This is a genomic window from Tessaracoccus terricola (genome assembly GCF_054776555.1).
Window position 1 is genome coordinate 113,174 of sequence record NZ_BAAHBS010000004.1, and the last position, 114,732, is coordinate 227,905.

The following is a 114,732-nucleotide window of genomic DNA, read 5'->3' on the forward strand; positions in this document are numbered from 1 at the left end:
CAGTACAGGTTGCGGGTGTTGTCCACGCCCACGAGCCAGCCGGGGATGTTGTCCGCCCGCAGGGGCAGGCCCTCGTCGCCGCCGGTCAGCCCGCGCGGGTTGCGACGCACCAGGACGTTGGCGGCGTGGGCGAAGGCGAGCGTGACCATGGCGAAGGCGATGCCGCTGACACGGAGGCTGATGGCGCCGAGGACGTGCGTCACGACGACGCCGCCGGCCAGCACGATGAGCGCGGCGGGAATTATCCCCAGTTCGGTGTGCTCCAACAGGATGGCCATTCCGTAGACGCCCATCCCGAAGTAGAGGGCGTGGCCGAAGCTGAGCAGCCCGGCGATCCCGAAGATCAGGTGGTAGGTGAGGGCCAGGCCTGCCGTGAGGAGGCACAGCGCCATGACCTGCAGCGAGCCGGCGCTCCACGTCGGGCCGGGGAGGATGCCGAGGCCCGGGATGTTGAACAGCGGCAGTGCGAAGAGCACGACGGCCGCGACGACGACGCTGATGAGCGTTCGGTTGGACTTGAGGATGCTCATCAGATGGCCTTCTTTCCGAACAGGCCCTGCGGCCGGATGAGCAGGACGATCGCCAGCAGCAGGACTACGACGAAGTCACCGACGCCGTACTCGAAGTTGAGAAACTGTTGCAGGACGGCCACCACCACGGACGCCACCGCGGCACCCCAGAGGGATCCCAGCCCGCCGATGACGGTGACGATGAACGCGAAGATCAGCAGCGTGCCGCCCAGGTGTGGCGAGACGTAGCCGAAGTACTGGCTCGCCATCACGCCGCCGATGCCGGCGACCACACCGCCGATGGTGAACACCAGCGTGAAGGCGCGGCGGACGTCGATGCCGAGGGCCGTGACCATGGAGCGGTTCTCCACGCCGGCGCGGATGATCAGGCCGTAGCGGGTCCGCTTCAGGAACAGCACCAGAGCCAGCAGCACGACGACCGCCACTCCGATCACGAGGAACGTCGAGTTCGGGATGCGGGCCCCCAGGATCTGGGTGGTGTCCAGCATCCAGCCCCGGTTGGCGATGATGCGGGTGTCGGAGCCCCAGATGCCCTCGAACATTGCGACGCTGGCGAGCGAGAGTCCGACGGTCACCAGGACCTGCTCGATGTGGCGCTTGTACAGGCGCCTGACCAGGAAGAACTCGGTGGCGGCGGCGAACAGCCCGCCCGTGACGGCGCCCACCAGGACCGCCAGGGTGAGGCCGAGGAAGGTGTCGAACCCCAGCCGTCGGCCCACCTCCCAGCCGGTGAAGGCGGACAGGGTGAGGAATGAGCCGTGGGCGAAGTTCAGCACGCCCATCAGGCCGTAGATGAGGGACAGGCCGGAGGCCACCAGGAAGTACAGCGCGCCCAGGCCCAGTCCCGTGACGAGCAGGAGGATGAAGGTGCTCACGAGTCGGTGCCTCTCTTCGCGTCGGCGGGGTGGGTCTGGTCGGTCGGTTCGCCGTCGCCGGCGGGTCCGGTCACGGGCTCGCCACCGCCGGGGCCGTGCACGCCCAGCAGTCGGGTCAGGCGGTCGCCGTCGCCCAGCAGTTCGGCGGCCGGGCCGGTGTGGACGGTGCGGCCGGCGTCGATGACCACGACGTGCTCGGCGAGGGTCTTGATGACCTGCAGGTTCTGCTCCACGAGCAGGATCGGGACGGTGCGGGCGGCCTCGGCGAGCACCTTGGCCACCTCGGTCACCAGCCGGGGGGCGAGCCCCTTGGTGGGTTCGTCCACCAGCAGGATGCGGTTCTCGTTGATCAGCGCGCGGCCGAGGGAGACCATCTGCTGCTGGCCGCCGGAGAGGGTGCCGGCACGCTGGGAGGCTCGCTCGTTGAGCTCGGGGAACAGGTCGAAGACCAGGTCGAAGCGGGGGTTGGGCTGGCGCACGGCCAGGTCCAGGTTCTCCCTCACCGTCAGCGAGCCGAAGACCTCGCGGTCCTCCGGCACGTAGGCGATGCCGCGCTGCACGATCTTGTGGGTGGGCAGCTTCTCGATCGGCTCGCCCTCGAAGGAGACGCTGCCGGTGCGGTCGATCAGGCCCATGATGGACTTCAGGCTGGAGGTTTTGCCGACGCCGTTGCGGCCCAGCACGGCGGTGACGCCGGTGGCGGGCACGTCGAAGGTGACGTCCTCCACCACCTGCTGGCCGTTGATGGAGCCCTGGAGGTGCTCCACGGACAGGAGGGCGCTCATGCGACATCACCCACGTAGGCGCTCTGGACCGTCGGGTTGGCCATGATGACGTCGGGGGTGTCGATGGCGAGCAGCTTTCCGTAGTGCATGACCGCCACGCGGTCCACGATGCCGAGCAGCACGTCCAGGTGGTGCTCGACGATGAGGATGGTGCGGCCGGTCTTGTGGAGGTCGGAGATGACGCCGATCAGCTCCGGAACGTCGGAGGAGTTCACGCCGGCCATCGGCTCGTCCAGGAGGATCAGTTCCGGGTCCATGGCGAGCAGCACCGCAATCTCGAGTTTGCGTTTGTCACCGTGGGAGAGGTCACCGGCGTAGGTGGTGAGCTTGTCAAGGCGCACGGTCTCGAGGTGCTGGAGCGCCTCGCTGGAGGCGTCGTCGTCGCGGCGCGGCCGGTGGAGTACGGACATGTTGCCGCCCAGGCGTTGCTGGGTGGCCAGCCGCACGTTCTCGAGCACCGTGAGCCGCGGGAACAGGCTGGAGGTCTGGAACGTCCGGCCGAGACCCAGCCGGGCGCGTCGGGAGATGGACAGCCTCGTGACGTCCTTGCCGTCCAGGAGGACGTTGCCGGAGGTGGCCGGGTTGATGCCGGAGATCAGGTTGAACAGGGACGTCTTGCCGGCGCCGTTCGGCCCGATCACACCCACCATCTCGCCGCGGGCGACGTCGAAGCTCACGTCGATGACGATGTTCGCGCCGCCCACGCTCCAGCTGAGGTTCCTCACCTCGAGCGCGTTGCCCTCGCGGGCCGAAGTCTCACTCATTTGCCTGTTCCTTGAATGGGTCTGGTTCTGGGACGGGCGTTCCCGGCCGCCCACCGCTGGTCGAGCAGGGCGCCCGGCGCCCCGCCCGGTGGTCGAGTAGGGCGCCCGGCGCCCCGCCCGGTGGTCGAGTAGGGCGCCCGGCGCCCGTGTCGAGACCCCCAACTGTGGGTCTCGACACGCCGGCTCGTTCCTAGTCGGCTACTCGACCATCGGGTTCGGGGAGGTCAGCCGACCTCGGCCGGAGCCACCTCGTCGCCGGGAACCTCGGCCACCAGCTCGGGCACCCAGTTGTCCCCGTCGGCGACGAGCTTGACCTGGTACATGGGCTGGATCAGGGCGTGGTCGCTCGCGCGGACCTGGTAGTCGCCCTTGGGGCCTTGGAACTCCCAGCCCTCGAGGGCGCTGACCATGCCGTCGATGTCGCCGCCACCCTCGGCCACGGCGTGGGCGATCATCTGGGCGGTGGTGAAGCCGTCGGGGGTGAACAGGTCGCCCACCTGGCCGTTGGCCTCGAGGGAGGCGAGCATCGCGTCATTGATCTCGTTGTCGGGGGCGTCGGCGAAGTAGTGGTTCAGGAAGGAGATGTTGGCCGAGGCCTCACCGAAGGCGTTGTACGTCGTGGTGTCACCCAGACCGGTGACCACCTCGGTGGACTCGAACACGCCCTGCTGGTTCAGGGCCTGCCACATGGCGCCGGAGGTGGCGCCGGCCCAGGCGACGAACACGAGGTCCGGCTGGGCGTCCAGGATCTGGGCCGCGAACGGGGTGAACTCGGTGGCGTCCTCGGGGACCAGCACGCTGGTGATCTCGGCGTTCTTGGCGGCGAAGCCGGCCTCGACGCCGGCGACGTTGCCCTGGCCGAAGGCGTTGTCCTGTGCGAAGACCAGCACCTTGGCGCCGTCCTCGATGTAGGCGGCGGCGGTGGCGACGTCCTGCAGGGTCTGGCGGCCGGCGCGGAAGGTGTAGTCGTTGATGCCGGTGATGGCGTCGGTGGCGGCGGGGCCGGAGATGAACAGCGTCTTGTTCAGGCCTGCCTGCTCGGCGACCGCCAGGCCGACTCCCGAGGAGGTGCTGCCGGCGAGGATCTGGGTGCCCTGGCCGATGGCGTCCTTGGCGGCCGAGACGGCCACCTCGGGGTTGCCCTGGTCATCGACGTAGGTGATGTCGAGGGCTCCCTCCTCGATGATGCCCTCCGCGACGACGTACTCGAGCCCGGCCTCGAAGCCCTCGAGGAACTTCTCGCCGTACGCGGCCAGGGGGCCGGTCTTGGAGTAGATGATCGAGACGGGTACGGCGTCGGCGGGTGCCTCGGCGCCGGAGGTCTCCCCGGTGTCGGTGGTCTCCTCCGTGGAGGTGGTGCCCTCCGCCGTCGTCTCCTCGGGCGGGGTGTCGGGTTCGGCCGGGGTGCCGGGGGCGCATGCCACCACTCCCAGGAGGAGGGCGGCGGAGCCGGTTGCCAGCAGAGACTTCATTGTCCGCATGTTGGTTGCCTTTCGTGAGCGGTACATCGGGTGGGTTGGTTGCCGGTTTGGTTCGGGTTGGTCAGCGGGTCAGGATCAGGGCCTCGCCCTGCCCGCCCCCGCCGCACAGGGAGACGGCGGCGGTGCCGGTGCCGCGGCGCTGCAGTTCCAGTGCCGCGGTGAGTACGAGCCGGGCGCCGGAGGCACCGACGGGGTGGCCGAGCGCGATCGCCCCACCGTTGGGGTTGGTCTGCTCCAGCGGGTAGCCGAGGGCGCGCGTCGCAGAGATCGCGACGGCGGCGAAGGCCTCGTTGACCTCGATGAAGTCCAGGTCCGAGGGCTCCATGCCGTCGGCGTCGAGGGCGGCGCGGATGGCACCGGCGGGCTGCTCGTGCAGCTGCGTGTCCGGGCCGGCCACCTGGCCGTCGGCGCCGACGACGCACAGCCACTGCCAGCCCCTGGCCTCCGCGTGCTCGCGGGTGGTCAGGACCAGCGCGGCCGCGCCGTCGGAGATGGGGGAGGAGTTGCCGGCGGTGATGGTGCCGTCCTTGGCGAACGCGGGGCGCAGCCGGGCGAGGGACTCCGGGGTGGATTCGCCGCGGATGCCCTCGTCGTGCTCGATCAGGCGGGTGCCGCGCCGATCGGTGTGTTCGATGGGGGCGATCTCGGTGGCCAGGTGGCCGGCGGCCTGGGCGGCGGCGGCGCGGAGGTGGCTGTCCAGGGCGACGGCGTCCTGCTCCTCGCGGGCCAGTCCGCGTTCGGTGTTGCCGCGCTCGGTGAGGTCTCCCATGGAGATCCCGTGCTCGGCGTCGTCGAGGCCGTCGACGGCGAGGGTGTCCTCGAGGCCGGTGCTGCCGTACTTCACGCCGCCGCGGACGCGGGCGAGGTGGGGCGCGTTGGTCATGGACTCCTGACCTCCTGCCACCACCACCTGCGCGGCGCCGAGGCGCAGCAGCCGGGCCGCCTGCACCACCGTGTCCAGCCCGGACAGGCAGACCTTGTTGGTGGTGGCGGCGGGCACCGACATCGCCAGACCGGCCGCCACGGCCGCCTGCTTGGCGGGGTTCTGGCCGCTGCCGGCCTGGATGACCTGGCCCATCAGGACGTGGTCCACGTCGTCGGGGGAGATGCCGGCACGGGTGATGGCGTGCCGGATTGCGTGGGCGCCGAGCTCGACGGCGGAGAACCCCGAGAGCTGGCCGAGCAGCCGACCCTGCGGCGTCCGGGCGCCCGCGAGCACCAGCACTTCCACGTCACGCATCGGCGGCCTCCAGCTCGACGGCGAACTCGGGCTCGGTGATCTCGCGCAGCTCCTCGGCGGTGACGCCCGGGGCGAGGCGACGCAGCACCAGACCGGCGTCGGTGACGTCGAACACGCCCTGATCGGTGATGATGCGGTCCACCACTGCCACGCCGGTGAGCGGGAGGGAGCACTCGCGCACGATCTTGGGGGTGCCATGGCGGGAGACGTGCTCGGTGATGACGATCACGCGCGGGGTGCCGGCGACGAGGTCCATCGCGCCGCCCATGCCCTTGACCATCTTCCCGGGGATCTGCCAGTTGGCGAGGTCTCCCTTCTCGGAGACCTCCATCGCGCCCAGCACCGCGATCTTCACCTTCGCGCCGCGGATCATGCCGAAGCTGGTGGCGGAGTCGAAGATGGTGGCGCCCTTGTTCAGGGTCACGGTCTGCTTGCCGGCGTTGATCAGGTCCGGGTCCTCCTCGCCCTCGTAGGGGAAGGGGCCCATGCCCAGGATGCCGTTCTCGCTCTGCAGGATGACGTTGACGCCCTCGGGCAGGTTGTTGGCCACCATCGTGGGGATGCCGATGCCGAGGTTGACGTAGTCTCCGTCGTTCAGTTCGGAGGCCGCGATGGCGGCCATCTCGTCGCGGGTCCAGGTCATGCCGCCACCTCCTGGCGGGGGCGTACGGTGCGCTGCTCGATCTCCTTCTCGGCGCCGGAGTACTGCACGACGCGGTCCACGAAGACGCCGGGGGTGACAATGACGTCCGGGTCGATCCGGCCCGCCTCGACGACGTGCTCGGCCTCCGCGACGGTCACCTTGCCGCAGCCGGCCACCACCGGGTTGAAGTTGCGGGCGGTGAGCCGGTAGGTCAGGTTGCCGAGCGTGTCCGCGGTGTGGGCGTGCACGATGGCGAGGTCCGCGACGATGGCCCGCTCCAGCACGTGGGTGCGGCCGTCGAACTCGGCGGTGGGCTTGCCTTCGGCGACGACGGTGCCCACGCCGGTGGGGGTGTAGAAGGCCGGGATGCCGGAGCCGCCGGCGCGCATCCGCTCGGCGAGCGTGCCCTGGGGCACGAACTCCACGTCGAGCGCGCCGTCGAGGTACTGCTTGGCGAACAGGGCGTTCTCGCCCACGTAGGAGGCGAGCACCTTGGCGATCTGCTGGTTCTCCAGCAGCAGGCCGAGTCCCTTGCCGTCCACGGCGAGGTTGTTCGACACCACGGTGAGCCCCGTCACGCCGGAGTCCCTGATCACCTCGATCAGGTCCCGGGGGATGCCGCAAAGGCCGAATCCGCCCGCCGCGATCACCATCTCGTCGTGCAGCAGCCCTTCGAGCGCACCCGTTGCGCTCTCCTTCAGTTTCGACACGCTTCAACTCCTTCGTCGGCGATGTCCTGAGAGCCAATACTGAAACATGATTCAGGTTTTGGAAAGGTTCGCGCGGCATTGTGACCATTTCGTGATCTTCGGAGTGCCGTCGGTGTCGCGACGAGGGGGTCACAGGGGGCGTGAGGTGTTCGGCGGTATCGTCGTCGGCGTGACTGAAGCCTCACGGCCCGAGAGGCCGACGACGATCGTTCCGCTGCTGGCCGCGTTCGGCGTGTTCCTGCTGGGGGTGCTCATCGTGCTGCTGCTCAACCTCGGCGAGGAGGCACCCACCGGCCCGCCGCCACTGCCGCAGGAGGTCGAGGGCGGTTGGACGCTGACGACCGAACCGGACGCCACTGCAGGCACCTACGAGGGCCCCGACGGGGACCCGGTGGTGCATGTGGCCTGGGAGGAGACCAGCGTCGCCGAGCAGATCGAGGGCCGCGAGTTCGAGGCCAGCGGAGAGTGGGCCTGCCTGCCCCGCCCCTCCGACGAGGTGGAGGTCTGCTGGGCCGACTACCGCGACGGTGCGGTGTCGGTGACCAGGGGCGAGCTCTCCATCCCGGCCACGGTGCGCTTCGGCGACCAGTTCCTGTTCGCCTGGAAATGACGCGACGGGTGGGCCCGGCAGTGCCGGTGCCCACCCGGCGTGCTCGTCGGGCTACTTCCAGAGCTCGAGGAGCTGGTCCCCGAATTCGGCCATGCTCGGGATGGTGGTGCCGGCCAGCAGCAGGCCGCCGTCGTGGACGTCGGTCACGCACATGAACGCACCCGTCGCGGTGCCGCACAGCCACGCGCCGTGCTCCTCGGGGTCCGAGATGCTCGAGCGGTAGAAGTCCTTCGTGAGGCTCTCGGAGAACACCGCGCTGACGACCTCACCGTCCGGGTTGGTCCAGGCCCCGAACTCGTTGTCGGGCTCGCCGAGCGCCGCGGTCCAGTCGCCCACCTGGGCGGGCATGTTGGGCCGGCCGGAGGTGTTGCCGTCGTCGCCAGAATCGGGCTGCTCGCCCGGGTCCGGGGTGGTCGCGCCCGGGTCCGGCTGCTCGCCGCCGTCCGGGGTGGTCGCACCCGGATCGGGCTGTTCACCCCCGTCCGGCGTGGTGACGCCGGGCTCGGGCTGCTCACCGCCGTCGGTGGGCTCGCCCTCGTCGGTGGGCGGCGCCTCCTCCGAGATGGTGGTCTCCGGGGTGGGCTCGGCGGTGGTGGAGCCGTCCTCGCGGAGGAAGAAGAACCACACGGCGACGCCGATGGCCACCACGAGCACAGCCGCGACGATGATCAGCGGCAGGTTGCTCTTGCCGCCCTCCGGTGCCTGCTGGTAGCCGCCCGGGGGCTGCTGGCCGTAGCCGCCGCCCTGGAATCCCTGCTGCTGGTAACCGCCCTGTGGGCCGTATCCCTGTCCGTACCCCTGCTGCCCGCCTTGGGGGTAGCCCTGTTGCCCGCCTTGGGGGTAGCCCTGTTGCCCGCCCTGGGGATAGCCCTGCTGCCCGCCCTGGGGGTAGCCGCCCTGTCCGCCCTGCTGGCCGTAACCCTGCTGTCCGCCTTGCTGGTAGCCGGGCTGGCCGCCTTGGGGGTAGCCCTGCTGACCGCCCTGAGGGTAGCCGCCCTGGCCCGACCGGGGACCGAATCCCTGCTGGCCGCCCTGCGGTGGGTATCCCTGTCCCTGCGGTGGGCGACCGCCCTGCTGCGGATTACCCTGACCCGGCTGGTTCACCTGCGTGGGCGGGGTCTGGTTGCTCTGGGGACCGCCAGGGCCGCCGGGGGTGTTGGTGCTCATGAGAATTCCTAGGGTGGTTGAGCCGTGGGTTGGGCTTTCGTGCACAGTCTCCCGCACGCTGGGTGCAGCTTGCGGGTCCGTTCCGTGACGAGACCGCGCCCCGTCCGTTCGGGCGGGGCGCGGCCGCGGCGTCAGTCGACCGGGTTGCCGTAGGGATCCAGTCGACGGCCCAGGTCGTCGCGGGGGACGTCGTCGTCCGGGGTGACTTCGCGCACCGGGTCCCCGTACTCCGTGCCGTCGGTGTGCTTCGGCGGGGTGAAGTCCATCTCCGGCGGGTCGTTGTCGTCCGGGCTGCCGATGTCCCTCGGGGGCGATGCCTGCGGTTGCTCGGGCTCGGTCGCCGGTGCCGGGGCGGTCTCCGGAACTGCCTCGACGGCGCGGCCCTCGTCCGCGACGTCCGCGGGCTCCACCGCGACGTCCCCGTCTCCCTCAGGGGGTTCGAAGTGGGGCTCGGGGTCCTGCGATGCCATGCCGTCGGGGGAGGCGGTCACCGGCTCGTCGGGGGCGAAGTCGTCCTCGGGGCGCTGCGGCGGCGGATCGCCCGCCGTCTCCCCGGTGCGCTCTTCGGCCCAGCCGGACGGTGAGGCCTCCGCCGCCTCCGTCGGAGCATCGGCCGCGAAGTCCTCCACCGGTTCCGCGCCGGTGCCCGGCTGGTCCGTCGCCTCCGCCGCGTTGGCGGTGGGGATCCCGTCCGAGGGGATCCCGGCGTCGCTGGCCGAGACTCCGGCCGCGGCGACGTCGTCGGGGACCGTGAGCGGACCGGACAGGGTCTCCTCGTCCTCGTCCGTGGCGGAGAAGTCCTCCGCCCTGCGTCCCGGTGACGTCGACGTCGAGGGCTCGGTGCCGACGTCGTCCACGGGGTCAGGGGTGACGCCGCGGCGGGGTGTCTGGGGAGTGTCCGCCAGGGGCTGGTCAGGGGCGAACGGCCCGTCGGGATCCACCTCGTCCTTGCGCCTGGTCCCGAAGATGATTGCGACGATGATGATCAGGGCGATCACTGCGATCAGGACCCAGACCCAGATTGGCCAGTCAGCCATCTGATCCCTCCTTCGTTGGGGAACTTTTTCCCAGCGTAGTGCGATTGTGCTTCTCAGGGAGGTGCGTGCTAATGTTTCTCCTCGGGTCGAGAGACCCGATGCGCGAGTGGCGGAATGGCAGACGCGCTGGCTTCAGGTGCCAGTGTCCTTCGGGACGTGGAGGTTCAACTCCTCTCTCGCGCACAGTGCAGGATCCCCCGGCGGTGACAGGTTCACCGCCGGGGGATCTCTCGTTTCCGGGGTCCCGGTGCCGGAGAGGAGCCACCGGCCGCGGCGTCGGAGCGGGAATCGTCCAGAAAATGACGGATGTGAACAATACATTTTGTTTCGGGTCCGCTATCGTGCCGGGCAATTGTCCTTGACTAGGGTATGTGCCGAACCGGGATGAATTGCGTAGCATATTCACCGGGGGACGGCCCACGTGGTCTGTTATGAGTACGAGTGAGGAGCCGTCATGCATGATTCCCGGCAACGCCGAACTGTTGCACGCGGTATCGACGCCAAGGCGCTGGTGCGCAACGTGATCCTGCTCGTGGCAGCCGTGGCCGTCGCCGTCGTGCTGATTCCCGTCGATGACTCCGAGGACGCTCCGGGCGGCGCCGTCCAGACCGTCGTGCAACCCGCGCACTGACCCCCTTCCCATGGCCCGGTTGGTCACCGCGCAGCAGATGCGCGAGGCGGAGGAGCGGGTGTTCGAGGCCAACCCGGGAATCGACCTGATGGGCCGCGCCGCAGCGGCCGTCGTCGAGGCCGCAGGCGCTGATCCGCTCGTTCCCGTCCTGGTGGTCGTGGGCCCCGGCAACAATGGCGGCGACGGTCTGTTCGCCGCGGCCGCGCTGGCCGATTCCCGCCCGGTGACCTGCTGGCTCACCTCCGAACGTGCCCACCCGGAGGGCCTCGCCGCTGCCCGCACCGCGGGAGTGGTGGAACTCGACGCAGGAGGAGCGCTGGCCCACCTCGACGACTCGCCCCTGGTCATCGACGCCGTCCTCGGCATCGGCGGCAGGCCCGGCCTGCGGGGTGAGGTGGCCCGTTTCGCGGGGGAGTGCGAGCGTCGCGGAACCATCGTGCTCAGCGTCGACCTCCCCAGCGGGCTCGACGCGGACTCCGGCGTGCTCGCGGACTCGGAGCCGCCGTCGTTCGTGGCGACGACCACGGTCACCTTCGCGGCGCTGAAGGACTGCCACGTCCGCGAACCGGCGGCCGGCCGCTGCGGGCGGGTCGTCGTCGCCGATATCGGGGTCGACTTCTGATTTCCTGCGCCCGGGTGATAACCGACGCTAGGGTGAAAGTGCGGGGGCGCAGGAATGGCCCGTTTTCGGACGGGGGACCAGAACAGGAGTCCCGGTGCACGACTCGAAGTCGCGGATTGTCCGTACCCGTACAGTCCTGATCAATGTGGCGGTTCTCGTCGTGGTCCTGGTGGTGGCTTTCCTGTTGATACCCAATGCCACGGAAACAGAGAATGATCCCGAGCGCCCCGCCCCCACCGCCACTGAGGCCGCGGGCGACTGAGGCGACGCCGTCGTTCCCGCCGGGGCTCGGACGAGCCGCCGACGACCTGACACGCCGAGGAAATCGGGCGCAAGGGGCACCGGTGCCCTCTCCGGCCGATTCACTCGGCGAGTCGGGTCGCCGGGGCCGGGGGGTGTCGGGTCGCGGGGCGGTTGGCGGCCGGGCGTGTCGGGTCGTCGCGGCGGCCGGGTCCTGCGCGGTGGCCGGGCCGGGCGGACGTAGGCAGCCCTCCCGAACCGGCCCGTCGTCGCGTCAGAAGGACAGGTGCACGGGCTCGGGCCCGAGCTCGACGGTGCCGGGGTTCACCACCTGGAAGCCGTTGGCCTTGTAGGCCTCGTAGTCGAACTCCTCGGTCTCGTCGTAGCCGAGGCGGTGGTAGTCGTAGAAGCCCTCCCAGTCCTCGTACCCGTCGCCGAGGGAGTTCTCCAGGAATGCGTCGGCCATGCCGGCCCCGAGGCGGGGCCCCGCCCAGAACGCACCCATCGCCAGCACGTTGCAGTTGTTGGCGGTGGCGGCCCGACGTGCGGCCTCGACGCTCTCGGCGACGGCTGAGTGCACGTGGGGGCACTTGCTGGCGGCGACGTGGATGCCCATGCCGCTGCCGCAGAACAGCAGGCCCTTCTCGAACTCGCGCTCTGCGATCTTGGCGCCCACCATGAACCCGGCCCGGTGGTACATGGGGGAGGACTCCTTGTCAGGGGTCAGGTCCGTGACCTCCCAGCCCTTCTGCTCCAGGTGGCGCTTGACGTACTCCTTCAGGGGGAAGCCGGCGAAGTCGGCCGCCACCACCACCTGCTTGTCCCTTGCGAGTCTCATCACGAGACCTCCTTCTTCTTGCGCTTGAACAGGTTGCCGGTCCTCAACTCGCTGGTGGCGATCACCAGCAGCAGCACGCCGCCCCAGATCAGGTCCCGGTAGAAGTTGCTGATGCCGGGGAACAGGTTGAGGCCGGAGGAGAGGATCTGCAGGATCACGATGGCCAGCACGACGCCGATGAGCCGGCCGTTGCCGCCGTTCGGGTTCACGCCGCCCAGCACCACGATCAGCACCGTCAGCAGCGTGTAGACCAGCCCGTAGTCCGCCTTCGCGGAGTTGTAGTTGGCCAGCATCACGAGCCCCGCCATCGCGGACAGGACGCCCGAGAACAGGTAGGTGCGGATCAGCAGGCTGGTGGAGTTCAGGCCGCTGAACTTCGCGCTGGTGGCGTTGGTGCCCAGCATGTAGATCTTCGTGCCGAAGGTGGTGCGGCCCATCACGAGCGCCACCAGCGCCACCGCCACGAGGAACACCACGAACTGCATCGGCAGGACGCCGCCGAAGCGGGCCGCCATGATGGTGCTGTACTCGGTGGGCAGGCCGGAGATGGGGCTGCCGGCGGTGAGCACGATGGAGATGCCGATGAACAGCTCCAGCGTTCCGAGCGTGGCCAGGATGGCCGGGATCTTCACCACTGCGACGAGGATCCCGTTCAGGACGCCGGCGACGGCACCCACCAGGAGGGCGACGACGATCGCCACCCCGACGGCGGTGCCCGCGCCGCCCGGTGCGAGTGCGAGCATCACCATCGCGGCGATGATGGAACTGAGGTTGGCGATGCCCACCACGGACAGGTCGATGCCGCCGGTGACCATGCACACCATCACGCCCAGGGCCATCAGGCCGAACTCGGGGAAGGACACGGCCATGGAGATCCACGTGTAGCTGTTGGCGAAGTTGCTGGGGCGCACGGCGGCGAACAGCAACAGCAGCACCAGCAGGATCACCACCAGCCGGGTCACGTGGGCGTCGGTGCGCGCGAACGAGAGGAACCGGGAGCCGATGCCCTGCTTGTCAGGGGTAGTTGTCGCAGTCATTTCAGGGTCCCCTCTCAGGCCGCCACGATCCGGTTGCGCCGGCGTCTTGCAGTCACTTGCACGGCGGAGATGCCGGTGCCGACGATGATGAGCACGCCCAGCGCGACGCGCTGCCAGTAGGTGGGCACCCCGATCAGGATCATCGAGTTCTGCACCATCACGATCAGCAGGGTGCCGAGCATGACGCCGGTCAGCGAGCCGGTGCCGCCGGTGATGGCGGTGCCGCCCAGCACGACGGCGGCGATCACCATGATCTCCATGCCCAGCAGGTTGGTGGGGTGCATCTGGCCCATCATCGAAGTGCGCACCAGGCCTGCGATCGCGGCGATCACGCCCGCCATCACGTAGAGCCAGAACTTGATGCGCCGCACCTTGAACCCGGCACGCACGGCCGAGGCCTCGTCGCCGCCGATGGCGTAGACGCCGCGGCCGAACATCGTGAACCGCATGATGAAGAACGCGATGGCCACCACCACGACCAGCAGCAGGAAGGACACCGGCATGCTGGAGGTCAGCCCCGAGGTGGGGTTGGTGGCCACGAACAGGTTGGCGCGCCCGAACTCCGCCATCGACGGCGGCAGCGTCGGGATCTGCACGCTGCCGAGCGCACCCTGCATGATGCCCTTGAACACGTTGGCCGTGCCCAGGGTGATGATCAGCGTCGGCACAGCCAGCCGTGCGGCGAAGACCCCGTTGAACGCACCCAGCAGTGCACCGAGGGCGATCGCGAGCAGGAACGGCAGCCAGAGCCCGCCCGTCCAGGAGTTGTCGACGAGTCCGCTGGTCAACGCGTAGACCGCGAGCGAGGCGAGGGCCGGGAACGAGACGTCGATGCCGCCGGAGACCAGCACCATGTAGGTGCCGACGGCGAACAGGCCGGGCACCACCATCGCGTTGGCGAGGTTGACGAGGTTGGTGATGCTGAAGAACTGGCCGCTGCGCACCTCGATGATGGCCGCCACCACGAGGATGACCAGCAGCAGGTAGAACTCGTTGGAGCGGACCAGTTTGCCGAGAGTTGGCTTCATCAGTTGGTCCCCACTTCCAGCGGGCCGCCGGTGATCATGTCGGACAGTTCCTCCTCGGTCTTCGTGCGCGGGTCCACCTCGCCGTCGATGCGGCCCTCCCGCAGCAGCAGCACGCGGCCGCACGTCTGTTTCAGCTCGCCGATGTCGTCGGAGATCACGATGATGCCCATGCCGGCGGCCGCCAGGTCTGACAGGATCCGGTGGATCTCGGCCTTGGAGCCGATGTCGACGCCGACGGTGGGGCCGTTCAGGATCAGCACGTCCGGCTCGGTGGCCAACCACTTCGCGAGCACGACGCGCTGCTGGTTGCCGCCCGAGAGCGTGTTGACCGGGTTGCCCGGGTTGCGGGTGGCGATCTGGAGTTCGGAGACCCAGCGCTGCACGGCGTCGCGCTGCTTGCGCTTGTCGGCGAGGTTGAGGGGGCCGGAGAGGCGGTCGATCTCGGAGATGATGATGTTGTCCGCGATGGAGCGCTCGAGGGCGAGGCCCTCGGTGAGCCGGTCCTCCGGCACGTAGGCGATGCCGTGGCCGATGGCGTCGGCGATGCTGTTGATCCGCGCCGGCTCACCGCCGATGCTGATGGAGCCGGAATCGGCAGGGAACACCCCGAACAGGGAGAGCGCCAACTCCGTGCGGCCCGAGCCGAGCAGGCCCGTGATGCCCAGGATCTCGCCCTTGTGGAGGGTGAAGGACACGTCGGAGAACGCGTTGCCGAGCGTCAGCCCGGAGGCCTCGAGCACGGGCTCGCCTATGGAGTCGTCGCCGGTGAATGCGGTCTCCTCGAAGTCGCGCCCGGTCATGTACTCCGCGAACTTCTGCTGGTTGAGCTCTTCGGGGACCGTGGTGATGACCTGCTTGCCGTTGCGCAGGATGGTGAAGCGCTCGCTGATCTCGAACACCTCGCCCAGCTTGTGGCTGACGAACATGATGGCGATCCCGCGGGACTGCAGGTCCAGGATCACCCGGAACAGCGCCTCGACCTCCTTGTTGGTGAGCGCGGTGGTGGGCTCGTCCATGATGATCAGCCTGGTGTCGCTCATCAGCGCCCGGGAGATGGCCACGAGCTGCTTGTCCGCGACGGAGAGGTCCCCGACCACGGCGTCGAGGTCCACCTTGAAGTCGATCTTGGCGACGGCCTCCTCGGCGATCCTGCGGAACCGGCGCCAGTTCACGAACCGGCGCTTGTCGGCGAGTTCGGTGGTGAGGGCGAGGTTCTCCATCACGGTGAGGTTCGGGAACACCGAGAAGTCCTGGTAGATCACCTGGACGCCGTTCTCGATGGCCTCGATGGGCGTCAGTCGGCTGTACTCGCGGCCGCCCATCTCGATGGTGCCGCCGTCGGGCTGGTAGACGCCCGAGATGATCTTGATCAGCGTCGACTTGCCGGAGCCGTTCTCCCCGGCCAGGCAGTGGATCTCGCCCGCGCGGATCTCCAGGTCGATGCCGTCGAGCGCCTTTACCCCGGCGAACGACTTGCTGAGGCCGCGCACGGCGATGACGTTCTCTTCTGCCATCTGCAGTCCTAAGGGTTTGGAAGGGAAATGGGCGGTGGGCGGCTTCGCCCCACGCCCGCTGGGAAGCCGAACGGGCCGGCCGGGCCGCTGGGGCCCGGCCGGCCGTCCGGATCAGAAGCCGAAGTCGTCGACGTTGTCGGCCGTGATGACGATCCAGCCGGCACCCTCGAGGACCTTGTCGCTGCCCTCCGCGAACTGCATGTCCTCGTAGCCGGGGACACCCAGGTCAACCCCGTTGGCGATCTCCTCGCCATCGAGGATCAGGCGGGCCAGCTCGGCCATGGCGTAGCCGGCGTCGGCCGGGTCCCACAGGGTCAGGGCGTGCACGAGGCCCTTCTCCAGGATCTCCTTGTTGTCGGCCGGCATGCCGGTGCCGGAGGTGAAGACCTCGCCCTGCAGGCCGAGTTCCTCGATGGCACGTGCGACGCCGGGGGCGTCGAACGACGAGGTGCCCATGATGCCCTTGAGGTCCGGGTAGGCGGTCAGCAGCTCCTTGGCGCGCTGGTAGGCGGTCTCACCGTCGTCCTGCGACTCCACCCGAGGGTTCTCCTCGAGCAGGGTCATGTTCGGGTAGGCCTCCTGTGCACGGGCGACGCCGCCGTCGGCCCACTCGTTGTGGGAGGCGTTGGTGACGTGGCCCACCATCGTGGTGTAGGTGCCCTCCTCGCCCATCGCCTCGGCGAGGTTGTCCATGATGAACGCGCCGTACTGGGTGTTGTTGAACGCCTCGATGTCATACATCGTGTTCTCCTGGCTGGCGCCCTCGTGGGTCACGACGACGATGCCGGCGTCCATGGCCTCCTTCAGCACCGGCTCCAGTGCGCCGGGATCCACTGGCACGACACCGATGGCGTCCACCTGCTGCGCGATCAGGTCACGGATGACCTGGGCCTGCTGGGTGGCGTCGGTCTCGGCGGGACCGCGCTGGAAGACCTCCAGGTCCGAGTGCTCGTCGGCGTACTTCTGGACGCCCACCTCCATGCGCACGAACCACGGGTTGGTCGAGTCCTTGGGGACGATGGCGATCGTGTAGCCGCCGCCACCGCCGTCCGCGGGGGCTCCGGTGTCCGCGCCGTCGCCCGGCTCCGCCGTCTCCCCGCTGCATGCCGTGAGTGCGAGGCTGACCGCGGCCACCGCACCGATGATCTTGCCGAACAAGCGCCCTTGCTTCATCCTGACTTTCCTTTCGCTGTTGGCTCACCCTGCAACCCCGCAGCGGTGGCACCGCCCCAAACTGTCCGGAGGGGAACCCCTGTGATCGCCCTGCGAACCGGACATTTGAAGCGCTTCAAACTGTAGCCCGACCGTATCCGGCCGCAGACACCGGGGGAAGGGTTGCGGGTGGATTGATACCGGACCGTGACATTGGCGGTGGGCCGGCGGACCCAAGCGGGTTGGCTGACCCGATAAGGTGCATAACGGGGCGTTCGCGCCGCCGACCCTTGCCTTGCCCGAACCGACGATGGGATTCCGCCGGTGCTCTTGCTGATCGCTGTCCATGCGGCCCTCAGCATGCTCACGCCCGCTCTCACCCGATTCCTGAAGGCACGCACCTTCTACGCGCTCGCCCTCGCGCCCCTGGCCGCAGGGATCTGGCTGCTCACCGTCGCCCCCACCGTCCTGAGTGGGGGAGTGGTGGTGGAGACCGTCGAGTGGATCCCATTCCTGGACGTGAACATCACGCACAGACTGGGCCTGCTGCAGTGGATGCTGGCCATGATCGTGTCCTGGGTGGGCGCACTGGTGCTGGTCTACTGCCGGTTCTACTTCTCCGCCAAGATCCCCGCCCGGAGCGCCGCGCTGCTGCTGGCCTTCGCCGGTGCGATGCTCGGCCTGGTGACCGCCGACGACCTCGTGGTCCTCTACGTCTACTGGGAACTCACGACGGTCCTGTCCTACCTGCTGATCGGCCACGACCCAACCCGCCGCGCCAACCGCGGCGCCGCGCACACCGCCCTGATCGTCACCACCTTCGGCGGCCTCATCATGCTGCTCGGCATGATCGGGCTCGGGTACCGCGCAGGCACCTTCTCCATCGCGGAGATCCTCGCGGACCCGCCGACGGGGACCCTGGTCACCGCCAGCCTGCTCGCGATGCTGGTGGGCGCCATCAGCAAGTCCGCCATGGTGCCGTTCCACTTCTGGCTGCCCGGCGCGATGGCCGCCCCGACGCCGATCTCTGCCTACCTGCACGCCGCCGCCATGGTGAAGGCCGGCGTCTACCTGATCGCCCTGCTCGCACCCGTGTTCGCGTCGGTCCCGGGGTGGAGACCCGTGATCATGCTGCTGGGCTCGGTGACCATGATCCTGGGTGGACTGCGCGCCCTGCGGCAGAAGGACCTCAAACTCCTCCTGGCCTACGGCACGGTCAGCCAACTCGGCTTCATGATCCTGCTGGTGGGGCTCGGCACCCAGACCGCCGCCCTGGCCGGCATGGGCGTGGTCATCAGCCACGCGCTGTTCAAGTCTTCCCTGTTCCTGTTCGTCGGCATCATCGACCAGTCCGCCGGCACCCGCGACATCGACGAGCTCAACGGCGTCTTCTACCGCTCACCGGTGCTCGCCGTCGCCGCCGCGCTTTCGGCCATGTCCATGGCGGGCCTGCCGCCCACCATCGGCTTCATCTCCAAGGAGGCGGCCTTCGAGTCGCTGGCCTACCTGGTGCTCGGCGACGCCGGGGTGGTGACCCCGCTGGCCGGCATGGCCTTCGCGGCCGCCGTCGTGTTCGGCTCGGTAATCACCGTCGCGTACACGCTGCGCTGGTGGTGGGGCGCGTTCGCGTCCAAGCAGGGCGGCGCGGAGCTGAAGTGGAAGTCGCCGGCGCTGCTCAAGCTGGGCATCCCCGTCGCCCTCGCGCTCCTCGGCCTGGCGGCCGGGTTCCTCGGGGGCCCGCTGACCGAGGTGCTGCGCCCGTACGCGGCCAGCCACAGCACCGGCGTTCCCGGACACGGCCTCGCACTGTGGCACGGCTTCTCCACCCCGCTGGTGATGACCATCATCGCCGTCGTCCTCGGCGTCGTGTTCTTCGTGTTCCGGGAGCAGATCTCGGCGGTGCAGGCGACGTTCCCGAAGCTGCGGACCGCCGAGGAGACCTACCACAAGAGCCTGCGCGGCCTGGACCGGATAGCGGTGGAGGTCACCGCCCGCTCCCAGAGCGGCTCCCTGTCGGTCTACCTCGGGGCCATCCTGGTCACGCTCGTGACGCTGGCCTTCTACGCCATGCTGCGGATCCGGGTGTGGCCCGTGTACCGCATCTTCGACAACTGGTCCCAGCTGGTGGTGGCGGCCCTCATGGTGGCCGCCGGCATCCTCGCCGCGTGGTCGCGCGGCCGTATCCGGGCGGTGCTGCTGGTCGGCGTGACCGGCTACGGCGTCGCCCTCATGTTCGCCATGCACGGTGCCCCGGACCTGGCCCTCACGCAGGTACTGGTGGAGACCGTCACGCTCGTGGTGTTCATCCTCGTGCTGCGCAAGATGCCGCGCTACTTCACGAACCGGCCGCTCACCTCGACGCGCTGGTGGCGCGTGGTGGTGGCCATCTTCGCCGGCCTCACCGTGACGCTGACGGCCCTCGTCGGCATCGGCGCCCGCGTCTCGGAGCCCATCTCGGACCTCTGGCCCGAGGCCGCCTACGACTACGGCTACGGCAAGAACATCGTCAACGTCGCGCTCGTCGACATCCGCGCCTGGGACACCCTCGGCGAGATCTCCGTGCTGGTGATCGCCGCCATCGGCGTCGCCTCCCTGATCTTCCTCCGCTCCCGCGTCGGCACCGTCACCAGCACCGCCGACGCCCTCAAGGCGCGGGACCAGGAACTGCAGGCCGACTCCTCGCCCGGCGTGTGGCTGCGCGCCGGCCAGACGCTGAACCCGGCTGTGCGCTCGCTGGTGTTCGAGGTGATCGTCCGGATCCTGTTCGGCGTGGTCATCGTCGTGTCCGTCTACCTGCTGTTCGCCGGTCACAACCGGCCCGGTGGCGGCTTCGCGGGCGGCCTCGTCGCGGGCATGGCGCTGGTGCTGCGCTACCTCGCCGCCGGCAGGCACGAACTCGACGAGGCGGTCCCGTTCGACGCCGGCCGCCTGCTGGGTGCCGGTCTGCTGTTCGCGCTGTTCGCCGCCGTCACGCCCCTGTTCCTCGGCGGTGTGATCCTGCAGAGCTACGAGGTCACGTTCAACCTCCCCGGCCCCGACTACTGGCTGGCCCCCTGGGGCGCCGAGGTGCCGCTGTTCGGTGAACTGCACCTGGTCAGCTCCACCATCTTCGACATCGGCGTCTACCTCGTCGTCGTGGGCGTCATGCTGGACCTCGTGCGCAGCCTCGGCTCCGGCATCGACATCCAGCAGGAGACCGACGACACCCCGACGCCGCTGCCGCTGTCCGCCGAGGCCATCCCCGCCCGCGGAAGGAGCAAGGCATGAGCGCCAACCTCACCCTCGCCATCCTGGCCGGCATGCTCGTGGCCTGCGGCGTCTACCTGCTCCTGGAGCGTTCCCTCACCCGCATCCTGCTGGGCGTGATGCTGGCCAGCAACGGCGTCAACCTGCTCTTCCTCGTCGCCTCGGGCGGCTCCGGCGGGCCGCCGATCATCGGTGACACCCCCGAGGAGCAGATGGCTGACGCGCTCCCGGAGGCGATGGTGCTCACCGCCATCGTCATCACCCTGGCGACGGCGGCGTTCGTGTTGACCATGGCCTACCGGAGCTTCCAGCTCCATGGCAACGACGAGGTGGCCGATGACCTCGAGGACGCCCGCATCCGTGAGCTGGCTGCTTCAGACGAGGCCTCCGAGTCCTACGAGGAGACCGTCTTCTCCGACTCCGGCGAGGATGCGGTGGTGAGCGAATGATCAACCTGTTGACCCTGCCCGTGCTGCTGCCGATCTTCGGTGCGGCCATGGCCCTCGCGCTCCCCAAGAAGCCCCGCCTGCAACGATCCGTGTCGATCCTGAGCCTGACCGGTGTCGTCGTCGTCGCGGCCATCCTCATCCACCTCACCGACACCCGCGGCACGATCGCGTTCTGGCTGGGTGGCTGGAACCCGCTGGGCATCACGCTCGTGGCCGACCGGTTGTCGTCACTGATGCTCCTGGTGGCCGCCGTCGTGGCCCTCTCGGTGCTCCTGTTCGCACAGGGCCAGGACGAGGACGAGGTCCGCCGTGAGACCCCGGTTTCCATCTTCCACCCCACGTTCCTGCTCCTGATCGCCGGCGTGTCCAACGCGTTCCTCGCCGGCGACCTGTTCAACCTGTTCGTCGGGTTCGAGATCCTGCTGTTCGCCTCCTACGTGCTGCTCACGCTGGGCGGCACCGCGGACCGGATCCGCGCGGGCACCACCTACATCGTGGTCAGCCTGCTGAGCTCGGCGCTGTTCCTCACCGCCGTCGCCTCCATCTACGGCGCCACCGGAACCGTCAACCTTGCGATGCTCTCGGTGCGCCTGGAGGACCTCACCGCGCCCGTGCAGTTGCTGCTGCAACTGATGCTGCTGGTGGTCTTCGGCATCAAGGCGGCCGTGTTCCCGATGTCGGCCTGGCTGCCCGACTCCTACCCGACGGCGCCCGCCCCGGTCACCGCCGTGTTCGCCGGGTTGCTCACCAAGGTGGGCGTCTACGCCATCATCCGCACCCAGACCCTGCTGTTCCCTGACAGCGACCTGTCCTCCCTGCTGCTGGTGGCGTCGCTGCTGACCATGCTGATCGGCATCCTGGGTGCCGTCGCGCAGGTGGAGATCAAGCGAATGCTGTCCTTCACCCTGGTCTCGCACCTCGGGTACATGGTGATGGGAATCGCGCTGGCCAACCACGCCGGCATGGCCGCCACCATCTACTACACCGCCCACCACATCACCATCCAGGCAGTGCTGTTCCTCGTCGCCGGACTGATCGAGCGCCATGGCGGCACGACCCACCTCGACGGGCTCGGCGGCCTGATGAAGACCGCCCCCTTCCTCGCGGTGCTGTTCATCGTGCCCGCGCTGAACCTGGGCGGCATCCCACCCATGAGCGGCTTCGTCGGCAAGCTCGGCCTGCTGGTGGCCGGAGCGCAGGTGGGCACCCCGCTGGCCTGGACCGTCATGATCGGCGGCGTGGCCACGAGCCTGCTCACGCTGATGGCCATGGTCAAGGTGTGGAACCGCGCCTTCTGGGGTGTCTCCCCGCAGGAGCGGGCCGACGCCGAGGGCGGGCCGGGAGCGCGTCCCGGCAGCGTTCCCGCGGCCGGTGCTCCCGCCGAGGGGGCCGACGCCCGCCGCGCCGCCGCCGTCGCCGCACCCGCCAGCATGGGGGTCGTGGTGGAGGACGAGGAGGACCTCGCCGCGGAGATCGAGCGTCGCAAGAACCCGATGCCGCCCCTGATGGCCGCGGCCACCACCGGACTGATCCTGTTCAGCCTCGCGCTCACCGTCGTCGCCGGCCCGCTCATGGACTACGCGGACCGCGCCGCCACCAGCCTCAGCGACGACTCCTACGTCTCCGCCGTGCTGCCGGAGGGCGACCGATGATCCAGAGGCCCGAGGACGTGAAGACCGCGAAGAAGAGCGACTGGCGCTCCGGCCCCAGGCTGGTGCCGATGTCGGTGCTCGTGATGGCCGGCGTGTGGGTGTTCCTGTGGGGGGACTTCGCGCCCTTCGGCATCGTGTCCGGCATCGTGCTCGCCTGGCTGATCAAGGCCCAGTTCCCGCTGCCGCCGGTCTACTGGCCCGGGCGGCTGCGCATCTTCGGGTCCATCCGGCTCGTCTACGGGCTGCTGCGTGACCTGGTGTTGTCCTCCTGGCGCCTGGTGATGCTGACCATCAACCCGCGGGTGAAGCTGCGTCCGGGAATCGTGAAGGTGGAGCAGTTCACCGACGTGGATCTCTACCAGGTGCAGATCGCGGAGATGATCTCTTTGGTGCCGGGCACGGTGGTGGTGGAGCTAGTGTCGTCGCCGCGTCGCCTCTACCTGCACGTGATCGACATGGATGAGGAGCACGACGCCGAATCCATCCGCGAGCTGGCCACCGAGATCGAGCACCGCGTCCTGCGGGCGTTCGGCAGCCGCGAGGAGATGGAGCGCTTCGACAAGCAGCACAACCGTCCCAGCCGTCGCCGCAGGCCAAGCTTCTTCGACCGATGGGAGACGGAGCAGTGATCGAACTCCTCACGGACATCATCCTCGTCCTGGCCGCGCTGATGATCGGCGCCGCAGGCTTCATCGGAATCGGCCGGATCGTGGCCGGCCCGTCGGCGCTGGACCGGATCATCGCCTCGGACCTGATGGTGGCCATCGCCATCGGCGGTGTGGCCCTCTGGATCGTCAACTCCGAGCAGCACGGCCTGTTGATCATCCTGCTCCTGCTCAGCATCCTCGGCTTCACCGGCGCCGCCTCCATGGCCCGCCTGATGGGAGACAGGGTGATGCTGGCCCGCCGCTACGAGGACGAGCAGGCCCGCCGGCGGGAGGAGGAAGAAGATGAGTGAGTGGCTCGACCTCCTCGGCGCCCTGGCGCTGCTGCTGGGATCGTTCCTGTGCCTGGTGACCGCCATCGCGCTGGTGCGCTTCCCGGACGTGCTGACCAAGATGCACTCCATCACCAAGCCGCAGGTGCTGGGCATCCTGCTGGTGGCCGCCGGCACCACGCTCACGCTGCGTACCTGGTGGGTGTTCGCGGTGTGCACCATCATGGTGGCGATGCAGCTGCTGACCTCGCCCGTGTCCGCGACGATGCTGTCCCGCTCCGCCTACCGCTCCGGCCTCGTCGACCGCGACGGCCTGGTCATGGACGAACTGTCCGACGACCTCGCCCGCGCCGGTTACAAGCAGACCGAGCGCAAGGAGCACGTCCCACCCGGCCCCGAGATGGACTTCAGCCTCGACGACTTCACCCCCAAGGGGGAGTTGCCCGACGAGGGCGACGAGTCCGACGAGTCCAACCCGCACGAGGAGACGCCGCCCGATGACCTGGGCGCGCACGAGGACACCGACGCCGAAAAGGTGGAAGAGGTGGAGGACGCCGTCGCCGCCGAGCGCGAGCACGACGAGGGCCACCCCGTCGACGTCACCCTCGACGACGAGGAAGGGCCCCCGCACGACGTCACCGCCGAGGACGAGGGCGACGTCGGACGCACCGGCGACGAGCCGGAGTCCGACGAGGACGACTCCGACGACGACTCAGACGACGAGGATGACACCGACGACGAGCTCGAGGACATCATCGCCAGCGACTCCGAGGACATGCTCGACACCTCTGACGACCCCGCCGACGACGGGCGCTGACCACCGGCTCCGAGCAGCGTCGGCCAGTTTCCACGATCACCCCTTGAAGCGCTTCAAACGGCACTAGTCTTGTCGCGTCCCGGTCCGCAGCCGGGGAACCGGGGACGAGGGAAGGGGAGGCAGTGACGCGATCCGAGCCCGCCGGCGGTGCGGGGCCGGGCGGCGAGGCCCCCACCGTCCGCCTCAGCGACGTCGCAGCCAGGGCCGGGGTCTCCCTCGGGACCGTCTCCAACGTCCTCAACCACCCGGAGCGGGTGGCCGCCCCGACGCGGGAACTGGTGCTCGGCGCCATCGGGGAGCTCGGGTTCGTACCCAACCAGTCCGCCCGCGTCCTGACCGGCGCCACCAGCAACGTCATCGCCCTCGTGGTGCTGGACGTGATGAGCCCGTTCTTCATGGAGGCCGCCCATGCCGTCGAGCGCCTCGCGCGCGAGACCGGGCACGTGGTGATGCTGTGCAACTCCCAGAACGACCGCGACAAGGAAGCCGAACTCCTCAGCATCCTGGGCGGGCAGCGGGTCCGGGGCGTGGTGCTGGTCCCGGCACCGGGCGACGACGACGTGGCCGAGCGCATCCGCGGGCGGCTGCCGGTGGTGCTGATGGACCACGAGGGCGTCGAGGACTGTTGCTCGGTGGCGGTCGACGACGTCGCGGGCGCCGGCCTCGCCGTCGACCACCTGCTCCGCCTCGGGCACCGTCGGCTCGGCTTCGTCGGGGGGCCGCGGCGCCTGCGCCAGATGTCCCAGCGCGCACTCGGGATGCGCACCGCCCTGGCGGCGGCCGGGCTGGACCCGGAGACGTCGCTGCAGGAGACCTACATCGAGTCCGGCATGGGGATACAGGCCGGCATGGCCGCGGCCGAGGTGCTGCTGCTCGAGGGCCTGCCCACCGGGATCATGTGCGGCAACGACATGCTGGCCTTCGGCGTCTACCGCACCCTGTCCCGGGCCGGGGTCAAGATCCCGGACGACGTGGCCCTGATCGGCTACGACGACATCGACGTCGCCGCCGACTGGATCGTGCCGCTGACCTCGGTGCGCCAACCCACCCAGGAGATGGGCTACCGCGCCGCGCAACTTCTGCTGGAGGACACCAGCGACCCGAACCACGTCCACCAGCACGTCCGGCTGCAGCCTGAACTGGTGGTGCGCAGCTCCTGCGGCGCCCACGCAGCCGGTGGCTGAGCCGGGCCGCCGAGCGCGGTGACCCCCGGACGCGTCATCATGACAGGCATTGCCTAGTCGTGGGGAGGCCGTCGTGCTGCACCTTTGGAGGAAATGGATCGCCTACCTGATCTGGTGGGGCGTGCTCATGGGTGGGTTCGCCATCCTGCTCCACTACACTGCGCAGGGCGGCGAGACCTACGCCGACATGGAGAAGTTCCATGCGCAGTACCACGCCTCCCGCACCGCGGACCAGGTTCAGCTGGAGGTCACCGAGACCATCGCAGTCGAGCTGTACAACGAGCGCGGCATCAGCCGGAACCTGATCACGGTCTACGGCGACGAGGAGATCGAGTACTCCGACATCGACGTCACGGACCAGCGCGGGGACCCCGTCGAGTTCCAGCAGTCCACCAACTACCGCAACGAAGACATCGAGCTGGCCATCGGCGGCAACGTGCGCCGCAGCGGGCTGGAGACCTACGTCATCTCCTACACGATGAGCCCCGCCATGGTGGGCACCGACCGCTTCCAGGAGCTGTACTTCAACACCAACGGCACCGAGTGGGCCAACGGGTTCAAGAGCTTCCGCGCCCAACTCACCGTCGACGACGACCTCGCGCAGCACCTCACCGGCGACGAGGCCTGCTACCAGGGGCGCGCAGGCTCCACCGACCGCTGCACCCTGGTGCGGGACGGGAACTCCTGGACGGTGAGCCTGCCGGAAGGGCTCGACGCATGGGAGAACGTGACCATCGCCGTCGGGTTCGAGCCGGGCACGGTCGCCGACCCGGTGCCGCCGTTCGCGGCCCGCTCCCACGGCTGGCTGGGGATCGCGATCCTCGTGGCCATCGGGGCGGGTGCCCTCGCCTTCGCCCTGCTGCTGCGCAGGATGGTCAGCCGCACGCGCACCGGCACGCACGGCGTCGTCACGCAGTTCTCGCCACCCAAGGACCTCTACCCCGTCAACGCGGCCGACTTCCTCGGCCACGCCGAACGGGGCGCCCCGGCGCACCTGACCTGGCTGGTGACCGAGGGCTACGGCCGCCTCGTCGACTCCGAGGCCGACACCGACGGCCTCGTGGTGGGTGGCGTCACGCTGCACGCGCGTGACCGCCGTCGGCTCGGCAAGGAGCTGGGCCTGGTGTGGAACCCGAAGAACGGCCGCGCCGACGAGAAGCACGGCATGCCCCACCGGCTGCGCCGCATCACACAGCTGCTGTTCGGCGAGGAGGGCAAGCTGATCGCGCTCGGCAGCCACCGCTACTTCTCGGACCTGCGCAAGGCCCAGGTGGAACGCGACACCCAGCTGGAGAACCTGGACCTGCGCCACCGGCTGGGCATCGGGCCGTGGCTGCTGGGGCTGGGCTACACCGCCATCCTCGTCTACGGCATGGTGCAGCTGTGGCTGGGCCTGGCGGGCCTCGGCTGGTGGTTCATCGGCGGCGGCGTCCTCGGCATCCTGCTCCTGCTGGTGGCCGTGCACGTGCTGCCCACCCACGCCGGCCTCACCAAGCACGGCAAGGAGACGATGGTCCACCTCGAGGGATTGGAGCGCTTCATCAAGGCCTCGGAGTCCCAGCGGATCAGCATGCTGCAGGATCCCGTCAGCGCACCGCGGGATCGGGACGGCGAGCTGCGGATCTACGAGGAGCTCCTGCCATGGGCGATCGTCTTCGGCGAGGAGAAGGCCTGGGGCCAGGTGCTCGGCGACATGTACGACAAGTTCCCCGACGTCTCCGCCCCGAAGCTGCCGGCCTTCGCCCTCGGCCGCGGGGAGACCGGCATCTTCGACGACTACAACACCCTCTACCGCGAACGCAGGCACGAACGCTCCAGCTTCTGGTCCGCGCGCCCGGACATCGGGGAGGGCGGGTTCGCCACCACCATGCGGGAACTGGGCAACGCCATCAGCGAGGCCAGTGCGGCTCGCGGGGACAGCAGCTCCAGCTCGCGCTCCAGCGGCCGGGGCTGGAGCGGCGGCGGTTCCAGCAGCTCCGGCGGCAGCAGGGGCGGCGGCTCGTCGGGTGGCGGCACCGGGGGCGGTGGCGGCGGCCGGAGGTGAGTGCGGCCTGGCCCCCGACTGTTACCAGTGGTAATGGCTCGGGGGTGGTCCTGCTGCGCGGGCGCTGGCCCGAAACGGGCAAAAAGAGGGCTCCCGCCCGGTCGGCACGGGGGATTGCCGGGATCGGGCGGGAGCGCTTCAGTGCCACTTGCGCGGCACAGGAAAGACTAGCCAATGGGTGGGTCAAGTTGCCACTTCGGCATCAAACTTCCTCGAGAGTTTCCCCTCGGTACTCGGGCAGCAGCAGCGCCGCCGCCATCGCCATCACGAACATGGCGCCGAAGACCACGAACAGCACCGCTAGACCGCCCAGGGCCACCAGCGCCGGCACCAGGAGGGGAGCCGACATCGCCGCGACCCGCCCGAACGCCGTCGCAGCGCCCGAACCCGAGGCGCGCACCGTCGTCGGGTACACCTCCGGGGTGATCGCGTAGAGGGCGCCCCACGCACCCAGGTTGAAGAACGACAGCATGCAGCCGAACACGAGGGCGAGCGTCGCCGCGGCCCCGTCGTCGCCCGGGTAGAGGGCCGCGGAGACCTGCGGGGCGAGCCCGAACAGGGCCGCACCCAGCGCGGAACCCGCTAGGAAGGCCGCGAGGGTGGCGCGGCGGCCCCGGACCTCGACGAGCACCGCCGCGGCGAAGTAGCCGGGCAGCTGCGCCAGGGTCATCAGCAGCGTGAACTCGAAGCTCTTGACCAGCGTCATGCCGTTCTGGCTGAGCAGCGTGGGCAGCCAGATGAAGGCGCCGTAGTAGGCGAAGTTCACGCCGAACCAGGTCAGCCAGAGGGCGACGGTGGTGCGGCGGAAGCGCGCCCCGAACAGTTCCCGGTACCCGACCTTGCGAGCCGGTGCCGCATCGCCCGGCGCCTTGTGCGCCTCCGGGGTCTCGATGCCCGCGGCGGCCTCGAACTCCTGCACCGCGACCTCGGCCTCCGCATGGCGGCCGCGTGACTCCAGGAACCGCACCGACTCCGGCAGCGCGAACCGGACCACCAGCGCCCAGACGGCGGGGACCGCGCCCAGCGCCAGGGCCCAGCGCCAACCGTCGTCCACCGTCGGCACCAGAAAGTAGCCGATGCAGGCGGCCGCCAGCCACCCCACCGCCCAGAACGACTCCAGCGCGACGACGACGCGGCCCCGGATGCGTTTGGGTGCGTACTCGCTCACCAGGGTGGAGGCGATCGGGAGTTCCGCGCCCAGCCCCAGGCCGACGACGAACCGGAACACGATCAGCACCACCAGGCCGGTGGAGAACGCGGACAGGCCGGTGGCCAGCCCGTAGACGAGCATGGTCAGGGCGAACACCTGGCGACGGCCGAACCTGTCCGCCAGCAGTCCGCCGAGGCTGGCGCCGATGGCCATGCCGACGAACCCGATCGACGCCAACCAGGAGACCTGCGTGTTGCTGAGGTCCCACTGCTGCGCGAGCGCGGCCATGATGAACGAGATCAGCCCGATGTCCATCGCATCCAGGGCCCAGCCCACCCCGGAGCCCATCAGCAGCCGGTTGTGCTTGCGGGTGTAGGGGAGGCGGTCGAGCCGCTGGGTGCGCGTCATCCTTGACATGGCGGCAGAATATGGGCGCCGCGCGGGCGGTGGGAAGCAGCGGTCCCCACTTGGACGATCCGGCTTCGCGATTGCGAACTGTGCCCGGACGCCCGGGCCGGGCATGATTGGGACCATGACATCTGATGCGCCCCTGTCCGGCCTTGTGGTCTGTCTCGACGACGTCGACGTCGACGAACTCGTCGGGGCGGTCGAGGTGCTCGTCCAGGAGGGGTTCCGGAACTTCGCCCTGGCCGCGGGAAGCGAGGCGCTCGAGGAGACCATCGGCATCTTCGCCACCCGTGGCCGGTTCGGCGCGCACGGCGTCCGCACGGCCGAGCACGTGACGGGACTGGTCGCCGCCGGTGGGACGTTCGCGCTGCTCGACCTGCCCGATCCCGACGCGCTCGCCGCCGGTTCGGCCGCCGGGATCCCGGTGCACGTGCAGGCCATGACACCCACGGAGGTGCGGGCGGTGCTGGAACTCGGGGCCGACGGCGCCATGCTGTTCCCCGCCGACGTGGTGGGTCATGCGATGGCCAAGCACCTCGCGACCCTCTCGCTGGCCGAGCATGTGGTGCCGCGCGGCGGTGTGGGCGCCTTCGCGGCGGGGGAGTGGCTCAAGGCCGGTTCGCCCGCGGTGTGCGTGGACCAGACGCTGCTGGGCGACGCGCTCACCGGCGGCGACCTCGGAGCCCTCCGGGACCGCTGCGGCTCGTTCATCCAGGTCCAGATCCGCGAGGAGAAGGCCGCCAAGGCGCGAGCCGCCAAGGCCGAGCGCGCCAGGGCGCGCGCCGAACGCGAGGCCGCCCGGGCGGCCGAACGGGCCAAGCAGGAGGCGGAGAAGGACGCGGAGCGGGCCACCGGGTCCGAGCCGGTTGCTACTGGCGGGTCCGCCGCCGATGCCGAGCCGGTGGTCGAGACCGACAGCGCCGCCGTCGCCGCCCGGGACGAGTAGGGCCTACTCCTCGCCGGACCAGGAGCGCCGCGGCTTCGGCTGCTCGAGCGGCTCCTCGGTGGTGCGGTAGATCTCCGGTGCCGGCTCTGGAGGGGCCGCCGGCCGGGCCGGCGTCGGGGCGGGGATCGGCTGGGTGGTCTGGCCGGGAGACGCGTCCGGCGTGTGCGCGACGGCGTCCGTGGGCTGGCTGGCCGCGTCGTCGTCGAGGTCCAGGAAGAACTCCTCGGTGACCCAGCCGTGTTCCTCCGGTTCGTAGCCCTCGTCATCCTCGTCGCCCAGCAGGTAGAGCGGCTCGATCCCCTGGGCCCGCTCCCGCTTCTCCTCCCGCGTGGCGGCCCGCCGCATCAACAGTGCGATGGTGACCAGTGCGGCGCAGCCACCCGCCACCACGGCACCCACCCAGAACCAACTGAAGAGATTGGGCTCGGCGTTGATGTTGGCGACGGTGGCGTCGTCGGTGGCCGTGGCCTCGGGGGACGCGGCGGCCTCCGTCGTGGCCGGGGCGGCGGTGGTGTCGTCGGTGGCGGGGGTGGTCTCGGCCTGGGTCGGGTCCTCGGCGGGGGTCTCGGCGTCGCCGGTGGGCTCGGGTGCGGACTGCTGGATGGTGAGGGTGATGCTGCGTTCGCTGGGGAGCGTGTTGCGGTTGCCGGGGTGCGCCACGCGGAGGGCTGCCTCGCCGGCAGACATGTCGACGGGGACCTCGGCGTAGGTGGTGAACCGGCCGTTGTCGCCGGTGAAGGTCAGCGACTCGCCCTGCTCCTGGCCGCGGAGGAACACGTTGATCTCGCCGTTCGCGACGCCCGCCCCGGCGGCCTCGAGTGAACCGGTGATGGTGATCAGTTCGCCGGGGTAGAGGGTGTCGTCGGCCACGGACACCGAAAGGGTGGTGGCCTGGCGGGTCACCGGGGGAGTGAACTCCACCTCGGTGGTGGCGGGGTTCAGGTCCGCGGTGCCGATGAAGCTGACCTGCAGGGTGTGCGGCACCGTGGCGTCGCCCACCTCGACGGTCGCGCGGAAGGCGCCGCCGTCGTCGGTGGTGGTGGAGGTGCTGGGGGTGGAGTCGAGGGCGACGTCGATGGTGGCCTCTGCCACCGGCTCGCCGTTGCTGGTCAGGGTGCCGGTGACCGCGATGCCGACGCCGTCGGGCTCGGCCGTCGCAGTCAGGGAAGTCGGCTCCGCTGCTTGGGCGACGTGGAGGGAGTTGACCAGGAGTGCGGCGGCGGCCACGCAGAGCAGCAGGAGTCGTCGCGCCATCGCGTCTTTCAATTCTGCGCCCCCATCGTTGGATTCCTGAGAACCTTAACGCAGGCGAGCGCGCCGTGCGGGGCGTTGACTTGCCCAGCGAGCATCGGACGAGTAACCTGAGAATTCCTAAGGTATTTTCTCAGGAAGGATCCGATGTGACGAGCCCCCGCCGCGCCGCCACCGAGCAGGTCGAGGTGATCACGAATGCCAGTGACTCACCCCGCCGTGCTGCCGGTGTGGGTGCCCTGCGGCCGTTCGTCCGCAAGGCGATTGCTCCCGCTGCCATCGTCGGCGTGCTCGTGGCCGCGACGGTCCTGACGTTCGTCCCGGTGGATTCCGGGACCAGCGTCGCGGACCCGCTGCACCAGGCCCAGGTGGACCTCGGCGTCAGCCGCAGCCGCGAACGCCAGCCCATCCTGGACCTGCCCACCGGGGACCCGTCGCCCACGATGGTCTCCAGCATCGGCGCAGTCCCTTCCGCCGTGGTGCCCAGCACCACCCCCACAGCTGCGGCGGCGTCACCCACCCCATCCCCCGACACGGTGACGCCGTCGCACCCCACCACCGAGCCCGCAGAGGCGCCCGTCGCCGCGTCCGCCGTCCCGGCAGAGACCGAGTCCGCCGCCCCGGCATCCCCCGCTCCGGTGGAGACCCCGGCTCCCGAGCCCGCCCCCGAGGTGGACTGGAGCGTCCTCGGTGAGGAGTCAGGCACCCTCTGGGCCACCGCCAGCGTCAACGTGCGCACCGGGCCCGGGACCGACCACGACGTCATCACCACCCTCCGCTCCGGGGACGACGTCACCATCACCACCTCCACCGCCGACGGATGGCAGCAGGTGGTGGTCTCCGGCGACGCCGGCTGGATCAAGGGCAGCTTCCTCTCCGAGGAGGAGCCCCAGGACACCGGCAGCTCCTCCGGCATCAACACCTCGGCCTGCAACTCCGTGTCCGGATCAACCTCCGGCATGACCGCCAACGCCATCCAGGTGCGCAACGCCGTGTGCAACGCGTTCCCCAACGTCTCCAGCATCGGCGGCTACCGTTCCGGCGGTGGCAGCTACCACTCCTCCGGACGTGCGATCGACGTCATGATCTCCGGGGAGGCCGGCTGGGAGGTCGCCCGCTGGGCCCGCGCCAACGCAGGCCAACTCGGCGTCATCGAGGTCATCTACTCCCAGCAGATCTGGACCACCCAGCGCTCCGGTGACGGCTGGCGCTGGATGTCCGACCGCGGCTCCAGCAGCGCCAACCACTACGACCACGTGCACATCAGCGTTCGCTGACTGCGGTCGGCCCTCCCCAGCACCGCGCCCAAGCCGCGCCCGCGCCGTCGCCGCGCCCGCGCCGTCGTAGCCAGACACCTGCGCTATAACGCAGGTGTCGGTGTACAGGGCAGGTGTCGGGAGTTTTCCATAGGCCGGATCGGCGGTGCCCCCGGCCTCGGATGTAGTTGACCCATGCTGTTGCGAACCTATGCCGAGCTCGTCGCCACCGGCCTGTCACAACGGGACATCGAGGCAAGGATCCGCGGCGGCACGCTCACCCGTGTGCGTCGTGGCGTCTATGGCAGTGCTGACGAACTCGACCCCGAGGAGACCCACCGCCGACTCATCCATGCCGTGGTGCCCGCGGTCAGCCCCGACAACGTGCTCAGCCACGAGTCCGCGGCGGTGCTGCACGGGCTGCCTGTCCCGAGGAGCGCGCTCGGGAAGGTGGCCATGAATCGACGAAGTGGTGGCCACGCCCACTCCAGTGCCCACCTCGTGGTGCGTGACACGAAGTTGGCCGACGACGAGGTTACGCAGGTGGGCGGGATGAATGTGACCACCGTTGCGAGGACCGCGCTGGACCTGGCCCGATGCCAGTCGTTCGAGTGGGCGGTCGCCGCCGGGGATGCTGCTCTGCGGCTCGGCATCGAGCGTTCGGAACTCCTCGAGATCGCGACGGCGCACTCGCGGCTCCGCGGATTGCCCCTGGCTCGGCAGGCGTTCGCCTTCGCCGACGGGCGGGCCGAGTCCCCCGGGGAGTCCATCAGCCGCGTCCAGTTCGCGCGGCACGGGCTCCCGGCCCCGGAACTCCAGTTCGAGATCCACGACGACGACGGCAACTGGGCGGCGCGGGTGGACTTCCTGTGGCGGGACTGGGGGCTGGCCGGTGAGTGCGACGGCATGGGCAAGTACGGCCCGCTGCTCAAGCCCGGCCAGACTCCCGAGCGGGCGATCCGCGACGAGAAGCGTCGCGAGGAGGCGGTCCGCGACGCCGGCTGGGGGATGACCCGCTGGGACTGGGACCTCGCATGGCAGGGAGCGGCTCTCTGCGCGCGGATACTGCGGGCGGCCGAGCGGGAGCGACGGCGTCGGTAGGTGCTGGGCTGAGACGCCTGCGCGGTGAGGCGGCTGGTTACCTGCCCTGTCCACGAACACCTGCGTTATAGCGCAGGTGACCGTGGACAAGGCAGGTGTCTGCTCCGGTGCGGCAGGCCTGAGGCGCCATGCCACACACTGCGCCGACGGCGTGGGGCCGTGACGACGTGGGCCCGGCCGCGGTGTCGGTCAGGCCGCTCCGACAGCGCTTGCCCACCCGGTTGCGGACCCGCCCGGACGCAACCCGCTCGGCCCGGTTAGGCTGGCCCCATGACCAAGCCGGTAGATGCCACAACCACGGATGCCTGGGCCGAGCTCGCCCAGTTGAAGCAGAACTTGGAACCGGACCTGCGGGCCTGGTTCGCGTCGGAGCCCAAGCGCGCTGCTGACTTCTCGTTCCAGCTGGCCGACCTGCACGTCGACCTGTCCAAGAACCTCATCAACCATGACGTGGTGGCCGCGCTGCTGCGGCTGGCAGAGCAGGTGGACGTCGCGGGTCGTCGGGACGCGATGTTCAGCGGTGAGCGCATCAACGTCACCGAGGACCGGGCGGTGCTGCACACGGCGCTCCGGCTGCCGAAGGATGCCGAGCTCAACGTCGATGGCCAGGACGTCGTCGCGGACGTGCACGAGGTGCTCGAGCGGATGTTCGCGTTCGCGGACAAGGTCCGCTCCGGCGAGTGGGTGGGCGTCACCGGCAAGCGCATCGAGACCATTGTCAACATCGGCATCGGCGGCTCGGACCTCGGCCCGGTGATGGTCTACGAGGCACTCCTGCCGTACAAGCAGGACGGCCTGACCTGCCGTTTCATCTCCAACATCGACCCGTCCGACGTCGCCGAGACCACGGCGGACCTGGACCCGGAGACGACGCTGTTCATCGTCGCGTCCAAGACCTTCACCACGCTCGAGACACTGACCAACGCGCGGATGGCACGCGCCTGGCTGCTGCGCACGCTCGCAGACAACGGGGCCATCGACGGCACCGACGCCTCCAAGGCCGACGCCATCGCCAAGCACTTCGTCGCGGTGTCCACGGCGCTGGACAAGGTGGAGGAGTTCGGGATCGACCCGGTCAACGCGTTCGGCTTCTGGAACTGGGTGGGTGGCCGCTACTCGGTGGACTCCGCCGTCGGGCTGCCCGTCGCAATCGCCATCGGCCCCGCCGGGTTCCGCGACTTCCTGGCCGGCTTCCATGCCGTCGACGAGCACTTCCGCACCGAGGCGCCAGCCAGCAACGTGCCGCTCCTGATGGGCCTGCTCAACGTCTGGTACGTGAACTTCTTCGACGCGCACAGCCACGCCGTGCTGCCGTACGCGCAGTACCTGCACCGCTTCGCCGCGTACCTGCAGCAGCTCACGATGGAGTCCAACGGCAAGTCCGTGCGCTCCGACGGCACCCCGGTCACGTCGCAGACCGGCGAGATCTTCTGGGGCGAGCCCGGCACCAACGGCCAGCACGCGTTCTACCAGCTGATCCACCAGGGCACGCGCCTGATCCCGGCCGATTTCATCGCCGTCGCCAACCCCGCCCACCCCATCAAGGACGGCGAGACCGACGTCCACGGGCTCTTCCTCGCCAACTTCTTCGCCCAGACCGCGGCGCTGGCTTTCGGCAAGTCCGAGGCCGAGGTGCGCGCCGAGGGCACCGCCGACGAGATCGTCCCGGCCCGCGTGTTCGAGGGCAACCGGCCCACGACGTCGATCCTCGCGCCCGCGCTCACCCCGGCCGTGGTGGGGCAGCTGATCGCGTTGTACGAGCACATCACGTTCGTGCAGGGCGTGGTGTGGGGGATCGACTCGTTCGACCAGTGGGGTGTGGAGCTTGGCAAGAAGCTCGCCCTGGAGATCGCGCCCGCCGTGTTCGGCGACGCCGAGGCCCTCTCGGACCAGGACTCCTCCACGCAGTCGCTGGTGAGCTGGTACCTCGCGAACCGTGCCTGAGGTCCGCGACGGCGTGGGCACCGCCGGCGCCCGCGTCGTCGTCCCTGCGCCCCGGCCCCGCCGCTGGCTACGGGTCCTGCTCGCGAGCGGCCTGCTCGCGGGCGCAGCCGTGGTGGCCGCGGTGGTGGTGGGTGCCCGGCACGTGGCCGAGGGGTCGCAGGGGCGGATCCACACCGTCGCCGACGTCCCGGAGACCCCGATCGCGATGGTGCTGGGTGCTGCCGCGCACCCGAACGGCAGGCCGTCGGCGTTCCTCGCCGCGCGGCTGGACCTGGCCGTCGAACTCTACGAGGCGGGGCGCATCAGGGCCGTCCTGGTCAGTGGCGACAACCTGCCCCGCGCGAACTTCCAGACGACGGTGATGCGCGAGTACCTCGTCGCCCGCGGCATCCCCGACGAGCAGGTGGTGGAGGACCCTGCCGGCTACGACACCTACGACTCCTGCGTGCGCGCCCGCGACGTGTTCGGCGTTGAAGATATGGTCATCCTCTCGCAGGAGTACCACCTGGCAAGGGCGATCACCATCTGCAACGAGGTGGGGGTGGACGCCGTGGGTGTGGGCGACCTGACCACGCAGCAGCGGTTCCCGCTGGTCTACCTGAAGGGCGAGGCGCGGGAGTGGATCGCCAACCTGAAGATGGAGTGGGACCTGGCCACCGAGCGCGTGCCGCAGCAGGATCCCTTCGACCCGAGTCTCCTGGACGCGGCCCAAACCTGATCCCCACAAGCTCCCAACGAGCTCCACGCCGCCAATTGGTGGATCGATGAGGACGGCGACGGCGTGCAGGGTGACGAGGAACTGCCCCTGGCGGGCGTCACCGTCGAACTGCTCGACTCCGAGGGCAACGTGGTGGGCTCCACCACGACGGATGAGAACGGGCGCTACCTGATCGACGAGATCCCTTCGGGTGAGTACCAGATCCGGTTCACGCTCACGCCTGAGCAGCAGGAGAAGTACAGCTTCACGACGCCGAACTCCGGCGATCATGATGGTGTCGACTCCGACGCCGACGGCTACGGTCTGACCCCGAAGTTCGTGCTCGACGACAACTCCACGGGGCTGACCCGCGAGTACGACCGGGAGTTCAACGCTTCCGAGGGCGTCGACCCCACGTGGGACGCCGGCGTCGTCCTGAACCCGACCCCGGAGCCGACCCCGACCCCGGAGCCGACGCAGGTCCCGACTCCCTCGCCGGAGCCGGCCCCGACGTCGTCGGAGGTCCCGAGCGAGGTGGAGGCGCCCAGGCCGGGTCTTCCGGATACGGGTGGCTTCGGTGATCTGGCCGGCATCGCGGGAATCCTCGCGGCGCTGCTGGTGGTGGGCGCAGACATCACGCTCGTGCGCGCACGTCGCATGGTCTGATCAGCTGACCGACTGAACAAGGGTGGGTCCCGGGCAACCGGGGCCCACCCTTCTCCGTTCCCTCCGACCCTTTCGCAGGACCCTTGCGGATCGCCCGGTGATGCCAGCGCAACAGTGTTGCGATCAGGCGCGCTGTCGACGCCCCTCGCAACAGTGTTGCGCTGGGGACGGCCGGGGAGGGCTGTAGTGCCCCTTAAAACGCCAGGAGCCGCCGCACTTGGTGCGACGGCTCCTGGATGGTTTCGACACGGGCGCGGGGCGCCCTGCTCAACCGACGGGTGTGGTTTGGACAGGGGCGCGGGGTGCCCTACTCGACCGCGGGAAGGTCAGGCGACCTCACCGGGGATGACGTCACCGGAGGGCCACTCGGCCTTGATGAAGTCAGCGACCTCCTGCGAGTGCAGCAGCTCGTCGAGGATGGCGACGCCGGGGTTCTCGTTGTCTGTGCGCCAGACGAGCAGGTTGGCGTAGGGGTTGCCCTGGACGGACTCGACGGCGATGGCGTCCTCGGTGCTGAGGCCAGCGGTGAGGATGAAGTTGCCGTTGATCAGGGCGGCGTCGATGGCCGGGTCGGTCAGCTGCTGGACGACGATCTCCGGGTTGGACTCCTCGAACTGGAGGCCCTTCGGGTTCTGCTCGTCGGTCAGCGTCAGGACGGCGTCCTCCTCGGTGATACCGGTCAGCAGGCCGGCCTCCTCGAGCAGCTTCAGGCCGCGGAACTGGTTGGACGGATCATTCGTGATGGCGATCGTGCCGCCGTCGGGGATGTCGTCCGCGGAGGTGTGCTGGTCGGAGAACAGCGCGAAGGGCTCGATGTGGACGCCCTCGCCGTGCTCGAACTCGTAGCCCTTCTCGGCGATCTGGTTCTCGAGGTAGGGCAGGTGCTGGAAGTAGTTGGCGTCCAGGTCGCCGCCTGCGAGTGCCTCGTTGGGCAGGACGTAGTCGTCGAACTCGACGATCTCCAGCTCGATGCCGGCGCCTGCGGCCAGCTCGCTCGCCACGAACTCGAGGATCTTGGCGTGCGGCAGCGGGCTGGCGCCCACGGACACCAGGGTGGCCTCGCCGTCGGTGCCGGCGGTGGTCTCGGTGCCTGCGGTGGTCTCGGTTCCGGTGGTCTCGCCGGCGGTGTTCTCGGGTTCGGCGTCCGCGCCGCAGGCCGTGAGGGCCAGGGCAGCAGCGGCGGAGACTGCGATGATGGTGCTGAGCTTGCGCACAGTTTCTTCCTTCTCTTCTGGGGCCAACGACGAGTTGGCCGCTCTACTTGTGGCCACCAGGTGGTGGCCGTTCCCGGACGGCCCGGGTGGTCTATCGGTGGTCGACGGCGCGCGCGATGGCGTCGCCGACGTACTGGATGAGCTGGACGAGGATGATCAGCAGGATGACGATGACCACCATCACGTCCAGTTCCCAGCGCTGGTAGCCGTAGTTGTAGGCCAACCGGCCGAGGCCACCGCCGCCGATCAGGCCGGCCATCGCCGAGTACCCGACGATCGTGACGACGGTGGTGGTGATGCTCGCCACGAGCGTGGGCATGGCTTCGGGGACGAGCACCTTGGTGATGGTCTGCATCCGGCTGGAGCCCATGGCGTGGGCGGCGTCGATCTTGCCGCTGTGGATGTCACGCAGCGCCGTCTCCACGAGCCGCGCGAAGAACGGCACCGCGGCGATGGTCAGTGACACCGACGCCGCGATCGGGCCGATGGCGGTCCCCACCAGGAATCGTGTCAGCGGGATCAGCGAGACCATCAGGATGGCGTAGGGGAACGAGCGGGTGATGTTGACGATGATGGGGGACAAGATGGTGTGCACGATGCGGTTCTCGGCCATCCCGCCGGGCTGCACCACGAACAGGACGACGCCGAGCGGCAGGCCCAGCACCACCGTCGCGAGGCTGGAGATGCCCACCATCTGCAGCGTCTCGATGGTGGCTTCCGGCAGCCCGTTGACGATCACCGGGCTGGTGAACAGTTCGTACAGGTAGTCGATCACTCGAGTCCCTCCGGCTTCTCGGCGAGGGAACTCGTCAGGCGCGCGTCGGCTCCCTGGTCCTGCAGGGAGCGCACCACCAGGTCCGGATCGGTGCCCGAGGGGACCGCGATCCGCAGGTGCGAGAAAGTGGTCCCGGCAAGGTGTTCCACCGATCCACCGACGATGTTCAGCGGTGCGCCGACCTCGGCCGAGGTGTGTGCCACGACGGGCTTGGTGGCGTGCTCGCCGGTGGACAGCACGTCCACCAGCACGCCGTCCACCACGGACGCGTCCACGTGCGGCGGGATCCCGAGCAGCGCCTGGCTGAGGCGGCCGTCGAGGCGGCGCACGACGTCGGTCAGCTTCCCGGACTCGACGATGCGGCCGCCGTCGAGCAGGGAGACCGAGTCGCAGATGCTCTTGACGACGTGCATCTCGTGGGTGATGACGAGCACGGCCAGGCCGTCGCGGCCGCGCAGCGAACGGATGAGCTCCAGGATCTCGTCGGTGGTGCGGGGGTCGAGCGCGGAGGTGGGCTCGTCGCACAGCAGGACGTCGGGGTCCGACGCCAGTGCGCGGGCGATGCCGACCCGCTGGCGCATGCCGCCGGACAGCTGCGCCGGGTAGGCGGCACCGGAGTCGCCCAGCCCCACCAGCCCGAGCAGCTCGTCGACCTTCCGACGGCGCTCGGCCCGCCCCACGCCGATCAGCTCCAGCGGGTATCCGACGTTGTCAGCGATGGTTCGGGAGTCGAACAGGTTGGCCTGCTGGAACACCAGCCCAATGCGACGGCGCGCCTTGCGCAGCGCGTCGGAACGGGCGGCGGTGAGGTCCACGCCGTTGATCTCGATCGTGCCGGAGGTGGGCTGGTCCAGCATCGTCAGGCAGCGCACGAGGGTGGACTTGCCGGCACCGGAGTGGCCGATGATGCCGTGGATGGAGTCCGACGGCACGGTCAGCGACACCCCGTCGAGGGCGCGCACCTCTCGCTTGCCCTGACGGTAGACCTTGTACAGGTCCTCAACCGTGATCAACGTGCCTCCCGGCGGCCTTGCGGATTGAGCCGAACTGGCTCATTGTCTCAACGCCGCGGGGCTCAATCCAATTCCCGAAGTGGGGGACCACTTCCGGCGAGGGGTCAGGAACCCATCACTGCCGGGTCGGAGCCCACCCGCACGCCGGTGTCCAGGCCGTCGATGAGCTCCAGCTGCTCGGAGTTCAGCTTCAGGTCCACGGCGGCGAAGTTGCCGACGATCCGCTCGGGCGTCTTCGACTTGGGGATGACGACGAACCCGCGGTGCAGGTGCCAGGCGATGATGACCTGCGCCGGCGTGGCGCCCAGGGACTCGGCGATCTTCACGATCTCCGGGTGCTCCAGGTCCTGCGACGCGCCGAGCGGGCTCCAGGACTCCACCACGACGTCGAGGTCCGAGGTGTGGTTGATCAGGTCGTTCGGCTGGAAGGTGGGGTGCAGCTCGATCTGGTTGAGCACCGGGACGATGCCCGTCTCGTCGACGATGGTGTCCAGGTGCTCGGGCAGGAAGTTGGACACGCCGATACTGGTGACCAGGCCCTCGGAGCGGAAGTCGATCAGCGCCTCCCACGCCTCGGCGTAGCGGCCCTGGGAGGGCAGCGGCCAGTGGATCAGGTACAGGTCGACACGGTCCATGCCGAGCGCCTCGAGGCTGGCCTCGATGGCGGCGCGGGCGTCCTTGCGGGCGTGCGAGCCGTTCTGCAGCTTCGTGGTGACGAAGACCTCGTCGCGGGGGATGCCGGACTCGCGGATCGCGGCACCGACGCCCTGCTCGTTGCGGTAGCCGGCGGCGGTGTCGATGTGCCGGTACCCGGCCTCCAGCGCGGCGAGGGTGGAGGCGTGGGCCTCCTCGTTGCTCATCTGGAACACGCCGAGCCCGATCTGCGGGATCGTGTGGCCGTCGTTCAGCGTGATCAGCTCAGGGGTGGGCATGCTCTCGGGTGCTCCTTATGTCTGGGTCGTGACCATTCAACCCCCTCGGTCAAGTTCCTGCTCGTCAGCGTCCCGATGGGCGGTCCGCAATAGGATTGCGGACGAGTGACGGGAGGGCCATGGCGGAGCAGGTGATCGCCTCGAAGGCGGCCAACGCCCAGGTGCTGGAGGCCGAGATGGCGCTGGAACCGGCGGCCGTGCTGGCGCTGCGCGGTCAAGACGCCGCCGTCGACGGCGTGGTGGAGTGGTTCCGCAGCTTCCAGGGCGGGCTCTGGGTGGGTGGCCGTGTGATCCTGACCGACCGGCGGCTCCACTTCGAGGCCAACTCCCTGAACAAGATGGTGCACGCCGGACCGATGGAGGTCGACGTGGACCTGCGCCACGTGATCGACGTCGCCACCCGGCGTGGGCTGCTGGGCGGCGTCGTCCAGGTGCTGCTGCCCGGCGCAGTCTTCCAACTGCGGCTGCTGGGTGCGCGCGGGTTCGCCGAGCAGGTCCGCGACGCCGTCGCCGCCCGCCGCTGACCGCGGTTCGCCCTCCGGGGACGGTCCCGTTCAGTAGGTGGTGAGGCCGCGGGCCCGGAACTGCTCCCGGACGCGCTCCACCACCTCGGGCTCCGGCGGTGGGGTGTCCGCGAGCCGGTAGTCCATCCCCAGCGAGTCCCACTTGTCGCGACCCATCTGGTGGAACGGCAGCACCTCCACCCGCGAGACGGTCGACAGCGACGACGCGTGCGCGGCCACCCGCGCCACGTTGGCTTCGTCGTCGGTCAGGCCGGGGACCACGACGAAGCGGACCCAGATCTCCTTGCCGTCCTCGGCCAGGCGTCGGCCGAACTCAAGCGTGGGGGCGAGTTCGCCGCCGGTGACCTCCCGGTAGCGCTCCTCGTCGCCGGCCTTGATGTCCAGCAGCACCAGGTCCAGGTCCGCCATGATCTGCCGGTTCACGTGGCGGCCCAGCGCGCCGGAGGTGTCCATCGCCGTGTGGATCCCGCGTTCCTTCGCGGCGCGCAGCAGGTTCTGCACGAACGCCGGCTGCATCATCGGCTCGCCGCCGGAGATGGTGAGGCCGCCGCCGGTGGCGGCGAACACCTTCCGGTAGCGGTCCAACCTGCCCGCCACCTCGTCGAGGCTCACCAGTCGCCCGCGCCGCGTCGCCATCGTGTCCGGGTTGTGGCAGTACTGGCAGCGCAGCGGGCAGCCGTTCAGGAACACCGTCATGCGGGTGCCGGGCCCGTCCATGGAGGTCACCAGTTCCCACGAGTGCAGCCACGCCAGCGTGCCCTCGCGGATGCCGCGCAACTCCTCCGACCGCCCCTCCGCCGCGGCCGCGCCCAGGCCGTCGAGGCCCCGCCCGGCGGCCCGCGGCGTCGCACCCATCGGCGACGGCGCGAACTCGCCGGTGGAGCCGTCGACCACCCGCTCCAGGACGGGTGCGCACGCGGGCATCAGACGCGCTCGTGGAAGGTGCGGGAGATCACGTCGAGCTGCTGCTCACGCGTCAACCGCACGAAGTTGACGGCGTAGCCGGAGACCCGGATGGTCAGCTGCGGGTAGTTCTCCGGGTGCTCCATCGCGTCGCGCAACGTGTCCCGGTTGAGGACGTTGACGTTCATGTGGAACCCATCGGAGCCGATGTAGGCGTCCAGGATGCCGCTGAGCGCCGGGACCTGCTCGGCCAGGGTGCGGCCGAGTCCCTGCGGGACGATCGTGTTGGTCAGCGAGATCCCGTCCCGCGCCTGCTCGAAGGGCAGCTTGGCCACGGACAGGGCCGAGGCGAGCATGCCGTGGGAGTCGCGGCCGTTCATGGGGTTGGCGCCCGGGGCGAACGGCTCCCCGGCGCGCCTGCCGTCGGGGGTGTTGCCCGTGTACTTGCCGTACATGACGTTCGACGTGATGGTCAGCACCGACTGCGTGTGCACGGCGTCGCGGTAGGTGGGGTGGCGGCGGATCTTGTCCATGAAGCGGGCCACCAGGTCCACGGCGATGGCGTCGACGCGGTCGTCGTCGTTGCCGAACATGGGGAACTCGCCGGTGGTGACGTAGTCCACGACGAGGCCCGACTCGTCGCGCACGACGCGGACCTCGGCGTCGCGGATGGCCGACAGCGAGTCCGCGGTCACGGAGAGCCCGGCGATGCCGCAGGCCATGGTGCGCAGGACATGCGGGTCGTGCAGCGCCATCTCGAGACGTTCGTAGGCGTACTTGTCGTGCATGTAGTGGATGCAGTTGAGGGCGTTGACGTAGGTGTGGGCCAGCCAGTCGAGGGTCTTGTCGAAGCGGGCCATGACGTCGTCGTAGTCCAGCACGTCGCCCTGGACCGGGGCGGTGGCGGGGGCCACCTGCTTGCCGGTCTTCTCGTCGCGGCCGCCGTTGATGGCGTACAGCAGCGCCTTGGCCAGGTTCACGCGGGCGCCGAAGAACTGCATCTGCTTGCCGATGGCCATGCCGGAGACGCAGCAGGCGATGCCCGCGTCGTCGCCCAGGTCCTCGCGCAGGAGGTCGTCGGACTCGTACTGCACCGAGGAGGTCTGGATGGAGGTGCGCGCGCAGAAGTCCTTGAAGCCCTGGGGGAGGGCGTCGCTCCAGAGCACCGTCATGTTGGGTTCCGGGGCGGGGCCGAGGTTGTGCAGCGTCTGCAGCATCCGGAACGAGTTGCGCGTCACCAGCGTGCGGCCGTCGGCGCTCATGCCTCCGATGGACTCGGTCACCCACGTGGGGTCGCCGGAGAAGATCTCGTCGTACTCGGGGGTGCGCAGGAACCGCACGATGCGCAGCTTGATGACGAACTGGTCGATCAGTTCCTGCGCCTGCTCCTCGGTGATGCGGCCGGCTTCGAGGTCGCGCTGGATGAACACGTCGAGGAAGGTGGAGGTGCGGCCCAGGCTCATCGCGGCGCCGTTCTGCTCGCGGACCGCGCCCAGGTAGGCGAAGTAGAGCCACTGCACCGCTTCCTGCGCGGTGCGGGCGGGGCCGGAGATGTCGAAGTCGTAGGAGGCGGCCAGGCGCTTGAGCTCCTCGAGGGCGCGGATCTGCTCGGCCATCTCCTCGCGGTCGCGGATCACGGACTCGGTGGACCAGTCGGCGTCCAGGGCGGCCCGGTCCTGCTTGCGCAGCTCGATCAGGCGGTCGACGCCGTAGAGGGCGACGCGGCGGTAGTCGCCGATGATGCGGCCGCGGCCGTACGCGTCGGGAAGGCCGGTGATGACGTGGGCGCTGCGGGCCTTGCGGACGGCCTCGGGATAGACGTCGAAGACGCCGGCGTTGTGGGTCTTGCGGTGGACGGTGAAGGTCTCCTTCACCTGCGGGTCCACGTCGTAGCCGTAGGTCCGCAGCGCGGTCTCCACCATCCGCCAACCCCCGTTGGGGATCATGGCGCGCTTCAGCGGGGCGTCGGTCTGGAGGCCCACCACGACGTCGTCCTCGGAGCAGATGTAGCCCGGCGCGAACGCGTCGATGCGGGAGACGGTCTTGGTGTCGACGTCCAGGACGCCGCGGGCCCGCTCCTCGGGGAACAGGTCCACGATGGCCTGCCAGACCCGGGTGGTGCGAGGGGTGGGGCCGGCGAGGAACGAGTCGTCGCCGTCGTAGGGGGTGTAGTTGCGCTGGATGAAGTCACGCACGTCGACACCGGCCTGCCACGGGCCGGGCGCGAAGCCGTCCCACGCGTGCCCGGTGTCCCGGTCCTGTCCCTCAGTCGCCTGCTCCTGACCGACTGCCAACGTCACGGGTGTCTCCTACTCACTTGTGTACTTCGTGACGGTAACAACGCGCCCGGATGTGGAATTGGAGGGGGTGGGGTATCGCCGTCAGGGGCATGTGCTAGGCCGCCGATGTGAGCTACGGCGTGCCGCGTGGAAGAATGCAGGGCATGCAATCCCTTCCTGCGCTGCTGGACCAGCGGGTCCGCGATGTCACCGGCGTCGACCCCGAGATGCGGCCGGCCACCAAGCCCCAGTTCGGGCACTTCCAGTCGAACGTGGCGCTGCGCCTGGCCAAGCAGGAGGGACGCCCGCCCCGCGAGGTGGCCGCTGACATCGTCGCCCGCCTGGACGTGGCGGACCTGTGCGAGCCGCTCGAGATCGCCGGGCCCGGGTTCATCAACTTCCGCATCCGCGCTGACGTCCTCGCGCGCGCCGTCAGCTCGCTGCTGGAGGACCCCAACGACGGGGTGAACCGCGCCTCGCACCCGCAGCGCGTGGTCATCGACTACTCGGCGCCCAACGTCGCCAAGCAGATGCACGTCGGACACCTGCGCACCACCATCATCGGCGACTGCTTCAACCGGGTGCTGACCGCGCTCGGCCACACCGTCGTCCCGCAGAACCACATCGGTGACTGGGGCACCCAGTTCGGCATGCTCATCGAGCAGGTCCTCGACGAGGGCCTCGACGCCGGCTCCATCACGCTGGCCGAGGCCGACGCGCTGTACAAGCGCGCCGCCGCCCGGTTCCGCTCCGACGAGGAGTTCGCCACCCGCGCCCGCGCCCGGGTGAGCGTGTTCCAGGGCGGTGACGAGGAGTCGCTGCGGATCTGGCAGCAGCTCGTCGACATCTCAAAGCCCGCGTTCAACGAGGCCTACGAGCGCCTCCACGTGCTGCTCACCGACGACGACCTCGCCGGCGAGTCCACCTACAACGACGACCTGCCCGTGCTGGTCTCCGAGCTCGAGTCCTCCGGTGTGGCCGTGGTGGACGACGGCGCGCTGTGCGTGTTCGTCGACGGTTTCGAGGCGCCGCTGATCGTGCGCAAGTCCGACGGCGGCTACGGCTACGCCACCACGGACCTGGCCGCCATCCGTCGCCGCGTGGGCGAGCTGAACGCAGACCGCATCATCTACGTCACCGACGCCCGCCAGGCCGGGCACTTCGCCCAGACGTTCGCCGCCGCCCGCAAGGCGGGCTTCCTGCCCGACGACGTCACCGCCCAGCACGTCGGCTACGGCATGGTGCTCGGCAACGACGGCAAGCCGTTCAAGACGCGCGACGGTTCCGCCGCCACCCTGACGTCACTCCTGGACGCCGCCGAGGAGGTGGCCTCCCCGCCCATCGCGCTGGCCGCCATCAAGTACGCCGACCTCTCCTCCGGACTCCAGAAGGACTACGTCTTCGACGTCGACCGCATGGTCCAGACCACCGGCAACACCGGCCCCTACCTGCAGTACGCGCACGCCCGCATCTGCCAGATCATGCGCAAGGCCGAGGCCGAGCAGATCGGCTACGGCGCCGTCGTCGTCCTCGACGAGCCCGCTGAGCAGCAGCTCGCCCTGCTGCTGAGCCGCTTCGGCGAGATCGTCGACGAGGTGGCCACCAGCCTGCAGCCCCACAAGCTGTGCGGGTACCTGTACGACCTCGCCGGTGCCCTCGCGACCTTCTACGAGCAGTGCCCGGTCCTCAAGTCCGAGGGTGACGTGCGTTCGTCCCGCCTCGCGCTGTGTGCCGCCACCCGCCAGGTGCTGGCAACGGGTCTGGGGTTGCTTGGGATCGAGGCGCTCGAGCGGATGTGACGTCGGGTGCGTTTCGGCGGCGTGCGGCTGGGCTTTCGGTGCCCCGTCGGCGACAGCGGACTCCGTCAATGCTTAACGCCCGGCCTGTCCTTTCCCGCCTGTCCAGTACGACGGGCGGGAACGGATAAGCCGGGCGTTAACCGTCGGCTCGGTCAGACGGGCTTCTTCTTGGCCTTCGACGGTGCGGCCTCGAGGTCCTCGGCGTGGATCGGGTCCGGGTGCGCCAGGGCGTCGCGGGCGGCCAGGGCGGCGCCGATGATGCCGGCGCGGTTGCGCATGGTGGCCGGGACGATGGGCGTGCGCAGTTCGAGCAGCGGCAGGAACTCGTCGCTGTCCTTAGAAACTCCGCCGCCGACGACGAACAGGTCGGGGGAGAACAACATCTCGACGTGACTGTAGTAGCGCTGCAGGCGCTTGGCCCACTTGGGGTAGGAGAGACCCTCCTTCTCCTTGATCGACGACGCGGCGCGCTTCTCCGCGTCGTGGCCGTCGATCTCCAGGTGGCCGAGCTCGGCGTTGGGGATGAGCGTGCCGCGGTAGATCATGGCCGAGCCGATGCCGGTGCCCAGCGTGGTGAGGATCACCAGGCCCGGGTGGCCCTTGGCCGCGCCGAAGTTGACCTCGGCCAGGCCCGCGCCGTCGGCGTCGTTGACGATGGTGACATGGCGGCCCAGAGCGTCGGCGAAGAACTTCTCCGCCTCCAGCCCGGTCCACGACTTGTGGAGGTTGGCGATGAACGGCACCCTGCCGTGGACGACCGGCGCCGGGATGGTGAGGCCGACCGGGGCGTCGCCGATGGTGTCGGAGAAGTTCTCGATGATCTCGCCGATGACTGCGGCGACGTTCTTGGGCGTCGACTTCTCAGGGGTAGCGATGCGGAGACGGTCTGCGGCGAAGTCTCCCTTCTCCAGGTCCACCGGGGCGCCCTTGATCCCCGATCCTCCGACGTCGATGCCAAGAATGATGCTCATGGTGGCCAAGCGTAGCGGCACGGGTGCCTATTCCGTGCACTGGTTCCATGGGCGGTGTGAACGTGGGAGAGCGCTCTATCGACGCTGGGGTGGGTCGCTGCAACCGAGGACTCCAACACCCAAGCTCTCGGTTGCACCTTCGGTGGGCCCGCGTGTCGGTGTAACCGAGGGCTCCAACAGCCAAGCTCTCGGTTGCACGGTTCTGGTCAGATGGTGACGGAGCCGTCCTCGGCGACGACGAAGCTCGGGTTGTGCACGAAGTCCCAGCGGAAACCATCGGGATCCGCGACGCAGGCGCTGGTCCCGCCCCATTCCTGCGTCCGGGGCTCCGAGACCGACGTCGCGCCCGCGGCCAGGGCGCGCTCGTAGTGGCGGCGCACCTCCTCGGCGCTGGTTGTGTTGTGCCCGAGTGAGACCGGTGGCGCCTTCGGCCCATGCCCGACGTCGCCGTACTCGCTCGGCATGCTGGCCACGTTCCACAGCGCCAGCATCTGCCCGTGCGACGACTGCACGAACGCGATCTCGCCCGGTACGTGGTTCAACGGTCGGAAGCCCAACCCCTCGACGTAGAACCGGCGCGACGCCTCGACGTCACGTACGCCGAGGGTGATGGCCGTGACCAGAGGGGAGCGTGGAATCGTCATCCGACGAGATTACGCCGCACGAGGTCGAGGCGGGTGCCGGACCGTTGGCCCCAGACCATGAACCGCCGCAGGTTGCAGCACATGAACCGCCGCTGGCGGCGCCACATGAACCGCCGCAGGTCTCAGCCTCGAGAGCGTCGTAGGTTACAGCCCAGGAAGCGTCGCAGCCACAAGCCGCATCAGAGTCCAGGGCCCACCACGGAGCAGTGCCCTGATATCCGAGCACTCGATGGACTTGAACGGACGGTAATCGATTGCATCCGCGGGACAGTGCGACACCAGCAGGGACCCCGTGAGTAGCCGCCGCGTGCGGCTGTGGACAATGACGGACAGGATCCGCGAACTACCAGAGTCTGGGTATGGAAGACATCTTTGGAAACTCGCCCCTCGTGGTGCGGAGCAACTACCCCGACGAGTACAAGACCCACATCGACTGGCACCTTCGAAAGGGCGAGCTGGTCAGGATGCTCCCCGGTGTCCACCGCCGCAAGGTGGTCGAGGAGACCTTCGAGGTCAGAGCGCTGGCTGTCTCGCAGTGGCGGCCGGATGCCATTCTGCTGGGAGGTGCAGCTGCCAGGCTCGCGTGGTGGCCGGAGCTGCGAGTCGAAAAGATCGTCGCCGCCTGCAAGAACCCCCGACGAGTTGCGCCTTGGCTGGAGGTGCAGAGGAGGTCGATCGATCCTGAGCTGTTCGTGGAGAAGGATGGCATCCGGGTGGCAGGAGTGGAGCTCTCCATCCTGGAGATGTCGATCACGGACCATGGGGTCGCGATGGCGGAGGGGCTTCGCAGAGGAGTGACCACGGTGGCGGCGCTCCGGGAGGTCAACGACTCGCTACCCAAGAACGTCCGTGGGAACGCCGCCCGACAACGGGTGCTCGAAGCATGCCGGGAACAGCCGTGGTCCGCGCTCGAGATCGATGCACACCGGCGGCTGCGGGAGGCGAATGTCACCGGGTGGAAGGCGAACCACAGGGTCATCATCGATGGCAAGACCTACTTCATCGATGCTGCATTCGTGGCGGAGAAGATCGCGATCGAGTTCGACGGTGAAGAGTTCCACGGTCCAGGGCAGCGCGAAACCGACCTCCAGCGCCAGAACGACCTGGTCCGCGCGGGGTGGACGATCTTCAGGTTCACCGACGCAACGGTGACCGACATGGTTGAAACCATCGCTCCGGTGCTTCGTGATCGCCGTGCGAACTGGAAGCGACGCCCGGTGCCCCCTGAGATCCTGGCGGCTGCTCCGGTGGCCAGCCACGACGACCCGGAGCGGGACGACGGCGAGTGGCATGTCGCCTGAGACGTCGGTGTCTAGTTGCGAGCACCCTGCTGCTGTCGCACTGTCCACCTGATGTAAGCGATTACTGCCCCATCAAGTCCAACGAGTGCTCGGAAATCAGAGCACTGTGCACGGGGCGACTGGCCGGTCAGGCTGGCGGAGGCGGTGGTGGGGCCCAACCGGTGGGAGTTTCGGGAGCAGGCGGGCCGGTCGGGGTGTCCGGGGCCTTGGGCGGGACGAATCCAGACAGATAGCTCGGCTCGCCCGGCGTCTCGCGGGCGATGCGGGCACGCTCGATCTGGTCGTCGAAGAAGTCACGGGCCACCTCCTCGTCCAGGTGGTAGACCTCGAGGCTCACGGGGCCGTCGGTGGTGTGGATGGAAGCGGTCGCGAGGCGGAGGCGACGCTGCAGCGGGCCCTGCGTGATGCCGATCGACTGCATCCGACGGTGAGGCACCAGGCTGATGGTGTGGTCCAACCAGCCGTGGTGCGCCACGAGCGTGTGCTCGTCCACGCCCCACTGGTGGCGCTTGAACCCGAGAGGAGTCAGCCAGCGGGCGCGCGCCGGTTGTCCGGTGAGGGGGATAGAGGCCAGGTTGATGCCGGGCCAGAACGCGCCCAGAACTCTCACCACGTCCTCCCAACGCCCGTACGGGAGGACGACGTCACTGCGTTCGCCGCCGTCGTCGGCAATGCCGAACCCCAGGACGGTCACCCGCACCCGGTAGAGGCCTGTCAGGCGTTGCAGGTAGTCCTGGTGGATGGCGACGGCCTGGATGCGGTCGCTCTTCAGGCTCTTGGAGATCTTCGTGAACAGGCCACGCCGGATGTGCAGGCCGTCGGGGACCTGCGTCAGCGTGAAGTTCCAGTTGTTCACCAACTGCGACCACAGGTAGCCACCGATGCCGAACACCGCGCCGAAGACGGCTGCGATGCTGAAACCCTCGCCCAGCGTGAGAATCAGCACCAGGAACGCGATGCCACCGATCAGCCACGGCATGAACGACGACACCAGCACCCCCAGCAGCAGCGTGCCGGGGCGCATGTTGATGACCTGTTCGAGGACCGGGGCCGGGGCAGCCGGTGCGACGGTGGGCGGTAGTCCCGGTGTGAAGTCCGGGCCGTGCGCGTTCCCGGCAGGAGGCTGGCCGGGGGCGGCGGGATGTGGGTCGCCCGGGAGCGGGGCTGTGCCCGTGGCGGGCGCAGCTGGCGGGCCAGTTGGCGTTGGGTCTGCCCGCAGCGCCGGGACTTCGACGTCGGTGTGCCGCGCGAGACTGCGCATCCGGGTGAGGAGTTCGTCGCGCAGGGACTCGGCGCGCTCCCGCCCCAGGTACTCGATCTTCTTCCCGCCCGCGCCCCCGACATCGATCTGCACGCTCGCCAGGCCCAGAATTCGTGCCGCGAGGGAACGCTGGATGTCAACGGCCTGGATCTTCGCATAGCTGATCCGGCTGGACTCACGCGAGAGGAAGTTGCGCTCGATCCTGAACTCGTCGTCGTCAGCCACGAACGTCGTGGTGCGCCACTCGATGACACCCCAGATCCCGGAGACCACGACGACCAGCAGGGCGATTCCGATGAAGATCCAGATGCCCGGACCGAAGTCACGGATGGCGCCGATGCCGTTCTCGATCACGTCACGTCCGATGACGAACACCAGACCGAAGAGCGCGATCCAACTCTTCGCGATCCCCGTGAACGGGTGCGGATGCTCCACAGCCTTCCCGAGCGACGGCGGGGCCGGGACCTGCGGCGGCGGCCAGTTCCCGGGCTGCTGGGGTGGCGGCCAGGCTGCGGGGTCCGGGGTGGTTTCGACACGGTCGCTGGGCGACCTGCTCAACCGTCGGTGGGGGTCGTCGGTCGGGGCCGGGGTGGTTTCGACACGGTCGCTGGGCGACCTGCTCAACCGGCGGTGGAGGTCGTCGGGGGTGGTCGGGTCTTGGGTGGTCGGGTCCGGGGTGGTTTCGACACGGTCGTCGGGCGACCTGTTCAACCGACGGTCGTTGGGGTCGTCGGCGCTGCTCAACCGACGGTCGTTGGGGTCGTCGGGGGTGTCCTGGCTCATCAGATGCCGGCCTGGAGGAGCTCCCCGCGCTCCATCAGCCGGTCACGCAGGGAGGCGGCGTCCTCGCGGCTCAGGCCGGGGATGGTGATGGTGCCGCTGGTGGAGGAGGTCACGAGTTCGACGCTGGCGAGGTCGAAGGAACGCTCGATGGGGCCGGACTGGACGTTGACCAACTGCATCCGGCCGTAGGGGACGCCGGTGAGGGTGCGCCAGGCAAGGCCGTGGGTGATGTAGACGTCCGTCTCGGTCTCGGCGTAACCCCACCGTCGGGCCGCGCGCGGCTGGCGCAGGATCCGCCACAGCCAGATCACCAACAAGGCACCCAGCGCGATCCACCAAGCGGGACCGGGCACCCACAACGCCAACGGCACGACGGCGATCGCGATCAGGATGGGCCAGGTGATGAAGATCATCAGCATCTTCAGTTTCAGGTAATTCGGCGAGAGCGCCCGCCACTCGACGCCCGGTGGGCGGAACAGCGGATCAGTTTCGACCATCACACGAACTTATCGTACTTCCGGGCCTTCTTGATTCCGGGGCCGAGCACCTTGACGTCGCCGAGGATGGTGGAGCCCTCGATCCGGATGACGACGCCGTTGTCGGCGGGGATGGTGCCCTCGCACTTGTAGTCACCCAGGACGTTGGTCATGTTGCTGACCACCTTCACGCCGGCGGGGATCCGGATCCGGATCTCGCCCAGCACGGCCGTCGCCTTGATGGTGATCTCGCGCTGCGTGAAGACGGCGTCGACGAGGTCCACCCGCACGTCGCCCAGCACGGAGACCAGCTCGCTGTAAGCGGGCATGACGAGGCCCTTGTCGGGGTGGTAGTTGGAGAGGATCGCGCGGCCACCGGTGAAGGTATCGGCGCTCGCGGGAGCGCCGACGGGCGGGGTGGGGACGGGGGAGGCGGGCTGGTCGTAGGCGGCGAGCCCCATCGGGGTGGGAGCCGCCGCGGGGGCGGTCTGGGCGCCGCCCGGGATGAGGTCGAGCGTGAGGTCGTCGAGTTCCCCGAAGGTCTTGGCGTTGTAGGCGTTGCTGATGCGCTCGTCGTGCTCCTCGAACGTCAGCCGACCGTCCGCGTAGGCGTTGTTCAGTACGCGGGCCACGAGTTCCCGGTCCTCGTCGGCGCAGCGCAGGTGCGAGATGGTCTTGGCGTTCACCCCACGAGTGTAGGCCGCAGACCCCCGTGCGGGACCGGCTCGGGGCCGGACTTCAGGGGCGGCTCAGGGTTGCGCCGGACGCGTCGCCTGCGCCAGCAGTTCGACCACGTGGACGTAGGGCTGTCCCGTCGCACGGGTCATTCCGATCTCGCACGTCCGGTTGGCCGACGCGTAGGCCGCGTAGCTGCGTCGGCCCACCTCCTCGGCCTCCGCCGCCGTCGCCGAGGCGGTCAGCTCGGGGTGCAGGAGCCCGCGGTCACCGGCGAAGCCGCAGCAACCCCAGGCGGTGGGGACCGTGACGTCGTCGCTGATGAACTTGGCGATGGCACGCAGGTGCCCGTCCAGCCCGAGCTGGGTGGTGGAGCAGGTGGGGTGCAGCACGATCGAGTCGATCGGGGCCGTCACGCTCAGCTGCGGCAGCAGGTGGACGCGGGCGAACTCGAGGATGTCGACGACGTGGACGTCCTGGTTGCGCTCGGCCATCCTCCGCAGCCCGTCGGTGCAGCTGGACGCGTCGCACACGATGGTGGCGGGCGCCTCCTCCTTCAGGCGGGCGCGCACCTTGGCCTCCATCACGTCGAGGCCGTCGGTGAGGCCCTTCGACTTCCATGGCGTCCCGCAGCACAACCCCTCTGCGTCCATCAGCCGCACGGGTACCCCGGCGCGCGTGCACAGCTCCTCGAACGCCCGGTAGACGCCCTGCCCCTCGGAGCCGAACATCGTCTGGATGCAGGCGGGGAAGTACGCGGCCACGGCGACGTCGCGGCCCACCTCCCTGCGGGGCGGGCGGCGTCGGATCTGCTTGCCGCCCGACGGGAGTCCCGGGTCGTAGGCGGGCACGACGTCGGCGCCCAGTGCCCGGCGGCCCAGCTTGGTGGCGATGCCGGCCAGCGGACCGGAGTGTTTCGCGGTGGTGAGGGCCTTGCCGCCCAGCTTCGTGACCGGACCCCAGGACTTCGCGGCGGCCTTCCAGGTGCGCTGCTCGCCGGGGGTGGCCTGCTCCTCGCGGAGGCGGCGCACCAGGTCCCCGGTGTTGATGCCGAGGGGGCAGCTGACACCGCACATGCCGTCGACGGCGCAGGTCTGGTTGTTGGCGTAGTCGTAGGAGTGCGCCACCGCCTCGGCCAGTTCCTCGTCGTCGGGGTTGGCGGCCAGCTCGCGACGCAGCACGATCCGCTGCCGCGGGGTGAGGGTGAGGTCCCGCGACGGGCAGGCGGGTTCGCAGTAGCCGCACTCGACGCAGGCGTCCACCTCTGGCTCCACCTTCGGCTGCAGCTTCAGGTGCTTGGTGTGGGCGTTGCGGTCGGTGGTGATGAGCACGCCGGGGTTGAGCATGTTCGTCGGGTCGAACAGGCTCTTGATCTCGCGCATGATCTCGAACAGCTCGTCGCCGTACTGGTCCTGCACGAACGGCGCCATCACGCGGCCGGTGCCGTGCTCGGCCTTCAGCGTGCCGCCCATTGCGAGGACCATGCGGACCAGGTCGCGGGTGAAGCGGCGGTAGCGACGCAGCGAGCCCGGGTCGTCGAACTGCTCGTTGAGCATGAAGTGCAGGTTGCCGTCGCGCGCGTGGCCGAAGATCACCGAGGCTTCGTAGCCGTGCTTGGTGAACAATGCCGTCAGCTTGCGGCACGTCTCGGCCAGCCGCTCCACGGGAACGGCGATGTCCTCGAGCAGCGCCGCGGAACCCTCCGGCCGGTTGCCCGCGACGGTGGTGTAGAGGCCCTTGCGGATCTTCCACAGCGCCGCCCGGGTGGGGGCCTCACCGCTGAGCGCGACGGGCTGGGTGAGCGGCAGTCCGGCGAGCAGGTCGATGGTGGCGGCGATCCGCTCGGCCAGTGCGTCGACCGACTCGTCCTGCAGCTCCAGCAGCAGCGCAGTGTGGTCCACCACCTCCAGTGCCCGCAGCTCCGGGGTGGCCTCCGGCAGTCCCTGCGCCACCCGCAGTGCGGTGGCGTCCATCAGCTCGATGGCGTCGAAACCTGCTGCGACAAGGGCGGGGAGGGACTCCGTCGCCGCCTCCAGGCTCGGGAAGATCGCAAGGCCGGTGGCGCCGTGCTGCTTCAGCGGCAGCGTCCGGAACGTGGCCGAGGCGACGAACGCGAGCGTGCCCTCGCTGCCGATCAGCAGGTGGCGCGCGATGTCGACGGGGCGGTGGAAGTCCAGCAGCGCGTTGACGCCGTAGCCCATGGTGTTCTTGATGGCGAACTGCCGGCGCACCTCCGCCTCGGTCTCCGGGTTGCTGCGGATGCGACGACGCAGCATCAGCAGGCCGTTGACCAGGGCGGGCTCGTGCAGGCGCAGCACGATGTCCGCGTCCGGGTCCGAGGTGTCCACGACGCGGCCGCTGGGCAGCACGAACACCATGGACTCGAGCGTGGCGTAGGTGTTGTCGCGGGTGCCGCACAACATGCCTGAGGAGTTGTTGGCGACGACGCCGCCGACGGTGGCCGCGATCTCGCTGGCCGGGTCCGGCCCCAGCTTGCGGCCGTGCCGCGCCAGCACCGCGTTGACGTGGCGCAGCGTCGCGCCCGGGCCGACGCGGACGCGGGCGCCGTCGTCGAGCACCTCGATGCCGCGGAACTCCTTGCGGGTGTCCACCAGCAGGTCGTCGGTGAGGCCCTGCCCGGACAGGCTGGTGCCGCCGGAGCGGAACGTGATGTGGCGACGGTTGTGGCGGGCCTCCGCGAACAGCAGCGCCACGTCGTTGGCCGACGACGGCGTCGCGATCTCGGCGGGAACCAGGAGGAAGTGGGAGGCGTCGTGCGCCTGTGCGCGTCTCATCAGCGGACTACGTGTCCGGACCAGACCTCGCAACTTGGCATTCACTGGGTACAGGATAGCCGCACCCAAACGTGGAGGCGTGGTGAATCGCGCTGTCGGGCTGGGTTCCGCTAAGCTGTCGGCGACGCCATCGCGGGCGTAGCTCAATGGTAGAGCGCCAGCTTCCCAAGCTGGACACGCGGGTTCGATTCCCGTCGCCCGCTCCAAGACCTCCGGATGGAGGACCCACGAAGGGCCCTCCATCCGTCACTAATCGCTCAGGCGAACCGCACGATGCTGTTCATCACCCACTTCTCGACCACTTCGTAGCTCCAGCCGGCACCGGTGCGCTCTGCCGCCACCACCCGGGCCGACACGTAGTTGCGGCAACCGTTGCGGCCCGTGGCTGCCGTGTCGCACTCGGTGCGCCACTTGCGGCCATCGGCAGCAGTCCACTCGCCGGAGGTTCCCAAGGGGTTCTCCCGCCAGGCGCTGCGCGGGAGCTCGGGCAGGTAGGTGAGGTTGTTGAACGCCCAGCCGGTCACCCCGACGAACCTGCCGCCCTGTGACTGCACCTGGGTGGCCCAGATGTAGGTCCAGCACCGGGTGGTCTGCGAGTACGGCTCGCAGGCGGTCATCCAGTCGCGTCCGTTGACCCGGTGGAACCCGGGAGTGGAGTAGACGTCACCGGGCGCCGGGGCGGTTGTCGGTGAGGTGGTGGGCAGTGGCTCGGCGGTCACGGTCACGGTGACCGTCGGGGTGGGGGTGGGCTCCTCGGTCTCCGGGGGGTCCGTCGGTTCGGTGTTCGGGTCAGGTTCCGGCAGGGAGCCATGGGTGAGGGTCAGGTGTGGGGCCGAGTGGATCGTCGTCATGGGCCCCTCTTCCTCCACCAGCTTGTCAACCACCTCGATGTCGTAGTGGTTGCGGGCGATCTCGAAGTAGCTCATCGAGTGGGCGATCACCCCATCGGCGCGCAGGTAGTCGATGGTGCGGACGTTGGCCAGCTTCGACTTGTCCGCACCCTCGTAGAAGGGGAACGTGTCCACGTCGTCCACCCAGCCGGCCAGCACCTCGACGGCGTCTCCCTGGGTGACGCCGGCCGAGTTCTCGACGCTGAACAGGTCCCAGCCGTTCTGCGCTGCGATCTCAGCGGTCAACAGGTTCGGGAACAGCGAGAAGTGCGAGTACCAGATCCCGTAGTCGCCCACACCGTTGTTGCGGGTCACCTCATGGGTCAGGTATCCCTCGGGCGAGATCTGGAGTTCCACCAACTCCTCCGACCTGGTGAGGGCCGATTGGAGCGAGTCCTCGTCGGCGAGGTAGGAGCTGATGGCGGCCGATGCGGCAACCCCCCAGCTGGCCCAGTTGTTGTCACCGCCGGTGATGGACTCGGCAACCTCCAACGCCTGGCCGCCGATCATGGCGGCGAACCGCTGCTCGGCGGCCTCGGGCCAAACGGCGGATTCCCTGAGGAGCTCGGCTGCGAAGACCATCGCGGGGAAGTGATAGCTGAAGGCCAGTGCCGAGTCCTCGCTGGTGCGCAGGCAGCCGACGCCGCTCCAGTCGTCCAGGAAGGCCGCGGCCTTGGTGCCGTAGGACTCCTCGCCGGTGATCCGGTAGGCCAGCGCCAGCCGGTAGGCCGCGTTGGCGTCGTTCTGCAGGCCGTCGCGGGCGGCGCGGTGGGCGTCGGGATCGTTGTAGAACCAGGGCACGAAGAACGTCTCGGGTGCTGCGGGGGTGCGCAAGAGATCTGCTTCCAGGTCCTGCTGCAGCAGCTCGAAGGCCGCGGCCTGCGGCTGCACCCCGGCCTGGACGCGCGCGGTGACCTCGTTGACGCGGGCGTCGCTGTTGAGTACTGGCCCGCGTGCGTCACCGATTCCTTCCGCGGAGGGAACGACGCAGTCGGCCGGCAGCGGGATGCTGTCATCCGCCGCCACGAGTCCGTCGACCGTGACCTCGTCGAACGCGACGCTGCTGTCCCGGTGGGCCACCAGAGACACTCCGCCGCCGCGGAACTCCGAGTCCGAGGCCTCCAAGGTGGTTCCCGCGACTGAGGCGACCAGCGCCTCACCCGAGGCGGAGAACGTCAAGGTGACTGGCTCGGTGGCGGGCCTCGCGGCCGTGGCGATTCGCCCCAGGTACTCGACGTTCCTGCCGTCGAGGGCCTTGATGATGGCGAGTTCGCCGTTGCGTCGGACCAGTGCGGTGTACCCGGACAGCGCGTAGTCGTCCGTCAGGCCCTCGCGGTGCAGGTGCACGCCGCCCCAACTCGAGTCGGCGGCCTGTCCCGCGAGGGTGAAGGTGGTGGTCACGGAGCCGTCGCCGTCGAGCCGCCAGCCCTTGAGCGCCAGTGAGTAGCCGCGCTCGGCAGGCTGGGCATCGGCCACGGCCGCACCGTCGGAAGCGGACCAATTGCCCGCGACCGGGTACCAGTCGGCTGTGAGTGTGTCGAAGGAGTCGCTGAGTTGCCGGCCGTCGGCCCGGGCTCCCAGCGGTAGCAGTCCGATTGCCAGGACTGCGGCGAGTACCGCGAGCAGGCTTCGCCGCCGGCCGGTTGTGCTTGAGGACAAGGAGATCACCTCGTTGTGTGGATGGTTGTTCGGAAGTGTCGGTGCGGCTCGCCCGTTCGGGGGAGCGGGCAGCGTGCAACCTTGCGTAACCGCACCAACGAGAACGATCATGTCACAGGCTGCACCAGTTTGGAACAACATCCATCAGTTTCTGTCAGGGTTTTGACAATCTGGCTACTGCCGGTCAGACTCATTGGCGAAAGAGGAGGCGCAGAAGCCTCTCAAAAACTCACAGAGATGTGCATTTATGAGTCAACAAGCCGATACCCGGGACCGACGGGGTGCCAAGCTCGGTGATGGCGCCTTTGCGCTGCTGCTGACGCTGCCCGGATTCGCCCTGCTGTGCGCGGTGGTGGTCTACCCCCTCGTCTCGGCCCTGGTGAGCGCCTTCTTCGAGGAGAGCCTGCTCTACCCGGGACGGACGTTCGTCGGGCTGGAGAACATCCGGGAGGTGCTGGCGGGGGACTTCCTGCAGCTGCTCGGACAGACGATGGTCTTCACCATCGGGACCACGATGTTGCCCTTCGTGCTGGGATTCGGCCTGGCACTGGCGCTCAACACCAAGATCCGCGGAGCGAACGCGTTGCGGGGTCTGATGCTGATCCCGTGGCTCGTCCCAGGCGTCGTGGTCTCGTTCCTCTGGATGTGGATCTTCAACGCCAACTACGGCGTCCTGAACGCCCTCCTGCAAGGTCTCGGGATCATCGACGACCCGCAGGCCTGGCTGGCCCACCCGAACACCGCCATGGCAGCCGTCATCGTCGCCAAGACCTGGCAGAGCTTCCCCTGGATGATGGTCATGCTGCTTGCCGGGCTGCAGACGGTGCCACCGGAACTGTACGAGGCCGCGGAGGTGGACGGTGCCGGCGTGGTGCGTCGCTTCCAGGCCATCACCGTGCCGCACCTGAGCGGCATCATCGGCCTGGTCATCCTCCTGGAGTTCATCTGGAACTTCCAACACTTCGACATCATCTACGTCCTCACCGGCGGTGGACCTGCCGGCACCACACACACGTTCGCGACGGCCGTCTACGACACCGCGTTCCGAGGCTTCGACCTCGGCAAGGCCGGCGCCCTCGGCCTGCTCTGGATGGTGCTGCTCGGGATCCTCGTCGTCGCCTACATCCGCTTCTCGGAGAAGGGAGAGGAGTGATGACCCAGATCTCGGCAGCGCCCCTCGTCAAGCCCAGCCGCCGTCGCCAGCGCAAGCACGAGCAGGCGCCGTCGCGGCGCCAGTCCCGGGGCACCTCCGTCGCGGCCTGGGTGGCCGTGGTCGTCTTCGGTGGCTTCGCGCTACTGCCCATCTACTGGCTGTTCGCCACGTCGCTGACCCCTCGCACGGAGGTGTTCTCGTACCCTCCGAAGCTGTTCCCGTCGGCCCCGACGCTGGACGCCTACCGTGCGCTGCTCGAGAACCCGGCACTGTTCGGGTACCTGCGCAACAGCGTCATCGTCTCGGTGATCACCGCAGTCCTGTCAGTGGTGGTCTCCGCCTTCATGGCGTACTCCTTCTCCAAGTACCGCTACCGCGGGCGACGCTCCCTGATGTACCTGGTGCTGAGCTCGCAGATGTTCCCGCAGGCGCTGCTCCTGGTCACCCTCTACACCGTCTTCAGCGCCTACAACCTCCTCAACACCTACACCGCCCTCGTGTTGTCGTTCACCACGTTCACCCTGCCGCTGTGCGTGTGGATGCTCAAGGGATTCTTCGACACCATCCCCAACGACCTCATCGAGGCGGCGAAGGTGGACGGGGCGTCCCGGATGCGCACGTTCATCGTCGTGGTGCTGCCGCTGGCGGCCCCCGGGCTCGTGGCCGCCGGCCTGTTCGCCTTCGTGCGCGGCTGGAACGACTTCATCTTCGCCCTCACCCTGGCGGGGCCCGACAAGCAGACCCTGCCGCCCGGCCTGGTCAACACCTTCATCGGGGAGGCCTCCACGGCCTGGCCGGAACTCATGGCCGCCTCCCTGGTGGTCTCCCTCCCCGTCGTCATCGGATTCATCGCCCTCCAACGATTCCTCGTAGGCGGGCTCACGGCAGGCGCGGTCAAAGGCTGACCGCACGAGCCCGCCGAACAAACCATCGAAAGGAAACACCCAGCAATGTCCACCAGCTCCCAGGGCTTCCTGCCCATCAGCCGCCGCAACCTCCTGCAGTTCATGGCCGTCGGCGCCGGCGTCGGCACCCTCGCGGCCTGCAGCCCCTCGTCGGACCCCACCACCGGGACCAGCCCGGACACCGGCAGCGGAGGTGCCGCCACCGACTTCAGCTTCGCCTCGTGGTCCATCAGCGAGGACGCCGCCAAGCCGGTCATCACCGGCCAGCTCGAGACCTTCGGTGCCGACAAGGGCATCGAGATCTCGCCGGTGTCCTACCCGTTCAACGAGTACCTCAACCAGCTCACCCTGCAGGTGCGTGGGGACCAGTTCAGCGGCGCCATGCAGCTCGACATCGCCTGGCTCGCCACCATGTCCGCGCTCGGCAAGCTGCGTGACCTCTCCGGCTACGTCGACGGGCGCGGCTACACCGAGGCCGGCCTCAGCGTCGGCCAGGTCGACGGCGCCCAGAACGGCCTCCCCTGGACGATGGGGGCGATCGGCCTGATCGCCAACTCCGAGCTCCTCGAGAAGGTGGGAGCGGACTCCATCCCCAGCAGCATCGAGGACTTCGAGGCGCTGCTGCGTGAGCTCAAGGGGCTCGGCGACGGCACCATCCCCTACGCCGCCTCCACCAAGGTGGCCCAGCTCAAGGACGTGCAGGTCTGGATGCAGACCTTCGGTTGCTCGCTGGTCGAGAACGGGGAGGTGACCATCGGCGACGACGCCTCCATCGAGGCCGTCACCTGGTACAAGAAGCTCTACGACGAGGGCCTCATCGGCGCCGACATCGACCGCTTCGACGCCCGCTCCCTGTTCAGCCAGGGCAAGGCCGCCATCTACGACGACGCACCCGTGGGTCGCGCCGGCGTCGTGGCCGACTCCCCGGACGCGGACCTCGCCTCCAAGCTGCTGCCCGGCTCGCGCCCCGTGGTCAACGCCGGCGACGACCCGCAGGCCCTCGCCTGGGGGCACGTCGTCGCCGTCGTGGAGGGTGATGCCGCAGACACCGCAGCCGAGTTCGCCCAGTGGCTCACCTCCGACCAGGAGACCGTCGTGGCCTACTTCGACGCGCTCGGCCTGCCGCCCACCACCCAGGAGGGCCTGGCTGCCGAGTCCGTCGCGTCCGACACCTTCATCGCCGACTTCTCCGAGCGCATCACCGCCACCGCCACGCCCAGCCCGTTCTGGGTGTTCCCCCAGTACGGCCAGATCGACTCGGCCATCTCCGAGCAGGTGCAGGCCGTGCTCGTCGGCCAGGCCAGCCCGGCCGACGCCATGGCGGCGGCACGCGACGCCGCCAACGCCCTCATCAACTGACCACTCCCAACCCGTAGACCCACAGGTTCCAACCAGCCCCAGGAGCAGGACCAATGCACACACAGACCGTCGAGACCGACCTCCTCGTAGTGGGAGGCGGTCTCGCCGGCGTGAGCGCGGCCGTGGCCGCCGCTCGCCTCGGCAGGCGCGTCGCCCTCATCAACAACCGCCCGGTGTTGGGCGGCAACTCTTCCTCGGAGGTGAGGGTCTGGGTCTGCGGGGCAACCGCCCACGGCAACCAGCGCTGGGCGCGGGAATCGGGAATCGTGGGGGAGATGCTGGTGGAGAACCAGTACCGCAACCCCGAGGGGAACCCCATCTACTGGGACGACGTCGTGCTGGACACGGTGCGTCGCGAGGAGAACATCCAACTGTTCCTCAACACCGACGTCCGTGAAATCTCCGCCTCGGGGCCGGAGGACAGGCGCCGGATCGAATCCGTCACCGGCTGGACGATGGGCTCGGAGATCCTCACCACCTTCACCGCACCGTTCGTCGTCGACGCCACGGGCGACGGCCTCGTCGGTCACCTGGCCGGGGCCCGCTACCGGCTCGGCAAGGAGGCCCGCTCCGAGTTCGACGAGCCCTGGGCACCCGAGGAGCCAACCCGGGAATTCCTCGGCTCGACGCTGCTGTTCTACACCAAGGACCTCGGGCACCCGGTGAAGTTCGTCGCACCCGACTCGGCGATCGACATCACCAAGACACCCATCCCCATGTCCCGGGTCATCCGGAGCGGAGACTCCGGCGCCCACTACTGGTGGGTGGAGTACGGCGGCGAACTGGACATCGTCGGCGACAACGAGGAGATCCGTGACGAACTGCGTGGCGTGATCCTCGGCATCTGGGACTACATCAAGAACTCCGGGCAGTTCGACGCGGACAACCTCACCATGGAGTGGATCGGCAACGTCCCCGGCAAGCGGGAGTACCGCCGCTTCATCGGCGACCACACGCTCACCCAGAACGACGTGCTGGAGCAGCGACGGTTCCCCGACAGCGTCGCCTTCGGTGGCTGGTCGATCGACCTCCACCCCGCCAGCGGCATGTACTCGCCGGACCCGGGGGCGCGGCAGCGGTTCTCCAACGGCGTGTTCGAGATCCCGTTCCGTTCGCTGTACTCGGTCAACGTCGAGAACATGTTCATGGCCGGGCGCGACTTCTCAGCCACCCACGTCGCCTTCGGCGCCGCCCGCGTGATGGCCACCTGCGCCGCGATGGGCGAGGCCGTCGGCACGGCTGCCAGCCTGTGTCTCGACGAGTCCGTCACGCCCCGCCAGTTGGCCGAGGACCACGTCGAACGGTTGCAGCAGACCCTGCTGCGCCGCGACGCGACCCTGATCGGCATCCCCAACCTGGATCCCGACGACCTGGCCAGGCAGGCGCGGGTGAGCGCGTCGTCGTGGCAGGAATTCATCGGCACCCACCAGCCGGACGGTGCCGCGGTAACCAGCGTCGAGGACGTCGTGGCCAAGGAGCGGGCCGACCTGCCGATGCTCAACGACGTGGGCATCGTCATCCCGGTCGACCCGGTCCTCGAGGCCGTTCGGGTGCGGGTCAGCACCTCCACCCGGACCGAGCTCGTCGCGGAGGTGTGGACCCCGGACCTGCCGCAGAACGTGGTGCCCAGCCACCTGGTCGCCACCAACTCGGTCACCGTGGAAGCAGGAGCGGAGCAGTGGGTCGAGGTCCCTGCACCCCACCGTCCGGAGACGGCGGGCAACGCCATCGTGGTGCTCAAGGCGAATCCGGACATCACCCTCCACACCACCACAGAGCTACCGCCGGGCGTGCTGAACCTGGTGCACCGCGCCGACGCCGATGACCAGAACGTCGACGTCGACACCGACTCGCTCCTGATGCGTTGGCCCACCAAGCCGTTGCGGGGCCGCAGCGTCGAGTTCACCGCGCTCCCGGCGTCGCGTGCCCTCGCGCCCGAGCGCGCGGTGGGTGGCTACCAGCGCCCGTACGCGGGCCCGAACATGTGGGCCTCGGCACCGCTCGCAGCGGGGGCGCAGGAGTGGTTGCGGCTCGACTGGGACGACGCCGTCGAGGCCTCCGAGCTCCGGCTCGTCTTCGACGACGACGTGGACATCGACCTCAACACCCTCCACCACCACAAGACCCCCTACGAGGTGATGCCGCAACTCGTGCGTGACTACCGGGTGGAGATCCTCCCCGCCGGCGCTGCCGAGGGGACGGATTGGATTACGCTTGGCGACCATCCGGACAACCGGGTCAGGCAGCGGGTGCATGCCCTCGACGGGGTCGGCGCCTTCAGCGCACTCCGGCTTGTGGTTGACAGGACCAATGGCGTCCCGCAGGCGCGGGTGATCGCCGTGCGCGTCCAGAAGTGAGGTCGGGTTTGAACAGGGGCACGAGGACCAGCCCGGCTGCGGGAGCATCCGCAGCCGGCACTCGCGCCATCCTCCTGGCGGTTCCCGACCTGCACGAGCCGTACTTCGCGGAACTCACGGCGCTGGTGGTGAGGCAGGCAGAGGAGCACGGTCTGTCCGTGGTCATCTTCCAGACGTGGGGAGACCTCGAGCGTGAGGTCAACGTCGTCAACGGGGTGGGGGTTCCGGTCACCGACGGACTCCTGCACATCCCGCGCGCGCTCGGTGTCTCCGACCTGACCCGCCGCCGCAGCCCGGGGCCGCTGGTGCTGCTGGGCGAGCACATCGTCTCCAGCCCATTCGCCCACGTGACCATCGACAACGCCGCAGCCGCCGGGGCAGCCACCGAACACCTCCTCGAGCGCGGTTGCGTGCGCCCGGCGATGATCGGCCCCCGCGAGCCCGCCTCCGACGCCTCGAACCGCCGGTTCGCCGGCTACCGAGCCAAGCTGTCCGAATGCGGGCTCGGGTTCGACGAGGCGCTGGTGGGTGGGGTGCGTGCATTCACACCCGACGAGGGCCACGCCGCTGCGCTTCGACTCGTGGATTCGGGCACGCAGTTCGACGGCGTCGTGTGCTCGAACGACTCCGTCGCCCTCGGCGTGATGGCGGGCCTGGCCGAACGTGGGATCTCCGTCCCGGGGGACGTCCGTGTGATCGGCATCGATGGTGTCAGCATGGGGGCGTTCTCCGTGCCGAGCCTGTCCACGGTGGAACCCGATCGGGAACTGATGGTCAGCAGCGCACTGTCCCTGCTGACGCGGCAGATGGCCACGGCCTTGTCCGGGGACCTGCCCGTGGAGCAGGTGACGGTACCGTTCACCGTCGTCCCACGGAGCAGTAGCGCCTGAGGGCTAAGGAGCCTGCCGGACGTCGGGGATGTGTCCGCGAATGGCGGTGGCATCTTCCGCGGTCAGAGCGGAGTCGGTGACGAGGACGTCCACCTCGTCGAGGTCGATGATCGTGGTGAGGCTGACAGCCGGCCACTTGGTGTGGTCGGCCAGCACGATGGTGCGGCCACCGGATGCCGCCAGCGCCCGGCTGGTCTCCGCCTCCAGGATGTTGGGGGTGGTCAGGCCGGCCTCGGGGTGGATGCCGTGGACGCTGAGGAACGACAGGTCGCAGTGCAGGTAGCTGAGCGAGCGCACCGCCACGGGACCGACCAGTGCACGTCCGGGCGTCCGGATGCCCCCGGTCAGGACGACGCTGGTGCCCACCTCGGCGGCGGTTCCGGCCTCCTCGAACAGGTCGGCCACGGCGAGCGAGTTGGTGACCACTGTGACGTTCGGGATCTCGAGGAGCCTGCGGGCCAGGTACCACGTGCTGCTGCCCGCGGACAGGCCGATGGCCATGCCGGGTTCCACGAGCCCGGCAGCGAGTTCGGCGATGGCCTCCTTCTCGGCGCGGTTGCGGTGGATCGCGGCATCCAGCGGACCCGGCCGCGCCCCGCCCTCGGCGATCGTGACCCCGCCACGGACCCGGTCCACCAATCCCTCCTCGACGAGGGCGTCGATGTCCCGGCGGACCGTCATCGCGCTCACCTTCAGTTCACCGGCGAGCGTCTCGACCCGGGCTGAACCGCGCGCACGCAGGATCGCCAGCATGGCGGAGCGGCGTTCGGTCACGAGCATCCCCGAATCCTATAGCCTTCGCACGACACCCTCATGACCTAATCTGTGAGCCGTGTCCGCCACCGTCGTACCCCCGCCCGCCGCCCCACCGCGGCCGCGTGCGCGTCGTCGGGTCATCATCTGGGCGGTACTGGCAGGTTTGCTGCTGGTGCTGGTGGGGGCCACCTGGCTGCTGGGTGGGTTCGACGGCAAGGCCACGCCGTACCTGGGGCGTGAGGCGGAGATCGGTGAGGAGATCCAGACGCGGTTCTGGGACATCGAGGTGCTCGACGTCTACGTCGAGATCGAGGACCCGGACAAGATCAAGGCCAAGCTGAACGTCACCAACAAGACCGATCGCCACGCGTCCCGGCTGACATCCGAGATCGTCATGATCCGCTTCGAGGACACCGGCGAGGTCATGACCACGCAGCACTGCAACTTCCACACCCGCAGCACCTTCAACCCGTGGATCAGCACCGGGGCCATCTGCGAGTTCGTCTACGAGTACAACGAGATCACCGACCCACCCACCGAGGACTTCCCCGTCCGGGTCATCGTGCTGGACCAGGAGATGCGCGAGGACCTGCTCACACAGGCGGAGCCGGCTGCGGGCAACGTGGTGGCCAATGTCCCCATCGAAGTGATCCACATCTCACAGGAGGAGGCGTGAGGAAGAAGCTCTCCGCCGTGCTGACGATCTTGGTGAGCCTCCTGCTCGTGGGGCTGATCAACACGGCCATGGCGCCCTACACGCCCACGGAGTACGACGTGTACCCCGACGAGGACGGGGTGGGCCGCCACGACGACTACACCGTCGAGTCCCGGGGCTTCCGGCTGGCCGAGGAACTCACCCACACCAACTCCTGGGGAGACACCGAACGACTCCTCACCGACAACGTCTTCCTGGTCATGCAGGCCCGGATCACGCCGTACAACCGGACCATGCTCGCCAGCATAGAACTCGTCACCGCCGACGGCTACACCTACGCCCCGCTGTCGCCGTACCCGTTCCCGTACTACTCAGTTGGTTACGTGGGCATCACCACCACCGCCCACATCCTGTTCGAACTGCCTCCTGACAAGGTGGAGGGTTCCTTCGTGACCATCCACGGGTACCGCGGCGACGGCATCCAGCCGCTGTGGCCGCGGCTGCGCTTCGACGTCACCGACGCCGACGTCGTCGACTCCCTGGAGATCCCCGCCAACGCCGACGAGCCGCGGCGATGACCGCCCCCGTCCCGCCCCGCACCCCGTTCCCCGGCCCGACGTCCGGGCCCACGCCGGTGCGCCCCAAGACCCTGCCGCGTCCCTCCGCAGCGCCCGCCCCGGCCGCGCCCGTCCCGTCCCCCGTGCCTGCCGAACCGCCGACCGGGCGCCGCGCCTGGCGGTGGTGGATCGCACTGGCGGTGTTGGCGTGCACGTTCGCGGTCTACTCGCTGTCCGTCGGCCAGTTCCTCGTCGAGATGCGGGAGCCGGAGCACCTCGGCCACAGCACCGTGGGGGAGTGGGCGGACCTGTCCGACTACGGCTACCGGCTCCGCTTCGAGGGCTTCGCGCTGCACGACTCCATGCCCTCCAGTTGGGACGCGACCCGGCTCGAGTACCCGCCCGACGGGATGCAGTACGTGGAGGCCAGGTTCACCGTCGAGGTACTGGTGGGCGAGGAGGAGGACATGGGCTGCACCTTCAAGCTCTTCAACGCCGACGACGAGGAGCTCGGCCTGACCGGCATCGGTCTGGGCGACGTCGAAGGGACGGAGTGCCAGCACTCCGAGCAGCGGGCGGGGCTGGTGCCCGGCGACACCTTCGCCTCCCACCAGGTCTATGTGGTTCCCTCGGGCATGGACGATGGGTTCACCCTGCGCGCGGAACCGTTCTACCTCGACGAGGACCAGGACAACGCGTACTGGACCTTCGGCGAGTGAGCCCAGCCGTGTCGCTCAGCGGCGCGGGGCGGTGTCCGGGTCCAGGCGCAGACTCGGGTCGGGTGCGGCCCATTCCGTGTCGCGACCCTGCTCCACCAGCCCCGACGCGTCGGCCAGACCGCGGTCGAAGCTGGCGGCGTAGAGACAGGTCAGCAGCGACAGCGCCACGAACTCCCGCACGGCCTCCAGCCAGATGAACGAGCGCAGGACGTTGGCCTCCGTGTCGACGGCGAAGACACTGAACAGCGCCACGTGCAGCTCGTCCACGCCCCAGTTCACCAGCGTCGTGAGCACGAGGTAGGAGCCCAGCACGTACGGCCCGGACTTCCAGATCAGCCGGAACGCGTAGACCAGCGGCAGGTACTTGTCCCGCAGGTCGGCGGTGACGACGGTGAACAGCCGGCCCAGCGTCGCCATGAAGTCGCCGTGGGCCTTCTCGAGCAGTTCCGTGCGGGCGCGGACGTGCTGGCCCAACAGGTCACGCGCGCGGAACTCCCGCCACCCGAACACGATCGCGACGATGGCCAGCCACATCAGCGGCAGCGCGATGCCTCCCCACAGGCCGGGCAGCACGGACTCGCTCAGCCAGATCGTCAGCTGCCTGAGCGCTTCGGGGAGGGTGAGGTCGAAGGGGAGGTGGATTTCCGGGAGCCAGTCGAGGAACTTGTTCCAGGCGGTCTCACCGTCGCGCCAGAAGCGCCGCTGCCGGACCCAGACGGCGGCCTGGTCGGCGCCGATCAGGATGATGAAGAAGGTGGCGAAGGTCCACAGGCCCTCGAGGAAGATCACCGGCACCCGCCACCACGGTGATCTCCGGTTGCGGAACAGCCGCGCCCACACCATCCGCCCCACCAGGGCCACGACGCCCATCCAGAGGTAGGTCCAGAACCGGTCCGAGTGCCGGCTGATGGACCATTCGGTGGCGTTCCACATGGTCCGGATCACAGAGTTCCACAGGAACCCGTCGCGGATCATGCCGTCGATGAGACCCCAGACCGCGTAGACGGCCAGCACCGGACCGATGGTCAGCACCGCCACGTCCACCCGGCGCTCGTCGGCGAACACCGGCTCGGGGATGTGCTCGAGTTCGCCCCGGCCCCGCTCCCGCAGTTGGCGGATGCTGCGGACGCCGGGTTTGAGTTCGTGGATGGCGAAGATCACACCCAGCACGTTGAACGTGACGCCGACGACGAACACGATCGCGCCCAGCGGCGCCCACGTGGTGCCGATCAGCGCGGAGGTCAGCAGGCACAGGGAGTACAGCAGCCAGCTGAGCAGCAGCCACGTGCCGATGCGCGGGAGGTAGCGCGCCCACAACCCCAGCATGCTGCGGGTGAGGGCGACGAACTCGCGGATCAGGGACACGGCAGCATCCTAGGAGGCGAGGGGGCCGCTCGCGCGTGGGCCGGGCACGGCTCAGTAGTACTTGAGAACCTCGCGGCGGACGTGGTTGAAGGTGCCCTCGTCGAGGATGGCGCCGATGCGTCGCACCTTTTCGGGGTCGATCCTGATGATGCGGTTGACGCGCACCTCACTGGGACGGCCCTGGTTGTCCCACTCGCCGGTGCCGATGTCGGTCCAGTAGCGGCCCACGGACGCCTCCTGGGCGGCGTCGCGGTCGTGGTCCTGCGAGGTGACCTGCAGCACCAGCAGCCAGTTCCCGTCACGGCCGATCACCAGCGCCGGGCGGTCCTTGCCCTGCGAGTGGTCCTCCTCGTAGGGGACCCACGTCCACACCACTTCGCCCGGGTCCGGCTCGCCGTCCTTGCGCGGGGTGTAGACGATGTTGGGCCTGCCGGTGAAATCCCCGGGGTAAGCGCCGGAGGTGTCGTGCTCGCGGCGGTCGCGGCCGTTGCGGCGGTCGTCACGACGGTTGCCGCCGTCGTCGCGACGGTTCTTGCGCTGCTGCTGCTTGAGCGCCTTGGACACCACGTCCTGGACGAGTCGGAGTCCGGCGTTGATCAGCTGGTTGCGGGCCATGGCAGGGGAGTCTACTCAGCGGTAGCGGGGCAGCCGACCGTAGAACACGCGCTCCGGGCGCCGGTAGGGCGGCGGGCGCTTGCCGCGGTGCACCTCGAACCGGGTGAAGAACTCGGTGATCGGAGGCATGAACAGCAGCACCGCACCGACGGCGGCGAGGCCCACGGCGACGAACCCCACCCAGTCGAACAACAGGGCCACCGCGCCGGACAGGGCAACTGCCACGGGGCCGGCCCACTTGCTCCAGCGCCAACCGTTCCAGGCCTGGAACCCGACGGCGCCGGTCACACCCGCCACGAGCGCGGCCACGACGGCGAGCACGCCCTCGAGGGTCAACGCCAGCCACTTGCCCGGCTGGGGCTCCAGCCACTGGATCAGCCGAGCAGAGGACGCATAGCTGTCCGGGTGCACTGCCAGCCACCAGTGGTGGCCGTAGGTGACGGCGGTGGCGGCGGCGGACAGCAGGAAGACCAGCATCGCGACGAGGACCAGCGCCGGGCGGCGCGGCTCACCCGTGCGAGGGCTGGGCGGCACCTCGTCGCTCAGGTGCTGCAGCGGCGGCAGCGTCGCGATCTCCTTGACCCGCGGACGCTGGGACTGCTGCAGCTGGGCGGGAGGCTGCGCGGTGGGCGGCGTCGAGAATCGCTGGGCCTGAGCCGGGGCGGGACGCTGCGAGTGCTGCGGCGTCGCTTGGTGGGAGGGCGACGGCGGCGCCAGTGGGGGTGACTGGACGCGCGTGGCGACCTCCGGCTGGGCCGGGACGTCCGACGGCGCCTGCCGCCTGGGCGCCGAGGGCTGCGGCGCGGGTGTCTGCTGGGTCATCTCACCTCCTGCAGCGGCCAGCCTATCTGGTCGGCCGAGCAACCCGCCCAGACGAAAACCGTGCAACGAAGTTGCCCACTGTCAGGCGTAGCCTGTCGCATTGTCAGCGCTGACATATAGCGTCCGGGGAGTACCTGATCCTGAACGACGGAGTTTCAGACATGGCCAGATTCAATGGTGGACGCGGATGTTTCCGCCTCCTTGTGATCGCGGCGGCGGGCAGCGTCGTCGCCACCTCCTTCTACGCCATCCCGGCTGCGCAGGCGGTCCCTGGGGATGACCTCGACGTCCGGTTCGGCGGGTCGCTGGTCGGAACCACCGCCTACACCACCACCGAGGGCGAGCAGATGCAGGGCGTCCTGCACCGCGTCGCCGGCGGAGAGGAACAGGTGCCCGGCGAGGGCGTCGTCCTGTCCGGTGGCTCCCAGGGCATCCGCTTCGACGCGGCGGACCTGACACTCGGGGACGACGGCGGCCTCGTCACGCAGAGCTTCGTCGCCGAAGCCGTGTTCACCCCGGCTGCCGGCGCCCAGGCGGAGATGGCACCCATCATCTCCGCCGGCGGCAACTTCTTCGCACGCTATGAGGCCGGTGAGCTCAATTACGGCTTCGACTCCAATGCCACCGGCTCCTGGACCAAGCACCGCCAGAGCGTCCCCGTCCCCGCGGCGGGTGAGGAGCACGCACTGTCGTTGCACTTCATCGCGGCCGACGACGGCACGGTGGACGTGGAGGCCATGCTCGACGGCGAGGCTCTGCCCACCGTCGAGGCACCCGCCTCGGCGCGGTTGAGCAACGGGCTCGCGTCCGCGTTCGGGTTCGGCAACGACGTCCACCCGGCAGGACTCGAGCGGGGCTTCCGGGGCACGCTGTCCGCGGTCAGGGTCACGGGCACCGAAGGGACGCCCGGCCCCACGGCGTTCCAGTACCAACCGGCTGCCGCCACAACCGAGCTGCTGCGCACCTCCTGGACCGGCTCCCTCGGGGAGAGCTATGCGCCCGGCGACGGCGAGGTCGCCGACGGCACCGCGGAGGCACGTGGCGATGCCGCCCTCGCCGACGGTTCCCTGGTGCTCTCCGGCGGGACCGACGCCGTCGTGTTCACCGGTGAACCCAACCCGTTCCCGGACCTGTGGCTCGGTGAGCGCGGGTTCGTCGTCGAGACCACGTTCACGCCGTCGGCGGAGCAGGCCGAGCTGGCCACTGTCGTCGCGGTGGGCGGCAACTTCTTCGTCCGCTACCAGGGCGACGAGCTGCGCTACGGCTACTCCGGCACCCCCGTCGACGGCGACGCCTGGAGCGACGTCGTCGGTTCCTGGCCGCTGCCGGCCTCGGAGGAAGAGCACGTCCTGTCCGTGGCGTGGGAACCCCGCCCCGAGTCCGAGGGCGGGCGCATGGTGGTCTGGCTCGACGGCGTCGCACTGCCTGAACTGACCGGCGACGTGGACGTGCGTCAGTCGGCCGACGCGGCGGGGCAGGTGGGCCTTGGCAACGACGTGCACCCGCAGGGCCTGGCGCGCGGCTTCAGCGGCAGCCTGGGGGAGTCGCGGTTCGGGCTGCTGGAAGAGCCGTTCTCCTCCCGCGCCTTCCAGCTGCAGACGCTGCTGCCCGTCGAGGACTGCGAGGACCATTCCGGCGAGATCGTCCCCGGCAACTACCAGGACGTCTCGATCGACGACTGTGCCCAGACCATCATCGACAAGGCCGCGGCGCTGCGCCCCACCCTCGAGCAGGCGAATTGGCACGAGGAGGGCCTGACGGCGTTCATCCACTTCGGCGTCAACACCTTCTACGACCAGGAGTGGGGCCACGGCACCGAGGACCCGGCCCGCGTCGACCCGACCGGTGACCTGGACCCCGAGGTCTGGGTCCGCCAGCTGCGCGACGCCGGCTACCGCACCGTCGTGATCACCCTGAAGCACCACGACGGGTTCATGCTGTGGCCCACCCGCTACTCCGACTACTCCATCGCCTCCTCCCCCTGGAAGGACGGTGAGGGCGACATCGCCAAGGAACTCTCCGACGCCGCGCGCAAGTACGGCATGAAGGTGGGCTTCTACCTGTCCCCGGCGGACTCGCACGCGGAGCTCGAGGGCATCTACGGCAACGGCTCGGCGCGGTCCGCGCGCACCATCCCTACTCTTGTCGAGGGCGACGACCGCGCTGGAGACGAGTCGCTGCCCACGTTCACCTACGAGGCCACCGACTACGGCGCCTTCTTCCTCAACACCCTGTACGAGGTGCTGACCCAGTACGGCGAGGTCTCCGAGGTCTGGTTCGACGGCGCTGCCGGCAACACGGGCGCCACCGAGGTGTTCGACTACGACGCCTACTACGACCTCATCTACTCGCTGCAGCCGGAGGTCAACATCGCCGTCGGCGGCCGGGACATCCGTTGGATCGGCAACGAGCACGGCGAGGCGCGCGTCAACGAGTGGTCGCCGCTGCCCATCCAGGACAACGGTCCCGGCAAGATCGGCGTGGTCCAGCCAGGTGGCCCCTTCAACCAGGACCTGGGCTCCGACTCCCAACTCGTCACCGCCGTCCAGAACGGTTCGGCCAACCGGCTGCACTGGTGGCCGGCCGAGGCGGACATGAAGCTCACCCCGGGCTGGTTCGCGCACCCGAACGACGTGCCGAAGACGCCTGCAGCGCTGCTGGGTCACTACGAGCGCACCGTAGGCCGCAACTCCGTGATGCTGCTGAACGTGCCTCCCACCACCACGGGGCAGTTCGCGCCGTCGTCGGTCTCGGCCATCGACGGGTTCGCCGCCGAGCGCCGCAAGGCCTTCTCGGTGGACCACGCCCTGGGTGTCCCGGCGGTGGTCGAGGGGGAGCAGGTTACGAGCCTCACCAACGGCAACACCCGCGACGGCCACATCTTCACCTCCGACGACCACTCGTCGATCGAGATCACCCTCGACGACGCCGCCACCGTGAAGCGGGTCGGCATCTCCGAGGACATCATGGGTGCAGGCATGACCGTGCGCGAGTTCCAGGTGGAGGCACGCGTGGACGGGGCCTGGGAGGTGGTGGGCAGCGCCGGCAACGTCGGCGCCCAGCGCATCATCGTGCTGCCCGACGCCGTGACCGCGTCCGAGTGGCGGGTGACCGTCACGGACGCCCGGGGCCCCTACACGATCTCCGCGGTCAACCTGTGGGAGCAGCTGGCGACCGATCCCGGCAAGCCCTCCGACGTGTACCTGGACTGCTCGGCGGAGCGCGCCGGCGACGGCTCGGAGGCGCGGCCGTTCAACTCGCTGGAGCAGTTCCGCAAGACAGAACTGGCCGTCGGCGCCACCGTGCACGTGCGCGCCGGGACGGACTGTGCCGATGCCGCCCTGACGTTGTGGGGCTACGGGACCGGTGAGGACCCGGTCGAGGTGGTCGCCTGGGGCGACGGTGCCGCACCGACCATCGGCGGCGAACCCCTCGCCGACCGGTTCGCCGACTACACCGAGCAGGGCTGGGTGGTGGACCTCGAGCCAGGCACCGACCCGACTGAGGAGCCGACTGAGGAGCCGACGGAGGAGCCGACTGAGGAGCCGACGGAGGAGCCGACTGAGGAGCCGACGGAGGAGCCGACGGAGGAGCCGACTGAGGAGCCGACGGAGGAGCCGACCGAGGAGCCCACGGACGGACCAACCGGCGAGCCGACGCAGGAGCCGACCGGACCGACGACCGAGCCCACCACGTCGCCCTCGCAACCGCTGCCTCCGGGTGACCTCTACACCACGCCCGGGCACCACTTCGTCAACGGTCGGGACTGGTTCACCAAGTGTGAGCCGTACTCCCAGACGGTGCGCTGCACCACTGACATCTGGGGCACGCAAGTGGTCTTCGAGGGTGGCCGGTACGTGCACCGGCAGGGCTGGCACTTCAACAACCTCACCTACCTGCCGTTGATGGCACGGCAGGCGTGGGCGGACAACCCGCTCGGGTACGAGGGTTCTTGGAAGTCGACGCAGGGCCGGACCTGGCGGACCGAGTGCGACACCGCCGCCACCGGCCGCAACGGCTGCCGCAGCTACATCTGGACCAAGGTCATCCAGCCTGAGTCCCTCGGCGGCGGCAACTACGCCTACACGCAGGAATGGGGCTGGGTTTTCAACAACATCGTCCGCTTCAAGGCCTGACCGGATTGGAGGGGTGGGGTCGGGGCCCGGTTCCCGATCCCCACCTTTCCATGCCCGGGCCGCCAAGCTGGTGCGCAACTCTGTCACAAACCGTGAGGTGAGGAGTTGCCATGGCATGCGTCGCGTCCTAAAGTGTCACGAAACATAACACCTTCATCGATGGGGATGACTATGACCAAACGTCTCTTGGCGGCGCTGAGCGCCGTAACCCTCCTGCTGACCGGCTTCGTGATGGGCCCCGTGACCCCGGCGAGTGCCGAGGAGGCGCGCGTGGTGTTCTCGGAGGACTTCTCCAACGCCGACGGGGCCGGGTGGATCCCCACCACGGCGAACGTCGCCTCCGAGGTCTCGTTCGCCGGCGGTGTCGCCACCATTCGCGGTGGCGGTCCGGAGAACCGGATCCTCTCGAACCAGGACATCCTTGCTGACGACTTCACCCTCGATGTCGACTTCTGGCTGCACCAGGGCAACACCAATGCCCACAACAAGTTCGGCTTCTTCGCCGATGCGCAGGGATCCGACCGCTTCCAGGTCACCTACAACCCTGTCCAGGAGCAGCTCTTCCTCGAGCAGGTCTCCGGTGGAACGAGCAGCAGGATCGCAGTCGTGGAGGACTACTCCCTGCCCACCAACACCGACGGTGAGCCGCACCACATGAGCATCTCCGTCGCAGGCGACCATGTGACGGCGAGCATCAACGGCACGCAGGTGATCGACGTCGCCGACGCCGGCACTGCGGCCGCACCGCAGGGGCGCCTGGTCTTCGCCAGTCAGTACCCGGCGCAGGACTGGAGCATCGACAACGTCGTGGTCACCACCACCGAGCCCGAACCCACCGGTGAGTTCGAGGTGACGCTGAAGACCACCACCAACGGGGTGGAGGACACCGACCCCGCAACCGCCGGTGGAACCCTCACCGCCAACCGCCTCAGCGGCGACACCGGCGACGAGGTCACCCTCAGCCACACCGTCAACCCCGGCTACGTCTTCGACGGCTACGAGTCTTTCGTCACTGAAACCGGCACCAGCACCGACGGGCTGCTCACCATCACCGACAACCGCTTCACGCTGGACCCCAAGACGGGCAGCGTGACCATCGTCGCCAAGTTCGTCGACGAGCCGTCCGACCCCGACACCCTGTTCAAGGACTACTTCACCGGCGAGCTCAACGAGCACGGCCACTACACCCTCACCGACGAGAGCGAGTTCACCGTCACCGACGGCGAGCTGGTGATCACCCCCGACGCCACCCCGGCCTCGGCGCTGGTGGACAACTCGGAGTGGGGCGAGCCCAGCAGTCACCAGGTGCAGCTCGACATCCGCAAGACGAACGCCGTCGCGGGCACCGTCCAGATCGCCTTCCAGGTCGGGGAGCGCCTCGCGGACCGCTACGTGCTGGCGCTCAACGGCAGCCGTGCGCTGTTGCGCCACCTCGATTCCGAGGGCGGCAACGTGGAGCTCGCCGCCGTCAACCACGCCTTCAACCAGACGGCGCAGACCATCCTCATCGACGTCACCGACGGCGTGGTCTCCGTCACCTCCAACGGCGCGCCCCTGCTGAGCTGGAGCAACCCTGACCCGTCGGAGTGGTCCGGCACCGCGCCGGGCTTCGCCGTGGTCAACATGACCCAGGGTGCCGCCGTAGCGGTGGACAACGTCATCGTGCGCCGCAACCCGGTCCTGGTGGACGCCACCGTGCAGGTGAGCGCCGACGGCGTCGCGGACCCTGACCTCGCCAGCGGTGCCGTGGTGCTCTCGGAGTACCGCACCTCCGCCGGTGCCGTGCTCACCTGGACCGTCCACCCCAAGGGCGGCTACGAGTTCGAGTCCATGTCCTTCGACGGGCAGGCCATCACCGACGGCCGCTTCGTCGTCCCGGAGGGCACCGAGACCGACGTCACCCTTGTGGCCAACTTCGTGTCCGTCGAGACTGAGGGTCGCACCTACCACGTCGACCCCGCCTCGGGTGACGACGCCAACTCCGGCCTCTCGCCGGAGGAGGCCTGGGTGAGCCTGGAAAACCTGGACCGCACGTTCAACCCCGGCGACCAGATCCTGCTGAAGCGCGGCACCTCGCTCGAGGGCGCTGCCGCAGCCCTGCGCTTCCGCGGCTCGGGCACCGCCGAGGAGCCGATCGTCGTCGGCGCCTACGGCGAGGGTGAGCGCCCCCAGCTGAACGCCGCCGGCGCCGTCGAGAACGTCGTCGAGCTGTACAACCAGGAGTACGTCCACCTGCAGGACCTGGAGATCACCAACACCGACCCCGGCTTCGAGGACGGTTTCGATCTCAACGGCAACGACAACCGCTCCAAGATGCTGCGCGCGGTCAACGTGTTCGCCGAGGACTTCGGGGTGGCGCGCGGACTCAAGGTCCGTGACCTCTACATCCACGACGTCAACGGCAACCTCGCGGCCAAGTGGAACGGCGGCATCTTCTTCGACGTCCGCGGCACCATCGTGGACCACGAACTGCTGGGCGTGCCCACCAAGTACGACGACGTCCTCATCGAGGGCAACGTGCTGGAGCGCGTCGACCGCTCCGGCATCAAGCTGGTCAGCTCCGTGTGGGCCAACCAGTCCGCCATCAACTCGCCCAACGTGCCGCTGAACTGGTACCCCTCCACCAACGTCGTGATCCGGGAGAACGTGACCCGCTGGATGGGTGGCGACGCCATCACGGTGCGCGACACCGACGGCACCCTGATCGAGCACAACCTTGCCCGTCACTCGCGCTACCAGAACACCGGCTACAACGCGGGCATCTGGCCGTTCGAGACCACCAACACCGTGATGCAGTTCAACGAGGTGTCGCACACCCACGGCGTGCAGGACGGGCAGGGCATGGACACCGACCACGTGTCCGCCTACACGGTGGCGCAGTACAACTACTCGCACAACAACGAGGGCGGGTTCATGCTGATCATGAACGGCTTCCCGCACACCGCGCCCACCATCCGCTACAACATCAGCCAGAATGACGCGGACAAGACGTTCGAGTTCGCCCGCGGCACCGCCGCCGGCACCATGATCTACAACAACACGATCTACTCGGACACCAAGCTCGTGGGGCCGCGTGGCGGCGTCCTGGACCTCGCCAACTCCGCCGCCGGAACCGGGAACCGTGAGATCTTCCTGTTCAACAACGTCTTCCACTACCCGGCCGGACAGCCGTTCTACGTGGGTGAGGCGGAGACGATGAAGACCAAGGCGAAGCTGTTCAACAACTCCTACTTCGGCGGCATCACGGTGCCCGCCGAGGAGGAGCAGGCCATCACCGGAGAGCCGCAACTGCCCGGCCTGGGCACCGTGCCCGTGGACGACACGGCCGGCCCCCGCACAGGCAGCACCGCCCCCGAGCTGTTCGCGGGCTACGTCCCCGGCGAGGACTCCGCCCTGCGTGGCGCGGGCGTCAGCATCGAGGAGGTGCTCGACCACTTCGGTGGCACCAGCACCGACCGCCGCCACCTGAGCCCCACCGAGATCCACGCACTGGCGCTCGAGGGCGAGAGCATCGACTTCGCGGCCGGACGCGTCATGCCCGAGATCGACGGCGTCTCCTACGACACCGACTTCCTCGGCAGCCCCCTGCCGGACTGGAGCGGGTCGGCCTCGGAGGGCATCACCGTCGGTGCCGTGCAGTACGTCGCCGAGGACGGCCCCACGCCGGAGCCCTCGCCGGAGCCGTCGGAGGAGCCCAGTGAGGAGCCGTCGGAGGAGCCCAGTGAGGAGCCCAGTGAGGAGCCGTCGGAGGAGCCCAGCGAGGAGCCCTCGCAGGAGCCCACCGTGGCACCGAGCCCCAGCGCGACTGCCACCGTGACGGTCCCCGTCGAGGTGGACGTCTACTCCACGCCTGGCTTCCACATTGTCAACGGCCGCTGGTGGTACACCGAGTGCGAGCCGTACTCACAGACCACTCGCTGCCGCACGGAGATCTGGGCGACGCAGGTGGAGTGGACCGGCGAGCGGTTCGTCCAGGCGAACGGCTGGGTCTTCAACAACCTCACCTACCTGTCACGCATGACCAGGGCCGCCTGGGGAGACAACCCGCTGGCCAACACGGGGGAGTGGACCGCCGCGGACGGACGCCAGTGGCGCACCGAGTGCGACACCCCCGTCACCGGGCGCAACGGCTGCCGCTCCTGGGTCCGGGCTGACGTCATCTCCTCGACGCAGGACGCCTCGGGCAACTGGTCCCACCGGCACGACGAGGCCTGGGTGCTGAACAACATCGTCCGCTTCAAGGCGTGACCATGTCCGTGGCCGGCAGGGCGGTGGTGCTCGTGCTCACCGCCCTGTCGGCCCTGCTCGTGGGCTGCGGTGCACCGTCGGACGCGGAGGTGATCCGCCAGACGGTGCACGCGGTGCACGACGAGGCCGAGGGTGTCCCGGGCGACGCGCGCGCCGCGCGGGAGGCCCACGACGTCGCGGTGCTCGAGTGGGCGTCCGAGGCGGGTCACCAGGAGCCGGTGACCGTGGACGAGTTGCGGGCCTTGCAGGCCGAGGGCAGCGACCCCTACGGACCCACGTCCCTGTCCTTCTGGAACTTCTACCAGGAGTGGCTGGCCGCGATCGAGGAGGACCTGCGCTCCGACGTGAGGGACTCCTTGGGGCCGGACGAGGTGCGGGCCTTCTACGACGAGAACCCCGAGCAGTTCGAGCGCCAGGACCGCATCGTCGTCACCGTCGTCCCCTGGCGCGACGGCAGGGCGGGGGACAGCTATTCCCTCACCATCGACGAGGACAGCGTCCGCCGCCTGCAGGAGGCCAACGACCTCCTGGTGGCCGCGGCCCTGGAACTCGAGGAGGGCGAGCAGGTGGTGGTGGACCTCCCCGACGGGACGCAGCTGCAGGTCACCTGTGAAAGCCGCACCGACGGGGACCTGGTGCCCTTCGACGAGGTGGTGCAGGCGGCGGCGAGCCAGCTCGCGACCCAGCGCTACGCAGCGGAACTGGAGCGTCGCATCGGCGGTTGACCGGTGAATCAGGCGGGGGCGCTTGGGTGTGGCGTTACTGCTGGTGAAGCATCCGGATCACCACACCGAGGACCCCGAATCCCCGCTCCACGACGGCCCACGTGAGCCCACGGACGGCCCGCCCCACAGTGTCAGCGGGACGCCGTCGCCGCCACGGGGTCCATCGGACGGCCCACCAGGCCGTGGCGCTCGAGCCAGTCGGCCTCGGCGCGCAGCCTCTCCTCGAAGTCCGGCAGCGCGTCGTCGGGCAGCGGTCCACTCCAGGCCAGCTCGGCAACCGCGAGGAGACGGGGGAACAGGTGGTAGTGCAGGCGCGCACGGTCCGGGAGGAACTCGCACCAGACCGCAGCCTGGACGCCCAGCAGTTTCGGGTGCTCGGGGACAGGCGCCCGCGCGATGTCCGCGGGGGAGATGACGCCGAACATCCCGGCCGGCTCGGTCTCGACGGGCCCGGCCAGCCGGTTCAGGTACAGCAGCGCGGCGTCCGCGAACACCCAGGGGTTGCCGCTGTCCCGCGCGGCCGGCACACCGACGTCGTCGCGCCATCCGATGACCACCTCGTCGCCCCGGATCGGGGTCTCGGTGACCTCGTCCCAGGCGGCGATCCCGCGGCCGTGTGAGGCCAGCCGGCGGCGGGCCAGTTCCGTGAACCGTCCCTGGATGGCCCGGGCGTCGGGGGTCCCGAGTTCTGCCATGCGGGCCATGAGCGACGCGTCCGCCTCCCAAACGCGGTAGTCGCACTCGTCGCCGCCGATGTGCACCAGGGGATGGTCGAACAACTCGACGACCCGATCCAGCGCTGCGACGACGAACGCCTCGGCCTCGTCGCCGGGCCACAACAGGTCGTTGCGGTGGGTCCACTCCTGCGGCGGGCGCCCGGCAAGAGCCGGGTCGCCCAGGTTCGGGTAGGCCCGGATCACGGCGCCCATGTGGCCGGGCAGGTCCACTTCCGGCAGCACGCTGATCCCGTGGCCGGCCGCGCACTGCAGGACCGTGCGGATGTCGTCATCGCTGTACCAGCCGTGCGATGACCCCGACGGTGCGGAGTCGAGTGCGGCACGGCGCTTGTCGTGGTCCACGTTGTCGTACCACTCGAACGGTTCGCGCGGCAGCTGCGCCGCGACGTCGAGCAGGCGTGGGTAGCCCGGGACGGCGAACCGCCAGCCGGCGTCGTCGGTCAGGTGCCAGTGCAGGACGTTGAGCCGGTAGCGGGCCATCACCGCGAGCAGCTCGCAGACCTCGGTCACGGACCAGAACGTGCGAGCCGAGTCCAGCATGAGACCGCGCCAGGTGTGGCGCGGTTCCAGGGGCGCGTCCGGACCCGGGATGAGGGGGGCCGGGCATGCCGCGTCGTCGCAGCATCTGGTCGTCGACATGGTGGGAACACCCTTTCAAGCGAGTGTCACGATTCTAAACAGTTCTGGGTTAATGGTCGAACTGGAGGTGAGACATGTCAAGATGGGTGGAGGATTGGAGGTAGTCGTGCTCAGTACCAACAGGGAGCGTGCCGTCGCCGCGCTCATCTCCCAGGGGCCGATGCACCGGGCGGACCTCGCCCGGGTGCTCTCGGTGTCCCGGACCACCGTCACCAACGTCGTCTCCGGCCTGCTGGAAGCGGGCCTGGTGGCGGAGGAGACCGGCGGCGGGCTGAAGTCCAAGGTCTCAGTGACCGACGGCCTCGGGGTCTTGGTCTCGGTGGTGTTCCGGATCAGTGGCACCGTGGTGGCCATTGGCGGTGCCGATGGCCGGGTGCTGCGCGAGGACCACTCCGTCGAGGGCGTCAACGAGCCCGGTTCCGTGCGGCTCGCCGACGCTGCCCGGCTGGTGCGGAAGCTGCTCGCGGAACTCGGCGACCCGCGGGTGCACGCGGCCCACGTGGCCGTCAACACCCAGATGGACGTCCGCTCCGGCGAGGTCATCGGTGGTGAGGCCTCCAGCATGTGGGCGGGCACCAATCCGCGTGAGGCGTTCGAGGAGCTCCTGGGTGGTGTCCCGGTGCTGCTGGAGAACACTGCCCGCCTCATGAGCCTGGTGGAACACCTTGCCGTGAGCGGGCAGCGGCCCAGGAACCTGGTCTACGTGCACCTCTCGCACGGCGTCGCGATGGGTCAGGTGCTGGAGGGTCGGATCGTGCAGGGCGGTCACGGTGGTGCCGGTGAGCTCGGCCACGTCAGCATCGAGCCCGACGGCATCCCGTGCTCGTGCGCCAACCAGGGCTGCCTCATGCAGTACGTGGGTCAGCGCGCCGTCGAGGCCCGTGCGAGTGCGATCCTCGGCCCGGGTGCGACCATCGCCGAACTCGTGAGCAAGGCGTTGGAGGGCTCGCACGCGTGCCGCGCGCTGGTGGCCGACATCGGCGTCTTCCTGGGGCGCGCGATGGTCGGGGTCTTCAACCTGGTGGATCCCGACGTCGTGGTGGTGGGCGGCGAGCTGGCCGGCTCCGGGGAGATCCTCACCGAGCCCGTCGCCCGCACCGTGCGCAACCGCGCGCTGCCGCTGGCCACGCGTGGGCTGCGCGTCCTGACCGCCGTCGAGTCCCAGGACCCGTCGGCCGTCGCCCGCGCGGGTCTGCACATCCTGCGGGCGGACGAGGGCCTGGTCGAGGACATCGTCCGGGCCGCTGGGGTCTGATATAACAGAAGTGTCACGCATCTTGACACTTGCGAGAGTCGTCGCGCAGACTGTTCCCACTGGAAAGGCATGAGGGTTCATGCCCGTCGCACATGAGGAGACGATGATGTCGTACACGATTTCCCGCCGCCGCCTGCTGGCCCTGTCCGGCATCAGCGCCGCCGCCGTCGTGCCACTGGTGGCCTGCTCGGGAGAGACCACACCGGGCCAGACCGCCGACGGTGGAAGCACCGCCGGAGGCGAGGTCACCGGCCAGAACGTCCGCGTCTGGTTCATGGAGGGCTCAATCGCCGACGAGGCGATCGAGTACCTGGAGACCGCGTTCGCCGACGCCAACCCCGGCAATACCCTGACCGTCGAGATCCAGCCCTGGGACGGCATCGTCTCCAAGCTGCAGACCTCGCTCGCATCCGACTCGGAGAGCCCCGACCTCGTCGAGACCGGCAACACCCAGTCCTCCACCTTCGGCAGCGTCGGTGCGTTCGCCCCCGTCGACGACATGTACGACGAGCTCGGCGGCGACGACCTGATCCCGAGCTTCATCGAGTCCGGCAGCTGGGAGGGTGCGCTCTACTCGCTGCCCCTGTACGCCGGTGCCCGCGGCGTCTTCTACCGCAAGGACCTGCTCGAGGCCGCAGGCATCGAGGTCCCGGGCACCATCGAGGAGTTCGCGCAGGCCGCGATCGACCTGGGTGCCGCGAACCCGGAGGGCGTCGAGGGCTTCTCCGGCATGTACCTCGCCGCCGTCGACGTCCACGGCGCCAACTCCATGCTCTTCGCCGGTGGCGGCGACTGGGCCACCCTCGAGGGCGACGCCTGGCAGGAGAAGCTCACCGACCCGAAGTCGCAGGAGGCGCTGGAGCGGATCAGCCGGGTCTTCGCCTACGGCACCGCCTACGCACTGGACTCCCAGGCCTCACAGAAGGCGTTCGAGAAGTACTTCAACGAGAACAAGGTGGGCATGCTCATCGGTACCGGCAACATCGGTACCAAGATCGACCAGGCCCTGTGGGACGCGGACAAGGTGGGAGTCATGCCCATCCCGGGTCTCGAGGAGGGCGAGGTGGGCCAGACCTTCGCCGGCGGTTCGCACATCTCCCTCGCGGCCAAGGCGAAGAACCCCGAGCTCGCCCGCGAGGCGCTGAAGATCATCTTCGGCGAGGAGTTCCAGACCCTCCTCGGCGAGGCCGGCTGGGTCTCCGGCAACACCTCCTACGGGGACACCGTCGCCGGCGCCTTCGGCGAGATCGCGGCCGACGTCGTGAAGAACTCCAAGACCACCCCGAACACCCCGCAGTGGGGCGTGGCCTCCGGCAACAACCTGATCCGCGACTTCTGGACCGCGATCGCCCAGGGCGGCGACGTCGCCTCCGTGGCCGCCGACTACGGCAGCCAGGTCCAGGACGTCCTGAACTCCTGACCCATCCCCCCGGGTGGGTGCGGGGCCTCACTCCGCGCCCACCCAGCCACTGACTGTGAGGATCCAACCATGTCGGCACCCGCGGCACAACGGCGCTCGCCCCTGACGCACCGGCTCGCCCCCTACGCCCTGCTGGCGCCCGCGATCATCCTGGTGCTGGTGGTCCTGGGCTACCCGATGGCGCGCCAGTTCGTCATGTCCTTCCAGGAGTTCGGGCTGGCCCAGCAGTTCGGCCAGCCGCCCGAGTGGGTGGGATTCGGCAACTACCTCGAGATCCTCCGGGACCCGTACTTCTGGACGGTGCTGGCCAAGTCGTTGGCCTTCTGCGTGTGGACCGCGGGCCTGACCATGCTGTTCGCGGTGGGCTTCGCACTCCTGATGCGCGAGGCCAGCGGGGTGGCCCGGGGCATCATGAACGTCGCCCTCGTCATCGTCTGGGCGATGCCGCTGCTGGCGGCGCTGACCGTGTGGCAGTGGCTGGTGGACCCGAACTTCGGGCTCGTGAACTTCATCCTGTCCAGCATCGGGCTCACCCAGTTCCAGGGCTTCTCCTGGCTCGCGAGCAGCTTCTGGACGTTCTACCTGGTGGCCTCGGCCACCATCATCTGGGCCTCCATGCCGCTGGCCACCATCTCCATCTACGCCGCGCTGACGCAGGTGGACGACGCGCAGCTGGAGGCCGCGTCGCTCGACGGCGCCGGCTACCTGAAGCGACTCCAGCACGTGATCATGCCCACGATCATGCCCGTGGTCTCCCTGATCGGCGTGCTGCAGGTCATCTGGGACCTGCGGGTGTTCACCCAGATCCACGTCCTCCAGCAGTCGGGCGGCATCTCCAGCGAGACCAACCTGCTGGGCACCTACGTCTACCAGGTGGGCATCTCGCAGGGTAACTACGGCAGCGCCTCGGCGATCGCGACGGTCATCCTGCTGGTGACCCTGGCCATCACCGCGCGCTACATCCAGATGCTCTTCAAGCAGCAGGGAGAAATCTGATGCGCCCCAAGCTCTACGCCCGGATCGTCATCAACACGATCCTCGTCCTCGGGGCCCTGGTCTGGCTGCTGCCCGTCTACTGGATGCTGAACTCGGCGTTCCAGGAGGAACGCAACCTGCTGGCCGCGCCGCCCAACCTCCTGCCCACACCGCCAACACTGGAACACTTCCACGGCGTGCTGACGGATCCGACGTTCTGGTCATCGCTGGGCATGTCGCTCGGGACCGCGGTGATCGTCGTCACCGTCACGACGGTGGCCTCGCTACTGGCCGCGCTCGCACTCACCCGGTTCGGGTTCGGCTCCCGCCGCTACCTGGTGATCGCCATCCTGGTGATCCAGATGATCCCGGCCGAGGCACTGTTCATCTCCCAGTACCGGATGCTGGATGGCTGGAACCTCCTGAACTCGGTCGCCGGCCTCTCGCTGCTCTACATCGGCGGCATCCTGCCGTTCGTGATCTGGATGCTGCGCGGCTTCGTGCAGGGCATCCCCGAGGAGCTCGAGCAGGCCGCCATGGTGGACGGCTGCACCCGCACCCAGGCCTTCATCAAGGTGACGCTCCCGCTGCTGGCCCCCGGACTGGTCTCCACCAGCGTCTTCGGGTTCCTGCACTCCTGGAACGAGTACACCCTCGCCCTGATCGTCCTGTCGCGGGACACCGCGCAGACACTGCCGCTGTGGCTGCAGTCGTTCCAGCAGGGCCTGCGCGGCTCCGACTGGGGCGGCGTGATGGCCGGCTCCACCCTGATCGCCCTGCCCGTCATGCTGATCTTCGCCTTCGTGCAGAACCGGATGACCTCCGGCATGGTCAGCGGCGCCGTGAAGGGCTGATCCGGCAGGCCCCAGCCGCTGGGCTCAGGTCAGGCGGCCGAAGGCCAGCTGCGCCAGCAGCGCGGCCCCGTCGGCCACCACGCCGTCGTCGAAGTTGGCGTAGGCGGAGTGGTTGAAGGGCGCGGTGGCGGGGTCGGCGTCGGGCGGGGTGGCGGCGAGCCCGATGAAGCACCCGGGTGCCTCCTGCAGGATGCGGGAGAAGTCCTCCGCGCCGGCGAGGGGCTTGTCCCAGCGGTTGTGGCGCTCGGCACCGAACATCTCGGTGATGGTGGCGGCGACGTGGTCCGCCTCGGCCGGGTCGTTGACGGTGACGGGGTACTGCTCCAGCAGGCTGTACTCGGCCTTGACGCCGTGGGCCTGGGCGATGCCCTCGAACAGCTGGGGGATGCGCTCGAGCAGCTTGGTGTGGGCCTCGTCGGAGAACGTCCGCAGCGTGGCCTCGAGGCGGCCGTCCTCTGGGATGACGTTGGCGATGGTGCCGGCCTGCAGGAGACCGGTGGTGACCACCACCGGGTCGTGGATGCTGAACTCGCGCGTCACCATCGCGTGGGTGGCGGTGACCATCTCGGCCAGCGCCGGCACCGGGTCCTTGCCCAGGTGCGGGGTGGAGCCATGGGTGCCGGAGCCGACGACGCGGACCCGCGCCACGTCGGAGGACGCCATCACGGTGCCGGGCTTGGTGGAGAACGTGCCGTAGGGCTCGGTGGCGCTCCACACGTGGATGGCGTAGGCGTGGTCGGGACGCGAACCCGCGACGTCGAGCAGGCCCTCCTCGAGCATGTAGCGGCAACCGTCCACGCCCTCCTCGCCGGGCTGGAACATGAAGATCACGTCGCCGGCGAGCTGGTCCTGCACCTCGCACAGCGCGCGCACCGCGCCGACGAGGATGCTCATGTGGAGGTCGTGGCCGCAGGCGTGCATGGCGCCGTTGGTGGAGGCGAAGTCCAGACCGGTTGCCTCCTCGACGGGGAGCGCGTCCATGTCGCCGCGCAGCAGGACGACGGGGCGCTTGCCGTCGGTGGGGATCGCGCCGCGGAGCACGGCCACCACGCTGGTGACGGTCTTGCCGAGCGTGATCTCCAGCGGCAGGCCCTCCAGCGCCTCCAGGATCCGGGCCTGGGTCTGCGGCAGCTGCAGCCCCACCTCCGGGATCTGGTGGAGCTCGCGGCGCAGGGCCACGAGTTCGGCGTCGATGCTGCGGGTGAAGTCCAGGATGCTCACGACCTCATCCTTACACACGCCCCGCCAGAGGCCAGGGGCCGGTCCGGATGTTCGGCTGGGGTCTGGCCTCCCGGCAGGCACATTGCTCTGATATCAGAGCACTCGTTGGACTTGAGCCGGCGGTAACCGGTCACAACGGGTACACATCGCTACACCAGCAGAGTCTCGCCGAGTAGACCGCAGCTCAGACCCGCATGGAACCCGTCTCGAGGAAGCGCACGTGCCAGCCGAGCGCGGAGGCGAGGTCGTGCGGCGTGTGCATGCCGTTGGCCTTCTTCTCCGCCAGCTTCACGTACTCCCTCAGGGGCTCCTTGAAGTCCGGGTGGGCGCAGTTCTCGATGATGGCCTTGGCGCGCTTGCGCGGGGCCAGGCCGCGGAGGTCCGCGATGCCCTGCTCCGTGATGAACATCGAGGTGGAGTGCTCCGAGTGGTCCACGTGGCTCACCATCGGCACGATGCACGAGATGGCGCCCCGCTTGGCCGTCGACGGCGTCACGAAGATGGAGTGGTAGGCGTTGCGGGCGAAATCGGCCGAGCCGCCGATCCCGTTCTGCATCCTCGAACCCATGATGTGGGTGGAGTTCACGTTGCCGTAGATGTCTGCCTCGATCAGCCCGTTGCACGCGATCACGCCCAGCCGTCGCACCGCCTCCGGGTTGTTGGACACGTCCTGCGGCCGCAGGATGATCTTGTCCCGGTAGGTCGCGGCCTCGCGGTTCATCCGCTCCGCGTACTCCGGGCTCAGCGAGAACGCCGTGGCCGAGGCCACGGTCAGCTTGCCCGAGTCCAGCAGGTCCACCATCCCGTCCTGGATCACCTCGGTGTAGGAGGTGAGGTTCTCGAACGGCCCCTCGGCCAGCCCGGCCAGCACCGCGTTGGCGATGTTGCCCACACCCGACTGCAGCGGCAGCAGGTTCTCCGGCAGCCGCCCACGCCGCACCTCGTCGCCGAGGAAGTCCAGCAGGTAGCCGGCGATCGCCTTCGAGCCGTCGTCGATGGGCTTGAACGGCGTGTTGCGGTCCGCACTGTCGGTCTCGATGATGCCCACCACCTTGGCCGGGTCGACGTCGAAGACGGGCTGGCCGATCCGGTCGGCGGCGCTGCGGATGGGCAGCGGCACCCGGTTGGGGGGCAGGTTGCCGACGTCGTAGAAGATGTCGTGCATGCCGCGCAGGTCCTCGGACTGCCACGAGTTGACCTCGAGGATGATCCGCTCGGCGCACTCCAGGTAGGTGCGGTTGGCGCCCACCGACGACGAGGGCACGAGCTTGCCGTCGGAGGTGATGGCGGTGACCTCGACGACGGCGAGGTCCAGGTTGCCGAAGTAGCCGCGCCGCACCTGCTGCCCGACGTGGGACAGGTGGACGTCCAGGTAGTCGCTGGTGCCGTCGTTGATGGCCCCGCGCATGTCCGGGTCCGACTGGTACGGCACCCGGATGCCGACGCCGCCGGTGCGGGCGAGTGCGCCGTCGAGTTCGGGCGCGGTGGAGGCCCCGGTCAGGACGTTGACGCGGAAGGGGTCACCGGCGTCGTGGGCGGCGTTGATCCGCTCGGCCAGCGCACCGGGAAAAGCCTTGGGGTAGCCGGCGCCGGTGAAGCCGGAGAACCCGATGGTCCAGCCGTCCTGCACGAGCGCCGCGGCCTCGGCAGCGGTCATGACCTTGGAACGCAGCGCCTCGTTCCGGATGCGAGCCGACATTTCTTCCTCCTGGAATCCGATCCTGTGACCTCACCCTAGGGAGGCGCCACCGGAGGATTTCAGGCCACCCCCCACCTCAGCGCTGGAGGGCGATGGGTACAATCGCGTCCAACCTGGGGAAGGCGACGGCCACGTCGGCGCGCTCGGCGGTGATGGGCTTGGCGCAGTAGGCGACTCCCAGCCCGGCCGCCTCCAGCATGTCCAGGTCGTTGGCACCGTCCCCGACGCACACGGTCAGTGCCGGGTCGACGTCGTGGGCGGCGGCGAAGCGGGCCAGGTCGCGGGCCTTCTGAGCCCGGTCCACGACGGTGCCCGTCACGTTCCCGGTAAGCACCTCGACGCCGTCGGTCACCTCGGTCTCCAGCACGTTGGCGTTGGTGAAGTCCAGGCCGGCGGCCGCCGCCATGGGGTCGACCAGTTGGGTGAACCCGCCCGACGTCACGCCCACCAGTGCGCCGACCGCGTGCGCCGCGGCCACCATGTCCAGGGCGCCGGGGGAGAGGGTCATTGCCGGGCCCACGGCGTCGAACACCGTTGTGGGGAGGCCTTTGAGGGTGGCGACGCGGGCCCGGAGCGAGGCCTCGAAGTCCAGTTCGCCGCGCATGGCGCGCTCGGTGATCTCGGCCACCTGGGGGCCGCTGCCGGCGTGGGCGGCGAGGAGGTCGACTGCCTCGGTGGTGGTGAAGGTGGAGTCGACGTCGCACAGGATGAGCCGCGCCGGTTGCGTGGCCAGCGGGCCGGTGATGACGGCCACCGCGACGTCGCCCGCGGCCGCGCGGAGTTGGGTGCGGAGGGCGTCGGGATCCGGGTGGTCGCAGAGCACGGTGATGGAGTGCCAGTGCTCGGTGCTGCTGGTGGCGCGCTCGCCCGGGTCCGGGACGAGGGCCACCAGCTCACCGAGGATCGGGGTGGGTGAGACGAAAACGACGCGGGTCTCCATGGGGGTCAGGCTATCGGGTCCCGCCCGTTGGTCGAGTGGAGCGCCCGGCGCCCGTGGTCGCGCTCGTTGGTCGAGTGGGGTGCCTCGCGCCCGTGTCGCGCTCGTTGGTCGAGTAGGGCGCCCCGCGCCCGTGTCGAGACCCGTTCGGTGGGTCTCGACACGCTCGCTGTGCGAGCTACTCGACCGGCGGGGTGGGTGCGCGGCGGGCGTGTCGACTACCCCGCAGCGGCTGTCAGGGTCGCCTCCACCTGCTCCTCGGACCCGTTGCGGATGACGTTCAGGGTCACGGTCTGCCCCACCTCGGAGGCGCGGATCAGTGCGACGAGCGACTCGGACGAGGTGATCGGGCGGCCGTCGAGGGCGTTGATGACGTCGCCGGTGCGCAGGCCGGCCTTGTCCGCAGGGGACCCGGAGACCACCTCGGCCACCTGGGCGCCCAGTTGGCTGGAGCCCTCGACGTCGGAGGCGCTGATCCCCAGCTGCGCGTGCTGGGCGACGCCGGTGGTGAGCAGTTGGTCCACCACGTACTTCACCTGGGTGACTGGGATGGCGAAGCCGATGCCGATGTTGCCGGACTCGCTGTTGCCCGAGGTCAGGGTGGCGATGGAGCTGGTGATGCCCACCAGTTCACCGGCGGAGTTGACCAGCGCGCCGCCGGAGTTGCCGGGGTTGATGGCGGCGTTGGTCTGGATGGCGGGGGTGACCACCACGCCGTCGCCGTAGTTGCTGACGTTGTTGGACACGGCGCGGGTGGAGACGGGGCGGTCCAGGGCGGAGACGATTCCGGTGGTGACCGTGTCCGCCAGCCCGAGGGGGTTGCCGACGGCCATGACGGGATCACCGACGGCGAGGTCGGAGATGTCCGCGAAGCCGATGGTCTGCAGGTCCGACGGCGGGTCCAGCAGGCGGATCACGGCCAGGTCCGTGGAGGGGTCGGTCCCAACCACTTCCGCCTCGTAGGCGCGGGTGCCGATGACGACGGTGATCTGCGTCTGCGCGCCGCCGCCGGCGATCACGTGGTTGTTGGTGACGATGTTGCCGGCCGAGTCCAGGATGACGCCGGAGCCCTGCCCGCTGCCGCTCATGCCGGTGACCTCGATGGCCACGACGGCGTCCTCGACGGCTGCGGCGGTGGCGGCCCAGTCCGGGTTGGAGGGGTCGGCCTGCACCACCTGGGTGGAGCCGGCAGCGACGGTGGTGCCGCCGTCGGGTCCTGCCAGGGACAGCGCGGTGGCGGCTCCCACCGCGCCGGATCCGCCCACCACCAGCAGCGCCGCGGCCAGCACACCCGCGATGGCGGAGCGCTTGCGGGGCTTGGTGCTGAACGCCTGGGCGGTGCCGTAGGAGGCCTCGCCCCGGGGCGGCGGGGCCGACGGCGTGCCCAGCTCGCGAGGGACCGTGGGCATCGTCGGCTGGGTGGGGGTGGCGGCGTAGCCGGGCTGGTTCGCCGTCGTGGCGAAGGTGGGGTTCCAGTGCGTGTTGGACGAGGGCTGGAACTGCGGTCCCGGGGTGCTGGGGTTGGTCATCTCAGTCATCTCCTTGTGGCGTTGACCCAAATCAACCTCCCGAGCCTGTGAGTTCGCTGTGAACGCCCTGAACCTTGACTGTGACCTGGAACGAAGTGTTCCGAGGGGCCGTGACGAGCGCTCGGGACACGCCTCTGGGCCTGCTCAGCTGTGCAGCCCGACCGGTGTGTCGCGAGCGCTGGTCACACCCCGGGTCGGTGACCCGGGCCCGCCAGCAGGTGGACGTGCTCGTGGATGGTGCGCCAGACCCGTTCGTCGCGCACGGGTCGGAAGTGTCCGGCGACGTCGAGGGTGACGTTGGTGGCGCCGTCGAGGCGGGAGCCCTCGGGGATCACCTGGTCCCACGCGGGCGCCAGGGACACGATCTGTTCGTTCACCCGCTGTTCGGCCGCCAAGGAGGTCAGCTGCGCCGAGCCGGGCAGGAACATCCCCAGCGGGCTGCGGCCCAGACCCGGCAGCCGCTGCAGCCGGCCGCCCAGCGTCGAGCCGCCGAACGGGGTGGCGACGGTGACCATGCCCACCGGTGCTTCGCTGAGTGCCAGCACCGCCTTGCCGATCAGGCCGCCCTTGGAGTGGGCGACGAGGACCGCGCCTTCGAGTTCCCGCTCGTGCAGGACTGCGAGGCAGCGCCGGGCGGAGCGTTCGACGTCGGCGAGGTTCCAGCCGAGGGTCTCGACGTAGTGCACGGGGTGGCCGCGGGCGGCGAACCAGTTGCCCAGCGGCGCGAGGTAGGTCCAGGGCTCGAGGATTCCGGGCAGCACCACGACGGGGATCTCGCGGCAGTCGGGCTCTCCCTCGCCGACGGTGGTGGGGCCCGGGCGGACGCGTCGCCACACGGCAGTGGCGAGGTCGGTGGCCGCCAGGCCCCAGTCGACGGCGGCGTCGCGGGCCCGGCGCAGCTTGTTGGGCCGGGTCATCCGTCGTCCCGGCGGGCGAGGCCCAGGATGGCGGCGGTGACCCGTTCGGGGTGGGTGACCATCACCTGGTGGGAGGCGTCGGCCACCACCTCCACCAGGGCAGTGCCGCCGGCGGCTCGGGCGAGCCGGTCGAGCCAGGTGCGCGGCGCCAGTCGGTCCTTCGCGCCGGCCAGCAGCACCACTGGCACGTCGACCTCGGCAAGGCGGTCCTCGAGCCGGTAGTCCACCATCGGGGGCACCGTGTCCAGCAGCATCCGCGGCCCGCAGCGCAACCACGCCAGGATCGACGGCGCCACGGACGCGGGCGTCTCGGCGAGCACCGACTGCAGGAACCGCCACACCAGCAACGGGACCCGACGCTCCCGCTCGTTCACCACGGGGCCGATGAGCACGGCGGAACTGGCGATGCCGGGTCGGCGCGCGAGGGTCTCGACCACCACCTGGGTGCCCATCGAGTGGCCGATCAGCACGGCGTCGCCGAGGCCGAGGTCTTCGAGGGTGTCCTCCACCACCATCGCGAAGTGGGACATCCGAAGTGCCCGTCCGGGTTTGTCGGTGCGGCCGAAGCCGGGCAGGTCGACGGCGATGACGCGGCCGTGCGGGGAGAGGGCCTCGGCGAGTTCGCGGTAGTACAGCGACGACACCCCCAGCCCGTGGACCAGGACGAAGGTGCGCGCGGAGGGGTCGCCGTCGGGACCGGAGTCCAGCACCCGCAGTTCGAGGCCGCGGACGGTGACGGCCCTGTCCGTGAACTCGGGGGAGTCGCTCATCGGAAGATGTTCTCATGGGTGGCGGGTCGGGGTGCCAGACTGTGGGGCGTGAGTGACCAACAGCAGCGCGACGCCGCGGAGTCCACCGAGTGGTTCCGCTGGCGCAACGTGGCGCAGACCGGGCTGCTGGTGGCGGTGGCGCTGGGGATGCTGTGGCTGGTGCTGCACGTCAAGGTGCCGTCGATCTCCGAACTCCGCGAGACCATCGACGACGTCCGCGCCCGGATCGCCGGGTTCGGCTGGTGGGCGCTGCCCGTGTTCGCCGGCGCCTACGCGCTGGTGGCGGTGACGCCCATCCCGGTGACCATCATGGCCGTGGCCGCCGGCATCCTGTTCGGCACCATCCTGGGCAGCGTGGTCTCGGTGCTGGGGGTGCTGCTGGGCTGTTGGCTGGCGTACTGGCTGGCCCGCGCCGTCGGCCGTGCGACGGTGGAGCGGCTGTTGGGCAAGCGCGCGGTGGGGATCGAGCGTCGGCTGGACGACAACGCGTTCGAGGCGGTCTTCCTGCTCCGGCTGATGCCGGGGCTGCCCTACTGGCCGGTCAACTACGGCAGCGGGGCGTTCGGCGTGAGGCAGCGCGACTTCGTCGTCGCCAGCGGCCTGGCCGCCATCCCCGGGCAGGTGTCGCTGGTGGCCATCGGCGCGTTCCTGGCGTCGCCGTCGGTGGCCCGCGGGGCGGTGGTGGTGGCGGCGTGGGCCGTCGTGCTGGTGATGACCGTTTGGTCCTACCGCAGCCTCAAGGGCACGGCCAAGGGGCTGCCCGGTGCGCGGTTGGCGGCGGGTGAGCCGTCGGAGGAGTGAGTCAGTCGCGGGTGCTGACGACGACGGTGTAGGCGCGGTCCTGCGCGACGACGCGGGTGGCGCCGAGGTGCTCGTTCAGGAACCGGCGGTAGGGCAGGTGCGAGTTGTAGACGCACCACAGCTGTCCGCCGGGACGCAGGACGCGCTTGGCCTCGATGAACATGTCCAGGGTGTCGGTGGAGTCCTTGGTGGTGCCCTGGTGGAAGGGCGGGTTGGTGACGATGGCGTCGAGCGCGTCGTCGTCGTAGTCCTCGATGCCGGCCACCCAGGCGGCCTGCACGTCGACGTCGTTGGCCTGGGCGGTCTCCAGCGTGGAGGCGACGGCGGACCAGGACACGTCGCGGGCCTCCACCTCGAGCCCGAGGCGGGCGAGGAACGCGGAGATCACGCCGTTGCCGGACCCGAAGTCCAGCACCCGGGTGCCCTCGACGGCGAGGTTGTCCAGCAGCAGCCGCGTGCCGGGGTCCAGCTTGGTGCCGGAGAACGTTGCGCCGTGGGCGACGAGAGTGAGGCCCAGCGCGTCGTTCAGCCGGGCCTTGGGCCAGTCCGACGGCAGGCCGGCCGGTCCCCAGGCGCGCAGGGCGCGGGACTTCTTGTGGCCGAGCGTGGCGTTGACCGCCGTGAAGTGCTTGCCGAGGACCTCGTTCATGGACTTGTTCATGTGCTTGACGCGGCCGCCCGTGATGAACGTGACGTCCTGCGCACCCTGGATGCTGGCGCACTGCTGGTCCAGCGCGGCCAGCGATTTGGGGAGGTGGCCCCATGCGAGGTCGACGCCGGCGAGGTCATCCGGGTGCTCGATGAGCAGGTCCTCGTCCACGAGCTCCGCGTCCCGCACGTCGTCGCACCAAACGCGCACGTCACTGGTGATCTCCAGTGCCTGCTCCACCAGTCCCGGTGCGTCGATGACGGCGATGGCCGAGGCCTCGGTGGGGGATTCGCGGAGGATCAGCTCGTCGATTTGGTCCATGCCTTCGATGTTCTCACGGATCGGCGGTGGCGCTGATTCGGCGGCCGGTGCGGGAGCCGGCGCTGTCCGAAATGTCGACTCTGGATTGTTGGCCCGTCTATGGTCCAACAATCCAGAGTTGATTCGTTTCAGCTGGGGTTGGGCAGTCGCGCAGGAACTCGATAAGTGGTTCTGGGCCCGTTAACGGGCTCACAACCACTTGATGATTCGTTTCAGCCCCGGCGGGGGTGGGCGAGGGGCGGCTATCGTTGCGGGCGCAACGAGGAGGTTGGCATGGAAAGACCGACGCAGTTCTTCGACGCCTACCTGTTCGATCTCGACGGCACGATCTTCCTGGGCGACGAACTGCTCCCCGGCGCTGCGCGTCTGGTCGGGGAACTGCGGCGACGGCGCATCCCGGTGCGGTTCCTGTCCAACAATGCCACCAAGGCGCCCGAGCAGTACGCGGAGAAGCTGACCCGTCTCGGGCTGCCCACCGACGTCGCCGACATCGCCAACACCGTCGCCACCATGACCCGGTGGCTGCTCGCCAACCATCCCGGCAAGGTGGTGTTCCCCATCGCGGAACAGCCCATCGTCGACGCGTTCCGGCAGGCGGGGATCGCCATGAGTGACGACCCGGCCGAGATCGACGTCGTCGTCGCCTCCTACGACCGTGGCTTCGACTACCGCAAACTCCAGATCGCCTTCGACGCCATCTGGTTCCACCGCCGGGCCATCCTCGTGGCCACCAACCCGGACAAGTACTGCCCGTTCCCCGGCGGCCGCGGCGAGCCGGACTGCGCGGCCATCGTCGCCGCCATCGAGGCCTGCACCGGCACCAAGTGCGTGCAGACCGTCGGCAAACCGGACCCGAGCATGGTGGCCGAGGCGTTGCGCGGCCTCGACGTCGACCCAGCGCGCTGCGTGATGGTTGGAGACCGCCTGGCCACCGACATCCAGATGGCGGTGCGGGCCGGCATGCCGTCGGCGATGACGCTCACCGGCGACTCCACGCTCGACGACGTCGCCGCCGCCGATCCCGTGGACCGGCCCAGCTACGTGCTCGAGCGGATCGACGAGTTGGTGCCAGCCGACGTCTGGGCCGAGCTGGGCTGGGCCAGCTGATCGATTGGGGGCCCGTGACCTTCGCCACCGCTCGGTAACTTTGCTTCCGCTACAGCGGTGGCGAAGTGACACAGCGGTGGCGAACTGCTCCGCCTGCGTCTCTGCCCGGCTCCCCGGCGGGAGTCACCGGTTGATCACCGATGCCGGTAAACCTAGGGTCGGTTGCCATGGACGAGGTCACGCACCGCGGCACCCGATCCCGGATCCGGCACGCGCTGCGCACCTCGGCCGGACTGCTGCGGGCACGATGGTTCGCGGTCCTGGTGGCGATAGCGGGGCTGCAGGGTGCGTTGGTGTGGGTGCTGCCACTGTTGGTCTCGCTTGTGGAGTGGCTGCTGCGAAGTCTCGGCATCGACGGGCTGAACCTGTACATGTTCGACACGGTCTTCACCTCAGTCCTCGGCCTGCTCGTGCTGCTGGTGGTCATGGTGGTGGCCACGAGTTTCGTGCTGGCGGAGGTAACTCTGTTCGCCGTCGGGGAGCCGGTGGACTTCACCGGTGTTCTGCGTCGCACGCTCGCGACCCTGCGCAAGGGGCTGGGGCCGCAGGGGCTCCTGCTTGTCCCGTACCTGTGGCCGGTTACGACCCCGACGGGTTGCGCTCCTTCGTGCAAGGGTTCCTGACGGCCCTGCGTACCCACGTGATCGCCTCTGGTCCTCGCGCAGGGCTGCCACTGGCTGGTAACCCTCGTCGGCAGATCCTGACCACCGTCGAACAGTTCTACGCGTGGATGTACGACAATCGGGCTGCCGCGGCTACCACCTTGGCTGAACCGCGCTGGCTGCGGCTCGGGCAGGCCCATAGCGTGCTGTTCCGGCCCGGGGACAAACCCCGACTGACGAATCAGCGCAGCGAGGACATGGTCCTCGAAGACGCTGTCGTGGCCCGGATCGCCGAGGGTGCCGAGTTGCTGGCCAAACCGAAGCAGGAGGGAGGCTTCGGTGACCTGGCCGCATTCCACGTGCTGATGTTGCTGATCCGAACGGGCCGCCGGGTCAACGAGATCCTCATGATGGACTTTGATCCGTTGCTCCCACTGGTCGGGGCGCAGGCCTCGGATGGATCTGGGCTGGTGGCCCGGATGCGGTACCAGCAAACCAAGGTCCAAACCAACCAGCCCAACTCGATCCCCGTCGACGCCGAGGTCGTCGCCATCGTCCGAGCCCAGCAGGATGCCGCCCGAGCGCACATGGCCAAGATGGGCTGGAGCGGACGGGATCCCAAGTACCTGTTCCCGCGGCCGACGCAGAACCGGAATGGCATGCACCCCTACTCGGGGGCGAGCCTGCACTCCGTCCTCGAAAAGTTGACCCAACGCCTGGGCATCACGACAGCCAAGGTCGACTGGTGAACATCAGCAGGACTCACCGCTTCCGCCACACTGCCGCGACCAACCTGCTCAACGCTGGGGTCCCCCTGCACGTGGTCATGCGGTACTTCGGACACGTCAGCCCCGAGATGACCATGCACTACGCCGTCACGCTGGCCCAGACCGCAGAACGCGAGTTCCTGCGGTTCAAGAAGGTCACAACCGATGGACGCGAGCTCGGGATGGAGGCTGGGGACCTCTACGACGTCCTGCAACTCGACCAGCGAGCCGACCGCATCCTGCCCAACGGCTGGTGCATGCTGCCACCGAAGCAGGTGTGCAACCGCGGCAACGCTTGCTTGTCCTGCGACAAGTTCGTCACAGACGCCAGCCATGCTCCGGAGTTGCGACGCCAACTCGCCAACACTGAGAACCTCATCGCCCAGCGCCAGACAGCCTTCCTGGGCAGATACGGCACTGCGATGGACGACGACAACGCCTGGCTCCAAGGACGAAGGTCCGAGGGCGACTCACTGCGGCGGATCCTGCTCGCACTGGAAGTAGTCACCGACGACAACCGCGCGGTGCGTGGAGCAGGTGCTGCCGACCGCAGCCACGAGCTCCAAATGCCCGACGGAGGGACAGTCCCATGACCGAACACCTGATCCGCGCGGCGAAGGACCGCCACGACAAGTCACTGGCCCGAGCGAACAAGGCGCTGCAGGACATGGCAGCAGCAGGTTCCTCGATCACGTTCGCCGCTGTCGCGCGGCACGCGGGCGTGTCCACCGACTTCCTCTACAAGACCCCGACGCTGCGGGCACGGATAGCCGACCTGCGCGCAAGCCCATCACGCAAACACGACGACGCCGCGACGGTGGAGCAGGAGGACGGGTCCACCAGTTCCGCGGTGCGGGCACTCGCCGCACAGCTGAGACAGCAGCGCCGTCAACATCGCGGTGAGGTCGACGCACTTCAGAAAGCGTTGGCAGCTGCCCACGGCGAGAATCTGCAGCTCAGGAGACGGCTTTCCCAGTCCGAAGGCTGACGAGCGACTCAGTGCCTCTAACCGAGTTCCAGCATCGTGCGCAGATCAGCGAAGGCTGCCGGGATGACGGTGTAGTGCGCCCACTTTCCGCGCTGCTCCCGGGTCAGGAGACCAGCCTCGACGAGCTTCTTCATGTGGTGGCTCACCGTTGGTTGGCTGATGCCGAGTTCCTCGGTGAGGTCACAGGCACAAACTGCTTCGCACCCCTGGGCGGCCACGTGGGACAGCAACCGCAGCCGCATGGGATCAGCCAGGGCCTTCAGCATCCCAGCAGCACGCTGGGCCGCCTCGGCGCTGATCGGGCCATCCGACAGGGAACAGCACGCCACCGCACCTGCGCCCATCCCGACGGGCTCCAGGTCGGCGGGATGGGTGAGGGATACCGTCTGAACCATTCCCCCAGCATACATTGACGCTCATCGATATCTTCCGTAGGGTTCGTATCGATACTGGTCTATGTAAAGGATGCTGGATGCGCACCACCACCGCTGCACCGACTGCAGCTTCGCCTCGTCTGATGAAGGAGATGTCCTTCCTCGACCGGTGGCTGCCGGCCTGGATCCTCACGGCCATGGTCCTGGGCCTGGCGCTGGGCCGGCTCATCCCCGGCCTGAACACTGCTTTGGAGGCGGTCAAGATCGGTGAGGTTTCGTTGCCGATCGCGATCGGCCTACTGGTGATGATGTATCCGGTGCTGGCCAAGGTGCGCTACGACGAGACCCGCCGGGTGACCGCTGACCGGCGACTACTCGTCACTTCGCTCGTGTTGAACTGGCTTGTTGGGCCGGCGTTGATGTTCGCGCTGGCTTGGCTGCTGCTGCCAGACCTCCCCGAGTACCGCACCGGATTGATCATCGTCGGTCTGGCCCGCTGCATCGCGATGGTGTTCATCTGGAACGACCTGGCCTGCGGGGACCGGGAAGCCGCTGCCGTGCTGGTGGCGATCAACTCGGTGTTCCAGGTCCTCGCCTTCGGCGCGCTGGGCTGGTTCTACCTCCAGGTCCTGCCCTCATGGCTCGGTCTGCCCACCACCAGCGCCGACTTCTCACTGTGGTCCATCGTCTTGAGCGTCCTGGTATTCCTCGGGATCCCACTACTGGCAGGCTTCCTGACCCGCACCCTGGGAGAGAAGGCCAAGGGCAGGGTTTGGTACGAGGGGACGTTCCTGCCACGCATCGGCCCGTGGGCTCTGTACGGGTTGTTGTTCACCATCGTGTTGCTTTTCGCGCTACAAGGCGACGCGATCACTTCGAAACCCTGGGACGTTGCCCGGATTGCGTTGCCCCTACTGGCCTACTTCACCCTGATGTTCGGCATCAGTCTCCTGGCCGCTCGCGCAGCCGGGCTGAACTATGCCAAGTCCACCACCGTCGCGTTCACCGCCGCCGGGAACAACTTCGAGTTGGCGATCGCCGTGGCCATCGGCACCTTCGGAGTCACCTCCGGGCAAGCCCTGGCCGGCGTGGTAGGGCCACTCATCGAGGTCCCGGTCCTCGTCGGACTCATCTACGTCTGCCTCCGGGCCGGACGCAAACTCTTCCCCGGAGACCCAACCCTCCCCGAACCAACCGGCCCAAACACCAACCACCGCTGACCACCAATCCACATCCAGGAGAACGGACACCATCATGAGCCCCGAAACCACCGGCAAACCCTCCGTGCTGTTCGTCTGCGTCAAGAACGGCGGCAAGTCCCAGATGGCCGAAGCCCTCATGAGGCAGCACGCCGCCGACGCCGTCGAGGTCCACTCGGCCGGCACTGCACCAGGGGCGGCGATCAACGCCCTCTCAGCCGAGGTGATCGCCGAGGTGGGTGCGGACATGTCTGAGGGGAAACCCACACGGATCGACCTCGAACTGCTGGCCAGGGTGGACCGCGTCATCCTGCTGGGTGACGAAGCCCAACTCGACCCCGCAGATGACATGACCGGCACCATCGAAACCTGGCCCATCGACGAACCTTCCACTCGCGGCATCGAAGGCGTCGAGCGGATGCGCCTGGTCCGCGACGACATCGACACCCGCGTCCAAGCGCTCCTTGCCGACCTCACCAACACCCGAGACTGAGGAGCACGCTCCTGGAGCTCGGAGGCCATGCCAGTCGTCACTCGCAGCCGATGCCGTCGCCGATTATCTGTAGCTCCTGGATCGGTGGCCATCTTGTCAGCTAGCACCGACAACACGCCGGAGGGACGGGGGATCCCGGCCGGTATCTGTATGTCGTCTTAGGTTTCAGGGGTGTCAATCTATCGGGCACAGCGCCTGATCACTGATGACGGGCGGCTCAGCGCAACGCTGCTGGGGCCGGACGGTGTGGTCGCTGCGGCCGAAGAGTACCTGGCCTTCCTGCAGGACCTAGGACGGTCGTTCAACACCGTTCGCGCCTACGCCAGTGATCTGGCCATCTTCTTCGACTTCCTCGGTCATCGCGGTCTGGTCTGGGATCGAGTGGGCATGCAGGATCTGGCGGCGTTCTCCGCTCACCTACGTGGGACGAATCGTGCACATCCCACACCGAATGTTGTCCTGCTGTCGAGTGCATCCCCACGTCGCTCACCTGCGTCCGTCCAGCGGTCGATCACAGCCGTGTTCGGGCTATACGACTTCCATGCCGACACCACCATGGGACAGGTGTTGATCCGTAGTCAGCAACGCCGCGTGGGGGTACGCCACCAAGTGGGACGAGACCCACGGAAGCTGGTGGCGGTGAAAGTGCCGTCGATGATCAAGCCCAGCTTGACCGGCGAGGAACTTTCTACTGTCCTCCAGGCTCCGGGTCGGTGGCGAGACAGGTTGCTCCTGGCGCTGATGGGCCTGAATGGGCTGCGCGTGGGAGCGGTGCTCGGACTGCGCCACGAGGACATCAGTCTGCGCAGACGAGAGTTGCGGATCCAGCCGCGTGAGGACAATGCCAATGGTGCTCGCGCGAAACGGCGGTCGCCGTTGATGCTGCCCCTGCACGAGGCTCCTGCCGGACTGTATGCGCGGTATCTCGATGAGGAGTATGGCGACTGGGACAGTGACTACGTCTTCATCAACCTGTGGGCCGGTGACATCGGGGCACCCATGGCCTACGACAGCGTGCGTGCTCTTGTGGCCAGAACCAGCCGGGTCACCGGAATCGTCTTCACCGCCCATGTCCTGAGGCACACGTTCGCGACCTTGCTCCGATGTGGTGGCGTGGAGATGGAGGCCGTCAGTGAGTTGCTGGGGCATGCGAGCGTCGACACCACCCGCTCGACCTATGTGCACACGACTGTCGAAGATCTCCGGCGCAACCTGGACCGGATTCATACACGAGTGAGTCCGAGATGAGTCAGCCAGCGCTTCGTTCAGTCCCGTCCGCCCCGGCCGGTCGGAAGCCTTACGAGCGGATCTTCGAGGCGCTCCTGCCGCAGTTCACCCAGCCCATGCACGTGCCCGGTCCTGAGGATGTTGCCCTATGGGGTCGACGGTGTTCCGTGAAAGGTTGTTGCGGATGGGATTCCCACGGGACGCAGCCTCTGTGCGCCAAACACCGCCGCCGACTCCGCTACGGTCGCACGAGCCTGACGCTGAGCGCAGGCACGGGTAGTGGCGAAGACTTGACGCGCGAGCAGTTCGCCAACGATCCGACGGCCAATGGTGGCCCCTTCCAGAACGATCATCCCGGCTTCGACTTCACGGGCATGCCCCAACCGTTGGAGTTCGAACTGCGACTGCTCGTCCAAGCACGCTCCCTGCAGCAACAGACCTATCTACGCCGCCAAGAGTTCGCCAGAATCAAGCAGACAGCCCTGGACGCTGGATTGCGGTCGCTGCTGGTTCCGGAACTGATGGTGGAGGACAGGTGGCTTCCGACGACCCCCATCCCAGAGGCGTTCAAGAACAACTCTGGACAGGTCCGGGCGCATCTACGCTTCGCGATCTCGAATGTGGCAGATCTTGGTTGGCCGGTCCCACTCATGGAGCGCGAGCGCTGGTATGCCGGCGACTTCAACGCCGCCTCCGGCCGGGGCAAGACGATCACCTGGACCGGATATCGGCAGCCGTGGTTGAAGGAGTGGGCCAAGACCTGGGTCAAGACGCGTCTTGCTGGGAACTGGAACTTCAGCACAGCCGTGGCCCATGCGAGCCGGCTGCTCTACTTCTCCAGATTCCTGGCCGACGAGCATCCCGAGATCACCGGACCCAGCCGCCTGTCCCGGGAGGTGCTTCTCGACTACGTAGCTTGGATCAAGCGCGTTCCAGATGCGGCACCGAGCCAGCGGCAAGGCCTTGTCAGCACGTTGAAGGTACTCATTGAAGACCATCGGCTGAACGACTGGGAACCAGCGATTCCCGAGTCCGCGATCATCCGGCATGGCGAACTCCCCAGACGAGAGGAGATGCTGCCCCGCCCCATCGACGACTATGTGCTGCGCCAAATCCTGGCACCATCGAACCTTGCCCTCGCCCGTCCGGACCTACGCACACAACTGCTGATTCTCGACGGCCATGGCCTGCGCATCGGCAGCGTCGTCGAACTCAGCATCGACTGTCTCGGTGAAGACGGCGATGGCTTTCCCACTCTTCGTTACCGCAACACGAAACGACGTCGAGAACGGCTCCATCCGATTCGGAACCCCGAAGTCGTCGACGCCATCCGTGAGCAACAGCGACGAACCCGCGAGCGCCACCCCGGAACCCAATGGCTGTTCACGCCAGTGGTCGGCAACGCGCTCGGCCAACGCCACATCACCACGTCAGCAGTGCGCGTGGCCTTCAACGACTACCTGCGCCGAATCAACCCGATCGACCCCGACGGCCGTCCGGTTCACATCAGGCCGCACCAGTTCAGACACACATTCGGCACACGCGAACTCAACAACGGCGCTCCCCAGGAAGTCGTCCAGGAACTACTCGACCACGACGACCCGGGCATGACTCGAGGCTACGCGCGTCTCAGCGGACAGCGACTCCGCGAACAGTTCACCGCGGCCGCCCGGTTCTCCGCCGCGGGTGAGCGGCTCGACTCTCTCCTGCCCGACAGCCCCCTGTCCGACCTTGCCTGGATGAAGGAACGCCTCAACCGAGCGAAAGTGACCCTACCCAATGGCTACTGCGCCCTGCCCCTACAACAAACCTGCGAAGTCCAAAACGCCTGCCTCGACTGTCACGACTACTTCGTCACCACCCCCGACTTCCTCCCAGCCCATGAAGCTCAACGCGACCACACCATCGAACTCATCGACGCTGCTGCGGCCGCAGGCCAAACCCGCATCGCCGAGAAGAACAGGAGCGTTCTCGTGAAGCTCGAAACACTGATTGCTTCATTGAGGAGTTCCGATGAGCGAAGCTCTTGAGCGTTACCGACAGATCCGGCAGGCTGAGATGCTGGTGGCAGTGACACGTGCCATGCGCAACATGGAACAAGCCGGGACGCCCATCAACATCAGCCGTGTCGCAGCCGCGGCTGGCGCCTCCCGCCAGTGGCTCTACAACAGTACCTTTCGCGCGGAGATCGAGGTTCTGCGCGCACGTCACCTGTCCTCGGCCAGCACCGCCCAACGACCGGTTCGAGAAGCGGCTTCAGAAGCCTCACTGCGAGCACAGAACCAGGCACTGCGGCAGCGCCTGAAGGAAATGCATGACGAGAACAAGGCACTGCGCCATCACTTGGAACGCATCCTAGGATCACTGCGCCGGTAACCGACCACCCTTTGACCCAGATCCCCCTTGTCCTTGAGTCGGTTCTCCCTCATGCAACGACTCTCTACTCGATCACCTATTCCATGGACGTCGATTGGGGACGCAGTGCGGTGCGCCGTCCGGCGCGCATGCCGTTGCCGATGACGACCACCTCGGCCAGTTCGTGCACCAGGACCACAGCTGCCAGGCCCAGGACGCCGAACAGTGCCAGTGGGATGAGTATGGCGATGAGTGCGATGGACAAGATCACGTTCTGCAGCATGATCCGACGGGTTCGGCGGGCGTGGTTGAACGCTTGCGGCAGCAGCCGCAGGTCGTCTCCCATGAGTGCGACGTCGGCGGTCTCGATGGCCACGTCGGTACCCATGGCGCCGATCGCCACGCCCAGGTCGGCAGTGGCCAACGCCGGAGCATCATTGACGCCGTCGCCGACCATCGCCGTCGCATGCCCCAAGCCGCGGAGCCTCTCGATGCTGGTCGACTTGTCCTCTGGCCGCAGTTCGGCGTGCACCTGATCGATACCGGCCTCCTGCGCCAATGCCTTGGCAGTGAGTTCGTTGTCGCCGGTGAGCATCGCAACCGAGTATCCAGCAGCCCGCAGTTGAGCCACCACCCCGGGTGCTTCTGGCCGCAGCTCGTCTCGCACGGCGATCGCCCCCACCACTCGCCCCTCGAGCTCGACCAGTATTGCCGTCGCCCCAGCCTTCTGCATCCGCGACACGTCGTCGGCCAGTGATTTGGAATCGATCCAACCCGGACGCCCCAACCGCACGCGACGACCATCGATCTGGCCTATCAGACCGGCCCCGACCTCCGCTGTGACGTCTTCTGCGGCTTGCACCTCATCGACCTCGGCCAAGATCGCCCTGGCAAGTGGGTGTTCGCTACGTGCCTCGAGCGCTGCGGCGAGGCCCAGGACCTGGCCTTGGGTGTGGTCGGGGATGGCGACGACGTCGATCACGGCGGGTTGGTTGCGGGTGAGGGTGCCGGTCTTGTCCAGGGCGACGGTCCGCACCTTGCCGAGGGTCTCCATGGCGGCGCCGCCCTTGACCAGGATGCCGCGACGGCTTGCGGCTCCGATCGAGGACACCACCGTCACGGGAACCGAGATCGCCAACGCGCAGGGCGAGGCGGCCACCACCATCACCAATGCCCGTGCAAGCCACACCGAAGGATCTCCGAGCAGGGATCCCAGTAGGGCCGTGAGTGCCGCAGCGACAAGGATGCCCGGCACCAAGGGCTTGGCGATCCGATCAGCCAGACGCTGGGTCTCGCCCTTGCGGGACTGCTCAGCCTCAACGATGTGAACGATCCGGGCCAGGGAGTTGTCCTGCGCGCCGGCGGTGACCTCCACCTCCAAGGCACCCGAGCCGTTGATCGAACCGGCAAACACCTCCTGCCCGGGACCGACCTCAACCGGCATCGACTCACCGGTGATCGCCGACGTGTCCAGAGCGGTGCGGCCAACGCGCACTGTCCCGTCCGTCGCGAGCCGCTCACCCGGCCTCACGATCAGCAGGTCACCAACCGCCAGGTTGTCGACACCGACCACCACGTCGGGCCCCCCGCGGCGAACCGTGGCCTGGCGCGGTACCAGGTCCAGCAACGCGCGCAACCCGTGACGGGTCTTGGCGACCGAGTAGTCCTCCAAGCCCTCGGCCAGTGAGAAAAGGAAGCCCAACATGGCCGCCTCCTCGACCTGGCCCAGCAGGGTGGCACCCACCGCCCCGATGGTCATCAGGAGCCCGACACCGACCTTGCCGCGGACCAACTTCTTCAGTGCCCCCGGAACGAAAGTCCAGGCGCCAACAATCAAAGCCACGACGCTCAGCACCAGGGCGGCTGTCTCCCAACCCAACCATCCCGAGACGAACCCCGCCAGCAGGAACGCGCCCGAAACTAGCCCGAACTGGATGTCTCTCACCTGCCACCAACGCTCCACGCCCTCATCGCCGCTGCCGCCTGCGGGCCCGGGTGTCGGTGCGTCGCAGCCGCAGGCGCTCTCTGCCGCGACAGGCTCCAGAACGTCGCGGCCCATCATCGCTGCCCACCCTTGGGCTCATGGACCTGCAACTGCTCAGCACCAGGTGGCGTGGTGGTTCCCACGCCGTAGTTGGGGCACAGTGCCACTCGATGGCCAGTCGCCTCAAGCAACTGTTCCGCCGCAGTCAACACCTGCAACACTTCCGCGACGCTGGTCAGCGAGAACACCGACGCCCGACCCTCCGGCCGCGACTCCACCAGGCCGCACTCCCGCAAGCACGCCAAATGGCCACTCACCGTCGATTGCGCCAACCCCAGGTGCTCAGTCAGGTCACGGACCCGGTGCTCACCCAACGTCAGGTGCTGCAGAATCGCCAACCTCGACGGATCGGACAAGCCATGGAACAGTGCCGCAGCAACCGGCAACCCAGCGGCCAAAGACTCATCTGCAAAATCCGTTAACATCGTCATGCGCCGATACTAACAGACTGTCGCGGCCTGGACAGACACGGTGGACATGTCCAAGTGCCGAAGCTCCTAGACAACTTCCGGAAGATCAGGTCTCACCTGCAGTTAACGCCGTCGCGGTCGAGGTGCTTGGCGTAGCCGGGCTCGCCCACGTGGATGGGGTCGGCACCGGCGGCGCGGACGGCGTCGCAGTTCTTGTAGTAGACGTCGGCGGGTTCGGGCTCGCGGTGGTGACGGTGACGCTCGGGGCGACGGTGGCGTCGTCGTCGCCCGGGACGGTCTGGTCCATGCAGTCGGTGAGCACGCGGATGATGGCGTCGGACTCGGCCACGGTCACCCACAGTTGGTACTTGGCCTTGACCGCCACCTGCCGGGCCACGTAGTCGCAGCGGAATGACTTGTTGGGCGGCAACCAGGTGGCGGCGTCGCCGTCGCCCTTCTGCTGGTTGGTGGGGCCGTCGACGGCGAGCAGGTTGAGCGGGTCGTTGGCGAACGCGGTGCGGGTCTCGAGCGAGAGTTGCTGCGCGCCCTTCTGCCAGGCGTCGGAGAGGGCGACGACGTGGTCGATCTGCACGTCGTTGGACGTCGTCTCGCCGCGCACGAACGGGATGAGGGTGGCGGTGAACGGGTCGGCCAGCGTGCCGGTGAGGACCACGCAGTCGCGGGTGCCGGGCTTGAACGTCTTTTCGGTGAGGTCGCGGGCGAGGATGTCGTTGCGCGTGTCGCAGCCGTTGCGGTCGACGTCGGCCCAGCGCTGCCCGAACTGGGCGCGGTCGTATCCCGTCTTCGGTGCCCGACCCTTCACCTCCAACGTCCCCAGCACCGCCAGCGCGCTGCCGCTCAGGGTGCTGGGCGATGGCGTCGGACTGGGCTCGGGGGAGGGACTCGGCGACGGCGTGGGGGTGGGCTCGGGCGTGGGCTCCGGAGTCGGGGAGGGCGTCAGTGTGGGGGTGGCGCTCACGGAGGGTTCCGCGGCTGCCTCCCTGCCCGTGTCCGTGGGGTCCATGAGCAGGTTGGTGAACCCTGCCATCGCCACGCCGGCGAGCGCGACCACGGCGCCCGCCTTGCGGCCGTGCGTCCTCCGGGAGCGGAACACGGCCGGGATCCACGACCGACCCGACAACAGCTGCCAGAACCCGGTGGGGACCAGCACCACACCAGCCAGCCCGACGGCCAGCACCCAGCCGCCGCGCACCACTAGCAGCGCCAGGATCGAAGCGAACACCGTCAGTGCGATCTTCGACTTCCGGGAGAGCGGCTTGGCCTGACGAGGCGGCACGTGGGGTCGCTGGCCCGCGGGCTGCGGGTCGGGACTGTATATGCCGGGCTCCATGGCCGGATTGTGGCATGGATCAATCCGGGCAGCACCACGGGAACTTTGCCACCGCTGGGTAAGTTTGCTTCCGCTACAGCGGTGGCGAGCTGACCGAGCGGTGGCGAACCGCAAGCCTCGGCCGGTCAGGCAAGCGCCGCCAGCCACGGATGCCCCGGATGCGCGACGGCGAGGGCGTCGGCCAGCCACGTCCGCCGTCGGGCATCCAGCCGGGGGACGGTGGCGTCGAAGTCGGCCTGGTCCTTGGGGCGCAGGCCCTTGGCCTTGAGCAGGAGCTGCAGCTCGGGCTGCAGGTAGCGGATGCCGTCGCGCTCCCAGAGGGCGTCGTCGATGGGCATCCGGATGCGGGGGTCGCGCTTGTAGACCCACTCGGTGGTGGTGCTGGTGGACAGCAGGAGGTCGAACTCCCAGTCGCTCGAGGCGTCCTGGCGGAGCCAGAGTTGCCCGCAGCCGTCGGGGAGGACCGGCTCGTCGTCGGGCAGCAGCGGTTTGAGCGCGCCGGAGGAGGCAGCCCACGTGTGGAACCGGCCGGCCAGGTGAGCCTGGAGGAGGGGCAACTGCTCGCGGAGGGCTTCGGGGTCGATGTCGTCGTGGTGTCGTGAGATCCCGGTGAACGCCTCCAGCGCCCAACCGCCCGCCACCCACCACAAGCCCTCGTAGCCGTCGAAGAGCCGGGCGATGTCGGCGGGCGTGCCCGGCGCCCAGCGTCCGTAGAGCGCCTGGAACTGTTCCTCCGAGAGGTCGTTGATTCCCACGCCCCGACGATATGCGCTCAGGCCGGCCAGATGTCGACCTGGAGGCCGGCGTCGACGAGCGGCTGCAGGAGTTCGAGGTCGACGATCTCATTGCCCCTGAGCGCGAGGTTGTTGAGCTGTGCCAGGCCCTCCAGACCGGCGACGCTCGTGATCTGGTTGTCGCGGAGGATGATGCTCTCGAGCTCGGTGAGCCCGGACAGGGACGTGAAGCCGGAGACGTCGCTGACCTGGTTCTCGCCCATGTTCACAAAGATCAGGGCCGGGAAGCCTGACAGCCCTGCTGCGTCGGTCAGACGGTTCTGGCTCGCGTCCAGTCGGGTCAACTTCGGGAGATCCTGCATCCCGGAGAGACTGGTTATCTGATTGCCCTTCAGCGAAAGGAGGCGCAGCTGGGGGAATCCGCTCAGGGCGATGTTCCCACTCAGCCGATTCGTACCCAGCATCAGCGTTTCCAGCGCGGGCAGCGGTGCCATGGTGCTGGTGTCGACGATCTCATTGTCCTCGAGCCTGAGCTGTACGAGTTTGGGGAGGTTGGTCAGCCCGGAGGCGTCGACGACGTGGCTACGGCGAAGGTCCAGCTGCGTCAACTCGGGCAGGTCGTCCAGTACGGGAGCGGGGGTGTTGTTCCCTGCGAGGAATAGCCGCGTCAGGGCTGGAAGGCCGGAGAAGGCTGTGACGTCGGTGAGCTGGTTGTCGGTCATGTCGACGTGCGTGAGCCTCGCCAACTGGGTCAGTGGGCCGGCGTCGGTGACCTTACTGCCAGCCATCGACAGCCAGGTCAGGTTGGTGGCCCCGGCGAGACCGCTGATGTCGGTCACTGGGCTGCCCGTCAGCTCCAAGGACCCCAGGTTCGCGCCGGCACCGGTCACTCGGGTGACCGCCGTCCCGACCAGATTCACGGTCAGGGGCGAGGTGCCCGACGAGAGGTGGCTCAGGTCGACCGGGCCGGAGATCGGGTTGCCCAAGAGGCCAAGGTCCGAGAGGGCCGGCAGCGTGGGGAAGGTGGCCAGCGTTGTCAGTTTGTTCTGGTAAAGGTTGATATCGGCCAGCTTCGGGTGTTTCTCGAGGCCTGAGAAGGTGCTGATCTGGTTGTTCCATGCAGTGAGGCTGGTCAGCTCCGGGAGCACGGGCAGCTCGGCCAGCGTGGTCAGGTGGTTGTGGTTCAGGCTCAGGCTCGTGAGGTTCGGCAGGACTGGGAAACCCTTGAGGGTGCTGATGTAACTGCCGTCGCAACTGAGACCGGTCACGTTGCTGATTCCGCCCACAGAGTCGATGACATGCTTGAGGCAGTCCCGCAGGTTCGGGTCCACGACTCCCGCGGTCGGATCCAGGGGCTTCACCGGCGGCCGGACGGGCGCGGGCGTTGGAGAGAACCTGACCATGGAGTTGAACACCCACTTCGTGACCATGCGGTGGGAGGTGGCGCCGGAGCTGGTGCGGTAGGGCTCGACGACTCGCGCGGTGGTGTAGCTGCGGCAGCCGCCCTGGCCGGTGATGGCGGTGTCGCACTCGGTGCGCCACTGACGGTCGGTTCCCTCCCAGCGGGCGGTGCCGCCGACCTTGCCGTAGGCCCCCAGCGGGTTTTTCGCCCAGATCGAGCGCGGGCCCGGGGTGTACGTGAGGTTGTTGAACGTCCAGTCGGTGACGGTCACGAACTCGTTGTTGCGCCAGTGCACCACCGTGGCGACGATCTCCGTCCGGCAGCGCTCGACGGCGGAGTAGGGCTCGCATGTCGTGCGCCACTCGCGCCCGTTGACCTGATGGGTTCCCTCGGTGGTGTAGATGTCGACTTCAGCCCGTGCCCCCTGAGGGGCGACGGCCATCGACAGCATCACTATGACGCTGAACATTGCGATGAGCAGAGGCCTGGTGCGCACGTCGTCTCCCTGGGGTGTGGAATTATCCGGAGATTACAGGACCGCAGACTGACTGACACAGCAAATCAACAACATTCAATCAGCAGCCGTGGACGTCGCGATCCGACGAGTGACAATTGGTGCTCTGACCCCTCCAGGCACGTACGATTGCCCCCTACGAGTCGAGAAGCTGGCTCACCCCTTCCGCGGTGCGCCCCCAAGCCTCCACGGTCCGTCGGGATGCCAGCGCTGGGGATCGAACTGCCGCAGGGCAGCACGCTGGCCTGGTCCAACGAGGTGCTCCACGTCGTCGTCCCGCTGGCCGCCCTCCTGGACTGGGTGTTCGCGCCCGGACGCCGTCGGCTCGGGTGGTCTGCCATCTGGGCGGTGCTCGCGTTCCCCGTCGTTTGGGTGGTCTACACCCTCGCCCGCGGCCCGTTCACGCCCAATGAGGTTACCGGCGACGAGCACTGGTACCCGTACCCGTTTCTCAACCCCAACCTCGCCGAGAGCGGGTACCTGTCCGTGGCGCTCTACGTGGTGGCCATTGCGGTGGTGATCACCGCAGTTGCGGCTGTTGTGGTGTGGGTGTCGCGTCTCGGTGTGCGCTCCGACGTTCCCGGTTTGCCGAAGACCTGAGGGGTCTTGAGCGCAGGAGCTGGGATACCCGGAAAGGGACGGCAACTTGGAGCCGGTCCCGTTGTTGTCGCGCCAGGACAGGAACTTGCGCTCCATGAGCCGCACCAGCGAGTCGACGGCCTTGCCGACGCCGGCGAAGATCAGCAGCGCGGCCAGCACGATGTCCACGCGCATGTACTCGCGGCCCATCTGCATCCAGTAGCCGACGCCGGAGTTGGCGCCGGTCAGTTCGGCGATCACCAGCGCCAGCCATGCCATGCCCAGACCCAGGCGGATGCCCTGCAGGATACTGGGCAGCGCGCCGGGGATGATGATGCGGCGCAGCATCTGGGTGCGGGACAGTTCGTACATCCGGCCCACCTCGATCAGCTTGCGGTCGATGTTGCGGATGCCGGCGAACATCTGGATGTAGACTTGGAAGAACGTGGCGAACGCGATCAGGATGATCTTGGGCACCTCGCCCAGCCCGAACCAGACGATGAACAGTGGCACCAGGCCCATGATGGGGACGGTGCGCAGCATCTGCGCCGTCGGGTCGAGAAGGCAGCAACCTCACCCTGAACGTGCCCGTCACGTTCGCGGAGGCGTCGCTGGGTGCCGAGATCACCATTCCTACGCTCAACGGCTCCACGCTGAAGCTCCGCGTCCCCCCCCCGAACACACCCAACGGTCGCAACATGCGCGTCCGCGGCAAGGGGGCCCGCCGGTCCGACGGCACCATGGGTGACCTGCTGGTCACCATCGAGGTGCAGGTGCCGGAACAGCTCAGTGAAGCTGCGAAGGCGGCGCTGCTGGAGTACTCCGAGAAGTCTGGGCAGGAAAACCCGCGGGCTGCCCTGTTCGGGAGCTGATCCGCCCCATGACCACCAACCTCCCGCAGCCGTTCGACCACGACGCACCGGTGTTCCCGGTGTCCGTGGCCGCGTCCCTGGCTGACATGCACCCGCAGACACTGCGCGGCTACGACCGGCTCGGTCTGGTCATCCCGCGGCGCGCCCGGGGACGGGGTCGGCGTAACTCGCTGCGGGACATCGCGCGGCTGCGCCACATCCAGCGCCTCAACCAGGACGAGGGGATCAACCTGGAGGGCATCCGTCGGATCCTGCAGTTGGAGGAGCACATCGAGACGCTCCAGCAGCAGGTGGCCCGGTTGAACGATGCGCTGAAGCGGGTCCAGAGTTCGCCGGAGGCTGCGCGGATCTTCACCGCGGAGGCCACGGGCGACGTGCACCACGGCCGGTACCGCGCCACTCGACGCCTGGCCTGCCGACCCGCTGACCTTCCTCCCTGACGGATCCCACCGGCTTCTCGTTGGAGCGGACAGCACCGAAGAGGGAGCCGTCCGCTCCTGCCGTCAGGTAGGAGCGCAGACGCACACACCCACCCCGGACGCCCGGTGTGACCAGCCGTAGCGCATCGGTAACCGGCCGCAACCCAACAGCAACGACGGCCGCCCCGTTCGTTACCTGACGCCGGCGGAACCGAAACGCAGGCCCGGTTGGATCGTTGCCATGAACCTTATGGAACTCTCGCCGGGCGACACCGCCGTCTGGGTACGCGCAATCGATGCCTCTAGGGCAAATGCTTCTGGTAAACCCATTGACAGTTGCCTCCACCCCCCTTATCGTCTCCATAGCGCAAACGATTGCGCAGCGGACGTAGATGTTCGTCACCCGTCGAATGGTCGTCAAAGGAGAACACCATGGACCGAGTAATGATCCCTGCCCATGAGTACGCGGAGCGCGCCAGGCGGGCAGGTGAATTGATGCGTGAGAAGGGCCTGGATGCCCTGCTGTTGAACGGCAACGAGGCGGACTACGCCAACACCCGCTACTTCAGTGGCTTCTGGCCAGTGTTCGAGCGGGCAGGCGTGCTGCTCAACCCGGACGGCAAGGGCGCGCTGCTCGTCGGACCTGAGTCCGACCTGTTCGCCAAGGACACCGGTCACATCGAGGACGTGTTCGCAATGGCGGAGTACCGGGAATCGGCGGACCCCGCCTACCCCCACCTCAAGCTCCCGAAGTTTGGCGAGGTCTTCCAGCACCTCGGCATCAGCGGGGACCGCCTGCGCATCGGCGTCGCGTCCGTACTGGACACGAACGTGGTCATCTGGCAGGGCCTCCAGGAGGCGTTCCCCAACGCAGAGCTGGTGGACGCCCGCGACATCATGGTGACGCTTCGTTCCGTCAAGTCCGACGCGGAGGTGGCCTGCCTCAAGGAGGCCGGCCGCATCACTGACCTGGCCATCAAGGACGTCGTGGCGGCCATCCGTCCCGGCATCACGGAACTCCAGCTGGTCGGCGTCGCCCAGAAGTCCATGTACGAGAACGGCGCCGAGTACGAGGGCCTCCCCCAGTACTGCTTCAGCCAGGCCAGCACCAGGCATGCCATCTCCCGCTCCTCGTACCGCACCATCTCCAAGGGGGACATCGTCCAGCTGAACCTCTCCGCCGCCGTTGACGGGTACAGCCCGGCCGTCGGTATCCCGGTCTCGGTCGGGAAGCTGGAGGGGGAGAAGAAGGACATCGTGGACTTCATCCTCGAGATGCACATGTGGACCGAGGCCGAGCTCCGTGCAGGCCGTGTCTCCGGCGAGATCGCCCGTGACTACGAGCAGAAGTTCATCGACGCCGGCCGCAAGGACGCCTACGTCTACGGCCCGTGCCATGGACTGGGTCTCACCGAGGTGGAGGCGCCATGGATGGAGACCAGCTCTGAGTACGAACTCAAGCCGAACATGACCTTCCAGATCGACACCTTCGGGATCGGTTCGGACTTTGGTGTGCGCTGGGAGAAGCCTGTGGTCGTCCGCGACGGCGGGGTTGACTTCCTGGCTGACCAGATCGGCCACATCTACGAGCTCGACTTCTGATTCGACGTGGGCGCGGCCTCGGTCGCCGCGCCCACTCCACCAACCTCTACGAGTGATCCATGTGGGGCCGCACACCCACCAACCCAGTCCCCCACACAAGGCGCCGTTGCAGCGCTGCACCGACGTCCCGATGCGGGTCCGGACAACCGGACCCGGTGTTCAACAACCCGATTGGAGCAAGACAAATGCGTATCAAGACAGGAGCAGTCGCAGCCCTGCTGTCGGCGGCAATGATGCTGGTGGGATGCTCGGGCGCAACGGACGACCCGTTGGCCGGCGAGACCACCGGTGGCGGTGACCACAACCAGACCGAGGGCACCAGTGACGGACACGTCTTCGGTGAGGACGAGACCCTGATCGGCGGCAGCATCTTCACGCTGCAGTACGCCTGGTTCCTCGGAGCCCAGGAAGGCATGGAGCAATGGGGCGAGGAGCACCCCGAGGCGAACGTGAAGTTCCAGTTCGAGGACTCCCAGCAGGACATCCAGACCAACATCGAGAACCTCGAGAACCTGGTCTCGGCAGGGGCCAAGGGAATCGTCGTGTTCCCGACGGACGCAAAGGCCATCATCCCGACGATGGTGGACCTGAACAACCGCACCGGGACGCAGTTCGTGGTGGGTGACTACCCGCAGCAGCCGGACAACCCCGAGGACGCTGTGTGGAACACCTTCGTCGGCCACGACATGACGGCGCTCGGCGAGGCCGCGGGCCAGGTGGCCGTCGACTACCTCGACACCCTCGGCAAGGACGACCCGACGCTGCTGTTCATCACTGTCCCGACCTCGGGCCAGGTCAGTGCCGACAGGTTCAACGGCTTCAGTGACGTGGTCATGGAGGCCTATCCGAACGCCACGATCCTCGAGGAGGGTGACTCGGGTGCGGCCGACCGCAACTCGGCGCAGAGTCTGATGGAGAACGTGTTGCAGCGCGAGGCGACGATTGACGTCGTGGCCGGACACAATGACGCCGAGGTCATCGGTGCCTACAACGCGGCCGTCGGTGCAGGGCGTGACGGCGAGATGAAGTTCATCGGTATCGCCGGTGACAAGGAGGTGCTCCAGCACATCCAGGACGGCAACGAGGCCTGGATCGGCGAGGTCCTCCAGGATCCTGTCGTTCTGGGCTACACCGCCATGGATGCCCTGTGGCAGTCAATGGCCGAGGGTGAGGAACTGCCCGAGACCTATGACCTGCCGGAGCCCGAGGCCATCACCCCGGACAACATCTCCGAGTACGACTGGCAGAACTGGACCTGGCTGGGCTGATGCCACGGCGGTTTGGATGGCACCGCACCCCACGCGGTGCCATCCGACCCCAGTCCCGCCCGACTCACCGCGACCCTGGAAGGTAGAACCGACGATGATCCGCATGCTCCCCGAGCCCAAGCAACTCACCGACAGCGGGGCCCTGACCCGTACTTTCACCCAACTGCACGCCCAGGCGGCGGCCATCGGCGACCTGCCCGCCGAGGAAGTGCTGGCCCTCGCGGGAATACGCTTCTGGAACTTCCCCGGGGTGTTCGCTGACGAGCCCGTAGCGGACTCGTTCCCCCTTCGGATCCGGCAGGGCGACGGCGGCGCCACCGATGTGGCCAAGCCCGACCTGTTCGAGGCGCAGGGCTATGTCCTGGACATCGACGAGAGTGGAGCGACGCTGCACGTCAGGACCCGCGACGGCCTCGTCAACGGCCTGACCACCCTCAAGCAGCTCATCACCGAGCAGGAGGCCGCCCAGGCGACGGCCGGTGAATTGCACCTGCCCACGTGCCGCATCGTCGACCACCCGTCCATCCCGGTGCGCGCCGTCGCCCCCACCTTCAGCTGGTACGCCGGCTACGGCCGGATCGGCTTCGACATGCAGCTGTGGGGCTACGACGAGTGGGAGCAGTTCCTGCACCAGTGCGTGGACCAGAAGGTCAACCAGCTCAACATGGTGATGTACGGGTACTGGCCCTTCGAGTTCCCCGAGTACCCGGAGACCACCTTCAGCAACATCCCCGTCAAGGTGTGGAACCAGGAGAACGGCCGCTTCATCGACGTCGCCTACTCCCACCCCAACGTGGTGGACAACTACCTGCCCCGATTCCTGGAGCTGGCGCACCGGATGGGCGTGAAGGTACTGGCGTACGTGGGCCTCAACTCCTACAACGGCGGCTGGA

General features: G+C 68.6%; 100 protein-coding genes, 2 tRNA genes and 3 pseudogenes (2 of these 105 only partly in view). 55 read left to right on the forward strand and 50 right to left on the reverse strand.

Annotated features, from left to right (window positions below; all coding sequences use genetic code 11):
* The 8 genes from ACYU7G_RS06275 to ACYU7G_RS06310 all read right to left on the reverse strand — a co-directional run.
* On the reverse strand, positions 1–530 hold the 5' portion of the coding sequence (locus ACYU7G_RS06275; RefSeq protein ID WP_461105908.1) for a branched-chain amino acid ABC transporter permease. The gene continues 517 nt to the left of window position 1, outside the view; 530 of the gene's 1,047 nt are visible here — the first part of the coding sequence; the start codon lies at positions 528–530; the stop codon falls past the left edge of the window.
* Positions 530–1,405, reverse strand: coding sequence for a branched-chain amino acid ABC transporter permease (locus tag ACYU7G_RS06280; protein WP_461105910.1), 876 nt, complete (start codon positions 1,403–1,405; stop codon positions 530–532). The genes ACYU7G_RS06275 and ACYU7G_RS06280 overlap by 1 nt, the downstream gene beginning before the upstream one ends.
* Entirely contained in the window at positions 1,402–2,190 is a 789-nt protein-coding gene (locus ACYU7G_RS06285) for an ABC transporter ATP-binding protein (protein ID WP_461105912.1), read from the reverse strand. Before ACYU7G_RS06285 ends, ACYU7G_RS06280 begins: the two co-directional genes overlap by 4 nt.
* Complete coding sequence (locus tag ACYU7G_RS06290) at positions 2,187–2,954, reverse strand: ABC transporter ATP-binding protein (RefSeq protein ID WP_461105914.1); 768 nt, start codon at positions 2,952–2,954, stop codon at positions 2,187–2,189. The genes ACYU7G_RS06285 and ACYU7G_RS06290 overlap by 4 nt, the downstream gene beginning before the upstream one ends.
* 224 nt (positions 2,955–3,178) lie before the next feature.
* The gene (locus ACYU7G_RS06295) at positions 3,179–4,426 is read right to left on the reverse strand and encodes a substrate-binding domain-containing protein (RefSeq protein ID WP_461105916.1); all 1,248 of its coding nucleotides are present in this window, start codon (positions 4,424–4,426) and stop codon (positions 3,179–3,181) included.
* Between the two features lie 70 nt (positions 4,427–4,496).
* On the reverse strand, positions 4,497–5,675 hold the full coding sequence (locus ACYU7G_RS06300) for an acetyl-CoA C-acyltransferase (protein ID WP_461105918.1): 1,179 nt from the start codon (positions 5,673–5,675) through the stop codon (positions 4,497–4,499).
* Positions 5,668–6,318 carry a CoA transferase subunit B gene (locus tag ACYU7G_RS06305; RefSeq protein ID WP_461105920.1) on the reverse strand — a complete coding sequence of 217 codons (651 nt, stop codon included), beginning with the start codon at positions 6,316–6,318 and terminating at the stop codon, positions 5,668–5,670. Before ACYU7G_RS06305 ends, ACYU7G_RS06300 begins: the two co-directional genes overlap by 8 nt.
* Positions 6,315–7,028 carry a CoA transferase subunit A gene (locus tag ACYU7G_RS06310; protein ID WP_461105922.1) on the reverse strand — a complete coding sequence of 238 codons (714 nt, stop codon included), beginning with the start codon at positions 7,026–7,028 and terminating at the stop codon, positions 6,315–6,317. Before ACYU7G_RS06310 ends, ACYU7G_RS06305 begins: the two co-directional genes overlap by 4 nt.
* Positions 7,029–7,197: 169 nt before the next feature.
* Between ACYU7G_RS06310 and ACYU7G_RS06315 the strand changes: the two genes are divergently transcribed.
* Positions 7,198–7,638 (forward strand): hypothetical protein, encoded by a 441-nt coding sequence (locus ACYU7G_RS06315; RefSeq protein ID WP_461105924.1) that lies wholly within the window; start codon positions 7,198–7,200, stop codon positions 7,636–7,638.
* Positions 7,639–7,689: 51 nt separating this feature from the next.
* Here ACYU7G_RS06315 and ACYU7G_RS06320 read toward each other — a convergent pair whose 3' ends face one another.
* Both ACYU7G_RS06320 and ACYU7G_RS06325 read right to left on the reverse strand, forming a co-directional pair.
* On the reverse strand, positions 7,690–8,805 hold the full coding sequence (locus tag ACYU7G_RS06320; RefSeq protein WP_461105926.1) for a hypothetical protein: 1,116 nt from the start codon (positions 8,803–8,805) through the stop codon (positions 7,690–7,692).
* Between the two features lie 131 nt (positions 8,806–8,936).
* On the reverse strand, positions 8,937–9,842 hold the full coding sequence (locus ACYU7G_RS06325; protein WP_461105928.1) for a hypothetical protein: 906 nt from the start codon (positions 9,840–9,842) through the stop codon (positions 8,937–8,939).
* Between the two features lie 100 nt (positions 9,843–9,942).
* On the opposite strand from ACYU7G_RS06325, the gene ACYU7G_RS06330 reads away from it, so the two are divergent.
* The 4 genes from ACYU7G_RS06330 to ACYU7G_RS06345 all read left to right on the forward strand — a co-directional run bounded on the left by ACYU7G_RS06330 (position 9,943) and on the right by ACYU7G_RS06345 (position 11,357).
* Positions 9,943–10,025, forward strand: a tRNA-Leu gene (locus ACYU7G_RS06330).
* Positions 10,026–10,296: 271 nt separating this feature from the next.
* Entirely contained in the window at positions 10,297–10,473 is a 177-nt protein-coding gene (locus ACYU7G_RS06335) for a hypothetical protein (protein WP_461105930.1), read from the forward strand.
* A 10-nt stretch (positions 10,474–10,483) separates the two neighbouring features.
* Complete coding sequence (locus ACYU7G_RS06340; protein WP_461105932.1) at positions 10,484–11,095, forward strand: NAD(P)H-hydrate epimerase; 612 nt, start codon at positions 10,484–10,486, stop codon at positions 11,093–11,095.
* A gap of 94 nt (positions 11,096–11,189) precedes the next feature.
* Positions 11,190–11,357 (forward strand): hypothetical protein, encoded by a 168-nt coding sequence (locus tag ACYU7G_RS06345; protein WP_461105934.1) that lies wholly within the window; start codon positions 11,190–11,192, stop codon positions 11,355–11,357.
* Between the two features lie 252 nt (positions 11,358–11,609).
* Here ACYU7G_RS06345 and ACYU7G_RS06350 read toward each other — a convergent pair whose 3' ends face one another.
* The 5 genes from ACYU7G_RS06350 to ACYU7G_RS06370 all read right to left on the reverse strand — a co-directional run bounded on the left by ACYU7G_RS06350 (position 11,610) and on the right by ACYU7G_RS06370 (position 16,925).
* Complete coding sequence (locus tag ACYU7G_RS06350) at positions 11,610–12,173, reverse strand: RpiB/LacA/LacB family sugar-phosphate isomerase (protein ID WP_461105936.1); 564 nt, start codon at positions 12,171–12,173, stop codon at positions 11,610–11,612.
* Positions 12,173–13,210 (reverse strand): ABC transporter permease, encoded by a 1,038-nt coding sequence (locus ACYU7G_RS06355; RefSeq protein WP_461105938.1) that lies wholly within the window; start codon positions 13,208–13,210, stop codon positions 12,173–12,175. The genes ACYU7G_RS06350 and ACYU7G_RS06355 overlap by 1 nt, the downstream gene beginning before the upstream one ends.
* Before the next feature lie 14 nt (positions 13,211–13,224).
* Positions 13,225–14,238, reverse strand: a complete 1,014-nt coding sequence (locus ACYU7G_RS06360) for an ABC transporter permease (RefSeq protein ID WP_461105940.1) — start codon at positions 14,236–14,238, stop codon at positions 13,225–13,227.
* Positions 14,238–15,752, reverse strand: a complete 1,515-nt coding sequence (locus ACYU7G_RS06365; protein ID WP_461105942.1) for a sugar ABC transporter ATP-binding protein — start codon at positions 15,750–15,752, stop codon at positions 14,238–14,240. Before ACYU7G_RS06365 ends, ACYU7G_RS06360 begins: the two co-directional genes overlap by 1 nt.
* 111 nt (positions 15,753–15,863) lie before the next feature.
* The gene (locus ACYU7G_RS06370) at positions 15,864–16,925 is read right to left on the reverse strand and encodes a substrate-binding domain-containing protein (protein WP_461105944.1); all 1,062 of its coding nucleotides are present in this window, start codon (positions 16,923–16,925) and stop codon (positions 15,864–15,866) included.
* A 303-nt stretch (positions 16,926–17,228) separates the two neighbouring features.
* On the opposite strand from ACYU7G_RS06370, the gene ACYU7G_RS06375 reads away from it, so the two are divergent.
* From ACYU7G_RS06375 to ACYU7G_RS06410, 8 genes are all read left to right on the forward strand, one after another.
* Positions 17,229–20,171: a Na+/H+ antiporter subunit A gene (locus ACYU7G_RS06375; protein WP_461105946.1), complete on the forward strand. Its 2,943-nt coding sequence runs from the start codon at positions 17,229–17,231 to the stop codon at positions 20,169–20,171.
* Positions 20,168–20,599: a Na(+)/H(+) antiporter subunit C gene (locus ACYU7G_RS06380; RefSeq protein WP_461105948.1), complete on the forward strand. Its 432-nt coding sequence runs from the start codon at positions 20,168–20,170 to the stop codon at positions 20,597–20,599. The genes ACYU7G_RS06375 and ACYU7G_RS06380 overlap by 4 nt, the downstream gene beginning before the upstream one ends.
* Positions 20,596–22,251, forward strand: coding sequence for a Na+/H+ antiporter subunit D (locus ACYU7G_RS06385; RefSeq protein WP_461105950.1), 1,656 nt, complete (start codon positions 20,596–20,598; stop codon positions 22,249–22,251). The genes ACYU7G_RS06380 and ACYU7G_RS06385 overlap by 4 nt, the downstream gene beginning before the upstream one ends.
* Complete coding sequence (locus ACYU7G_RS06390) at positions 22,248–22,880, forward strand: Na+/H+ antiporter subunit E (RefSeq protein ID WP_461105952.1); 633 nt, start codon at positions 22,248–22,250, stop codon at positions 22,878–22,880. The genes ACYU7G_RS06385 and ACYU7G_RS06390 overlap by 4 nt, the downstream gene beginning before the upstream one ends.
* Positions 22,862–23,209, forward strand: a complete 348-nt coding sequence (locus ACYU7G_RS06395) for a monovalent cation/H+ antiporter complex subunit F (RefSeq protein WP_461105954.1) — start codon at positions 22,862–22,864, stop codon at positions 23,207–23,209. Before ACYU7G_RS06390 ends, ACYU7G_RS06395 begins: the two co-directional genes overlap by 19 nt.
* On the forward strand, positions 23,202–24,005 hold the full coding sequence (gene mnhG, locus ACYU7G_RS06400; RefSeq protein WP_461105956.1) for a monovalent cation/H(+) antiporter subunit G: 804 nt from the start codon (positions 23,202–23,204) through the stop codon (positions 24,003–24,005). The genes ACYU7G_RS06395 and mnhG overlap by 8 nt, the downstream gene beginning before the upstream one ends.
* 122 nt (positions 24,006–24,127) lie before the next feature.
* Positions 24,128–25,189: a LacI family DNA-binding transcriptional regulator gene (locus ACYU7G_RS06405; RefSeq protein ID WP_461105958.1), complete on the forward strand. Its 1,062-nt coding sequence runs from the start codon at positions 24,128–24,130 to the stop codon at positions 25,187–25,189.
* 73 nt (positions 25,190–25,262) lie between these two features.
* Positions 25,263–27,233, forward strand: coding sequence for a DUF2207 family protein (locus ACYU7G_RS06410; RefSeq protein WP_461105960.1), 1,971 nt, complete (start codon positions 25,263–25,265; stop codon positions 27,231–27,233).
* Positions 27,234–27,435: 202 nt separating this feature from the next.
* On the opposite strand, the gene ACYU7G_RS06415 is transcribed toward ACYU7G_RS06410, so the two are convergent.
* Positions 27,436–28,800 (reverse strand): MFS transporter, encoded by a 1,365-nt coding sequence (locus ACYU7G_RS06415; protein ID WP_461105962.1) that lies wholly within the window; start codon positions 28,798–28,800, stop codon positions 27,436–27,438.
* Positions 28,801–28,915: 115 nt separating this feature from the next.
* On the opposite strand from ACYU7G_RS06415, the gene ACYU7G_RS06420 reads away from it, so the two are divergent.
* Positions 28,916–29,737, forward strand: a complete 822-nt coding sequence (locus ACYU7G_RS06420; RefSeq protein ID WP_461105964.1) for a bifunctional 4-hydroxy-2-oxoglutarate aldolase/2-dehydro-3-deoxy-phosphogluconate aldolase — start codon at positions 28,916–28,918, stop codon at positions 29,735–29,737.
* Between the two features lie 3 nt (positions 29,738–29,740).
* Here ACYU7G_RS06420 and ACYU7G_RS06425 read toward each other — a convergent pair whose 3' ends face one another.
* Positions 29,741–30,991: a hypothetical protein gene (locus ACYU7G_RS06425; RefSeq protein ID WP_461105966.1), complete on the reverse strand. Its 1,251-nt coding sequence runs from the start codon at positions 30,989–30,991 to the stop codon at positions 29,741–29,743.
* Positions 30,992–31,137: 146 nt separating this feature from the next.
* Here ACYU7G_RS06425 and ACYU7G_RS06430 point away from each other — a divergent pair, with 146 nt between their 5' ends.
* The 5 genes from ACYU7G_RS06430 (at position 31,138) to ACYU7G_RS06450 (ending at position 36,652) form a co-directional block, all read left to right on the forward strand.
* Positions 31,138–32,265 carry an SH3 domain-containing protein gene (locus ACYU7G_RS06430; protein WP_461105968.1) on the forward strand — a complete coding sequence of 376 codons (1,128 nt, stop codon included), beginning with the start codon at positions 31,138–31,140 and terminating at the stop codon, positions 32,263–32,265.
* Between the two features lie 174 nt (positions 32,266–32,439).
* Positions 32,440–33,345 carry a hypothetical protein gene (locus tag ACYU7G_RS06435; protein ID WP_461105970.1) on the forward strand — a complete coding sequence of 302 codons (906 nt, stop codon included), beginning with the start codon at positions 32,440–32,442 and terminating at the stop codon, positions 33,343–33,345.
* Between the two features lie 270 nt (positions 33,346–33,615).
* Positions 33,616–35,289 (forward strand): glucose-6-phosphate isomerase, encoded by a 1,674-nt coding sequence (pgi, locus tag ACYU7G_RS06440; RefSeq protein ID WP_461105972.1) that lies wholly within the window; start codon positions 33,616–33,618, stop codon positions 35,287–35,289.
* Positions 35,282–36,007, forward strand: a complete 726-nt coding sequence (locus tag ACYU7G_RS06445; protein WP_461105974.1) for a SanA/YdcF family protein — start codon at positions 35,282–35,284, stop codon at positions 36,005–36,007. Before pgi ends, ACYU7G_RS06445 begins: the two co-directional genes overlap by 8 nt.
* Before the next feature lie 42 nt (positions 36,008–36,049).
* Positions 36,050–36,652, forward strand: a complete 603-nt coding sequence (locus ACYU7G_RS06450) for an SdrD B-like domain-containing protein (RefSeq protein WP_461107250.1) — start codon at positions 36,050–36,052, stop codon at positions 36,650–36,652.
* Positions 36,653–36,978: 326 nt separating this feature from the next.
* Here the strand turns inward: ACYU7G_RS06450 and ACYU7G_RS06455 are convergent, their stop codons facing one another.
* The 4 genes from ACYU7G_RS06455 to ACYU7G_RS06470 form a co-directional block, all read right to left on the reverse strand.
* Positions 36,979–37,866, reverse strand: coding sequence for a MetQ/NlpA family ABC transporter substrate-binding protein (locus tag ACYU7G_RS06455; RefSeq protein ID WP_461105976.1), 888 nt, complete (start codon positions 37,864–37,866; stop codon positions 36,979–36,981).
* Between the two features lie 91 nt (positions 37,867–37,957).
* The gene (locus tag ACYU7G_RS06460; RefSeq protein WP_461105978.1) at positions 37,958–38,641 is read right to left on the reverse strand and encodes a methionine ABC transporter permease; all 684 of its coding nucleotides are present in this window, start codon (positions 38,639–38,641) and stop codon (positions 37,958–37,960) included.
* Positions 38,638–39,654, reverse strand: a complete 1,017-nt coding sequence (locus ACYU7G_RS06465) for a methionine ABC transporter ATP-binding protein (RefSeq protein ID WP_461105980.1) — start codon at positions 39,652–39,654, stop codon at positions 38,638–38,640. The genes ACYU7G_RS06460 and ACYU7G_RS06465 overlap by 4 nt, the downstream gene beginning before the upstream one ends.
* Positions 39,655–39,758: 104 nt before the next feature.
* Positions 39,759–40,586 (reverse strand): aldo/keto reductase, encoded by an 828-nt coding sequence (locus ACYU7G_RS06470; RefSeq protein WP_461105982.1) that lies wholly within the window; start codon positions 40,584–40,586, stop codon positions 39,759–39,761.
* A 119-nt stretch (positions 40,587–40,705) separates the two neighbouring features.
* On the opposite strand from ACYU7G_RS06470, the gene ACYU7G_RS06475 reads away from it, so the two are divergent.
* On the forward strand, positions 40,706–41,110 hold the full coding sequence (locus ACYU7G_RS06475) for a hypothetical protein (RefSeq protein ID WP_461105984.1): 405 nt from the start codon (positions 40,706–40,708) through the stop codon (positions 41,108–41,110).
* Between the two features lie 30 nt (positions 41,111–41,140).
* Here the strand turns inward: ACYU7G_RS06475 and pflA are convergent, their stop codons facing one another.
* Both pflA and pflB read right to left on the reverse strand, forming a co-directional pair.
* Positions 41,141–42,034, reverse strand: a complete 894-nt coding sequence (gene pflA, locus ACYU7G_RS06480) for a pyruvate formate-lyase-activating protein (RefSeq protein WP_461105986.1) — start codon at positions 42,032–42,034, stop codon at positions 41,141–41,143.
* Positions 42,034–44,313 (reverse strand): formate C-acetyltransferase, encoded by a 2,280-nt coding sequence (gene pflB, locus ACYU7G_RS06485; protein ID WP_461105988.1) that lies wholly within the window; start codon positions 44,311–44,313, stop codon positions 42,034–42,036. The genes pflA and pflB overlap by 1 nt, the downstream gene beginning before the upstream one ends.
* A gap of 143 nt (positions 44,314–44,456) precedes the next feature.
* Between pflB and argS the strand changes: the two genes are divergently transcribed.
* A complete protein-coding gene (gene argS, locus ACYU7G_RS06490) occupies positions 44,457–46,091 on the forward strand; it encodes an arginine--tRNA ligase (protein WP_461105990.1) in 1,635 nt (544 codons plus the stop codon).
* A 152-nt stretch (positions 46,092–46,243) separates the two neighbouring features.
* Here argS and ppgK read toward each other — a convergent pair whose 3' ends face one another.
* Positions 46,244–47,062: a polyphosphate--glucose phosphotransferase gene (gene ppgK / locus ACYU7G_RS06495; protein ID WP_461105992.1), complete on the reverse strand. Its 819-nt coding sequence runs from the start codon at positions 47,060–47,062 to the stop codon at positions 46,244–46,246.
* A 206-nt stretch (positions 47,063–47,268) separates the two neighbouring features.
* Positions 47,269–47,706, reverse strand: coding sequence for a VOC family protein (locus ACYU7G_RS06500; RefSeq protein ID WP_461105994.1), 438 nt, complete (start codon positions 47,704–47,706; stop codon positions 47,269–47,271).
* Positions 47,707–48,065: 359 nt separating this feature from the next.
* Here ACYU7G_RS06500 and ACYU7G_RS06505 point away from each other — a divergent pair, with 359 nt between their 5' ends.
* On the forward strand, positions 48,066–49,007 hold the full coding sequence (locus ACYU7G_RS06505) for an endonuclease domain-containing protein (protein ID WP_461105996.1): 942 nt from the start codon (positions 48,066–48,068) through the stop codon (positions 49,005–49,007).
* Between the two features lie 127 nt (positions 49,008–49,134).
* On the opposite strand, the gene ACYU7G_RS06510 is transcribed toward ACYU7G_RS06505, so the two are convergent.
* The 4 genes from ACYU7G_RS06510 to ACYU7G_RS06525 all read right to left on the reverse strand — a co-directional run bounded on the left by ACYU7G_RS06510 (position 49,135) and on the right by ACYU7G_RS06525 (position 54,997).
* On the reverse strand, positions 49,135–51,051 hold the full coding sequence (locus ACYU7G_RS06510) for a PH domain-containing protein (RefSeq protein WP_461105998.1): 1,917 nt from the start codon (positions 51,049–51,051) through the stop codon (positions 49,135–49,137).
* Positions 51,051–51,548, reverse strand: coding sequence for a PH domain-containing protein (locus tag ACYU7G_RS06515; protein ID WP_461106000.1), 498 nt, complete (start codon positions 51,546–51,548; stop codon positions 51,051–51,053). Before ACYU7G_RS06515 ends, ACYU7G_RS06510 begins: the two co-directional genes overlap by 1 nt.
* Complete coding sequence (locus tag ACYU7G_RS06520) at positions 51,548–52,213, reverse strand: DUF1707 SHOCT-like domain-containing protein (protein ID WP_461106002.1); 666 nt, start codon at positions 52,211–52,213, stop codon at positions 51,548–51,550. The genes ACYU7G_RS06515 and ACYU7G_RS06520 overlap by 1 nt, the downstream gene beginning before the upstream one ends.
* A gap of 63 nt (positions 52,214–52,276) precedes the next feature.
* Positions 52,277–54,997, reverse strand: coding sequence for an FAD-binding and (Fe-S)-binding domain-containing protein (locus ACYU7G_RS06525; protein WP_461106004.1), 2,721 nt, complete (start codon positions 54,995–54,997; stop codon positions 52,277–52,279).
* A gap of 132 nt (positions 54,998–55,129) precedes the next feature.
* Here ACYU7G_RS06525 and ACYU7G_RS06530 point away from each other — a divergent pair.
* Positions 55,130–55,203, forward strand: a tRNA-Gly gene (locus ACYU7G_RS06530).
* A 51-nt stretch (positions 55,204–55,254) separates the two neighbouring features.
* Here the strand turns inward: ACYU7G_RS06530 and ACYU7G_RS06535 are convergent.
* The gene (locus tag ACYU7G_RS06535; RefSeq protein WP_461106006.1) at positions 55,255–57,546 is read right to left on the reverse strand and encodes an alginate lyase family protein; all 2,292 of its coding nucleotides are present in this window, start codon (positions 57,544–57,546) and stop codon (positions 55,255–55,257) included.
* Between the two features lie 247 nt (positions 57,547–57,793).
* On the opposite strand from ACYU7G_RS06535, the gene ACYU7G_RS06540 reads away from it, so the two are divergent.
* Genes ACYU7G_RS06540 through ACYU7G_RS06560 form a run of 5 tightly spaced genes read left to right on the forward strand, consistent with a single transcriptional unit; the run spans position 57,794 to position 64,210 of the window.
* Positions 57,794–58,699: a carbohydrate ABC transporter permease gene (locus ACYU7G_RS06540; protein WP_461106008.1), complete on the forward strand. Its 906-nt coding sequence runs from the start codon at positions 57,794–57,796 to the stop codon at positions 58,697–58,699.
* Positions 58,699–59,604, forward strand: coding sequence for a carbohydrate ABC transporter permease (locus tag ACYU7G_RS06545; protein ID WP_461106010.1), 906 nt, complete (start codon positions 58,699–58,701; stop codon positions 59,602–59,604). Before ACYU7G_RS06540 ends, ACYU7G_RS06545 begins: the two co-directional genes overlap by 1 nt.
* 45 nt (positions 59,605–59,649) lie before the next feature.
* Positions 59,650–60,963: an ABC transporter substrate-binding protein gene (locus tag ACYU7G_RS06550; RefSeq protein ID WP_461106012.1), complete on the forward strand. Its 1,314-nt coding sequence runs from the start codon at positions 59,650–59,652 to the stop codon at positions 60,961–60,963.
* A 53-nt stretch (positions 60,964–61,016) separates the two neighbouring features.
* Entirely contained in the window at positions 61,017–63,320 is a 2,304-nt protein-coding gene (locus tag ACYU7G_RS06555) for an FAD-dependent oxidoreductase (RefSeq protein ID WP_461106014.1), read from the forward strand.
* A gap of 8 nt (positions 63,321–63,328) precedes the next feature.
* Positions 63,329–64,210 (forward strand): LacI family DNA-binding transcriptional regulator, encoded by an 882-nt coding sequence (locus ACYU7G_RS06560; protein ID WP_461106016.1) that lies wholly within the window; start codon positions 63,329–63,331, stop codon positions 64,208–64,210.
* 3 nt (positions 64,211–64,213) lie between these two features.
* Here ACYU7G_RS06560 and ACYU7G_RS06565 read toward each other — a convergent pair whose 3' ends face one another.
* Positions 64,214–64,990: a DeoR/GlpR family DNA-binding transcription regulator gene (locus ACYU7G_RS06565; RefSeq protein WP_461106018.1), complete on the reverse strand. Its 777-nt coding sequence runs from the start codon at positions 64,988–64,990 to the stop codon at positions 64,214–64,216.
* A gap of 52 nt (positions 64,991–65,042) precedes the next feature.
* On the opposite strand from ACYU7G_RS06565, the gene ACYU7G_RS06570 reads away from it, so the two are divergent.
* The 3 genes from ACYU7G_RS06570 to ACYU7G_RS06580 are packed head-to-tail and all read left to right on the forward strand — an operon-like array spanning position 65,043 to position 66,897.
* Positions 65,043–65,642 carry a hypothetical protein gene (locus ACYU7G_RS06570; RefSeq protein ID WP_461106020.1) on the forward strand — a complete coding sequence of 200 codons (600 nt, stop codon included), beginning with the start codon at positions 65,043–65,045 and terminating at the stop codon, positions 65,640–65,642.
* Positions 65,639–66,199, forward strand: a complete 561-nt coding sequence (locus ACYU7G_RS06575) for a hypothetical protein (RefSeq protein WP_461106022.1) — start codon at positions 65,639–65,641, stop codon at positions 66,197–66,199. The genes ACYU7G_RS06570 and ACYU7G_RS06575 overlap by 4 nt, the downstream gene beginning before the upstream one ends.
* The gene (locus ACYU7G_RS06580) at positions 66,196–66,897 is read left to right on the forward strand and encodes a hypothetical protein (RefSeq protein WP_461106024.1); all 702 of its coding nucleotides are present in this window, start codon (positions 66,196–66,198) and stop codon (positions 66,895–66,897) included. Before ACYU7G_RS06575 ends, ACYU7G_RS06580 begins: the two co-directional genes overlap by 4 nt.
* A gap of 15 nt (positions 66,898–66,912) precedes the next feature.
* Here the strand turns inward: ACYU7G_RS06580 and ACYU7G_RS06585 are convergent, their stop codons facing one another.
* From ACYU7G_RS06585 to ACYU7G_RS06595, 3 genes are read right to left on the reverse strand one after another with little or no spacing between them, the layout of a single operon-like run.
* A complete protein-coding gene (locus ACYU7G_RS06585) occupies positions 66,913–68,262 on the reverse strand; it encodes a hypothetical protein (RefSeq protein WP_461106026.1) in 1,350 nt (449 codons plus the stop codon).
* A 51-nt stretch (positions 68,263–68,313) separates the two neighbouring features.
* Entirely contained in the window at positions 68,314–68,877 is a 564-nt protein-coding gene (locus ACYU7G_RS06590) for a type II toxin-antitoxin system PemK/MazF family toxin (protein ID WP_461106028.1), read from the reverse strand.
* Positions 68,878–68,892: 15 nt separating this feature from the next.
* Positions 68,893–69,699 carry a hypothetical protein gene (locus ACYU7G_RS06595; protein WP_461106030.1) on the reverse strand — a complete coding sequence of 269 codons (807 nt, stop codon included), beginning with the start codon at positions 69,697–69,699 and terminating at the stop codon, positions 68,893–68,895.
* A gap of 161 nt (positions 69,700–69,860) precedes the next feature.
* Here ACYU7G_RS06595 and ACYU7G_RS06600 point away from each other — a divergent pair, with 161 nt between their 5' ends.
* From ACYU7G_RS06600 to ACYU7G_RS06610, 3 genes are all read left to right on the forward strand, one after another.
* Positions 69,861–73,835, forward strand: a complete 3,975-nt coding sequence (locus tag ACYU7G_RS06600) for an alpha-L-fucosidase (RefSeq protein WP_461106032.1) — start codon at positions 69,861–69,863, stop codon at positions 73,833–73,835.
* 171 nt (positions 73,836–74,006) lie between these two features.
* Complete coding sequence (locus ACYU7G_RS06605) at positions 74,007–78,083, forward strand: right-handed parallel beta-helix repeat-containing protein (protein WP_461106034.1); 4,077 nt, start codon at positions 74,007–74,009, stop codon at positions 78,081–78,083.
* The gene (locus ACYU7G_RS06610) at positions 78,080–78,808 is read left to right on the forward strand and encodes a hypothetical protein (RefSeq protein WP_461106036.1); all 729 of its coding nucleotides are present in this window, start codon (positions 78,080–78,082) and stop codon (positions 78,806–78,808) included. Before ACYU7G_RS06605 ends, ACYU7G_RS06610 begins: the two co-directional genes overlap by 4 nt.
* 131 nt (positions 78,809–78,939) lie before the next feature.
* Here the strand turns inward: ACYU7G_RS06610 and ACYU7G_RS06615 are convergent, their stop codons facing one another.
* Positions 78,940–80,184 carry a family 20 glycosylhydrolase gene (locus ACYU7G_RS06615; RefSeq protein WP_461106038.1) on the reverse strand — a complete coding sequence of 415 codons (1,245 nt, stop codon included), beginning with the start codon at positions 80,182–80,184 and terminating at the stop codon, positions 78,940–78,942.
* Between the two features lie 106 nt (positions 80,185–80,290).
* Here ACYU7G_RS06615 and ACYU7G_RS06620 point away from each other — a divergent pair, with 106 nt between their 5' ends.
* From ACYU7G_RS06620 to ACYU7G_RS06635, 4 genes are all read left to right on the forward strand, one after another.
* Positions 80,291–81,439, forward strand: coding sequence for an ROK family transcriptional regulator (locus ACYU7G_RS06620; RefSeq protein ID WP_461106040.1), 1,149 nt, complete (start codon positions 80,291–80,293; stop codon positions 81,437–81,439).
* Between the two features lie 106 nt (positions 81,440–81,545).
* Positions 81,546–82,859, forward strand: coding sequence for an extracellular solute-binding protein (locus tag ACYU7G_RS06625; protein ID WP_461106042.1), 1,314 nt, complete (start codon positions 81,546–81,548; stop codon positions 82,857–82,859).
* Positions 82,860–82,928: 69 nt separating this feature from the next.
* A complete protein-coding gene (locus tag ACYU7G_RS06630; RefSeq protein ID WP_461106044.1) occupies positions 82,929–83,855 on the forward strand; it encodes a carbohydrate ABC transporter permease in 927 nt (308 codons plus the stop codon).
* On the forward strand, positions 83,855–84,688 hold the full coding sequence (locus ACYU7G_RS06635) for a carbohydrate ABC transporter permease (RefSeq protein ID WP_461106046.1): 834 nt from the start codon (positions 83,855–83,857) through the stop codon (positions 84,686–84,688). Before ACYU7G_RS06630 ends, ACYU7G_RS06635 begins: the two co-directional genes overlap by 1 nt.
* A gap of 24 nt (positions 84,689–84,712) precedes the next feature.
* On the opposite strand, the gene ACYU7G_RS06640 is transcribed toward ACYU7G_RS06635, so the two are convergent.
* The 6 genes from ACYU7G_RS06640 to ACYU7G_RS06665 form a co-directional block, all read right to left on the reverse strand.
* Positions 84,713–85,909: a M20 metallopeptidase family protein gene (locus tag ACYU7G_RS06640; protein ID WP_461106048.1), complete on the reverse strand. Its 1,197-nt coding sequence runs from the start codon at positions 85,907–85,909 to the stop codon at positions 84,713–84,715.
* 184 nt (positions 85,910–86,093) lie between these two features.
* On the reverse strand, positions 86,094–87,608 hold the full coding sequence (locus ACYU7G_RS06645; RefSeq protein WP_461106050.1) for an acetyl-CoA hydrolase/transferase family protein: 1,515 nt from the start codon (positions 87,606–87,608) through the stop codon (positions 86,094–86,096).
* Between the two features lie 76 nt (positions 87,609–87,684).
* Complete coding sequence (gene serB / locus ACYU7G_RS06650) at positions 87,685–88,548, reverse strand: phosphoserine phosphatase SerB (RefSeq protein ID WP_461106052.1); 864 nt, start codon at positions 88,546–88,548, stop codon at positions 87,685–87,687.
* A gap of 215 nt (positions 88,549–88,763) precedes the next feature.
* Positions 88,764–90,074, reverse strand: coding sequence for a S1C family serine protease (locus ACYU7G_RS06655; RefSeq protein WP_461106054.1), 1,311 nt, complete (start codon positions 90,072–90,074; stop codon positions 88,764–88,766).
* Positions 90,075–90,256: 182 nt separating this feature from the next.
* Positions 90,257–90,991, reverse strand: coding sequence for an esterase/lipase family protein (locus tag ACYU7G_RS06660; protein WP_461106056.1), 735 nt, complete (start codon positions 90,989–90,991; stop codon positions 90,257–90,259).
* Complete coding sequence (locus tag ACYU7G_RS06665; protein ID WP_461106058.1) at positions 90,988–91,761, reverse strand: alpha/beta fold hydrolase; 774 nt, start codon at positions 91,759–91,761, stop codon at positions 90,988–90,990. Before ACYU7G_RS06665 ends, ACYU7G_RS06660 begins: the two co-directional genes overlap by 4 nt.
* A 48-nt stretch (positions 91,762–91,809) precedes the next feature.
* Here ACYU7G_RS06665 and ACYU7G_RS06670 point away from each other — a divergent pair, with 48 nt between their 5' ends.
* Positions 91,810–92,562: a TVP38/TMEM64 family protein gene (locus ACYU7G_RS06670; RefSeq protein WP_461106060.1), complete on the forward strand. Its 753-nt coding sequence runs from the start codon at positions 91,810–91,812 to the stop codon at positions 92,560–92,562.
* Position 92,563: 1 nt separating this feature from the next.
* On the opposite strand, the gene ACYU7G_RS06675 is transcribed toward ACYU7G_RS06670, so the two are convergent.
* Entirely contained in the window at positions 92,564–93,532 is a 969-nt protein-coding gene (locus ACYU7G_RS06675) for a class I SAM-dependent methyltransferase (RefSeq protein WP_461106062.1), read from the reverse strand.
* 273 nt (positions 93,533–93,805) lie between these two features.
* On the opposite strand from ACYU7G_RS06675, the gene ACYU7G_RS06680 reads away from it, so the two are divergent.
* The 5 genes from ACYU7G_RS06680 to ACYU7G_RS06700 all read left to right on the forward strand — a co-directional run bounded on the left by ACYU7G_RS06680 (position 93,806) and on the right by ACYU7G_RS06700 (position 96,996).
* Positions 93,806–94,639 (forward strand): HAD-IIA family hydrolase, encoded by an 834-nt coding sequence (locus ACYU7G_RS06680; protein ID WP_461106064.1) that lies wholly within the window; start codon positions 93,806–93,808, stop codon positions 94,637–94,639.
* Positions 94,640–94,806: 167 nt separating this feature from the next.
* On the forward strand, positions 94,807–95,262 hold the full coding sequence (locus ACYU7G_RS06685; RefSeq protein WP_461106066.1) for a hypothetical protein: 456 nt from the start codon (positions 94,807–94,809) through the stop codon (positions 95,260–95,262).
* Positions 95,211–95,990: a hypothetical protein gene (locus tag ACYU7G_RS06690; protein ID WP_461106068.1), complete on the forward strand. Its 780-nt coding sequence runs from the start codon at positions 95,211–95,213 to the stop codon at positions 95,988–95,990. Before ACYU7G_RS06685 ends, ACYU7G_RS06690 begins: the two co-directional genes overlap by 52 nt.
* Positions 95,987–96,601, forward strand: a complete 615-nt coding sequence (locus tag ACYU7G_RS06695; RefSeq protein WP_461106070.1) for a tyrosine-type recombinase/integrase — start codon at positions 95,987–95,989, stop codon at positions 96,599–96,601. The genes ACYU7G_RS06690 and ACYU7G_RS06695 overlap by 4 nt, the downstream gene beginning before the upstream one ends.
* Entirely contained in the window at positions 96,598–96,996 is a 399-nt protein-coding gene (locus ACYU7G_RS06700; RefSeq protein WP_461106072.1) for a DUF6262 family protein, read from the forward strand. The genes ACYU7G_RS06695 and ACYU7G_RS06700 overlap by 4 nt, the downstream gene beginning before the upstream one ends.
* Positions 96,997–97,013: 17 nt before the next feature.
* Here the strand turns inward: ACYU7G_RS06700 and ACYU7G_RS06705 are convergent, their stop codons facing one another.
* A complete protein-coding gene (locus tag ACYU7G_RS06705) occupies positions 97,014–97,391 on the reverse strand; it encodes an ArsR/SmtB family transcription factor (RefSeq protein ID WP_461106074.1) in 378 nt (125 codons plus the stop codon).
* Between the two features lie 77 nt (positions 97,392–97,468).
* Between ACYU7G_RS06705 and arsB the strand changes: the two genes are divergently transcribed.
* The 5 genes from arsB to ACYU7G_RS06730 all read left to right on the forward strand — a co-directional run bounded on the left by arsB (position 97,469) and on the right by ACYU7G_RS06730 (position 102,665).
* Entirely contained in the window at positions 97,469–98,590 is a 1,122-nt protein-coding gene (gene arsB, locus ACYU7G_RS06710) for an ACR3 family arsenite efflux transporter (RefSeq protein WP_461106076.1), read from the forward strand.
* 34 nt (positions 98,591–98,624) lie between these two features.
* The gene (locus ACYU7G_RS06715; RefSeq protein WP_461106078.1) at positions 98,625–99,062 is read left to right on the forward strand and encodes an arsenate-mycothiol transferase ArsC; all 438 of its coding nucleotides are present in this window, start codon (positions 98,625–98,627) and stop codon (positions 99,060–99,062) included.
* A gap of 171 nt (positions 99,063–99,233) precedes the next feature.
* On the forward strand, positions 99,234–100,310 hold the full coding sequence (locus ACYU7G_RS06720) for a tyrosine-type recombinase/integrase (RefSeq protein ID WP_461106080.1): 1,077 nt from the start codon (positions 99,234–99,236) through the stop codon (positions 100,308–100,310).
* 269 nt (positions 100,311–100,579) lie between these two features.
* The gene (locus ACYU7G_RS06725) at positions 100,580–102,319 is read left to right on the forward strand and encodes a tyrosine-type recombinase/integrase (protein WP_461106082.1); all 1,740 of its coding nucleotides are present in this window, start codon (positions 100,580–100,582) and stop codon (positions 102,317–102,319) included.
* Complete coding sequence (locus ACYU7G_RS06730; RefSeq protein WP_461106084.1) at positions 102,303–102,665, forward strand: DUF6262 family protein; 363 nt, start codon at positions 102,303–102,305, stop codon at positions 102,663–102,665. The genes ACYU7G_RS06725 and ACYU7G_RS06730 overlap by 17 nt, the downstream gene beginning before the upstream one ends.
* Positions 102,666–102,741: 76 nt before the next feature.
* Here ACYU7G_RS06730 and ACYU7G_RS06735 read toward each other — a convergent pair whose 3' ends face one another.
* The 6 genes and pseudogenes from ACYU7G_RS06735 to ACYU7G_RS06760 form a co-directional block, all read right to left on the reverse strand.
* Entirely contained in the window at positions 102,742–104,706 is a 1,965-nt protein-coding gene (locus ACYU7G_RS06735; protein WP_461106086.1) for a heavy metal translocating P-type ATPase, read from the reverse strand.
* Complete coding sequence (locus ACYU7G_RS06740) at positions 104,703–105,119, reverse strand: ArsR/SmtB family transcription factor (RefSeq protein ID WP_461106088.1); 417 nt, start codon at positions 105,117–105,119, stop codon at positions 104,703–104,705. The genes ACYU7G_RS06735 and ACYU7G_RS06740 overlap by 4 nt, the downstream gene beginning before the upstream one ends.
* 92 nt (positions 105,120–105,211) lie before the next feature.
* The gene (locus tag ACYU7G_RS06745) at positions 105,212–105,457 is read right to left on the reverse strand and encodes an excalibur calcium-binding domain-containing protein (protein WP_461107251.1); all 246 of its coding nucleotides are present in this window, start codon (positions 105,455–105,457) and stop codon (positions 105,212–105,214) included.
* Between the two features lie 23 nt (positions 105,458–105,480).
* Positions 105,481–106,449, reverse strand: a pseudogene (locus ACYU7G_RS06750) (HNH endonuclease family protein); the annotation flags it as partial.
* Between the two features lie 125 nt (positions 106,450–106,574).
* Complete coding sequence (locus tag ACYU7G_RS06755) at positions 106,575–107,204, reverse strand: hypothetical protein (RefSeq protein WP_461106090.1); 630 nt, start codon at positions 107,202–107,204, stop codon at positions 106,575–106,577.
* Between the two features lie 17 nt (positions 107,205–107,221).
* Positions 107,222–109,081 carry a hypothetical protein gene (locus tag ACYU7G_RS06760; protein ID WP_461106092.1) on the reverse strand — a complete coding sequence of 620 codons (1,860 nt, stop codon included), beginning with the start codon at positions 109,079–109,081 and terminating at the stop codon, positions 107,222–107,224.
* A 219-nt stretch (positions 109,082–109,300) separates the two neighbouring features.
* Here ACYU7G_RS06760 and ACYU7G_RS06765 point away from each other — a divergent pair, with 219 nt between their 5' ends.
* The gene (locus ACYU7G_RS06765) at positions 109,301–109,699 is read left to right on the forward strand and encodes a Pr6Pr family membrane protein (RefSeq protein ID WP_461107252.1); all 399 of its coding nucleotides are present in this window, start codon (positions 109,301–109,303) and stop codon (positions 109,697–109,699) included.
* Between the two features lie 141 nt (positions 109,700–109,840).
* On the opposite strand, the pseudogene ACYU7G_RS06770 reads toward ACYU7G_RS06765, so the two are convergent.
* Positions 109,841–110,221: pseudogene (locus ACYU7G_RS06770) on the reverse strand (ABC transporter permease); the annotation flags it as partial.
* A 26-nt stretch (positions 110,222–110,247) separates the two neighbouring features.
* Here ACYU7G_RS06770 and ACYU7G_RS06775 point away from each other — a divergent pair.
* From ACYU7G_RS06775 to ACYU7G_RS06795, 5 genes and pseudogenes are all read left to right on the forward strand, one after another.
* Positions 110,248–110,550, forward strand: a pseudogene (locus ACYU7G_RS06775) (DnaJ C-terminal domain-containing protein); the annotation flags it as partial.
* Between the two features lie 8 nt (positions 110,551–110,558).
* A complete protein-coding gene (locus ACYU7G_RS06780; protein WP_461106094.1) occupies positions 110,559–110,990 on the forward strand; it encodes a heat shock protein transcriptional repressor HspR in 432 nt (143 codons plus the stop codon).
* Between the two features lie 423 nt (positions 110,991–111,413).
* Entirely contained in the window at positions 111,414–112,571 is a 1,158-nt protein-coding gene (locus ACYU7G_RS06785; protein WP_461107253.1) for a M24 family metallopeptidase, read from the forward strand.
* Positions 112,572–112,756: 185 nt separating this feature from the next.
* Positions 112,757–113,839, forward strand: a complete 1,083-nt coding sequence (locus ACYU7G_RS06790) for a sugar ABC transporter substrate-binding protein (RefSeq protein ID WP_461106096.1) — start codon at positions 112,757–112,759, stop codon at positions 113,837–113,839.
* 94 nt (positions 113,840–113,933) lie between these two features.
* A protein-coding gene (locus ACYU7G_RS06795) for a glycoside hydrolase family 20 zincin-like fold domain-containing protein (RefSeq protein WP_461106098.1) crosses the window boundary here: on the forward strand, positions 113,934–114,732 show its 5' end (the start). It continues 1,340 nt past the right edge of the window; 799 of the gene's 2,139 nt are visible here — the first part of the coding sequence; the start codon lies at positions 113,934–113,936; the stop codon falls past the right edge of the window.

Bases quoted from the DNA above. Each gene is read 5' to 3' on its own strand.
- ACYU7G_RS06285 (WP_461105912.1), bottom strand. From the start codon at position 2,190: ATGAGCGCCCTCCTGTCCGTGGAGCACCTCCAGGGCTCCATCAACGGC.
- ACYU7G_RS06290 (WP_461105914.1), bottom strand. From the start codon at position 2,954: ATGAGTGAGACTTCGGCCCGCGAGGGCAACGCGCTCGAGGTGAGGAAC.
- ACYU7G_RS06295 (WP_461105916.1), bottom strand. From the start codon at position 4,426: ATGAAGTCTCTGCTGGCAACCGGCTCCGCCGCCCTCCTCCTGGGAGTG.
- ACYU7G_RS06300 (WP_461105918.1), bottom strand. From the start codon at position 5,675: ATGCGTGACGTGGAAGTGCTGGTGCTCGCGGGCGCCCGGACGCCGCAG.
- ACYU7G_RS06305 (WP_461105920.1), bottom strand. From the start codon at position 6,318: ATGACCTGGACCCGCGACGAGATGGCCGCCATCGCGGCCTCCGAACTG.
- ACYU7G_RS06320 (WP_461105926.1), bottom strand. From the start codon at position 8,805: ATGAGCACCAACACCCCCGGCGGCCCTGGCGGTCCCCAGAGCAACCAG.
- ACYU7G_RS06325 (WP_461105928.1), bottom strand. From the start codon at position 9,842: ATGGCTGACTGGCCAATCTGGGTCTGGGTCCTGATCGCAGTGATCGCC.
- ACYU7G_RS06335 (WP_461105930.1), top strand. From the start codon at position 10,297: ATGCATGATTCCCGGCAACGCCGAACTGTTGCACGCGGTATCGACGCC.
- ACYU7G_RS06340 (WP_461105932.1), top strand. From the start codon at position 10,484: ATGGCCCGGTTGGTCACCGCGCAGCAGATGCGCGAGGCGGAGGAGCGG.
- ACYU7G_RS06350 (WP_461105936.1), bottom strand. From the start codon at position 12,173: ATGAGACTCGCAAGGGACAAGCAGGTGGTGGTGGCGGCCGACTTCGCC.
- ACYU7G_RS06355 (WP_461105938.1), bottom strand. From the start codon at position 13,210: ATGACTGCGACAACTACCCCTGACAAGCAGGGCATCGGCTCCCGGTTC.
- ACYU7G_RS06360 (WP_461105940.1), bottom strand. From the start codon at position 14,238: ATGAAGCCAACTCTCGGCAAACTGGTCCGCTCCAACGAGTTCTACCTG.
- ACYU7G_RS06365 (WP_461105942.1), bottom strand. From the start codon at position 15,752: ATGGCAGAAGAGAACGTCATCGCCGTGCGCGGCCTCAGCAAGTCGTTC.
- ACYU7G_RS06370 (WP_461105944.1), bottom strand. From the start codon at position 16,925: ATGAAGCAAGGGCGCTTGTTCGGCAAGATCATCGGTGCGGTGGCCGCG.
- ACYU7G_RS06380 (WP_461105948.1), top strand. From the start codon at position 20,168: ATGAGCGCCAACCTCACCCTCGCCATCCTGGCCGGCATGCTCGTGGCC.
- ACYU7G_RS06385 (WP_461105950.1), top strand. From the start codon at position 20,596: ATGATCAACCTGTTGACCCTGCCCGTGCTGCTGCCGATCTTCGGTGCG.
- ACYU7G_RS06390 (WP_461105952.1), top strand. From the start codon at position 22,248: ATGATCCAGAGGCCCGAGGACGTGAAGACCGCGAAGAAGAGCGACTGG.
- ACYU7G_RS06395 (WP_461105954.1), top strand. From the start codon at position 22,862: ATGGGAGACGGAGCAGTGATCGAACTCCTCACGGACATCATCCTCGTC.
- mnhG (WP_461105956.1), top strand. From the start codon at position 23,202: ATGAGTGAGTGGCTCGACCTCCTCGGCGCCCTGGCGCTGCTGCTGGGA.
- ACYU7G_RS06415 (WP_461105962.1), bottom strand. From the start codon at position 28,800: ATGTCAAGGATGACGCGCACCCAGCGGCTCGACCGCCTCCCCTACACC.
- ACYU7G_RS06420 (WP_461105964.1), top strand. From the start codon at position 28,916: ATGACATCTGATGCGCCCCTGTCCGGCCTTGTGGTCTGTCTCGACGAC.
- ACYU7G_RS06425 (WP_461105966.1), bottom strand. From the start codon at position 30,991: ATGGCGCGACGACTCCTGCTGCTCTGCGTGGCCGCCGCCGCACTCCTG.
- ACYU7G_RS06435 (WP_461105970.1), top strand. From the start codon at position 32,440: ATGCTGTTGCGAACCTATGCCGAGCTCGTCGCCACCGGCCTGTCACAA.
- pgi (WP_461105972.1), top strand. From the start codon at position 33,616: ATGACCAAGCCGGTAGATGCCACAACCACGGATGCCTGGGCCGAGCTC.
- ACYU7G_RS06470 (WP_461105982.1), bottom strand. From the start codon at position 40,586: ATGCCCACCCCTGAGCTGATCACGCTGAACGACGGCCACACGATCCCG.
- ACYU7G_RS06475 (WP_461105984.1), top strand. From the start codon at position 40,706: ATGGCGGAGCAGGTGATCGCCTCGAAGGCGGCCAACGCCCAGGTGCTG.
- pflA (WP_461105986.1), bottom strand. From the start codon at position 42,034: ATGCCCGCGTGCGCACCCGTCCTGGAGCGGGTGGTCGACGGCTCCACC.
- argS (WP_461105990.1), top strand. From the start codon at position 44,457: ATGCAATCCCTTCCTGCGCTGCTGGACCAGCGGGTCCGCGATGTCACC.
- ppgK (WP_461105992.1), bottom strand. From the start codon at position 47,062: ATGAGCATCATTCTTGGCATCGACGTCGGAGGATCGGGGATCAAGGGC.
- ACYU7G_RS06500 (WP_461105994.1), bottom strand. From the start codon at position 47,706: ATGACGATTCCACGCTCCCCTCTGGTCACGGCCATCACCCTCGGCGTA.
- ACYU7G_RS06505 (WP_461105996.1), top strand. From the start codon at position 48,066: ATGGAAGACATCTTTGGAAACTCGCCCCTCGTGGTGCGGAGCAACTAC.
- ACYU7G_RS06510 (WP_461105998.1), bottom strand. From the start codon at position 51,051: ATGAGCCAGGACACCCCCGACGACCCCAACGACCGTCGGTTGAGCAGC.
- ACYU7G_RS06515 (WP_461106000.1), bottom strand. From the start codon at position 51,548: ATGGTCGAAACTGATCCGCTGTTCCGCCCACCGGGCGTCGAGTGGCGG.
- ACYU7G_RS06525 (WP_461106004.1), bottom strand. From the start codon at position 54,997: ATGAGACGCGCACAGGCGCACGACGCCTCCCACTTCCTCCTGGTTCCC.
- ACYU7G_RS06540 (WP_461106008.1), top strand. From the start codon at position 57,794: ATGAGTCAACAAGCCGATACCCGGGACCGACGGGGTGCCAAGCTCGGT.
- ACYU7G_RS06545 (WP_461106010.1), top strand. From the start codon at position 58,699: ATGACCCAGATCTCGGCAGCGCCCCTCGTCAAGCCCAGCCGCCGTCGC.
- ACYU7G_RS06550 (WP_461106012.1), top strand. From the start codon at position 59,650: ATGTCCACCAGCTCCCAGGGCTTCCTGCCCATCAGCCGCCGCAACCTC.
- ACYU7G_RS06555 (WP_461106014.1), top strand. From the start codon at position 61,017: ATGCACACACAGACCGTCGAGACCGACCTCCTCGTAGTGGGAGGCGGT.
- ACYU7G_RS06565 (WP_461106018.1), bottom strand. From the start codon at position 64,990: ATGCTCGTGACCGAACGCCGCTCCGCCATGCTGGCGATCCTGCGTGCG.
- ACYU7G_RS06580 (WP_461106024.1), top strand. From the start codon at position 66,196: ATGACCGCCCCCGTCCCGCCCCGCACCCCGTTCCCCGGCCCGACGTCC.
- ACYU7G_RS06590 (WP_461106028.1), bottom strand. From the start codon at position 68,877: ATGGCCCGCAACCAGCTGATCAACGCCGGACTCCGACTCGTCCAGGAC.
- ACYU7G_RS06595 (WP_461106030.1), bottom strand. From the start codon at position 69,699: ATGACCCAGCAGACACCCGCGCCGCAGCCCTCGGCGCCCAGGCGGCAG.
- ACYU7G_RS06600 (WP_461106032.1), top strand. From the start codon at position 69,861: ATGGCCAGATTCAATGGTGGACGCGGATGTTTCCGCCTCCTTGTGATC.
- ACYU7G_RS06605 (WP_461106034.1), top strand. From the start codon at position 74,007: ATGACCAAACGTCTCTTGGCGGCGCTGAGCGCCGTAACCCTCCTGCTG.
- ACYU7G_RS06615 (WP_461106038.1), bottom strand. From the start codon at position 80,184: ATGTCGACGACCAGATGCTGCGACGACGCGGCATGCCCGGCCCCCCTC.
- ACYU7G_RS06625 (WP_461106042.1), top strand. From the start codon at position 81,546: ATGTCGTACACGATTTCCCGCCGCCGCCTGCTGGCCCTGTCCGGCATC.
- ACYU7G_RS06630 (WP_461106044.1), top strand. From the start codon at position 82,929: ATGTCGGCACCCGCGGCACAACGGCGCTCGCCCCTGACGCACCGGCTC.
- ACYU7G_RS06635 (WP_461106046.1), top strand. From the start codon at position 83,855: ATGCGCCCCAAGCTCTACGCCCGGATCGTCATCAACACGATCCTCGTC.
- ACYU7G_RS06645 (WP_461106050.1), bottom strand. From the start codon at position 87,608: ATGTCGGCTCGCATCCGGAACGAGGCGCTGCGTTCCAAGGTCATGACC.
- serB (WP_461106052.1), bottom strand. From the start codon at position 88,548: ATGGAGACCCGCGTCGTTTTCGTCTCACCCACCCCGATCCTCGGTGAG.
- ACYU7G_RS06655 (WP_461106054.1), bottom strand. From the start codon at position 90,074: ATGACCAACCCCAGCACCCCGGGACCGCAGTTCCAGCCCTCGTCCAAC.
- ACYU7G_RS06660 (WP_461106056.1), bottom strand. From the start codon at position 90,991: ATGACCCGGCCCAACAAGCTGCGCCGGGCCCGCGACGCCGCCGTCGAC.
- ACYU7G_RS06665 (WP_461106058.1), bottom strand. From the start codon at position 91,761: ATGAGCGACTCCCCCGAGTTCACGGACAGGGCCGTCACCGTCCGCGGC.
- ACYU7G_RS06675 (WP_461106062.1), bottom strand. From the start codon at position 93,532: ATGGACCAAATCGACGAGCTGATCCTCCGCGAATCCCCCACCGAGGCC.
- ACYU7G_RS06680 (WP_461106064.1), top strand. From the start codon at position 93,806: ATGGAAAGACCGACGCAGTTCTTCGACGCCTACCTGTTCGATCTCGAC.
- ACYU7G_RS06685 (WP_461106066.1), top strand. From the start codon at position 94,807: ATGGACGAGGTCACGCACCGCGGCACCCGATCCCGGATCCGGCACGCG.
- ACYU7G_RS06700 (WP_461106072.1), top strand. From the start codon at position 96,598: ATGACCGAACACCTGATCCGCGCGGCGAAGGACCGCCACGACAAGTCA.
- ACYU7G_RS06705 (WP_461106074.1), bottom strand. From the start codon at position 97,391: ATGGTTCAGACGGTATCCCTCACCCATCCCGCCGACCTGGAGCCCGTC.
- arsB (WP_461106076.1), top strand. From the start codon at position 97,469: ATGCGCACCACCACCGCTGCACCGACTGCAGCTTCGCCTCGTCTGATG.
- ACYU7G_RS06715 (WP_461106078.1), top strand. From the start codon at position 98,625: ATGAGCCCCGAAACCACCGGCAAACCCTCCGTGCTGTTCGTCTGCGTC.
- ACYU7G_RS06730 (WP_461106084.1), top strand. From the start codon at position 102,303: ATGAGCGAAGCTCTTGAGCGTTACCGACAGATCCGGCAGGCTGAGATG.
- ACYU7G_RS06735 (WP_461106086.1), bottom strand. From the start codon at position 104,706: ATGATGGGCCGCGACGTTCTGGAGCCTGTCGCGGCAGAGAGCGCCTGC.
- ACYU7G_RS06740 (WP_461106088.1), bottom strand. From the start codon at position 105,119: ATGACGATGTTAACGGATTTTGCAGATGAGTCTTTGGCCGCTGGGTTG.
- ACYU7G_RS06765 (WP_461107252.1), top strand. From the start codon at position 109,301: ATGCCAGCGCTGGGGATCGAACTGCCGCAGGGCAGCACGCTGGCCTGG.
- ACYU7G_RS06780 (WP_461106094.1), top strand. From the start codon at position 110,559: ATGACCACCAACCTCCCGCAGCCGTTCGACCACGACGCACCGGTGTTC.
- ACYU7G_RS06785 (WP_461107253.1), top strand. From the start codon at position 111,414: ATGATCCCTGCCCATGAGTACGCGGAGCGCGCCAGGCGGGCAGGTGAA.
- ACYU7G_RS06790 (WP_461106096.1), top strand. From the start codon at position 112,757: ATGCGTATCAAGACAGGAGCAGTCGCAGCCCTGCTGTCGGCGGCAATG.